This window comes from Parahaliea mediterranea (assembly GCF_017255185.1).
In the GTDB taxonomy this organism is placed as follows: Bacteria; Pseudomonadota; Gammaproteobacteria; order Pseudomonadales; family Halieaceae; genus JAFKCZ01.
In genome coordinates this window covers 1-114,706 of sequence record NZ_JAFKCZ010000003.1, presented here as the reverse complement: position 1 = coordinate 114,706, position 114,706 = coordinate 1, and the positions used below count along the sequence as shown (strand labels likewise).

Below are 114,706 nucleotides of genomic sequence, written 5' to 3'. Positions count from 1 at the left end.
TGATTGATGCCTGTTTATGACCGATTCCGTGGATACACCCGAGACTAGCGAAATCCCCCTGTTTCCCCTTTCCGGGGTGCTGCTGCCCTGGGGGCGCATGCCGCTGCGCATTTTCGAGCGCCGTTACCTCGACCTGGTGCGCGACTGCATGCGCCGGGACAGCGGCTTTGGGGTGGTGTGGATTCGCCGCGGGGAGGAGGTCGCCCAGCGGGGGCAGGCCAGCCCGGAGCTGGGTGACTGGGGCACCTACGCGCGCATCGTGGACTGGGATCAGCTCAAGGACGGCCTGCTGGGCATCACCATTGAAGGCCGCCAGCGATTTGGCCTGCACGCCACCCGGGTGGCCGACGGTGGCCTGGTAATGGGCGAGGTGAGCCTGGAGCCGCCGCCGGCGCCCGCCCCGGTGCAGGCGGACTGGGGAGCCCTGGTGGAGGTGCTGCAGAGCCTGGAAACCCATCCCCACGTGCAGCGCATGGGTCTGTCGATTGATTACGACAACGCCTGGCAGGTGTGCTATGCGCTGGCCCAGTTGTTACCCTTGGAAGAGTCCCTGAAATACAGCCTGCTAGGGCTGGATGAGCTGCCGCAGCTGGTGGCGGCGCTCAACGAAGTCCTCAACCGCATCAGCGGGGAGGATTAGGGCGGGGGGCGAATGCGGCCGGCCCGGCAGCGGGGTAGGGCGGCAATTTGGTCGAATGAATTCGACCCTACAGGTGTAGCGACCCCCCCTGTAGGTGCGAATTCATTCGCACAACGATTTCGAGGCCTTCCCCCCCTGTAGGTGCGAATTCATTCGCACAACGAGTTCGAGGCCTTCCCCCCCTGTAGGTGCGAATTCATTCGCACAACGAGTTCGAGGCCTTCCCCGCCCCCTGTAGGTGCGAATTCATTCGCACAACGCTGCCGCGAGGCGCACACTAAACGGTGCGGAACTCAGTCGAAACTGGGCATCCAGCCGCCGGATTCCCGCCAGCGATTGACGATCTCGCAGAACAGCTCCGCGGTGCGTTCGGCGTCGTAGGCCGCCGAGTGGGCCTCGCTGTTGTCGAAGGTGATGCCCGCCTCGGCGCAGGCCTTGGCCAGCACCGTCTGGCCGTAGGCCAGCCCGGCCAGGGTGGCGGTGTCGAAATGCGAGAAGGGGTGGAAGGGGTTGCGCTTGATGCCGCAGCGCGCCACTGCCGCGTTGACGAAGCCGGCGTCAAAGTGGGCGTTGTGGCCCACCAAAATGGCGCGGTTGCAGTCCTGGTCGCGGATCTCCTTGCGCACCACGCGGAACAGCTCGCCCAGTGCCTGGTCCTCCTCCACCGCTTCGCGGAAGGGGTGCCAGGGATCGATGCCGGTGAAGTCCAGCGCCGACTGCTCGATATTGGCGCCCTCGAAGGGTTTAACGAGGAAATTGTGGGTGCGGTGGACCGCCAACACGCCGTCCTCGTCCATGCGCACGATACTGGCGGCGATCTCCAGGATGGCGTCGGTGCCGGCGTTGAAGCCGCCGGTCTCCACGTCCACCACCACCGGCAGGAATCCCCGGAAACGGTCGCGGATGCGCTGTGCCCGATACTCCAGCAAACCTCAGGCGCCCGTCTCGCGCACCCGCCAGGCCACCGTGTCGGCGGCGCGCAGGGGGGTGAGGGGCTGTCCGCCCAGGGGCAGTTGCGCGGGGACGTCCCAGGGGGATTGTTCCAGGGTAATGCGCTCGCTGTTGCGCGGCAGGCCGTAGAAATCGGCGCCGAAATGGGCCGCGAAGCCCTCCAGCTTGTCCAGCGCCCCCGCGGCGGCAAAGGCCTCGGCATAGAACTCGATGGCGGCGTGGGCGGTGTATACACCGGCGCAGCCGCAGTCGGTCTCCTTGGCGGCGCGGGTGTGCGGGGCGGAGTCGGTGCCCAGGAAAAACTTGGGGCTGCCGGACGTGGCCGCCGCCAGCAGCGCCTGCTGGTGGGTATTGCGTTTGAGAATGGGCAGGCAGTAGTAGTGGGGCCGGATACCGCCCACCAGCATGTCGTTGCGGTTTAGCAGCAGGTGGTGGGCGGTGATGGTGGCGGCGACATTGGCCGGGGTCTCCCCGACGAAGGCCGCGGCATCGGCGGTGGTGATGTGCTCCAGCACCACCCGCAAGCCGGGAAAGCGCTGCACGATGGGTGCCAGGTGGCGCTCGATGAACACCTTCTCGCGGTCGAAAATGTCGATCGCGGGATCGGTGACCTCGCCGTGCACCAGCAGCGGCAGGTCGTGTTTCTCCATGGCCGCCAGAGTGGGGTAGAGGCTGTCCAGGTCCGCCACGCCGGCGGCGGAATTGGTGGTGGCACCGGCGGGGTAGAGCTTGATGGCGTGCACGAAGTCGCTGTCGGCGGCCCGCCGTACCTCCTCGGCGCTGGTCTGGTCGGTGAGGTAGAGCGTCATCAGCGGTTCGAATTGCCGCGGCAGGTCCGCCATGGACGCCAGGATGCGCTCGCGGTAGGCCGACGCCGCCTCCACCGTGGTCACCGGCGGGGTCAGGTTGGGCATCACGATGGCGCGGCCGAAGTAGCGGGCCATGTCGCGACAGGTGTCGGCCAATGCGGCGCCGTCGCGCAGGTGGACGTGCCAGTCGTCGGGGCGGGTGAGGGTCAGTTCAGTCACGGTGTTCCGAATGCAGTAGCTTGAGGGGCGAATGCTACCGTATGTGGGGCCGGGGCGACACCCTGGGACGGCGCCCCTGTGGCAAGCCACCGCCGCGGGGAGTAGAATGTGCGCCCTTTCTAGAGAGCGTGGGAACGAGCAATGTCTGATGTGAACAAGGTAGTGCTGGCCTATTCCGGGGGACTGGATACCTCGGTGATTGTGCGCTGGCTGCAGGAGACCTATGGCTGCGAGGTGGTGACCTTCACCGCCGATATCGGCCAGGGCGAGGAAGTGGAGCCGGCCCGGGCCAAGGCCGAGGCCCTGGGGGTCAAGGAAATCTACATCGACGACCTGCGCGAGGAGTTCGTGCGCGACTTCGTGTTCCCCATGTTCCGCGCCAACGCCCTGTACGAGGGCGAATACCGGCTGGGCACTTCCATCGCCCGCCCGCTGATCGCCAAGCGCCTGATCGAGATCGCCAACGAGACCGGTGCCGACGCCATTTCCCACGGCGCCACCGGCAAGGGCAACGACCAGGTGCGCTTCGAGCTGGGCGCCTACGCCCTCAAGCCGGGTATCCAGGTGATCGCCCCGTGGCGGGAGTGGGACCTGAATTCCCGCGAATCCCTCATGGCCTACTGCGAGAAGCACAACATCCCGGTGGATTTCTCCAGCAAGAAAAAGAAATCCCCCTACTCGATGGACGCCAACCTGCTGCACATCTCCTACGAGGGCGGCGTGCTGGAAGACCCCTGGGCCGGCGCCGAGGAGGACATGTGGCGCTGGAGCGTGAGCCCCGAGGCGGCCCCCGATGTGCCCACCGTGATCGAGCTGGACTACGAGCGCGGCGACATCGTGGCCATCGACGGCGAGCGGCTGAGCCCGGCCACCGTGCTGGAGCGCCTCAACAAGATCGGCGGCGCCAACGGTATCGGCCGCGACGACCTGGTGGAAAACCGCTACGTGGGCATGAAGTCCCGGGGCTGCTACGAGACCCCTGGCGGCACCATCATGCTCAAGGCCCACCGGGCCATCGAGTCGCTGACCCTGGACCGGGAGGTGGCCCACCTCAAGGACGAGCTGATGCCGCGCTACGCCGAGATCATCTACAACGGCTACTGGTGGTCCCCCGAGCGGCAGATGCTGCAAACGGCTATCGACCAGTCCCAGGCCCACGTGAACGGCAAGGTGCGGCTGAAGCTGTACAAGGGCAATGTGATCGTGGAGGGCCGGCAGTCCGCGGACAGCCTGTTCGACGAGAGCGTCGCCACCTTCGAGGAGGACGCCGGCGCCTACAACCAGGCCGACGCCGAGGGCTTCATCAAGCTCAATGCCCTGCGCATGCGCATCGCCGCCAACAAGGGGCGCAAGCTGCTGTAGCCGCCGGGCGGCGCGCCGCCTGGTACAACCCGGACGCCGCCCCGGCGCCCGGGCCCGCGTTCGCGCCCGGCTCTCCGATGGCGTAGATGGCGGGGTAGTGGATAAAAGGCGCGATAACAGGGTTAAATAGGCACAACCGGAGCGGTAACCCGGGCAGAGTGACAAGCGGATCGATCCGCGTAACCCTCGGGGGCGCCCATGTACAAACTGCTCTTCCTCCTGCTGGTTGTGGCCGGCGTGACGCTGTCCCCGGTGGCGGCCGTGGCCTCGACGCCCGTCGCGCCGGACGCGGTGGCGGACCTGCCGCTGAAGCACCTCACCGAGGTGCAGCGTGACGACGGTGTGCTTTCAGCTCCGGTACGTCTGGATGGCGTCGCGCTGTTTCGGGTGCGGGGCGTATCCGCCCTGCCGGCCAGGCAGCGCGCCGCGCGTATTCAGCAGGAAATTATCGCCCTCGCCGACAACCCCGCCATCGACCCCGCCGCCGGCGCGGTGGAGTCATTGCCCGACCGGGTACGCCTCTCCATAGACGGTGAGCACCTCACCCTGCTGTTTCCCGCCGACGCCGCCCTGGAACAGGTGCCGCTGGAGGTTCTCGCCGAGGTAACCCTGCAGCGGGTGGCGGCGGCCATCGTCAAATACCGCAAGTCGCGCAGTACCGGCAGCCTGCTGACCAGTACCGGAATCCTGGTTGCCATCACGCTGGTGGCTGGCTTGCTGCTGTACGCCGTCAACGCCCTGTTTGCCTGGCTCAACCGCCTGATCGAGCGCCTGGTGAAGCGGCGCATCGAGCGCATCGAGCGCGCCTCCCACCGGCTGATCGATGCCGCCCAGTTGTGGAGTTGGGTCGGCGGCCTGCTACGGGGCGTGCGCGCGCTGGCCCTGGTGGCAATAGTGCTCACCTGGCTCAACTCGGCCCTGGGGCTCTACCCCTGGACCCGGCCCTTCGCCACCAGCATCTTCCGGCTGATTCTCAATCCCCTGCAGAAAATGGGGGTGGGCATCGTGGAGTCGCTGCCCGACCTGGTCTTCCTGGTGGTGCTGGCCTTCGTGGTGCGCTTCCTGCTCAAGGCCACCAAGACCTTCTTCGTGCGCATCGACCGCGGCTGGATCCGGATGGAGAATTTCGACCGCGACTGGGCCATGCCCACCTACCGCATCGTGCGCATCCTGATCATCGCCTTCGCCCTGGTGGTGGCCTATCCCTATATTCCAGGCTCGGAATCCGAGGCCTTCAAGGGGGTCAGCATCTTCCTGGGGGTGGTGTTCTCCATCGGTTCATCGTCCTTCATCGCCAACATGATCGCCGGCTATAGCCTTACCTATCGCGGCGCTTTCCGCGAGGGCGACCGGGTAAGAATCGGCGAGCACGTCGGCGATGTCGTGGATGTCCGCGCGCTCTCCACTCGCCTGCGCTCGCTCAAGAACGAGGAGATCAACATCCCCAACTCGCAGGTGTTGTCCAGCGCGGTGGTCAACTACAGCACCTACCAGAGCGATCGCGGCATTATCCTGCACACGGAGGTCGGCATTGGCTACGACGTGCCCTGGCGGCAGGTGGAGGCCCTGCTGCTGATGGCCGCCGGGCGCACCGAGGGCCTGGCGCAAAGTCCCGAACCCTTCGTGTTGCAAACCGCGATGGGCGATTTTTCCGTGGTCTACCAGCTCAATGCCTACTGCCGCGAAGCGGAGCGCATGATGCCGCTCTACAGCGCGCTGCACGCCAATATCCAGGACGTGTTCAACGAGCATGGCGTACAGATCATGTCGCCGCACTACGAAGGGGACCCCGCCGAACCCAAGCTCGTGCCCCGCGAGCACTGGTACGCGGCGCCCGCCAATTCCGAGGGCGGATAGCCGATCCCGCCAGTGGCGGCGCGTCCCGGTCGAACCCCGTCATATTGCGTTCATCGAGCGTCACCCCGCCGTCACGCAATGGTCATACATTCCCTTTACCCTGCCGCCAGTCTCATCGAATGCAGCGGCTTGGCTGTTGCCCGCGGACGACAAAAGAAGGGGGAAACCTGCAATGGGATACACACCGAAAATCATTGCCGCCGCCATCCGTGCCGAACTCTGGCGCCCGGGGCAGGCCGCTGTCCTGCTGGGCGCGTTGTGCGCCGCCGCCCTGCCGGCCCAGGCCCAGGATGTGCCGCGTGCCGGGAACGGCCTGCCGATCGAGGAAATCGTGGTCACCGGCAACAACGTCTACCGCGACCGCACCGACGACATCAACCCGACCCTGGCCTACGGCCTGGATTTCTTCCAGCGCTTTGAACCGCAGACCGTGGGGGAAATGCTCAAGCGCACCCCGGGCGTGGTGTTCACCTCCGACGTGCTGGAGTACGACGCGGTGCAGTTGCGCGGCCTGGACGCCGCCTACACCGAGGTGCTGATCAACGGGCGGCCGATTCCCGGCCAGGGCGCGGACCGCACCTTCTTCGTCGACCGTATTCCCTCAGAACTGGTGGAGCGCATCGAGATTATTCGCTCGCCCTCCGCGGACATGAGCTCCCAGGGCGTGGCCGGTTCCCTCAATATCATCCTCAAGGACGGCGCCCAGCTGGAGGGCATCAGCACCCGCCTGGGCACCACCTACTACGCCGACGACGAGCGCTTCCGCGGCACCGGCTCGGTGGCCATCGCCGATGCCGGCGAGGGCTACGACTACTGGCTGGGCCTGAATGTCCAGGAGCGCCGCAACCCCAAGCAAAAGCTCGAGAAATACTTCGACGACGGCGTGCTGGAGGGCTTCGCCTTCGAGGACGACACCCGCGACGGCACCGATTCGTCCTTGAACGGCTCGGTGGGCTTTGACGTGCCCGGTGGCAACCTGCGCCTCAACGGCTACTACGTCTACACCGACCGCAGCGAAGAGGAGTTCGTGCGCGAGTACGAGGGCGAGGCGGTCGATGTGAACAACAGCGACCTGGTGGCCATCGCGCGCCAGAAAGAGGATATCGACCAGACCAGCTGGGGCCTGGACGGCCTCTACACCCTGGGTCTGGGCAGTGGAGAGCTGGCGCTGTCCGCGGCGATCTCCCACTTCGACGAGGACACGGTGAACGTGGAGTCCGAGGAGGCCTTCGAGGACGGCATCTCCCAGGGCGTGGAGGTCGATAACGAGAATCTCGATATCGAGGACGACAACTATGCCGCGGAGGTGAGTTATACCCTGCCGCTGGGGGCGACCGAGCTGAAAGCCGGCCTGGCCTACAGCCTGAACGAGCGCGAGGGCATGCAGGCGGGCTTTTTCGACGTCGAGGCGGACATCGAGGAAACCCGCTGGGCGCCCTACGCCAAGCTGACCGTGCCCGTGGGCAAGCTATCCATCGAGGGCGGGTTGCGCTACGACATCTACGAGCGCGATGTGAACAACGAAGATGGCGACGCCTCCCAGGATGGCGACGAGCTGCTGCCCTCCCTCAGCCTGCGCTGGGACCTCACCGAAGCCACCCGGCTCACCGCCTCCGTGGCCCGCACCTTGCGCCGTCCTGAGTTCGACCTGGTGGCGCCCTTCGAGGAGGACGAGACCCCGGACGACGAGGACCTGACCGTGGGCAACCCGGAGCTCGACTCCGAGACCGCCCTGGGCTATGACTTCGGCATCGAGCACCGCATCGGCCGCGCGGGCATTATTGGTGTCAATGTCTTCTACCGCGATATCGAGGACGTGATTGAGCTCACCGACACTGGCGTGCCCTTCCCGGACGGGGGCGGCAGTATCTTTACGCCGATGAATATCGGTGACGGTACGGCGCGGGGCATTGAGCTGGATATTTCCACCCCGCTGGACTTTATCGGCCTCGATAACACCGGACTCTACGCCAACTACGCCTATCTCGACTCCGAGATCGAGGACCCCTTCACCGGGGAGGAGCGTACTTTCCGCAACCAGCCGGACTACGTATACAACATCAGCCTGACCCAGGACCTCCCCGGATTCGGTGGCGCGGGCATTTCCTACCAGAAGCGCGACGACTCGCTGGAAACGGAGTTCCAGGAGTACGTGGTCACCGAATACGACGGCAACCTGGAGTTGTTCGTGGAGTGGAATGTCACCGAGAACTCGGTGCTGCGCCTGAGTGGTACCAACCTGCTGGACCAGGAAAAAGTCGAATACATCCGCGATTACGGCGAACCGGTGAACGAGATCCAGATCGAGGAATCCACGCCGACCTCCACCCTCACCTGGCGTTCGGCGTTCTAGCACGCGCGCCACTACCCGCTACCCCCTTGGCCCGGTACCGCTAGCGCGGTGCCGGGCCTTTTTTTGGGCGCCCCGGTGGCAGCGCCGGTGCCGCCCCCGCATAATGCATGTCAATAAGACAGGGGAGGGGACAGATGCGCAGCTTTTTGCCGTGGGCGGGTGGTATCGCCGCGCTGGTGATTCTGGGGGGAATGGCCGCCGGCTGGTGGTACCTGTCTTCCGATGTGTCCGAGCCCGAGGGGCTGCCCGGTGAACACGTGGCGGGCATGTTGCAACACGGCGGGCTCGACCGCCGCTGGCTGGCCTATGTGCCGGCGACCCTTAAATCGCGGGCACCATTGCTGCTCCTGTTGCACGGTTCTCGCGGGGACGGCAATGACATGCGCTTGGCGACCTTCTACGGCTTTGAGGTACTGGCCGAGCGGGAAGGGGCGCTGGTTGTGTACCCGGACGGTGTGGAGCGCCACTGGAACGACTGCCGGGCCAGCGCCAGCTATGCCGCCAATACCCGCAATATCGATGATGTTGGTTTCCTGCGGGCGCTTATCGCGCGGATGGGGGAGCACTACGGGATCGATCCCCGACGGGTGTATGTGGCGGGCATATCCAACGGCGGACACATGGCCTATCGCATGGGCCTGGAGGCGCCGGACGCGGTGGCCGGCATCGCCGCCTACGTGGCCAACCTGCCGGCGCGCGATAACCTGGGCTGCGAACCCCGGCACCAGGCCCTGCCGGTGCTCATCGTCAACGGCACCGAGGACCCGATCAACCCCTACGATGGCGGGGTGGTGGAGCTGTTTGGCGACACCAGCCGCGGCGCGGTGCGCTCGGCGCGGGAGACCGCCGCTTACTGGGCCGACCTCGCCCGCTACAGCAGCGAGGGCCAGCACAGTGACTGGGAAGATCGCGCGACCGACGACGGTACGCGGGTGAGTACCTTGCAGTGGGTTGGCCCCGACCGACCGCCGGTGGCGCTGGTGAGCGTGGTGGGCGGCGGTCACACTGTGCCCGACCCGGTGTTCCGCCTGCCCCGCCTGCTGGGCCGCACCAGTCACGAACTGGATATCGCGGCGCTCACCTGGGCGTTTTTCAGCGAGGGCGCAGTGCAGCAACCCCCGCTGTAAGGGTCACTGCTTGATGACTTCGCCGCCCTTCATCACGAAGTCCACGTCCAGCAGCTGCTCGATATCCTCCAGCGGCGAGCCGTCCAGGGCGATGAGGTCGGCGTGCTTGCCGGGCTCCAGGGTGCCCAGGCTGTCGCCCATGTCGATCAGGTCCGCGGCGCTGACCGTGGCGGCCACCAGGATGTCCATGTTGTTCATGCCCGCCTGTTTCATCAACACCGCCTCCTGCGCGTTGGTGCCGTGGGCGGACACGCCGCTGTCAGTGCCGTAGGCGATTTTGACTCCGGCCCGGTACGCGCGGCCGAAGTTGGCCTGCATGTCCTCGCCGACGCGGATGGCTTTTTCGGCCACGGCGGGGCTCATAAAGTCGCTGCTGGTCGCCATCTCCCTCACGGTGTGGCCCGCCAGCAGGGTGGGCACCAGGTAGGCGCCGGTGGACTTGAACAGTTTGATCGCCTTGGGGCCGGTGTAGGTGCCGTGCTCGATGCTGTCCACCCCGGCCTCCAGGGCGGCGACAATGCCGTCTTCCTGGTGGGCGTGGCTGGCGACCTTGCGGCCCATGCGCTGGGCTGCCAATACCACCTCCTTCAGTTCGTCCATCTCCATCTGTTGGCCGGTGCCGGTATCGCGGTCGGTCAGCACGCCGCCGGTGGAGGTGATCTTGATCAGGTCGGCGCCGTACTTGATGGCGTCCCGGGCGGCCCGGCGGCAGTCGTAGGGTCCGTCGCAAATAGTGCGGTCGGTGTAGAACTCCAGCAATTCGTGCTTCATGCCGGACACGTCCGCGTGGCCGCCGGTGATGCCGACGGAGCCGACGGCGATGATGCGCGGCCCGGTGATCCAGCCGCGATCAATGCTGTCGCGCAGGGCGTACATCGCCTGGGTATTGGAGCCCACGTCGCGCACCGTGGTAAAGCCCGCCTCCAGCGTGCGCATGGCGAACATCAGCGAGCGCATCTGCACCAGTTCGTCGGAGAACTTCAGGGTTTCACGGTCATCATCCGGCCCCAGCTCCCCCTGCAGGTGGACGTGCATGTCCATCAACCCGGGCATGACGAAGCGGTCCTTGAGGTCGATCAGGCGCGCCTGGTCGCCGAATTCACCGCTACCGCGGTAGCCGTCGAGCACCTGGCTCACCCGGCCGTCCTCGATCACCAGGGTTTGCTCGCGTTTGGGCTTGTCGCCAGGTACCGCCAGCAGGGTGCCGGCGTGGACCACCAACGTGTCGGCAAGCGCGCCGTGCGCGCTCAGGGTGCCCAGTACCAGTGCGGCGGCAGTATGGCGGGCAAACCGCAGCGCCCGGTGGAAGCTGAAAGAGTCTTGTTGCATGGCTGGTCTCCGGAAATAAACTTCCGCAGACTATAAAGTGCTGTGTGGCTTGTCAAAGGCGTGGTTAATCGCGCTGACGGGTCAGCGGCACAAAGGCCACCGGCAGGACCTCGCGTCGCTGCAGCGTGCCGTCGTCACGCTTTTCCACCAGTACCAACTGCTGGAAGCCGTGCACCGGCCCCAGGGGAATCACCAGCTTGCCGCCGGTCTTGAGTTGCTCCACTAGCGGCGGCGGGATTTCCTCCGGCGCGGCGGTCACGATGATACCGTCAAAGGGCGCGTGCTGCGGCCAGCCGGCGTAGCCGTCGCCAGTGCGCACGGTGATATTGTCGTAGCCCAGCGACGCAATGGCGGCACGGGCGCGCGCCGCCAGTTCGGGAATGATCTCCACCGTGTACACCTGTTTCACCAGCTGCGCCAATACCGCCGCCTGGTAACCGGAGCCGGTGCCAACCTCCAGCACCACATCTCCCGGCTGCGGGTCCAGCAGGTCGGTCATTAACGCCACGATCAGCGGCTGTGAAATGGTCTGCCCCTGGCCGATGGGCAGGGGACGGTTGAGGTTGGCCATCGGCTTTTGCCCGGCTGGCACAAAAGCTTCCCGGGGCACGGCCGCCATCGCGGCCATCGTCGTCTCGCGTAATTCCTCGCGCCCGGTATAGTCGGCGGACTCCCTCACCGACCGGCGGATTTCCTCAAGCATTTGCGTTCGCTCCCGCGCGGCGTCCGCGGCCCCGTCGGCGGAAACCGCGGTCAGGGCGGCTATCAGTACGGCGCCGCGCAATCGCCGCCAGTACAGGATACGGTACATAGATTGAGTGTAGTTGATTGGCAAGGGGCTGCATGTGAGGAGGGCGGGGCCGCGCCAAGACTGTCGGCCAGGTCTAAGTGGTACATTGCCGGTACCTTGGCGATCTGTGCCCGCGCGCGGCGCGCGATTGCCTACCTTCGGCCAGTACACGTATATTACCCGTAGATTGACGCGGCACTGTCCGGCGGATCAGAGGGCAGCCAACTCCCTGGCAGCCGGCATATGCGAGGTGGAATCGATCAATGAGCGTGGAACGGGCATTTAACTTTCGCCCTGTCAGCGAGAACGTCGCCACCTCGGGCCTGTTGAATGAGGAACAGCTGTCGGCGCTGGGCGCGAGCGGGTACGAGGCCGTCATCAACCTCCTGCCCCATGACAGCCAGTACGCCATCCCGGGAGAAGAGGCGATTGTCGCCGGCCAGGGAATCGACTATTTCTATATTCCCGTGGACTTTGCGCATCCGGTGGCGGAGGACTACGCGGCGTTTGTACGGGCCATGGGGGCTTGCCGGGGCAAAAGGTTGTTGATTCACTGCGCGGCAAACTACCGGGTGTCGGCATTCTATGCGATCTATGCCTGGGAGCACCTGGGGTGGTCCGCGACGCGGGCCCGGGAGCACATCGCTTCTATCTGGCAGCTGGAGGATAACCCGCCGTGGGAGTCGTTTATCGCGACGTACATTCCCGGTGGCGGTTAATCCCTGTATCGTGGGAATGTGTTGGCAAGGCCGAGAGTTGTCGCTGTGACCTACGAGCAGTTTAACGCCTATTGCGGCTCCCTGCCGGCGACCACCCACGTCGTTCAGTGGGGTAACTCCCATGTGTGGAAGGTCGGCGGCAAGGTCTTCGCGATCGGTGGTTGGAGCAAGCTGCAGAAGCCGGCCTTTACCTTCAAGGCCTCCGAGCTCAACTACGAGATACTGAAGGACGAACCGGGCTACCGCCCGGCGCCCTACCTGGCGGCTCGCGGCATGAAATGGATCCAGCAGTACGACACAACGGCCGGTGGCGACGAGCAACTCAATTACTACCTGCGGGAGTCCCACCGCATCGTCTCGCTGGGCCTGAGCAAGAAGCGGCAGCGCGAGCTCGGCCTCAATCGGGCCTAGCCCGCCCGCTACGGGCGGGGGGCGATGACAGGAGCAGGGCATTTTGAATATCGGTATTTACATCTATGAGAACGCGGAGGTGCTGGACTTTTCCGGGCCTTTCGAGGTTTTCGCCACCGCCAACCGGCTGCCCGGTGGGGAGGGGCGCTTCCGGGTCTTCCTGGTTGCCGAAACACCCGCGGCGGTCTGCGCGCGCGGTGGCTACAGCGTCAATCCGCACTTCGACCTTGCCGGCCATCCGCCGATCGATGTCCTGATCGTCGCCGGCGGCGTCCACACGGGGGAACTCGGCAAGGCCGCGGTTATCGACTGGATCTCGCGGGTGGCGGACAGCGCGTCGATTGTCGCCTCGGTGTGCACCGGCGCCTTCCTGCTTGCCGAGGCGGGACTCTTGCGCGGTCGCAAGGCGACCACCCACTGGGAGGATATCGCCGATTTGCGCGGGGCCTATCCCGAGGTGCGGGTGGTGGAGGGCCGGCGCTGGGTGGACGAGGGGGCTGTTGTCAGTTCGGGCGGTATCTCCGCGGGCATCGACATGAGCCTGCACCTGGTGGCGCGGTTGTCCACCCCGGATCTCGCCCGCGCAACCGCCAGACAGATGGAGTTCGACTGGCGCACCAACGCCACGGTGGATAGTGATTGATCGCCCATAGCGGGCCATACAGAACAAGGAGCACGGCATGGCGGGGCAATACCCCCAGAAAATCAGGCAATTACCCCTTTACGACGGGCGTTTCGACGCCTACAAACTGGAGGCGGACGGCGCCGATGTGTTGTTCGCCTCCTACCCGGCGGGCACCAAAATTCCTCCCCATTCCCACGACACCGACAACCACGGGGTCATCACCCGTGGCGAGCTGATCCTGACCATCGCCGGCAATACCGAACGCTACGGGCCCGGGCAGTGGTATCACGTGCCCGCCAATGTCGAGCACGCGGCCGAGTTCGAGGTGGCCACCGACGAGATCGAGTTCTGGTTCAAGGCCGGTTCGTAGGCGGTGTCGGATTGTTCGCGCCTGGCGTCTTGCTTTCACGCCTCGGCGCGATACCGGTATGATCCCGGTGGTTTTTTGCACTTGCGAGATCGACAAATGAAGAGCTGGTTGTTCCTGGGAATTGCTATCGTGGCCGAGGTGATCGCGACCTCGTCGCTGAAGGCAAGCGATGGTTTTACCCGTCTGGCGCCAAGCCTGGTGGTGCTGGTGGGCTATGCCGCGGCGTTCTACTTCCTCTCGCTGACCCTGAAGGAAATCCCGGTGGGTATTGCCTACGCGGTTTGGGCGGGGTTGGGCATCGTGCTGATTGCGGCGATTGGCTGGCTGGTGCTGGGACAGCGCCTGGACCTGCCCGCCGTGATCGGCATGGCACTGATCGTCGCCGGGGTGGGGGTGATCAACCTGTTTTCCCGGGCCGGCGCCCATTGAGGCTTCGCCGGTGGCCGGGCGGGGCGCAAGTCCCCGCGGCCGGGCTGGCGGTCTTTGGAAGGGGCCCATAAGATACTCGCTCCCAAATTCATGAACTCGCCCGATCCCGGGCGGACGGAGGTAGGCAGGTGGTTGATCGGCGCATTTCCAGTGGCTCCGAATTCGAGGCCCGGATCGGTTATTCGCGGGCCGTGGTGGACGGGGACTATGTGTTCGTCTCCGGCACCACGGGCTATAACTACGGTAATATGAGTATCAGCGAGAGCGTGGTGGAGCAGGCGGAGCAGTGCTTCGTGAATATCCGCCAGGCCCTGGAGGAGGCGGGCAGCGCCATCGAGCAGATTGTGCGCATTACCTACATTCTACCGGATCGCAATGACTTCGAGCCCTGTTGGCCGGTGCTGGCGCGGTGGCTGGGAGAGGTCCGGCCCGCGGCGACGATGTTCCAGGCCGGCTTGCTCGACGAGCAAATGAAAATCGAGATCCAGGTTACCGCCCGCCTCGGCCGCTAGCCGGAGGCGGGGTAAATGGACAGGGCTTCCAAGGCGGCGTTGCTATCGGCGCTGGTGTTTCCCGGCGCGGGCCAGTTTTACCTGCGGCGCTATGGGCGCGGGGTGCTGCTGGCGACTGGCGCGGCAATCGCGCTGGTTGTTGTGGTGATGCGTGCGCTGCGGGTGGTGCAAACACTGGTCGAGCGTCTGCAGGGCGGGCAACTGCCGCCGGACATGACTAGCTTGACCCTCCAGGTCATGGCCGAGATGCAGGCGGATGGCGGTGGCATGCGCCTGGCGTCGCTGGTCCTGCTCGTGCTGTGGGTAGCTGGCATCCTGGACGCCCATCGCGTCCAGGGCGATTGACCACTCCCCAGCTAGGGCCATACTGTATACCGCGTAGCCACAAGGAGGAGGAAGCATTGTGAAAGCCCATTGCCTGTGCGGCGCCGTCGAGATCGAGGCGCAACCCACATCCAGTCATGTCGATGCCTGCCACTGCCGCATGTGCCGTCGCTGGGGCGGCGGCCCCTACCTCGCGGTGCAGTGTGACACCGGCATCCAGATCCAGGGGGAGTCCCACGTGGCCCGCTACGCATCGTCCGATTGGGCCGAGCGCGCGTTTTGCCGCCAGTGTGGCACCCACCTGTTCTACCATCTCAAGGCGCCGAGTCAGTATGTATTGCCGGTAGGCCTGTTCGAGGACCAGGAGCGCTGGGAGATGACCGAGCAGATCTTCATCGATCGCAAGCCGGGCTACTACACCTTCGCCAACGAAACCGAGAATCTCACCGAGGCCGAGGTGTTCGCCAAGTTCTCCGGAGCTGGCTGACACGGCGCTGGCGGGCCGGGAGGGCGGTTTTTCCCGGCGCGACGCCGCCGGAGAGGCCTGGCCATGGATTCCCCGACGGGCTTTCGCCTGGCCGCCGACGCCCTGTTGCTGCTGCATGCACTGTTTGTCGCCTTCGTGGTGCTGACAGTGCCGCTGGTATTGGCCGGCCGCTGGCGGCGCTGGGCGTGGGTGCGCAACCCCTGGCTGCGCCTGGCCCATCTGCTGGCCATCGCCGTGGTGGTCGCCCAGGCCTGGTTCGGTGTGGTCTGTCCGCTCACCACCTGGGAGATGGCGCTGCGCGCACGGGCGGGGGAGGCAGTGTACGCCGGGGCTTTCATGGCCCACTGGCTGGGCGTGTTACTGTACTATCGCGCCCCGGCCTGGGTGTTCACCGCGGTGTATACCGTCTTCGCCCTGCTGGTGGCCGCCACCTGGCTGTGGGTGCCGCCGCGCCCCCTGCGGGGGCGGGCCATTGCCAATGAAAAGGAGAACGCCAATGGTCGCTGATACCGCCGCGAATGCGTTGATGGTGCGCGAGGCCAGCGAGGCCGATGCGGCCGCGGTGAGCGCGATCTACAACCACTATATCGAGCACACCGTGGTGACTTTCGAGGAGACCCCGTTGCCGGCGGCGGCGTTGGCTGCGCGCATCGCCGAAACGCGCGCCGCGGCCTTGCCGTGGCTGGTGGCAGTGCGGGGCGGGGAGGTGCTCGGCTATGCCTACGCCGGCAAGTGGAAAGGGCGCTGCGCCTTTCGCTACACGGTGGAGGTGACGGTGTACCTGGCGCCGGGGTGCACCGGGCGAGGGATCGGCAAGCGACTCTATGGCGTGCTATTCAGGGAGTTGGCCGTCCGCGGTTACCACTGCGCCATCGGCGGCATCGCCCTGCCCAATGCCGCCAGCGTGGCGCTGCACGAGCATTTCGGCATGGAGAAAGTGGCGCATTTTCGCGAGGTGGGCTACAAGTTCGAGCGTTGGATCGATGTGGGTTACTGGCAGGGCATGCTTGCGGCGCACGCCGTGTGACGCGCGGCCGGCCCTCGATGGGAGGAAGGCAATGCACAGGAGCAAACTGGCGGGCTTCATCATCGATTGCAAGGGCGATAGTCCCGACAGGGCGGCGGCGTTCTGGAGCGCGGCCCTGGGAATGCCGCGGCACGACCTTCCCGGCGAGGAGGGGGAGAAGTACGTGCAATTGCAGGATCCGAATACCGACCTGCACATCGAGGTGCAGGCGGTGGACCACGACAGCCGGGTTCACCTGGATATTGAAACCGACGATATCGACGCCGAAGTGGCCCGGTTGCGGGCACTGGGCGCCGAGGTGGTCGGCCGGGTTGCGTGATGCGCGCGCCCACCGGGCAGAAATTCTGCGTGGTGCGGGCGGCATCGCCGCGTTTCGCGCAGGAGGCCAGGGCATGGGAGTGAGCTTCGGCGAGGGTTGCCCGGGACTTCTGCCCGCGGTGCAGGGCCTCGTTGACCTACGCCCGGGATGATGAGCCGGGCAGTATCGACATCGCCCTGGTGGCCCTGGACGATGCCGGCGGCCTGGCACCGCAACGTCACATCTGGGTGAAGGGCAAGCCGGGTTGGGTTTCGCCGAGCGACGGCTTGTCACAATACTTGCGATCATCGACCGGGGAAGGCGCCGCATGAGTGAACACTGGCCGGTCGCCACCATCGCGCGTTCCCTGCGCCCGATGGCCCGGTAGGCCCGCTGTCGCGGGGGCTTTTCGCGGACCCGTGATGTATGGATAATGCGGCGCCTTCCGCCGCCGCGCCACTTTGCGTTCTGCGGTTGGCACCCCTATAGTCAGCATACGCGCGGCGGCCTTGTTCCGGCCGGCCGCGGGCACGGCGTATGGCCCACAGGATATTCAGGCAGGTTTATGAAAATTGGCATCCTTTCCAGGAACCGGAATCTCTACTCCACCCGCCGACTGGTCGAGGAGGCCGAGGCGAGGGAACATGATGTGCGCGTGGTCGACGTGCTCAAGTGCTACATGAACATCACCGCCAACGAGCCCACCGTGCACTACCAGCGCTCGGCCAAGGTGGTGGAGCCGCTGTATTTCGACGCGGTGATTCCCCGCATCGGCGCCAGTATCACGTTTTACGGCTGCGCTGTGCTGCGCCAGTTCGAGGTGGGTCAAACCTATTCCATCAATGAGTCTATCGCCATCACCCGCTCGCGGGACAAGTTGCGCGCCCACCAGCTGCTGGCGCGGCGCGGCATCGGTCAGCCGGTCACTGCCTATGCCCACTCGGCGAGGGCCACCGACCAGTTGATCGAGTCTGTGGGCGGCGCGCCGCTGATCCTCAAGCTGACCAGCAGCACCCACGGCAACGGGGTTCTGTTGGCGGAAACCAAAAAGGCCGCCGAGGCCCTGATCAACGCCTTCCGGGGAATCGGTTCCGACTTTTTGGTGCAGGAATTCATCAAGGAAGCCGGCGGTTCCGATATCCGCTGCTTCGTGGTGGGGGAGAGAGTGATCGCGGCCATGCAGCGCAAGGCGGTCAAGGGCGAATACCGCTCCAACCTGCACCGCGGCGGCACCGCCGAGGTGATCAAGCTGCACCCGGAAGAGCGCCGCCTGGCGGTGCGCGCCGCCAAGGTAATGGGCCTGGACCTGGCCGGGGTGGATATCCTGCGCTCCGCCCACGGCCCGCTGGTGATCGAGGTGAATTCCTCTCCTGGCCTGGAGGGCATCGAGAGTGCCACCGGCATCAATGTGGCGGGCAAGATCATCGAGTACATCGAGAAGGATTCCCAGGCGGGGCCCAATAAACCCAAGGGCCGGGGCTGAGGGCGCGGAACGCCGTCGCTCGTGGCCTACCTCCAGGATCCCCGGGTTTTCTACGCGATTGAGCGTACCTACCTGGCCTGGGTGCGCACCCAGCTCTCCATCCTGGCCCTGGCCTTCCTGATCAAGAAATTCGGTATCGAGGACGCCCTGTCCAGCGACTCCCGGCGGTTGGCGGAGTGGGCGCTGGTGGCAATGTGCGCGCTGGTGGTGCTGGTGTCGGTGGTGTCCTTTTGGCAGTGCCGGAAATCGGTGGCCCGCCTGGGAGAGGCGGAAATCCCGTCACCCTCGGCGGTGCGCGTGCTCTACAGTACCGGCCTGGTGGCCATCGGCCTCAATGTCTTGATCAGCGTGCTGGTTGCCCTTGTCTGAGGCGGCGCCTACCCAGGGCGCGGCGCGGGCCACCTGGGAGGTGTTCTGGCGCTTTCTACTGCTGGGCTGCGTGAGTTTTGGCGGTCCGGCGGCCCATATCGGTTACTTTCGCCGGGTCTTTGTCGAGCGTCTGGGGTGGCTCGAGGACGCCCATTTCGCCCGCCTGCTGGCCCTGTGCCAGTTCTTGCCGGGGCCGGGCTCCAGTCAGCTCGGCTTTGCCATCGGCCGCCACCGGGCGGGGCCGGCGGGGGCCGTGGCGGCGTTCCTGGGCTTCAGCCTGCCCTCCTTCGGGTTGATGTACGGCCTGGCGGTGGGTGGTTTCGCCGGCGCCGGGGGACGTGTGGACGGCGTGATCCACGGGCTCAAGTTGCTGGCGGTGGTGGTGGTCGCCGACGCCTGCTGGCAGATGTACCGCAGCTATTGCCGGCAGCGGTTCGCCGCCGGCATCGCCTTGATCGCCGCGGTCTTCCTGTTGGCGGTCCCTGGCGCCTGGAGTCAGTATGCGGTGTTGGTGCTGGCGGCCATCGCCGGCGCGCTGCTGTTGCGCTCGCTCGCGCCAGCCGCCGCCGGGGATGGCGGTCGGCCGGACTGGTGGCCCCTGGGCCTGTTTGCGCTGCTGTTCCTGCTGCTGCCACAGCTGGTGGCCCACTCGCCCTGGTTGGATCTGCTGAACGACTTTTACCAGGCGGGTAGCCTGGTGTTTGGCGGCGGCCACGTGGTACTGCCGCTATTGCAGGAATCCCTGGGCGCCAGCCTGCCCCGGGATACCTTCCTGCTCGGTTATGCCACGGCCCAGGCCGTGCCCGGTCCCATGTTTTCCCTGTCGGCCTTCCTGGGCGCGGAATTGGCGCCGCAGGCCCCGGCGGTCGGCGCCCTGCTGGCGGTGACGGGCATCTTCCTGCCGGGCTTCCTGTTGGTACTGTCGCTGCAGGGGCACTGGGAGTACCTGGCGGCGAAACCCCGGATCGCCGGCGCCGTCGGTGGTATCAACGCGGCGGTGGTGGGGCTGCTGCTCAGCGCTCTGTACCAGCCGGTGTTCGTGACCGCGGTGGCCGATGCCGCCGATATGGCACTGGTGGTGCTGGGCGTGTTTGCCCTGGCGGTTGCGCGCCTGCCGGTCGCCTGGCTGGTGCTGGCCTTTGCGCTGGCGGGGGCGGTATTGGGCTAGGAGCGCGCGCGTGAATGCGGTTAGACTGCGGTAGTCGGGGAGCTACCCCGCGCCATATCGCTACAAACACGAGGAGTCAGCATGGCCAACGAGGGATACCACGAACCCATTGCGGAACTGAGCGACGCCACCCGCGACATGCATCGCGCCATCGTATCGCTGATGGAGGAGCTGGAGGCGGTGGACTGGTATAACCAGCGCGTGGATGCCTGCAAGGACGAGGAACTCAAGCGAATCCTGGAACACAATCGCGACGAGGAAAAAGAACACGCCGCGATGGTACTGGAATGGATCCGTCGCAAGGACCCGACTTTTGACGGGGAGTTAAAGGACTACCTGTTCACCGACAAACCCATCGCCCACAAATAGGAATCGCGGCACGCGGCCGTCGGTGGTGGATACGGGCTTGCTTGAAGGGGGCCTCAAGGGGGGTATGAAGGGGGCCTTGAAGGGGGCTTGGGGGCCGGAAGGCCCCCAGCTGGCGAATCACCGTGGCGGTGTTACCACTTGGAGACGTCCAGCAGCTTCCACTGGCCCTTGTCGTTGTTTTCTTCGGTGTAGCGGTATTTGACGGTGGCGCCGTGTGGGGCGTCCTCGATACCGGAATCCTTGGACTGCTTGAATTCCACCCGGTTGCGGCGGCCGATATTGCAGTTGGCGTCGCGGCTGGCTTCCTTGGCGGAGTGGAATGCCACGTAGACATCCCGGCCCGTCTGTTCGGCTTTGCGTTTGTCGACGGTACCTTCCAGGATGCAATCCTGGGTGACGTCGGCCCAGGCGCCCGCGGTGAACAGGGGCAGTACTACCAGGGCGAGTGACTTGGCGATTATTTTCATGTTGCACCTCCTATGATCGTCTCACGACGACATTTGTTGGCGTCTCCCGACGCAATTTTCACTGGACTGTCACGATTCTGTAACACGTCTTTGTTAAGTCGTGGAGCTATAGTACCCCCGCGCTTCGCCCCGAATCCATCGCTGAAATATAACTGTCACAATAATTTCATATTTGCGCGGGGCTGTTTTAGCTTGAGGTTTGCCGTCTAAAAAATCCATAAGAAACATGGGGTTATGATTTTGGTGGTGGCTTGGGTGCAGCGTGTTTGCCGCGAGTGTCATTGCCATTGGCGAATGTCATGTGTTTCCCAAGTCCGGGCGCTGGGCGATGCGTGGTACTACCCCGGTGTTAGAGTCCCTGGGCCGTTGTTTCCGCGGCGGGTATAAAGTGAACCACCGGGATCTCGCGTCGGGTGCTTTGTTCGTAGTCCCGGTAAGCGGGAACCCGCTGCTTGATCGCTGTCCAGTATCGGTCGCGCTCCTCGCCCTGAAGAAAGCGCGCGAGAACCCGCCGTGGCTTTCTGTCGATGTAGACCGTGGCCTCGGGGGTCGCCCGGAGATTTTTGGCCCAGTAGGGGTCTTCGGCGGAACCGCCCTTGGATCCGACGACAAAATACATGCCGTCAATCTCGAAACGGGGCAGGACCACGCCGCGGCGCCTACCGGATCGTCGACCGCGGGTCTCCAGGTAGAGCGCCGGGTTGGCGACGCTGCCGGTGGCGCGGGCGAAGACCCCGATGGTCAGTGACGTCCCCAGGTATTTGACCAGCAGTCGATCCAGGGCCAGGCCATGGCGGGACAGGACGAAGCGTTCAAGCGCGGACTGGATCATGGTTGGGCTCCATTGCCGGGCAGGCTCGGGCTAGAGTGGGTGGTGAGCTTCAAGATCGTCAATTTGCGATCTCAGGGCTGCGATCGCCGCGGACCGGTTTACTTGCCCGGCGACCACCCGTGCCGCTTCGCGGTTGAGGGCCGCGAGACTTTCCTCCACCACGTCTTCCGCATTCATCCACAGATGGTCCGGCACAGCGGGGGTTTCGTAGTGCATGAAGGCTTCGCGATTGTGGAGCTCGGTGCGGGTGAACCCGGGGATCAGGGATTGCACCTTGATGTTGGTTTCGACCAATTCAAGGGCGAGGCCGCAGGTGAAGTTATCCACAAAGGATTTGGTGCCGCCATAAACGGCGACGTCCCGATAGGGCGTAAACGTGACCATTGACGAGACATTGATAATGGTGCCGGAATCGCGCTCCCGCATCGCCGGTAGGGCCGCATGGGTCAACGCGGTCGTGGCCTGTATATGCACCCGTACCATTTCCATCTGTTCCGCCAAGGGCAGCGATCCAAAGTCGCCGATGAGGGTAAAGCCGGCGTTGTTCACGAGGTAGCTCAGCGGGCCTTCCGATTGGATAGCATCCACGACGGCGGCTATCCCGGCGTCGCTGGCCAGATCCACGGCGAGGGACCCGCTCGTCACACCTGCCCGGTGGAGCTCCTCGCCAAGGGCTTGCAGGCGTTCCTTCCTCCGCCCCACCAGTATCACGTGGTCACATAATTGGGCGAGGCGGATGGCGAACTGGCGGCCGATGCCAGCCGATGCCCCGGTGACCAGGGCTGTTTTTCTGTTTGTCATAGCCTGTGCATCCCGTGTTAGTGGCTTGGGAACGGGGCGTGCCGTGATTCACCGCCGAGTCCTTGGAGCGCGCGAGCCGGAGCCAGGCCGAAGCAATCCGCTTCAAAGTCGCCGTCTTTGTTGCTGCCGGCATCGGGAAAGCCGGGCACGGGGAGGATGCCGTCGAGCTCGCGTTGGATGGCCAGGGCTTCTCCCCGGGGCATGTAGAACTGTTTTACCCACTTGCGCAGGGCCCTGAAGCGGCCGTCGTGAGGGGTTTGAATGACCTGTACCGCGGGTTCTTTGTGCTTCCATATCTCGAAATCCGCGGAGAAGGTTGCCAGCGCTCCGGCCTGCTCCTGCCTGGCCGTTTCTATTTCCGCCGCCGTGGGGGTGGCTGTCTGCGCCACGGTCAGTACGCCGTGCCAGGCCTTGGTTAGCCCATCCTGGACCGGCGTATTGGCAATAAACTCGTAGCGCGTATTCGCCAAATATTGTTGTTTTGATAACAGAATGCCAGGGCCCGTATACCAGGTCACCGTCTTCAGGTCGGCCTGGTAGAAATCGATGAATCCGCCCTGGCGCTGTATCACCTGGGTACCGCGAAACTCGTTCTCGAGGTATTCGCAGGGGGAGCCGTGGGTCGGGCCCAGATGGTGCACATCCGCCATGTTGTCGAGAATTTCGATCTGGTGAATGGCGATTTCACCCAGATGGTCCAGTTCCCAGGGAATGGCGCCGGGGGTCTCCCACGCGGGCAGGTAGGGCGGCTCGTAGTCCGGCTCGCCGCCTTCGGGGTCGTGCCACATCAGGATACAGCCCATTAGCTCGCGTACGGGATAGGCGCCAATGGACAGGCGTTCGGGGCAGAAGCCTTTTTCATAGGGTATTTCCTCCAGTTTGCCATCGGCGCCGTATTTCCAGCCGTGATAGGGGCAGCGAATGGAGTCGCCTTCGACATTCGCCCCGGTTTTGGTGATATGGGCCGAGGTGCTCTTTGCCAGGTGGGCGCGCATGTGGCGGCAATAGGCGTCGAGCATGACCACCTGGCCAGAGCTGCCCCGGTACAGCACAAAATCCCGGCCAAAGAATGTCACTGCCACGGGGCTCGATTGCAGCTCGCCGGCTTCCGCCACGACGAACCAGCCCCGGGGGAAGGTGTGCGGGCCCAGGCCGTAGTCCGATGCTCCCGCTTTTATGGTGTGATTCATGGTAAAGGACCTTCATTGATGGACGACTGAGCGCAATATTATTTGTATACTGCAATAATTGTCAAATGCAAATAAACAGGGATGGGGCTACGCTATAATGGCGACCTCATTCTGAAGAAGCGCCCCCATGGATATCTCGCAGTCGATCACGTACCACATCACCAGGACGGGTAATATCCTGCGCCGGCTCGCCGCGAAGAAAATTCGCGATGCCGGGCTTGACGTCACCCCGGAGGAGTCGGTGTTCCTCAACCAGCTGTGGGACCGCGACGAACAGAGCCTGTCCGAGCTGGGTCGGTGGTCGGTGAAGGAGCCCTCCACCCTCACCCGGCAAATCGACGGGCTGGTCAAAAAGGGCTATGTGGTACGCGAGGTCAATCCGGTTGATCGCAGGAGTGTCTTTGTCAGGCTCACGCCCGCGGGCAAGGCGCTTAAAAAGCGGTTTGAGCATACCGGTATTCGCCAGCTGGACCGGGACCTCGCTCACGCCCTCGGCGGCAATCCCGAGAAGCTGTTGCGGGAGTTGCTGGATATCTGCCAAACCGCTGAACGGGAGCTGCGCGGCGAGTAGAGCCAGCCCACCTGCGGCGGCGTCAAGGGAAGCCGTACCGGCTTCCGGGGCGTTTCTGTTTGGCTCGGCGTCTCTGGTACTATCGGTGCCACAGCGGATCTTTAACTCCGCCCCGGCGGGCGTGCGTCCCCCCCGGGATCAATACACATCCAGGGTAATTACCCGAGGCAACGAGGTACCGTTTTGAAGAAAATCGTACAGATGGCGGTTCTGGCGGGGGCGACCACCCTGCTGGCAAGCGCCTGTTCCAAACAGGAAGCCAGTCCACCCCCGGCGGAGGCCCCCGCGGCGTCAGCCGTCGCGGAGCCCACTGCGCAACCATCGGAGGTTACCGCGGCATTCCGCGCGTTTCTGCAGGAAAACTACGCGGTGGACATGGCCCGGACCCCCTATACCGCCAGCTATCGCGGTATCAAGACCAACAACGACCAGTGGGACTCGGATTCCGAGGCTCACCAACAGGAAACACGCACCATTCTCGAGGCGCGGCTGCAACAGATGAGCCAGTTCGACCGCGCGGCGCTGTCCGAGGCGGACCAGCTGTCCTATGACATCTACAAGCTGGATCTGGAGCGCCAGATCGCCAGCGATGAGTTCCGCCACCACAAGTTCGTGATCCACCAGTTTCGCGGCCCCCATACCCAGGTGGCCAGCAACCTGATCAATATTCACAGCGTAGCGAATGTAAAGGAAGCCGAGGACTACATCGGCCGCCTGAACAATGTCGCTACCTGGTTCGACGAGGTGATCGAGCAACTGCGCATTCGCGGGGACAAGAACCTGCTGCTGGCGGACTGGCAGTACCCGCAGATGGTGCAATCTTCCCGGAACATTATCAGCGGCGTACCCTTCGATGATTCCGGCGAGGACTCCTCCATCTGGGCCGACTTCCAGGCCAAGGTGGGGGCCCTGGAAATCAGCGAGGCCGAGCGCGAGCGCCTGCTGGGTGCGGCGCGCACCGCGCTGGTGGACGTGGTCGAGCCCGCCTACGAGGCGCTGATCGCGGCACTGCAAGAGCAGGGCGCGAAGGCTTCCGGTGACGATGGCGTGTGGAAGTTCGACGGTGGCGATGCCTTCTACGCCGAACGTTTGCGCTGGTTCACCACCACCGATCTCAGCGCCGACGAGGTGCACGATATCGGCCTGAGCGAGGTCGCCCGCATCCACAAGGCGATGGAAGCGATCATGGCGGAGGTGGAGTTCGACGGCACCCTGGTCGACTTCTTCGAGTTCATGCGCAATGATCCGCAGTTCTACTACCCCAATACCGATGAAGGGCGCGCCGCCTACCTGGAGGAAGCGCGACGCGTCATCGAGGTGATGCGCGGGCGCCTGCCGGAACAGTTCGGCATCCTGCCCAAGGCGGAGCTGGTGGTGAAGCGGGTGGAACGCTTCCGTGAGCAGTCCGCGGGCAAGGCTTTCTACAACGGTCCGCCGCCGGACGGTTCGCGCCCGGGTATTTACTACGCCAACCTCTACAACATGATGGACATGCCCAAGTACCAGATGGAGGCGCTGGCCTACCACGAGGGCGTGCCGGGCCACCACATGCAGCGCGCGATCGCCGCTGAGTTGGAGGGCATCCCGGCGTTCCAGAAGTACGCCAGTTTCACCGCCTACACCGAGGGCTGGGGGCTATACACCGAGGAGCTGGGCAAGGACATGGGTTTCTACCAGGATCCCTATTCCGACTTCGGCCGCCTGGCAATGGAGCTGTGGCGCGCCTGCCGCCTGGTGGTGGATACCGGTATCCACAGCAAGCGCTGGACCCGCGAGCAGGCCATCGACTACCTGCTGGAGAACACGCCCAATTCCAAGGGCGACTCCACCAAGGCCATCGAGCGCTACATCGCGATGCCGGGGCAGGCGACCGCTTATCTGATCGGCAAGCTGAAGATCATGGAACTGCGCGAGAAGGCCCGCGAGTCCCTGGGCGATGACTTCGATATCCGCGCCTTCCACGACGAGGTACTCAAGGACGGCCCCGTGCCCCTGTCGTTGCTGGAAGCCAAGATCGATGAACTGATCGCCGGGACCCGCCCGGCCTGAACCCGCCGGCCGGCGCTTCCGCGCCGGCCGCTACCTGGCTATCCACGTCATGGCCTGTGGCCCCGCGCCGTCACGCTAGAGCAGCTCTTCCAACACCGCATGCCAGATGCGGTGAATCTCGTCACCAAACAGGTAGAATTGAATGTCCAGGGCCGTGTAGGCCGGCTCGCGGCTGACTCCCAGCGCTATGCGCGCCGCCTCGTCCAGGGGATAGCCGTAGACGCCACAGGAAATGGCCGGTACCGCGAGGCTGCGGCACTGGTGCTCCAGCGCCAGTTGATAGGTGCTGTGGTAGGCCCGTGCCAGCAGTTTTTCCGGTTCGGGGTCGATGCCGTAGCGCGGCCCCACGGTGTGAATAACATGGCGGGCGGACAGCTTGCCGGCGGGGGTAATACGCGCCTGGCCGGTGGGGCAGCGCACGCCGTTTTCCGCCGGCACCGCGCGGCAGGCTTCCAGCAGCGCGGGCCCCGCGGCGCGGTGGATGGCGCCGTCCACGCCACCGCCGCCGAGCATCGCCTGGTTGGCGGCGTTGACGATGGCGTCCGCCCGGGCTTGGGTGATATCTCCCCGCGCCAATTTTACCTTCGACATGGGATTGTCTCCTCGCGGCATTTGATTTTACACCACCGCCGTCAATTCCTCGTCTATAGTGGAGGAGGCTTGTCATCCCGATGGCGGCCATAGTTTCCCGAACAGGAGTGTAGACAACAATGGGTTTATTCGATTTTGTGGCAGAAGCCGGTGAGAAACTCACCGAGAAAGTACTGGGCAGCACCAACGATGCGAACATCAATCGTCCGGTCGAGATTTCCCCCGAGCGGGTGAACCAATTGCGGCAGGAAAACATCGGCCGCATGCTCGCCCAGCTGGATATCGAGGGCGAACAGGTCACGGTGACCGTGAACGGCGCCCTGGCCACCTTGACCGGCACGGCTCCCAGCCAGGAGGCCCTGGAGAAAATGGTGTTGTGTGCAGGTAACCAACACGGTATCAGCCAGGTGGACTGCCAGCTGCAAGTGGATGCCCCCGAGGGCGGGAGTGGGGAGGCGGCGGAGGCCGGAGCCTCGACCTTCTATACCGTACAGCCCGGCGATACCCTGAGCGGGATTGCCCAGCAGCACTACGGTAGTGCCGGCAAGTACATGGCGATTTTCGAGGCCAACCAGCCCCTGTTGACCGACCCCAACAAGATTTACCCGGGCCAGAGCCTGCGTATCCCCCGTCTGCCGGCTTAACGACCGCGGGCCGGTCTCACACCCCGGCCCGCTCCAGCAGGTAGGTAATGATGACCTTGATCAAAAAGCCGAAAATACCCAGCGCCAGGCCGATGTAGAGAATGATCGTGCCGAAGCGGCCGGCGTTGCTGCTACGGGCCAGGTCCCACACGATAAAAATCATGAACAGGATCAGCGCCCCGACCCCCAGGGTGACCCCCCAATCGCTCAACCACTTGTCCATTCAACGCCCTCGCCCTGCTGTCGCCGCCGGGGCATTGTCGGTGCGCGCGCCGGCGCTGTCAAAAGCCGGCGAGCGTGCTCAGGCGGTGCCCGCCACCGGGCGGGTTCGCACCGCGCTGGCCTGGGGCGCGCCAGAGAGCCCAGCCTGTTCGTTGGTGGGCAGCTCCCACAATTGGGGATGTTGCGGGTTGTCCTCTGCCGGTGACAGATAGACATCCAGGCCCTGGCTGCCCTCGCGCTGTTGCAGGATGTGCAGGGTGCGGTACGCCCGCATTTTCAGCCGCAGATCGGAGGGCGTGATCGCCCCTGCCGCGGCATTGGCCCGGAACAGCACCGCCAGGCAATTGCCCTCGACGGCGGCCGCCTGTAGCCGGCGCAATTCGCGGTAGTGGTAGTTGCCCGCTCCCAGCCAGCTGAACACGATACTGCAGGTGCCCTTGCGCAGGGCCTGCTCGGTACTCCACAGCTGGGCTTCCCGGTTGCGGGGGTGCACCTGTAACACCCGGCCGGTGTCGATGCCCCGGGCTTCCAGCAGCGCGCGGTAGGGGGTGTGGGGGGGCGCGATAAAGGCCTGCCAGCGATCCCGGGCGCTGAGCGCTGCCATGGCTGGGAGGAACAGGCCCAGGGGGCCCAGGCCGCAGCTGTCACTCAGCACTTCGATACAGCCGCCGGGGGGCCAGCCGCCGTGGCCCAAGACCGTGTCGAGGGCCCGGAAGCCCGTGGCGAGGCCCGCCGGCAGGTAGTGGCGTTCGCGCTGGCGCCTGGCGCCGGGAACGGGGAAGGGGTTGGCGTGAAAGCTCCCCTGGCGGAGAGCGGCATGCCCAAAGGCGCTGTTGACCGGGTTCATGTAGGTATCTCCGTTTGCCTGTTTATGCCGCTGTTTGTTGGGTGGCGGCTGATTGCGCGGCTGCCGGTTGTGCGATGACCTGTCCGCGATACTGTATAAGCACACAGTAAATACTGTATGTATGAACAGTAGATGCTGGCGTGGAGGAATGCAAGCCCAAAATTCCCGGACCCGCGCAGAATCACGACAGGTTGACGGCGGTGGCGCCGGCAGGGGGCGGGGGTGGCGTGCCGGGGCGGCGTCCGGGGCTGGGTGCGTCGGGGTTTTGCGGAGGGGGCTGGCCGCGAAGGCGCTAAGCGGGGGCAACAGCGGGCGCGGGCAGGGCCGCGCCGCGGTTTATGCGCTCCCCGCCAGGGTGGTTAGCAGGCGGTCGAGATGGTCCCAGGGCTTGCCGCTGGCGTAGCCCTTGATGCTGCCGTCCACTTCCGCCGCCAGTTGCAGCAGTTCGCCCAGTGATGCCTGGGAGTGGCGCCGCAGGGCGGCCTGCACCAGCGGCACCCGGTTTTTCCACACCCGGTGCGCCTGCATGGCCTGCTGCGGTGCCTGGCCGCGGTCGCAGTCCACCTGTATCAGGTACAGGCCGCGGATTTCGCGCGCCAGGGCCCACAGCGCCACGCTGGGTTCGGTGCCCTCGCCGCGCAGTCCGTGGAGCATGCGCAAGCCGCCGGCGGCGTCGCCCTTGAGGGCGGCGTCGGCCATGGCAAACAGGTTGAAGCGCGCGTTGTCCAGCACCGCGCTGGTCACTGTTTCGGCGCTCACATGGTCCCCCGGAGCCAGGAGTTTGAGCTTTTCCACTTCCTGCACCGCGGCCAACAGGTTGCCCTCCACCCGTTCCGCCAGCAATTCCAGGGCGTCGTCATCGACCCTGAGTCCGGCGGCCGCCAGGCGTTGGTGCAGCCAGCGCGGCAGTTCCTCGGGTTTGATCTCCCACAGCTGGACGTAGGCGCCGGCCTTGTCCAGGGACTTGAACCACTTGCTGTTCTGGGACTGCCGGTCGATCTTGCCGCTGATCACCAGCAGCACATCGTCGCCACTGCTGCGCTGGAGGTATTCGGCAATGGCCTTGCCGCCCTCGGCGCCGGGCTTGCCGGAGGGAATGCGCAGCTCGATCAGCTTGCGGTCGCCGAACAGGGACATGTCGGCGGCGCTGTTGAGCAGCGCCTGCCAGTCGAAGGTTTTGGGGTTGTCGACCTCGAAGACCTCGCGGTCGCTGCAACCCGCGGCCCTGGCCGCGGCCCGCACCTGGTCGCAACACTCCTGTACCAGCAGGGTTTCGTCGCCGGTGACCAGGTAGACTGGCAGGCATTGTTGCTTGAGGTGGGCGGCGAGCTTTTCCGGATACAGCCGCATGCCTACAGGCCCTAGTTGGCGGAGGCCGAGGCGTTGGCGGCGAAGAAGCCGATACGGCGCAGTATCTGCTGCGCCAGTTCGACGCGCATCTCGCCCTTGATGATGCGGATTTCCTCGGCCTTGCCCACCACGTTGCGGGGGTCGTTTTCCATCTGTTTGATCACCGTGGCCTCGGCGGGCTTGATGACCGGGGCGCTGGTGCCGGGCTTGCGCACCGCAAAGCGCGAGGCCATGGTCAGCTCGAATTCGGCCGCCCGCGCCTCGCGGTTCAGGGACAGGTTGCGCTGGCTGAAGCGTTCCGGCCCCAGGTCCAGGATGAAAGCCGCGTCCGCGGGCTCCTCCGCCCAGGTGATGCCATTGGCGGAGAAGCGCGCTTTCAGCTCGCGGCTGAACTCGCTGTTGGGGTTGCCGGTGTCCAGGTACATGACCTTCCAGGCCTCCGGCAGGGCCGTGGCGCCACTGTTGCCGCGCAGTTGAAAGCCGCAGGCGGCCAGCAGGCAGGTCAGGCCCAGTAGCAGGGCGAGGCGAGTCAGGCGTTGTGGCATCGGATTCTCCGTCATTTAACCGGTGCTAGTTCGCGACAATGTTAACCAGTTTGCCGGGCACCACAATGACCTTGCGCACCGTAACGTCCTCGAGGAAGCGCTGCACGTTGTCCTGCTCCAGGGCGATGGCCTGCACCGCGTCCCGGTCGGCCTCCGCGGGTACCGACATCTTGGCCCGGACCTTGCCGTTCACCTGCACCACCATCTCGATGCTGTCGCGGGTGAGGGCGGCTTCGTCCACCGCCGGCCAGGGCGCGTCCAGCAGTTCGCCCTCGCCACCGAGCTGCGACCACAGGCTGTGACAGATGTGGGGCACGATGGGATTCAGCATCAGCACCACGGCACGCAGGCCTTCGTCCAGCACGGCGAGACTCTGGGGGGCGTCATCCAGCTTGGCCAGCTCGTTGCACAGCTCCATCACCGCGGCAATGGCGGTGTTGAAGGTCTGGCGGCGGCCGTAGTCGTCGTTGACCTTGGCGATGGTTTCGTGGGTTTTGCGCCGGGTGTCCTTCTGCTGGCCATTCAGGGTGGCGGTGTCCAGCGCCGGTGCCGGGCCGTTCTCCACCAGCCGCAGAGCCAGTTTCCACAGGCGCTTGAGGAAGCGGCTGGCGCCCTCCACGCCGGAATCCGACCACTCCAGGGTCTGTTCCGGCGGCGCGGCGAACATGGTGAACAGGCGCACGGTGTCGGCGCCGTACTGGTCGACGGCGGTCTGCGGGTCGATGCCGTTGTTCTTGGACTTGGACATCTTGGTCATACCGCCCATGGCCAGCTCCCCGGCCTGGGGGTGGGTGGCCTTGATCACCTTGCCCTTGTCGTCCTTTTCCAGCGCCACCTCGGCGGGGTTGAACCAGTTCTTGCTGCCGTCATCGTTCTGTATGTAGAAGGAGTCGGCCAGCACCATGCCCTGGCAGAGCAGGCGCTTGAAGGGTTCGTCGCTGTTGACCAGGCCCTCGTCCCGCATCAGCTTGTGGAAGAAGCGTGCGTAGAGCAGGTGGAGGATGGCGTGTTCGATGCCGCCCACGTATTGGTCCACCGGCAGCCAGTAGTTGGCGCGCTCGGAATCCAGCATACCCTCGGCGAAATCCGGGCAGGTGTAGCGGGCGTAGTACCAGCTCGATTCCATGAAGGTGTCGAAGGTGTCGGTTTCGTGCTCGGCGCCGGCCGCGTACCAGTCCGCCTTGCGCCACTGCGGATCCGCCTTGATCGGGCTGCTGGTGCCATCCATGACCACGTCTTCCGGCAGCAGGACGGGCAGCCTGTCCAGCGGCACGGGAATCTCGCCGCCATCGGGCAGATTGAGCATGGGAATCGGCGCGCCCCAGTAGCGCTGGCGGGAGACGCCCCAGTCGCGCAGGCGGAAGTTGGTCTTGACCGAGCCCTTGCCCTTGTCGGCCAGGGCCCTGGCGATGGCGTCGAAGGCCTTCTCGAAGTCGAGGCCATCGAACTGGCTGGAGTTGACGAGCTGGATGTCGGACTTGCGGGCGTACCATTCCTGCCAGTTGGTGGCATCAAAGGCCGGGTCTTGTTCATCCGTGCTCGCGATCACCTGCTGGATTGGCAGGCCGTAGGTATTGGCGAAGGCGAAGTCGCGTTCGTCGTGGCCCGGCACCGCCATCACCGCGCCGGAGCCGTAGTCCATCAGTACATAGTTGGCCACCCACACCGGCACTGTCTCGCCGGTCAGCGGGTGCAGTGCCATCAGGCCGGTGTCCATGCCCTTTTTCTCCATGGTGGCCATGTCGGCCTCGGCCACGGAGTTGGTTTTGCACTCGTCGATAAAGGCGGCGAGTTCGGCGTTGTCCGCCGCCAGCGCCAGGCTGATGGGGTGTTCCGCCGCCAGGCTGAGATAGGTCACACCCATCAGGGTGTCCGGCCGGGTGGTGTAGACGTCGAAGTCACGGTGACCGTTTACCGGGGTGGCGAGGTCGAAAGTCATCTCGACCCCGCGCGACTTGCCGATCCAGTTTTTCTGCATGGTGCGCACCTGCTCCGGCCAGTCGGGCAACTGGTCGAGGCTGGTGAGCAGTTCGTCGGCGTAGTCGGTGATCTTGATGAACCACTGGGGAATTTCCTTGCGTTCCACCAGCGCCCCGGAGCGCCAGCCGCGGCCGTCGATGACCTGCTCGTTGGCGAGCACGGTCTGGTCCACCGGGTCCCAGTTCACGGTGGCCATTTTCTTGTACACCAGCCCTTTCTCGAAGAGGCGGGTGAAAAACCACTGTTCCCACTTGTAGTAGTCGGGCTGGCAGGTGGCCAGCTCGCGGTTCCAGTCGAAGCCGAAGCCGAGGCTCTTGAGCTGGCTCTTCATGTGGTCGATGTTGCTGTAGGTCCACTTGGCCGGCGCGGTTTTGTTCTGGATGGCGGCGTTCTCCGCCGGCAGGCCGAAGGCGTCCCAGCCCATGGGGTGCAGCACGTTCTTGCCCAGCATGCGCTGGTAGCGGGCGATGACGTCGGTGATGGTGTAGTTGCGCACGTGGCCCATGTGCAGGGCGCCGCTGGGGTAGGGGAACATGGCCAGGCAGTAGAATTTCTCGCGGCTGTCGTCGTGCTGAACGGCGAAGCTGTTGTGCTCGAGCCAGTATTGCTGGGTGGCCTGTTCGATGGCCTGGGGGTCGTATTGCGGGTCCATGTAGCGGCTAATTCTCTGTGCGCAGTATGCGGTTACGGGTTCGACTGCTCCGTTCCAGGCCCCGGTGTCCAAGAGCGGTGCGGTCGGGGGGAGGGACGAAAACCAAGCGGGAAATTCTAACAGCTATTGCCGGTAGCTGCGACGCTGGCCGGCCGGTGCGTCCCCTCCCCCTCAATCCCGGTACAGGTTGCGCTCCGCCGGGCTGTCGCTGAGATACTCGACAAGCTCCACCTCAAAGCCGTCCGGGTCGACGAAATAGACGTTCCGGCGAAAGGGTTCGTCGTTCCCGGGTTTGGCGATGTCGAAGCCAGCCTCTGCCAGCCGCGCGACCGCGGCATCCAGGTTGCCGACCTCGAAGGCGAAGTGGGCCAGCCCCAGGGTATTGTCCCGCAGGTCGCGGTTCTCGCCGTGGCCGTTGTCGTTCAGGGTCAGGTAGCTGTAGTCGTCGCCGAAGTGCAGCCAGCGCCGGGGCGTGCCGTACCAGTTCTGTTCGCCCTCCCCGCGCACCCGCCAGTGGGGCAGGGCGGCGCGGTAGAAAGCCAGGCTGCGGGGGATGTCCCGCACGACCAGGTTCAGGTGCTCGATTCTCAACATGGGGCAATCTCCTATTTGAAGTACATGGTCTGGCTGAGCAAGCGACGGAACTGCCGTTGCCAGTGGCGTTTGTGGTCTCGGGTATGATCGGCCCGCTTGGGGGCGGGCATGCGGGGTGCTTGTTTCATGATGCGCTCCTTTAAGTGCTTCTTGTGACAACCGTGAAGCCATGCTAAAACCTAAAGTTATGTTTAGGTAAAGCGTTTTTTTGGAGGAGCAGTGGAAAAACAGGAGCTGAGCGTCGGGCAGGTGGCCAGGCGCTGTGGGGTCGCGGTGTCCGCGCTGCATTTCTACGAGCGCAAGGGGCTGATCTTCAGCAGCCGCAGTGCGGGCAACCAGCGGCGCTATGGCAAGGATGTGATCCGGCGCGTCTCGGTGATCAAGGCCGCGCAGCAACTGGGGGTCAGCCTGGCCGAGATCGAGAGCGCCTTTGCCTCACTGCCCCGCCACAAGGCGCCGAATCGGACACACTGGCAGGCGCTGTCGGAGAGCTGGCACCAGGCGCTCAGCGCGCGGATCCGCAAGCTGGAAAAGCTGCGGGACTCGCTGACGGGGTGTATTGGTTGCGGCTGCCTGTCCATGGACAACTGCCCGCTGTACAACCCGGATGACGTGCTGGGCGAGCAGCACACCGGGCCGGTGATGTTGGAGCGCGACGACTGAGTCGCCAATGCTGTGGCCTCAGTCCTCCCGCCACAGCGCCCGGTGCATCAAGCCCATCACCAGCAGGGCCAGGAAGCAACCCGCGATCATGGGCGTCACCCCGAAGCTGCCGAAAGGCGTGTGCCCGAGCATGACCTGGGCCTCGCCGTTGAGGGTGGTCTCGACGAATTGCTCACTGCGCGCGAGGATGCGGCCGCGCTGGTCGATGATGGCGGAGACGCCGTTGTTGGTGCCGCGCAGCATGTAGCGGCCGTTTTCCAGGGCCCGCATGCGGGCCATCTGCAGGTGCTGTAGCGGGCCGATGGAGTCGCCGAACCAGCTGTCGTTGCTGATGGTGACCAGCAGGTCGGCGTCGCGGGCGGCGCCGGCGACCAGGTTGGGGTAAACCACTTCGTAGCAGATGTAGGGGGCCACGCGGTAGGCGCCGGCGCGCAGCGGCCCCTGGTCGGCGGGGCCGGGGCTGAAATGCGACATGGGCAGATCGAAGAAGGCGATCAGGCCCCGCAGCCAGTCCTCCAGCGGCACGTATTCGCCAAAGGGTACCAGGCGCTGCTTGTGGTAGACCCCGCTGCCCTGGCCCAGGGCGGTGATGCTGTTGAAGTACTCGCCACCGCTGTCGCCGCGGTAGGGGATGCCGGTGATCAGGGTGGATTCCCGGTCGCTGGCGCGCTCCGCCAGGGGCGTGAACCAGCGCTGCATGTCCTGGAAGTAGCGCGGTACCGCGGACTCGGGCCACAGCACGATGTCGTACTGGTACAGCGCCTGGGAGGCGTCCTCGTACTGGGCGAGAATATGCGGTAGCCAGGCGCGGTCCCACTTCTTCTCCAGCGGGATATTGGGCTGGTAGAGCGATACCGTCAACGGCTCGCGGCTGGCCGGGGCCACCCACTCGATGGGGCGCAGCACGGCGCCGCCGGCCCACAGGGTGGCGAGGATCACCGTATAGGTCACCGCGGTGGCCGGCTGCCGGCTGCGCCAGGCCAGGAACAGGCAGCTGCCGGAGATGGCGCTGATAAAGGACAGGCCGTAGACGCCGAGGATCGGCGCCCAGCCGGCGATCCAGGTGTCGAGGTGGGCGTAGCCCAGGTAGAGCCAGGGGAAACCGGTGAGCAGCCAGCTGCGCAGCCACTCGAATAACACCCACAGCACCGGGAAGCCCAGCAGCATGCCGCCGGGCAGGGGCCGCACCCAGCGCACGTAGCTCCAGGCGAACAGGGCCTGCAACAGCGCGAGCCCGGCGCAGAACAGCACCGTGAGCAGCACCGCCAGCGGTATCGGGGCGTAGCCGTAAACGTGGATGCTGACATAGACCCAGGACACCCCGCTGCCGAACATCCCCAGGCCGTAGAGCCAGCCCCGCCACAGGGCCTGTTGCGGGGTGCAGGTACACAGCAGCGCGCAGTACAGGGCGCAGGACAGGATTCCCGCCGGCCACAGGTTGTAGGGCGCCAGGGACAGGGTGACCAGACCGCCGGCCACCGGGGCCAGCAGGGGCATCAGCCAGGTGAGGCGGGCAGTCCCGTCGCGAGGGGTGGCCGCTGGCGCCGCCACCGCCTCAGTCGTCCAGCGGCCGCATGCGCAAGCTGTGTATCTTGCGCTGGTCGGCGTTGATCACCTTGAACTCGAAGCGGTCGATGGTGGCCACTTCGTTGCGCGCGGGCATGTGGCCGAAGGCCTGGATGACCAGCCCGCCGATGGTGTCGAACTCTTCGTCGCTGAAGGCGGTGTTGAAGTGTTCGTTGAAATCCTCGATCGGGGTCAGCGCCTTGATGAAGTAGTCTTCGTCGGAGATCTTGCGGATGAACTGGTCTTCCTCGGCGTCGGTTTCATCCTCGATGTCGCCGACGATCTCCTCCAGCACGTCCTCGATGGTCACCAGTCCCGCCACGCCGCCGTACTCGTCGATGACGATGGCCATGTGGTTGCGGTTCTCGCGGAACTCCCGCAGCAGGACGTTGAGGCGCTTGCTCTCGGGCACCACCACGGTCGGGCGCAGCAGATCCTCGATGCGGAACTCGCTGTGGTCCTTGTTGAGGATCTGCGGCAGCAGGTCCTTGGCCAGCAGGATGCCCAGCACGTCGTCGGGGCTCTCGCCCACCACCGGGTAGCGGGAGTGGGCGGAGCGGGTGATCTGGGGCAGGATTTCCTCCAGTGAGGATTCGGCCTTGATCACCACCATCTGCGCCCGCGGGATCATGATGTCCCGGGCCTGCATGTCGCTGACCTTCATCGCCCCCTCCATGATGCTGCGGGCGTCCTCGTCGATCACCTCGTTCTCCGCGGCGATGGTCAGCACGTCTTCCAGGTCGGTGCGGCTGTGGGGGTCGGAGGAAAATAGCAGGGCGATTTTCTCGAGCCAGGACTTGTCCCCCGCCTCGTTGCCGTTGCGGTCTTCGCTCATCGGGCGTTGTGCTCCTTGACAGTGTCCCCGCCGTAGGGGCAGGGGAAATCCAGTGAGGCCAGGATGCGGGTCTCGAGCGCTTCCATGGCGGCGGCCTCGGCCGCCTCGATGTGGTCGTAGCCCAGCAGGTGCAGGGTGCCGTGCACGGTCATGTGGGCCCAGTGCGCGCGCGGGGGCTTGTGTTGCTCGGCCGCCTCGGCGGCGACCACCGGGGCGCAGATGACAATGTCCCCGAGCAGGGGCAGGCCCAGCTCCGGGGGCAGGTCCGAGGGAAAGGACAGGACATTGGTGGGGCCGGGCTTGCCGCGGTAGCGGCTGTTCAGTCCGGCCATTTCCTCCCGGTCAACCAGGCGCAGGGAGATTTCGGTTTCCTGGCCGTCGCGGTGCCCGGCCAGGGCGGCGTCGATCCAGCGCCGTATGTCGTCCTCGTCGGGTACGGGTTCCGCGCTGGCGCACTGGATGTCCACGGTGAGGCTCATCGGTGGCTCTGGTCGAGCGGGGTGGCGGTATCCTCGGCGGCGTCGTAGGCCTCGACGATGCGCTGCACCAGGGGGTGGCGCACCACGTCCTTGTTGCCGAACCAGGTAAAGCCGATGCCCTCCACGTCGCGCAGGATATTGCTGACGTGGGTCAGGCCCGACTGGGCGCCCCGCGGCAGGTCGATCTGGGTGGCGTCGCCGGTGATCACCGCGGTGGAGCCGAAACCGATCCGGGTCAGGAACATTTTCATCTGCTCCCGGGTGGTGTTCTGCGCCTCGTCGAGGATGATGAACGAGTTGTTGAGGGTGCGCCCGCGCATGAAGGCCAGCGGCGCCACTTCGATGATGTTGCGCTCGATGTACTTGTTCACGGTCTCGAAGCCCAGCATCTCGTACAGGGCGTCGTACAGCGGGCGCAGGTAGGGATCGATCTTCTGCGACAGGTCCCCGGGCAGGAAGCCCAGCTTCTCCCCGGCTTCCACCGCCGGCCGCACCAGCAGGATGCGCCGCACCTTTTCCTCCAGCAGGGCCTCCACCGCGCAGGCCACGGCGAGAAAGGTCTTGCCGGTGCCGGCGGGGCCGATGCCGAAGTTGATGTCGCTGTGCTTGATGGTGCGCACATAGCCCTGCTGGTTCTTGCCCCGGGGCTTGATCGAGGCGCGCTTGGTGCGGATCACCTGGATCGCCTCCACCTGCGCGTCGCCGGCCTCCTCGGCCAGGCGCTCCAGTCCCGCCTGCTGCAGTTGCAGGTGCAGGGACTCCGGGGTCAGGCCCACGCCCTGGCACACCTCGGCGTAGAGGTGGCGCAGCAGGTTGGCGCCGGCGGTTACCTGCTCGGCCGGCCCGGTGAGCAGGAACTGGTTGCCGCGGTTGTTGATGGTGACACCGAGGCGCTTCTCGATCTGGCGCAAATGGCCATCCAGCTGGCCGCAGAGCATGGCCAGATGGCGAGGGTCATTGGGTTCCAGGGAGAGGCTTTGTTGTGTCGACGGGGTCGGGGTTTCGCTGTTCAAATCGTCAGTTGGCCACGCGTGGCTAGGGGGTTTAGTTCAAGGATATACCGGATGGCGGCGCAGTCAACCACCGGCGAGCACGCCCCGCAGGGAGTTGGGCAGGGCCTCGTGGATGACAATGTCGGCGAAATCGCCGATCAGGCCATGGTCGGTGCTGGCGAAATTGACCACCCGGTTGTTCTCGGTGCGGCCCTGCAGCTGCCCCGGGTCCTTTTTCGATACGCCGGTAACCAGTACGCGCTGGGTGCTACCCACCATGCGCCGGCTGATGGCCTGGGCCTGCTGGTTGATGCGCCCCTGCAGGATCTGCAGGCGCTGTTTCTTGACGGCTTCCTCGGTGGTATCGGCCAGTTCCGCCGCCGGCGTGCCGGGGCGGGCGCTGTACACGAAGCTGAAGGAGGTGTCGAAGCCGATGTCCTCCACCAGCTTCATGGTGGCGGCGAAATCCGCCTCGGACTCGCCGGGGAAGCCGATAATGAAGTCGGAGGAAATGCTGATTTCCGGCCGGATTTTGCGCAAACGGCGGATCTTGGACTTGTACTCCAGCGCCGTGTGGCCGCGTTTCATGGCCATCAGAATGCGGTCGGAGCCGCTCTGCACCGGCAGGTGCAGGTGGTCCACCAGTTGCGGTATCTCGGCATAGGCGTCGATCAGGGCGTCGGAGAACTCCACCGGGTGGGAGGTCGTGTAGCGGATGCGCTCAATGCCGGGGATGCGGGCCACGAAGCCCAGCAGCTCGGCGAAATCCACGGTCTCGCCCAGGTGGTTGTCGCCGCGGTAGGCATTCACGTTCTGGCCCAGCAGGTTGACCTCGCGCACACCGCCGGCCGCCAGGTGGGCGATCTCGGCGATCACGTCGTCCAGCGGGCGGGAGACCTCTTCGCCGCGGGTGTAGGGCACCACGCAGAAAGTGCAGTACTTGCTGCAGCCCTCCATGATGGAGACAAAGGCGGAGGGGCCCTCGACCTTGGGCTCCGGCAGGCGGTCGAATTTCTCGATTTCGGGGAAGCTGACGTCCACCACGAGGGTGCCGCCGGCGCCGTTGCCTCGGTGCACGGCCCGCTGCTGCATCATGTCGGGCAGCCGGTGCAGGGTCTGGGGGCCGAATACCAGGTCCACGTAGGGCGCGCGCCGGCCGATTTCCTCGCCTTCCTGGCTGGCCACGCAGCCGCCGACGCCGATCACCAGGTCCGGGTTTTTCTGCTTCAGGTGCTTCCAGCGGCCCAGCTGGTGAAACACCTTTTCCTGGGCTTTTTCCCTTATGGAACAGGTGTTTAGCAGCAATACGTCGGCCTCCTCCGGGTTGTCGGTGGGGACCAGGCCATGGCTTTCGCCGAGCAGGTCGCGCATGCGCGCGGAATCGTACTCGTTCATCTGGCAGCCGTGGGTTTTGATGTACAGCTTCTTGCTCACGTCTCGCGGCGGTGTCCGGGCTGGGGGTGCAGGTTTGGGCCGATGTCGACAGGGCCCACCAAAGGGCTGCGGATTATACAGATTTGGCGGGTTAAAACCCAGTGTTTATGCGGGTTGCACACTGGAAATTCGGCGTGAGGGTGGTAACATTGCCCGCCCTCGATTTCCGGGGTCTATGGGCGGCCGGCTAGGTGCGGCCGGCCAGGTGCGGCCGGCCAGGTGCGGCCGGCCAGGTGCGGCCAGCTGCGATAGGCCAAATACAGCCGCCGCGGACCGAGCGCGGCCCGACCGAGCGCGGCCCGACCGAGCGTGGCCCGACCGATCGCGGCCCGACCAATCGCGGCCCCGCCCGCGGCACATTCCAGAGGATAAGCCCTCCAGAGGACAGCATGGCAAGTGAACCCGTGTACAAGGTGATTTTCCAGAACGGCAACCAGGTGTTCGAGGTGTTTGCGCGGCAAATCTACCAGAGCGACATGTGGGGCTTTATCGAGATCGAGGAGTTCGTTTTCGGGGAGCGCTCCCAGATCGTGGTCGATCCCAGCGAGGAGAAGCTCAAGAACGAGTTCGCCGGGGTCAAGCGCAGCTACATTCCCCTGCAGGCGGTGATCCGCATCGACGAGGTGGAAAAGGAAGGTGCCGCCAAGGTCTCCGAGAATACCGCCCGCGAGGGCAATGTCGCCAGCTTCCCCTTCCCCGGCGCCAATCTGCCGCAGCCGAGCGAGGATTGAGCGGGGGCGCGCCGCGCACGCGGCGTGGTCGAATGAATTCGACCCTACATGGGGCACATACCCTGTAGGGTCGAATTCATTCGACCGATACCTCCAGCTGTTATCCCGCCGCCAGGGCCTGCTTCACCGTCGCCAGCTTCACGCACACCACAAAGGCATCGATACTGGCCTGCACCTCCTCCGACGAGGGGAAGGTGGGGGCGAGGCGAATATTGGTGTCGGCCTCGTCCCGGCCGTAGGGGTGGGTGGCGCCGGCGGGAGTGAGCTTCACGCCGATATTCCCCGCCAGGTCCACCACTTCCCGGGCCAGGCCGGGGCGGGTGTCGAAGGAAATGAAATAGCCGCCGCGGGGCGCGGTCCAGTGACCCATGCCGGTACCGGCCAGCTCTCGCTCCAGCGTATCCAGCACCGCCTCGAAACGGGGGCGGATCAGCGCCGCGTGCCGGGCCATGTGCGCCTCGATGGCGGCGCGATCGGGCAGGAAGCGCACGTGGCGCAACTGGTTGACCTTGTCCGGGCCGATGGTCTGGAAGGCCAGGTGGGCCTTGAGGGTGGACAGGTTGCGCTCGCTGCTGCCGACAAAGGCCACGCCGCCGCCGGCGAAGGTCACCTTGGAAGTGGAGCCGAACTGGAACACGTGGTCCAGGGTGTCGTGGGCCCGGCAGTAGTCGGCGATGGAGGCCAGCGCGGGGGCATCGTCATACAGGCTGTGCACCGCGTAGGCGTTGTCCCACATGACAATGAAATGCTCGCCGGCGAGTTGCGGCAGTTTCGCCAGCCGCTCCACGGTGTCGTCGCTGTACACGCAGCCGGAGGGATTGCTGAAGCGCGGCACGCACCAGATGCCCTTGATGTCCGGATCGTTCCTGACCAGCTCTTCCACCCGGTCCATGTCCGGCCCGCTGTCCAGCATGGGCACGGGCAGCATCTCGATGTGCATGTACTCGCAGATGGAGAAGTGCCGGTCGTAGCCCGGTACCGGGCACAGGAACTTCACCTGGTCGTTCAGCGCCCAGGCGGTATCCTCGCCGCGCAGGCCCTCGTTCATGGCGAAGTCGATCACCTGGTACATCAGGGTGAGGCTGCTGTTGCCGCCCACCAGGGTTTCCTCGGGGGCTACGCCCAGCAGGGCGCCAAACAGCTCCCGCGCCTCGGCCAGTCCGTCCAGGCCGCCGTAGTTGCGCACGTCGGTGCCGTCGGCGGCGCGGTAGTCGCCGCCGAGGATGCCGTCGAGTGCGTTCGACAGCGCCACCTGCTCGGCGCCGGGTTTGCCGCGGGTGAGGTCCAGCCCCAGTTTACGCTCCGCCAGCTGCTCGTATTGCTCGTAAAGATCGTTCAGCTGCTCCTTGAGCTCGGCTTCCGAGGCTTGATCGATGTGCACCCTTTGCTCCTTTGTCGTGAGTTGTTGACCGGGCATGCAAACAGGAATCGTCTTCTGTTGACATGCGTGCCGGACGGTTCCGGCACCTGATTGGCTCGCCTTCCAGGCCGGGCATGCGTTCCATGCCGGGCTAATATACTGTTGTGCGGCGCGTCAGTATAACGCCTGCGCCGCCGCCAGAGAATGCGCGGCGCCGCGGCTTGCCGCGGGCCGGCTTGAATTCCATGGGCAGCGAGCCCATATAACCGTTCGTAGCTCTCTCGTCGTTACTGATAACAAGGTGGCCTAATGGATACATCCGAGCAGTCGGTCGAAGCCGGCACCCCCAGCCAGTCACAGGGCGAACACACCCCGGCGGTGGCGGACGACGTACTGCCTGAGACGCTGTACCTGATTCCCACGCCCAACCGGCCTTTCTTCCCGGGGCAGGTCCAGCCGGTGGCCATCAATCCCGGCGAGTGGGGTTCGACCCTGAAGGCGGTCGCCCGGGAGGGGGGCAATGTCGTCGGCCTCTCCTATGTACCCGGAACGGCGCCCGGAACGGTGCCCGGCAACGATCCGGGCAAGCTGAACGCCCGGCAGTTCCCCGATATTGGCTGCGTGGTGCGCCTCCACCAGCCGCCGGAGGGCGCCGGTGCCGGCCATTTCCTCGCCCAGGGCCTGAAGCGCTTCCGCATCGTGCGCTGGCTCAGCCACGAACCGCCCTACCTGGTGCAGGTGGAGTATCCCCGCAGCCAGGGGGATCGCCAGAGCGACGAGGTGAAGGCCTACGCCATGGCCCTGATCAAGCAGATCAAGGAGCTGTTGCCGCTGAACCCGCTGTACAGCGAGGAGCTCAAGCAGTACATGGCCAATTTCAATCCCAACCAGCCCAGCCTGCTGGCGGATTTCTCCGCCGCGCTGACCACGGCCTCGGGGGACGACCTGCAGGAGATTCTCGACACCCTGCCGCTGATCTCGCGCATGGACAAGGCCCTGACCCTGCTGCGCAAGGAGCGCGAGGTGGCGGAGCTGCAGGGCAGGATCACCAGCCAGGTCAACGAGAAGGTGTCCGAGCACCAGCGTGAATTTTTCCTGCGGGAGCAGCTCAAGGTGATCCAGAAGGAGCTGGGCATCTCCAAGGACGACCGCACCAACGACGTGGAGATGTTCCGCGAGCGCCTGGAGGGCAAGACCCTGCCGGAGGCCGCCGCCAGTCGCATCGAGGACGAGCTGCACAAGCTGTCGGTGCTGGAGACCGGTTCGCCGGAGTACGGCGTCACCCGCAATTATCTCGACTGGGCCACTCAGGTGCCCTGGGGCGTCACCTCGAAAGACAAGCTATCGCTGGACCACGCCCGCGCGGTGCTGGACGAGCAGCACGACAGCCTGGAGGACGTGAAGGACCGCATTCTGGAGTTCCTGGCGGTGGGCGCCTTCCGCGGCGAAATCGCCGGTTCCATCCTGCTGCTGGTGGGGCCGCCGGGGGTGGGCAAGACCAGTATCGGCCGTTCGGTGGCCGATGCCCTGGGCCGCAAGTTCTACCGCTTCAGCCTCGGCGGCATGCGCGACGAGGCGGAGATCAAGGGCCATCGCCGCACCTACATCGGTGCCATGCCCGGCAAGTTCGTGCAGGCGCTGAAAGAGGTGGAGGTGTCCAACCCGGTGATCATGCTGGACGAGATCGACAAGGTGGGGGCCTCCTACCAGGGCGACCCGGCCTCCGCCTTGCTGGAAGTCCTCGACCCGGAGCAGAACGGCGAATTCCTCGACCACTACCTGGACCTGCGCCTCGATTTGTCCAAGGTGCTGTTCGTCTGCACCGCCAACCAGCTCGACACCATTCCCGGGCCGCTGCTGGACCGCATGGAAATCATCCGCCTGGCCGGCTACGTGGCGGAGGAGAAGCTGGCCATCGCCCGCAATCACCTGTGGCCGAAGCAGCTGGAGCGGCACGGCCTGAAGAGCGAGCAGCTCGGCATCAACGACGCGGCGCTCAAGTACGTGATTGAGTCCTACTGCCGCGAGGCCGGGGTGCGCAACCTGGAGAAACAGCTGTCGCGCATCATGCGCAAATCCATTGTCAGCATGCTGGAGAGCGGTGACGACAAGCAGCGCATCGCGAAGAAGGACATCGAGGCGCTGCTGGGCAAGCCCCCCTTCCAGCAGGAGAAGCCCCTGCGCGGACTGGGGGTGGCCACTGGCCTGGCCTGGACCGCCATGGGCGGCGCCACCCTGGCCATCGAGTCGTCGCAGATTCACACCCTCAACCGCGGCTTCAAGATGACCGGCAAGCTGGGGGACGTGATGAAGGAGTCGGCGGAGATCGCCTACAGCTACGTCATCGCCCACTTGAAGGACTACGGCTGCGACCCGGACTTCTTCGACATGAGCATGGTGCACCTGCACGTGCCCGAGGGGGCCACGCCCAAGGACGGACCCAGCGCGGGCATCACCATGGCCACCTCGCTGGTGTCATTGGCGCGCAAGGAGCGCATCCGGCGCCCCCTGGCGATGACCGGCGAGCTGACCCTGACCGGGCAGGTGCTGCCGGTGGGCGGCATCCGTGAAAAGGTGATCGCCGCGCGGCGCAGCAAGATTATGGAGTTGATCCTGCCGCGCGCCAACAAGCGCGACTTCGAGGAACTGCCGGACTACCTGCGCGAGGGCATCCACGTGCATTTCGCGCGCAACTACCGCGAGGTCTTCGAGTACGTATTCCACGAGCACCGGCGGGAGACATCGCTGCACTAGCCGGGGGCCGGCGCCCGGCCGCACTGCCAGCACCAATCGAAGGTGGCGGGGGAGTGGGCGCCGCAGGCCGGACACTGCCAGTCGGCATCCATCACGGGTTGCTGCTGTTGCTCAATAAGGTCCAGCGCCCGCTCGCGATCTGCCTCCCGGCGCAGCCACAGTTCCGGCCAGGTATCGATCGGCGCCAGTTCGCCGCTGGCGCCGGCGGCGTACTGGTTGCGCAGTGCCGCGTCGATGCCGTGGTGCTCGAGCAGGCCGCGCATCTGTTCCACCACGACCAGCTGCGGGTGGGAAAACACCGGCTTCATGGGCCCAACCGGCCGGGCGGCAGCGGCGACATCAGCTGAAGGCCTGGCCGATCCACAGGCCGACAAAATGCGAGGCCAGGATGACCGCCGTGGCCACACTCAGGTGTTCGGTGATGACCGGCCAGGGCGGGGTCTGTTGCAGCCGGGCGATCTGCCAGCTCATCAGCGCCAGCAACAGGGCGCCCCAGATCAGCGCCGCGATGGTGGCGGCCGTCAGCGGCAGCAGCAAAAACGGCACGATGAAAGTCAGCGCGACCACCAGCTTGGTGAGGAAGGTCACCGCGGTGGCGGTCCACACGTGCCTGGAATTGTGATTGGCCCCGGATTCCTCGGACAGGTGGATGCCCAGGGCGTCGGACATCGAGTCGGCGATGGCCACGATAAGAATGCCGCTGACCACGGTGGACATCGAGCCGGTGCCCGCGGCGAGCCCGGTCAGCAGCCCGCAGGGAGTGATGACCCCGGAAGTCGCGCCGAAGAACACCCCGGTGCGGGCGCCGTCGTTGAGGGTCATTGCCCGGGTACCCGCGCGGTAACCACGGCGCGCCGTGGCGCCGGATGGCCCTCGATGGTGCGGCTGGCGTCATCCGGGTCGAGAAAGTTGGCCAGGGAGTGGAAGCGCATCCAGTCGGTGGCGCGCTGCTCGTCGCTGGTGGTGGGCGCCACGTCCGCGAGGCTGGCGTCGACGAAGCCCAGCTTGCGCAACCAGCCCAGCAGGGTGTCCACGCTGGGCAGGAACCACACATTGCCCATGCGCGCGTAGCGGCCCTCGGGGACCAGGGTGTCGCCGGGGCCGCCCTCGATGACCAGGGTTTCGAGTACCAGCTGGCCGCCGGGGCGCAGGCAGTCGCGCAGTTCGGCGAGATGGTCCATCGGCGAGCGCCGGTGGTAGAGCACGCCCATGGAGAACACGGTGTCGAAGGCCCTCAGTCCCGGCGGCACGTGTTGGATGCCCAGTGGCAACACCCAGGTGTGCGGCTGTTGCAGGTATTTTTGCAGGGCCCAGAACTGCACCACGAACAGCGGTGTCGGGTCGATGCCGATCACTTCCGCGGCGCCCGCGCCGGCCATGCGCCAGCAGTGGTAGCCGCTGCCACAGCCCACGTCCAGAACCCGGCGCCCGGCCAGGTTATCCAGGTGGGGGGCGATGCGCTCCCACTTCCAGTCCGAGCGCCACTCGGTGTCGATGTGCACGCCAAACAACTCAAAGGGGCCCTTGCGCCAGGGGCGCAGCCGCTGCAGGGTGTCGCGCAGCGCCGCCCGCTCCGGCTCGGGCAGCGGGGGCTCGCAGTCGGCGCCGACCCGGGCGGCGTCGAGCACCCGGTGGCTCACGGCAATGTCGGGCAGGGCCGCCAGCGCGTCCAGCCAGCGGGGCAGGTCGCCGTAGCGCTGCAATGACAGGCCGGCGGCGATCTGCTCTTGCAGCTGCGCGGCCCAGGGCTGCAACGGTGAGTCGCGCCAGCGCTCTATCAGGGGGCGGTAGTCGAGGGTGTCAGCGCGACTCACTTCAGGGCAATTCACTTCAAGGCCACGAGCGAGGCGAAATTGAAGCACTGGAACCACACGTCGCAGCTGCCGAAGCCGGCCGCGGCGATGCGCGCCTTGTGCTGCGCCAGGGTCTCCGGCAGCAGCACGTTTTCCAGGGCGCTGCGCTTCTGGGCGATCTCCAGGTCACTGTAGCCGTTGGCGCGCTTGAACTGGTGGTGCAGGTCGATATTGAGGGCGTCGAGGTGGGGGTCCTCGAAGGTGACCTTCTCCGACAGCACCATGATACCCCCCGGTTTAAGGCCGTTGTAGATGCGGTTGATGATCGCATCGCGCTGTTCCACGGGCACGAACTGCAGGGTGAAATTGAGCACCACGACGGAGGCGTTTTCGATGGCCACGTCCTGCAGGTCGGCGCAGACAAGCGACACCGGGGTGTCGTGGCTGTCGGTGTCGATCACCGAGCGGCAGCGGGACAGCATGGCCTCGGAGTTGTCCACGCCGACGATCAGGCAATCGTCGAAGTGCAGGTGCTGGCGCATGGCCAGGGTCGAGGCCCCGAGGGAGCAGCCCAGGTCGTAGAGCCTGCTGCCGGCGGTGGCGTAGCGCCCGGCGAGCAGTCCGGTCATCGCCACGATGGTGGTATAACCCGGCACCGAGCGCTTGATCATGTCGGGGAAGACCTGGGCCACCTTGTCGTCGAAGCGGAACAGGCCCGGCGAGCCCAGGGGTTCGGCGTAGATGTCGTCGCGGGAGTCGGACACGGTTTGATCACACTGCGTTACTGTGAGCGGCAAATTCTAGCACGGTTGCGGCCGGCGCAGGGGCGCTCGCCGGTCCCGCGGCGGACTCACCCGTTGGGGGTGGTGTACTTGCGGCGGGCGCTGGCGCACAATGTTTCGCCTTTGCCGAACACCCGGCGACGTCGCCGCGGGCATTCGCCGCGGGCATCCCCCGCGGTTTTCGCCGCAGACTTCGCCGTAGACAGGAGACGATATGAAAGGCACCCACGAATACGCGGGGGACCCCCGCAACGACAGCATCCTCATCGAGATCAACGGCGAGCACTTTCCCCGGCAGGAGGCGAAGATTTCGGTGTTCGACTCCGGCTTTATCCTCGGCGACGGGGTCTGGGAGGGCCTGCGGGTCGAGGGCGGCACCGTGCTGTTCCTGGAGCGCCATTTGGAACGCCTGTTCGAGGGCATGAAAACCCTGGATTTCCAGCCGGATTTCACCAAAGAGGAGCTCACCCGCCGCCTCTACCGCCTGCTGGCGGCCAACGGCATGGAGGAGGGCGTGCATATCCGCCTGATGGTGTCCCGGGGAGTGAAGGCCACGCCCTACCAGGACCCGCGCATGACCATTACCCCGCCCACGGTGGTGATCATCCCCGAGTACAAGGAGGCCCTGCCGGAGACGGTGGAGAAGGGCGTGCGCCTGTACACGGTATACGTGCGCCGGGGCTATTCCGACGTACAGGACCCCACCCTCAACACCCACTCCAAGCTGAACTGTATCGGCGCCTGCATCCAGGCCGCCAAGGCCAGCTACGACGAGGCGCTGATGCTGGACCCCCACGGTTTCGTGGCCACCTGCAACTCCACCCACTTTTTCATCGTGCGCCGCGGCGAGATCTGGACCTCCACCGGCGACTACTGCCTGGACGGCATCACCCGCGGCAAGGTGCTGGAGATGGGGCGCGAGCTGGGGCTGACGGTGCGCGAGACCAACTTCACCCTTACCGACGTTTACAACGCCGAGGAGGCCTTTGTCACCGGCACCTTTGCCGGTTTGGTGCCGGTCACCGAAGTGGACGGGCGCGTCATTGGCGAGGGCGGCGAGCGGCCGGTGATCAAGCGCCTGCAGGCCCAGTACCGGGAAGTGGTGCAGCGTTACATTACCGGGCCCGGCAAGGGCCACCCGAGGGCGTGACTATGGACGTGGTGCGTATCGCCATGTGGTCGGGGCCGCGCAATATCAGCACGGCTCTGATGCGGGCCTTTGAGAACCGCGACGATACCGCGGTGGTGGACGAGCCGCTTTACGGCCACTACCTGAAAGCCACCGGCCTGGAGCACCCGGCGGGGGAGGCCGTCATGGCGTCCCAGGATTGCGACTGGCGGGTGGTGGCGGAGCAGCTCTGCCGCGGTTTGCCCGCCGGGACCGACGCGGCGACCACGCGGGTGTTCTACCAGAAGCACATGACCCAGCACATGCTGCCGCAGATCGCCCTGGACTGGACCGACTCGCTAAGCAACTGCTTCCTGATCCGCGAACCCCGGCGCATTATCGCCTCCTACGCCAAGGTGCGGCCGGACTTCGCTCTCGAGGAAATCGGTTTCCCCCAGCAGTGGGCGCTGTTCCAGCGAGAGGCCGATCGCACCGGCGAGGCGCCGCCGGTGATCGATTCCCTGGAGACGCTGCGGGCCCCCGAAAAGAGCCTGCGCGCCCTCTGCGCGCGGGTGGGCATTCCTTTTAGCGAGGGGATGCTGGGCTGGCCGGCGGGGCCGCGGGACAGCGACGGGGTGTGGGCGCCGCACTGGTACGCCTCGGTGGAGCAGTCCACCGGATTCGAGGCCCCGGCGGAAACGCCCCTGTCGGAGGTGGCCATACCCGCCCGCTACGAGGCCCTGTGTGAGGAGGCGGAGCGGATTTATGCCGAGCTGTACCGGCACGCGCTGGTGAAAACCAGCGAGAAATGAGTGGCGTGCGGCGGCTGGCGCTCCCCGGGGGAGTGCTAGTTCGCGCTGCGAACCAGTTCGGCGTCCTCGTGACTGTACTGGCGGCGGGTGCGCGCGCGCTGTTCGAAATCGGCGAAGTGCGTGCTGCAGCGCTGCCCGCTGTGTGCAGTCGTTTCGTGGCTGAACTTGATGCTGCGGAGAAATTCCACCAGGCTAGCCTTGCCTCGGTCGCGTCGTTGCATCGTAACCCTCTACCTACTGCTTTTGCTTCCCATAACAATCCGTAGTGTAGCGGCGGGGAGTTGTCAAGTGGCGTAAAAAGTACCGATAGAAACTGTGAAATAGTGGCGTATGGGAGCGGGAACTCAGCGCGAGGGAATGGTCCCGGCGTAACGTTCCCAGTTGTTCACCAGTTCCTTCACCACCGCGCTGCCCACCAGGTAGGCGTTTTCCAGCGCCGCGTCCAGGCCGGCGTAGCTGTCGTGCTGCTCCTCCCGCAGGTATTCGGCGGCGGACTTGCCCTTGGGCGGCATGGTGAAGTTGGAGGCGGTGCGCAGCACCAGCACGCGATGCTTGTCGACCCGGCCAGCCTCGTGCAGGTAACTCAGGGACTGGAAGGTGCCGGTGTCCTCCATCGCCGAGCTCACGAATTCGCCCTGGCCGTCGGTCCAGTAGTCGGTCCACTCATTGGCCCAGTCGTTGAGCAGCTCGCCGTGCCAGAAGGTCATGGCCGCGAGCTGGTCGCCCTTGAGCACGAAGGGCTTGCGCTGGGCCACGGGGTATTCCGGGTACAGCTTGCGGGTGGCGGCGAGGGCGGGGTCGTCCGGCAATTGCATGTCGCGGGTGAGGCCGTAGGCCCAGTCCACCAGGGCGCCGTTGAGCTGGAAGACTTCCCCCAGGTTGTAGCTCTTGCGCGCGGGGTCGCCGGGGCCCTGGCTGAACAGGGGGAAGTAGCCGGTGTCCCAGTCCTCGGGAATTTCCCGGGCGTCGATCTCGTGGGCCAGGTCGCCATCCACCAGGTACTCCGCCCAGGCCACCGAGCCCAGGGAGGCGTCGTTGGGGTCGAAGCCGGAAATGCCGGCCACCAGCCAGTAGGCGCGGCTGAGGTCGAAGCGCGGGTCCAGCCCCAGGGCCATGACGTTGGCCGCGGCGTTGGCGGTGCCCATGCCGGTGACGATGCCGAGCACGCCCATGTCCTTGTTGTAGTGGATATCGTGGTGCATGTGCGGGGCGGGGAACACGGTATCCAGGGGCAGGCGCTCGTGCCAGCGCTGGAACTCGCCGGCGGCGTCGCCGCTGTCCTCGCCGGTTTCGAACATGGTAACCACTACCACCTTGACCGGTAGGGGGGGCTGGGCTTCGCGGGCGGTGGTGCTCGACAGCGGCAGTAGCAGGAGCGCGAACAGGGACAGCGTGGCAAATATTCGGGTCATGTTGGCATCCGGTCAGTGTGGGTCAAACGCGTGCTGTACAAAGGTTTCGATGGCGGTTCGTGTCGGCGCGCTGGTTTGCGCGCCCAGGGTTTGCACCGACAGCGCTGCGGCGCCCTGGGCGAAGCGGATCGCCGCTTCCAGGCCGCCGCCCCGGGTCAGGGCCGCGGCGAGGCAGCCGTTGAACACATCGCCGGCGGCGGTGGTGTCCACCGCGTCGACGGCGAAGGCGTCGAACAGCCGGCCCCGGGCGGCATTGTGCCCGTCGCGCTGCGACAAGTACACGCCGCGGGCGGCGCGGGTGACCAGCACGGTGTTTACCCCGCGATCGTGTAGCACGGCGGCGGCCGCGGCGGCGCTGGCGGCGTCGCGCACGGCGATGCCGGTCAGGGCCTCCACCTCGGATTCGTTGGGGGTGATCATATCCAGCAGGGGGTAGAGGTCGGCGGGCAGTTCACAGGCCGGCGCGGGGTTGAGGATGACCACGGTGTCCGCGGCGCGGCCCATTCTCGCCGCCTCGATCACCGTGTCCAGCGGGCTCTCCAGCTGCAGCAGGAGCACTGTCGCCTTGCGCAGCAGCGACCGGGCCGATTGCAGGTGGCGGATGCCGAGCCGGGCATTGGCGCCGGAGGCGACGCCGATGGCGTTTTCACCGTCGGCGGCGACAAAAATGTGGGCGACCCCCGACGGGGTATCATCATCCACCACGCAGTGGCGGGTATCGATGCCCTCGGCGGCGAAGCCCGCCAGCGCCTGTTCGCCGAAACTGTCCCGGCCCACGCAGGCCACCAGGCTGACATCGGCCCCGGCGCGGGCGGCGGCCACCGCCTGGTTGGCGCCCTTGCCGCCCGGGGCGGTGCTGAACGTGCCGCCGAGCACGGTTTCCCCGGGGCCGGGCAGGTGGGGGACCTGCAGGATCATGTCGGTATTGCTGGAGCCGATTACCACCAGTTGCGCCATGCCCGTTCTCTCCTACAGGTTGGAATAGATGATCATGCCCAGGCCCACGAGGAAGCAGGCGAACATGGCAGTGATCAAATGGCCGGTCCCGCGGGGTGTGTCCTTGAACTCCTTCCAGATGAATACGCCCCAGAAGGCCGCCACCATGGTCGCCCCCTGACCGAGGCCGTAGGACACGGCGTAACCGGCCTTGCCGGCGGCGATGATGTTAAAACAGAAACCGGTGGCCCAGATCGCGCCCCCGAGAATGCCCACCAGGTGCAGCCGTGGGGTGCCGCGGCTGAAGTACTCGCCGGGTTTGGCCGGCTCGCCGCTGATTGGCCGGTACATCAGCGGCACCAGGAACAGCAGGTTGGACAGCAGCAGGCCGATGGCGAAGATCACCCCGGCGGAGTAGGGCGTCATCAGTCCGGGTTCCGGGTCGGCGAAGTCGAAGGACATGGATTGGGCCACAAAGCGGTAAAAGAAACCCATGGTGATCCCGGCGATCACCGAGATGGTCAGGCCCTTGCCCACCCGGGTCGAGCTTTCCCCCGGCACCCGGCGGTAGATGATTGAGTCCAGCACAATGGCCACCACCACCAGGCCCACGCCGAGGAACAGCAGGGCGGGGCTGTTGACCTGGGCCGGGTCGTAGTTGGCCAGCACGCCGATCACCAGCGCCAGGCCGATGCCCACCGGGAAGGCCACCGCCATGCCGGCAATGTCGATGGCCACCACCAGCAGGATATTGGCCAGGTTGAACACCGCGCCCCCGAGCAGGGCCATGCGGATGGCGTCCCCGCTGGCCTGGGAAATATCCGCGGTGAAGGCCCGCCCGGCCTCGCCGTTGCTGCCCAGGGTAAATGCCAGCAACAGCGCCAGCAGCAGCACCCCGATGGAATAGTCCCAGTAGAACAGCTGGAAGCGCCACTCCTGGGTGGCGAACTTCTGGGTATTGGCCCAGGAGCCCCAGCACAGCATGGTGACGAAGCACAGCGCCACCGCGACGGCATAGCTCTCGACGATAAACATGGTCAGCCCTCTGTTGTTGTCTTTTTACGGGATACTGAACCTCCGTCATTCACACGATTCATGTTGGGGCCACGGGCAAACCCCGGGGTTTTGCCCGTGGCCCGCCACCAGTGTAGAAGAAGGTCCGGGGGCGCGCTATGCCGGCCACCGCCGGCAGCGGCTCAGAACTCGGTGGCCAGGGAGACGCCCCACACCCGCGGCTCGTTGGTGAAGCCGGTCAGGTTGTTGAAGTCGATGGCGCCCTGCACGTTTTCCTCGTCGGTGATGTTGCGGCCAAACAGCGCGATCTCATAGCTGTGGTCGCGCATGCGCCAGCCCAGGCGCACGCCGCCCTCGTACTGGCCGTCGGTGCGAAACTCCTTGGCGTCGTAGAGGAAAATCTGGGTGTCGCCCTGGTAGGACCAGTCGGTAAAGGCGAACAGCTCGCCCTCGCGTCCCACCGGCACGGTATAGGAGACGGTGAAGTTGAAGGTGGTCTCCGGCGCGTTGGGGAAGGGATTGCCGTCGACGAACACGAAGCCGCCGCCGGCGGAGGGGTCGGTCGGGGTGCAGGCGCGGCTGCCACAGGGGGCCACGCGCAGGCCGCTGTCCTCGATTTCGGTGTCGGCGTAGGCCGCGCCGAAGGTCAGCTGCAGGTTGTCGGTGACCATCCATTCCACATCGAGCTCGGCGCCCTGGCCGGTGCCCTGGTCGGCGTTGACCAGCTGGATCAGGTTGCCGGCGCCGCCCACCGCGGTGAACTGCATGTCCTCCACCTCGTAGTAGAACAGCGCGGTGTTGAGGCGCAGGCGGTTGTTGGCCAGCTCGGCCTTGTAGCCCACCTCGAAGGAGGTGATGGTCTCGGAATCCGCGACCGAGGGCGCCGCGCCGAAGGCCACGTCGCGGCCCTGGATGGTCGGCGCGCGGAAGCCGGTGCCCACCTTGGCCCAGAACGTGCTGTTGTCGCTGGCCGCGAAGGACAGGGCCAGGTCGCCGCTGACCTGGTCGTCACCCACGTCCACGGTGTAACCCGGGGCGGAGAAGTCTTTCTCGTCGTCGGTGTAGCGGATGCCGGCGGTCAGGGTCCAGGCCTCGCCCAGCGCCAGGTCGCCCTGGCCGAACACCGCCCAGGTGGTGTTTTCGTGAGTGACGGTGGTGGCGGCCATGAAAAACGGGTTTGTTTCCACGTCGAGCTCGGAGTCGAAGTAGAAAACCCCCACCTGCCAGTTGAAGCGCTCGCCGCCGGCGTTGGCCAGGCGGAATTCCTGGGACAGCTGGCTGGTGTCGGCGGCGTCCTGGGTCTGGGAGGGGAAGGGGATGAAGCCGGGGCCGGACTCCAGGTTGCCGCCGTCGATGTCACCCAGGCTGCGGCCCTCGGCGTCCTCCCAGGCGGTGATGGAGGTCAGGGTGAATGCGTCGAAGTCGTAGTCCAGTTTCAGGTTGAGCCCCGCGTTGTCGTACTCCTGGGGGTTGTTGTCGCCCTCGTCGAAAAATACCGTGTCGCGGTCGTAGTTATCGTTGAGGTCGTTGCTGCCCGGGCTGAAGATGTTGGCGCGGAACACCGCGGCGGTGCCGTCCAGGTCGCGGTAGTGGGCGCCCAGCAGGGCGCTGAAGCGCTCGTTCGGCTCCCACAGCAGGAAGCCCTTGGCCGCTTTTTCGCGGAAACCGCCGAGGGCGTCGTCCTCGCCGGTGTAGCCGTTGTCGATCCAGTCCTCGCGGCTCTGGTAGAGCACCGCCACGCGGCCGGCCAGGGTATCGGTGAGGCCGCCGCCCATGGCGCCCTCGAAATTCACCGTGCCCAGGGTGCCGATATCCACCTTGGCGCGCCCCTCGGGTTCATGGCCGGGCTTGCGGGAGTCGAACTTCACAATGCCGGCGGTGGTATTGCGGCCGAACAGCGAGCCCTGGGGGCCGCGCAGCACTTCCACGCGGTCGATATCGAACAGCGGGAAACTCTTGAGGACCACGTTCTCCTTGACCACCTCGTCCATGATCACTGAAACCGGTTGCGAGGCGGCCAGGTCGAAATCGATATTGCCCAGGCCGCGGATATAGAAGCGCGGCGCCACGCGGCCGTTGGAGGACTCCACGTACAGGCCCGGCACCCGGGCCGACAGGCCGCGGATATCGGCGCCGCCCTCGAAGATCGAGCTGAAGCGCTCGCCGGACAGGGTGGCCACCGACAGCGGCACGTCGAGCAGGCTCTGTTCGCGCTTCTGCGCGGTGACGATGATTTCCTCCAGCTGCGCCAGCGCGGGCGTGGCGAGGCTTGCGGCAACGGTCGCGGCAAGTGTCATCCGGGGGGCGTGCAACCTTTTCATGGGCATTCTCCTGCAGATTCTGGGCGTATTTGCCGGTGGGCTTGTCGCGGGCATGTGCAGGGCTCTAGTGGGCCCGGGTGGCGTTATGGTCACATTTGTGCAAAATTTACCCGCATTGCCGGGAACTCGCAGCCCGTTCCGGCAAAAGTACCAGAATTGACAGTGTTCACATTGCGGGCCGCGCCGCGGTGGCGCTGCATTGCATGACACAAGGAATACTTTCGTGAATCGAACCCCCTGGCGCCCGCTCGCGGCCATTGCCCTGGCGCTGACCCTGGCCTGGCCCGTCCTGTCCGCTCCGGCGCCCGACCTCGTGGTCTACGGCGATTATGTGTTGACCATGGACCCGGAGCAGCCGGAAATCCCCGATGGCGCGGTGGTGGTGGACAAGGGGGTGATCGTCGCGGTGGGGCCCCGGCCGGAGATCGACCGGCGCTATGTGGCCGCCCGCAGCATCGACGGCGCCGGCCGCGTGCTGATGCCGGGCCTGGTCAATGGCCACACCCACAGCGCCATGACCCTGTTCCGGGGCATGGTCGACGACCTCGATTTGATGACCTGGCTGAACGACTACGTGTTTCCGATGGAGGGGCGTTTTGTCGATCCCGCGTTCATCCGTGCGGGCAGCGAGCTGGCCTGCTGGGAGATGATTCGCGGCGGCACCACCACCTTTGTCGATATGTATTTCCATCCCGATGAAATCGCCGGTGTGGTGCAGCGCTGCGGACTGCGCGCGATCATCGCCGCGCCCCACATCGATTATCCCAGCCCCGGTTTCAGCGGCTGGGACGATTCCTTCGCCGCCGCCGAGGACTTCGTGCGCCGCTGGCAGGGGCGCGAGCCGCGCATTACCCCCGCCTTCGCGCCGCACGCCCCCTACACCGTATCGCCGCGGCACCTGCGGGCCACGGTGGAGAAAGCCCAGGCGCTGGGCGCGCCGATTTCCATGCACCTGGCGGAGGCGCCCGCGGAGAGCGCCTACATCGCCGAGCACTTCGACACCACGCCGGTGCAACACGTGGCCGGACTGGGCATGTACCGGCTGCCGCTGATCGCGGCGCATATGGTGCAGCTCGACGACAGGGACATCGCGCTGACCGCGGCGGCGGGGGTGGGGGCGGTGCACAACCCCACCTCGAACATGAAGCTGGGCGCCGGCATCTCACCGGTGCCGGCCATGCTGGCGGCTGGGGTGAAGGTGGGCCTGGGGACCGACGGCGCCGCCAGCAACAACGACCTCGACCTGTGGGAAGAGGTGCGCATGGCGGCGCTGCTGCACAAAGTCGATAGCGGGGACCCCACCGCGCTACCGGCGGGGCAGGCCCTGGCCATGGCGACCCGGCTGGGGGCGGCGGCGATCCACATGGAAGACAGCATCGGCCAGCTCAAGGTCGGCATGCAGGCGGACATGATCCAGCTGGCGGTGGACAAGACCCGCCACCAGCCGATCTACGATATCACCTCTCACCTGGTCTACGTGCTGGACAGCACGGACGTGGTGACCACCATCGTCGCCGGCGAGGTGCTGATGCGCGACGGGACGGTGCTCACCATCGACGAGGCGGCGCTGCGCAAGGCGGTGGACGGGCGGCGCGACGAAATCCGCGCCGTACTGGGAAAAAAGCCGGAGGGTGAATGAGGCCCGGGCGATGGTTGGCCAGCCTGTGCTGCCTGTGTGCGGTGGCAGGTGTGGCGCGGGAGGAGGGGGCGGTGATGCCTGATACAGCGACGCCAGGCGTGGATACCGTTATCCGCGAGCTGGGCCTGGAGCCCCATGTGGAGGGCGGTTACTTCAAACGCACCTTCCAGGCCGACCACCGGCCGGGGATCGACACTCCCGGCGGCGAGCGCTATACCCTGACCTCCATCCACTACCTGCTGACCCGGGACGCGCCCACCGGCCACTGGCACCTGAACCAGTCGGACATCATTCACTTCTGGCACCTCGGCGCCCCGGTCCACTATTACATGATCCATCCCGACGGCCGGCTGGAAACCGCCGTGCTGGGCCCCGACCTGGCCGCGGGCCATCGCCTGCAACTGGTGGTGCGCGGCGGTGTATGGAAGGCCTCCCACCTGGTCGCGGGGGACTATGGCCTGATTTCGGAAGCGGTGGCGCCGGGTTTCGACTACGCCGACATGACCCTGGGGGAGCGGGAGTTGTTGCTACAGCGCTTTCCACGGCACGGGGAGTTGATCAAGGCCTTCACCCGCGCCGCGCCAGTGCCGTAGCGCGTTCCCCCTGTAGGGTCGAATTCATTCGACTAAAAGCGGCGGAATGAATTCCGCCCTACACGGGCAGCGTATCGCAGACCCTGTAGGGTCGAATTCATTCGACCAAAAGCGGCGGAATGAATTCCGCCCTACATGGGCAGCGTATCGCAAACCCTGTAGGGCCGAATTCATTCGACCAAAAGCGGCGGAATGCATTCCGCCCTACACGTGCAGTGTGTCGCAGACCCTGTAGGGTCGAATTCATTCGACCAAAAGCGGCGGATTGAATTCCGCCCTACACGGGCAGTGTATCGCAGACCCTGTAGGGTCGAATTCATTCGACCAAAAGCGGCGGAATGAATTCCGCCCTACACGGGCAGTGTGTCGCAGACCCTGTAGGGTCGAATTCATTCGACCAAAAGCGGCGGAATGAATTCCGCCCTACATGGGCAGGGTTGTAGGGCCGAATTCATTCGGCCAACCTGGGTGGAACCCATCGCAATCAATCCCGCTCGAGTGCCGCTTCGATGCGATCCACCAGGCCCGCCAGCTCCGGCTTGTGTTCGCGGATTTCCTCCAGCTTCAGGCCGTCCAGCTCGTGGGGAAAGATCAGCCACTCGTCGGTCTCGTGGACATAGTAGTCGGGCACCCGGCCGGTCTTGTTCTTGCCCGGTTTGTAATAGGGCGTGGCGATACGGATATGCGGGGTATTCTTCTTGCAGGCCGCCTTGAGATCCCTGATGGTCTGGTCGATGGAGAAGCCGGAGTCGTGCACGTCGTCGACGATCAACAGGGAATCCTCTGACTCCAGGCGCTTGATCAGGTAGTTGAGCCCGTGTACCTGCACGTGGCGGCTGCGCTCGCCGATGCCGGTGTAGGAGGAGGTGCGGATGGCGATGTGGTCGGATTCCACCCCGAGCACGTCCAGCAATTCCTGTACCGCGATGCCCACCGGCGCGCCGCCACGCCACACGCCGACAATATAGTTGGGGCGGTAGCCGCTCTCGTAGATCTGCCAGGCCAGGGTGAAGGAATCCTCCAGGAGCTGCTGGGCGCTGATGTAGTGTTTGTGCATGGTGGGCGGGCTCCGCGGCGGGGAATGTCGGAGCGTTCAAGGTTAGCACAGCTCACGGGCATATCTCACCGGTTCGATGGTTGGGCCGCGCTGGCGCCGTCGGCGCCGGGTGGCCTTTGTCCTGGTGTATTGCCGGTTTCCCGGCCGAATGAATTCGGCCCTACAGGGGAGACATTGCCACCCCGTGTAGGGTCGAATTCATTCGACCACGACCACGACCACGACCACGACCACGACCACGACCACGACGCCGGGGGGAAGGGCCGCTGCCTGCCCTATGGTGCCCCGCGCGGCGATTGCGTACACTTTTGCGACACAGTCCCGGACGCGCCATTGCCGGGTCCCGCAATGCAGGGAAGAGCACATGGAGAAACAGGACCAGGGCCTGGTCGGGCGCTATTTCCAACTGGCCGAGCACGGTAGCGACGTGCGCACGGAGCTGGTGGCCGGCGCCACCACCTTCGTCACCATGGCCTACATCATCTTCGTCAACCCGCAGATGATGGCGTCCGCGGGCATGGACCCCCAGGCCAGTTTCGTGGCCACCTGCCTGGCATCGGCCCTGGCCTGCTACCTGATGGGCTTTTATGCCAACTGGCCGGTGGGCCTGGCGCCGGGCATGGGTCTCAACGCCTTTTTCACCTACACCGTGGTGGCCGACATGGGCTACACCTGGGAGGTGGCCCTGGGGGCGGTGTTCCTGGCCGGGGTGCTGTTCGTCATCATGAGTGTCACCCGTATCCGCCGCTGGATGCTCAACAGCATTCCCCTGGATTTGCGCGTTGCCATGGCCGCGGGGGTGGGTTTGTTCGTCGGTTTTATCGGCCTCAAGAGCGGCGGCATCATCGTCGCCAGCGAGGCGACCTTTCTCACCCTGGGGGACTTGACCCGGCCCGAGCCGGCCCTGGCCTGCCTGGGTTTCCTGCTGATCGCGGTGCTGTCCATTCGCCAGATGCACGGCGCCATCATCGTCGGCATCCTGACCATTACCGCCATCGGTTTGCTCGGTGGCCTGGTGGAGTACCAGGGGCTGGTGGCGGCGCCGCCGAGTATCGCCCCGACCCTGTTCAAGCTGGATATCGCCGGCGCCCTTGACGTGGCGATGACCAGCGTGATCATCGCCTTCCTGTTCGTGAACCTGTTCGATACCGCCGGCACCCTGCTGGGGGTGGCCAACCGCGCCGGTCTGGTCGACGAGCGCGGCCGGATCCACAACATGGACCGGGCCCTGAAAGCGGACAGTACCTCCAGCGTGTTCGGCGCCTTCCTGGGCTGCGCGCCGGTGACCAGTTACGTGGAAAGCGCCGCCGGTGTCGCCAGTGGCGGCCGCACCGGCCTCACCGCCGTGACGGTGGGCACCTTGTTCCTGCTGGCGATCTTCTTCGCCCCCCTGGCGGGCATGGTGCCGGCCTTCGCCACCGCGGGCGCGCTGATCTACGTGGCGATGTTGATGCTCACGGGGGTGCAGGGCCTGGAGTGGGAGGACGCTACCGAGGTGATCCCCGCCCTGATCACCATCGTGATGATTCCGCTATCCTTTTCCATCGCCAACGGCATCGCCGTGGGTTTTATCAGCTATGTGGTGATCAAGTTCTGCACCGGCCGCCACCGCGAAATCTCCCCCGGGGCCTGGTTCCTGGCCGCGATCTTCCTGGCTAAATTCGCCTTCATGTAAGGCCTCCGCGGTGCTCGCGCGCATTTCGTGGTGACCCCGGCTCCGGTATAATCGCGGCCCCTTTGACGGAGGCCGCGATGAAACCCGAGAACTACCCGCAAACCCCCAGCCACCTCTGGGAGCACTTCTATCAAATCACCCAGATTCCACGGCCCTCCAAGGCCGAGGCCGCCGTGCGCCAGTACGTGATCGATCGGGCCGAGGCCCGCGGTTGCCGCTGGCAGGCGGATGCGGTGGGTAACGTGGTGGTCTATGTGCCCGCCAGTCCGGGCATGGAGGCGAGCGGCACGGTGATCATCCAGAACCACCTGGACATGGTGACCGTGAAAACCGAGGACAAGGCGCACGACTTCGACCGCGACCCCCTGCAGTTGCGGGTCGAGGACGGCTGGCTCAAGGCCGATCGCACCACCCTGGGCGCGGACAATGGCATCGGCTGCGCCGCGGCGCTGGCGGTGATGACCGATGACAGCGTGCAACACCCGCCGCTGGAGCTGTTGTTCACCGTGGACGAGGAGACCGGACTGGGCGGCGCCCGGGAGCTGGACGCCGGCATGTTGAGCGGCGATCGCATGCTCAACCTCGACACCGAGGACTGGAACGAACTCTATATCGGCTGCGCCGGGGGTGGGGGCTGGACCTTTACCCGCGGCTTTGCCACGGAAGCGGCGGCGGACGGATTGGCCGGCTTTCACCTGAACCTGAAGGGCCTGGCCGGCGGTCACTCCGGTATCCAGATCCACGAGCAGCTCGGCAACGCCATCAAATTGCTGGTGGATGTGCTGCAGGGCGTGGAGGGGCTGCGCCTGGGGGGCATCGCCGCCGGTGTGGCGCACAATGTGATTCCCCGGGAAGGCGATGTGTATTTCGCCTGTCCGGCGGAAGCGGCGCCGGCGCTGGAGGCGCGCCTGGATACCCTGTCCGGCCACTGGCGCGGCTACCTGCCGGCGGCGGATCACGGCCTGGAAGCGGCGCTCGCCCCCTGGCGGGCGGAGTCCCTGCTCAGCGCGGCCGACAGCGCCGCGGTACTGGATCTGCTGGCGGTCTTCCCCCACGGCGCCCAGTCCTACAACCTGGCCCAGCCCGCGGATCTGGTGGACCTCAGCATCAACCTGGCGCGGGTGGAGCTGGCCGCTGGCGAGCTGTTTATCGAATCCAGTTTCCGCTTTTTCAATGCCGACCAGGCACAGCCCCTGCGGCGCGCGGTGGAATCCCTGGCGCGGCTGGCGGGGCTGGAGGTGCATCCGATGGCGGGCTATCCCGGCTGGCAGCCGGATTTCACCAGTGCGCTGCTGGCCCAGGGCAAGGCCCTGCACCGTCGACTGTTCGACGTCGAGCCCGCGGTCAAGGCGATTCACGCGGGGCTGGAATGCGGCCTGCTGAAAAGCAAGAAGCCCGACGTGGATATCCTCTCTTTCGGCCCCACGATCCGCGGCGCCCACTCCCCCAGCGAGCGTTTGCAGATCGACACGGTGCCGCCGTTCTGGCAGCTGCTCACCGCGCTGCTGGCCGAGATGTAAGCCCCGACACTGCCTATACTCCCTTTACCGATACTGGAGAAACCAACATGCTGGAGTCACTTCCCCGCCTGCCCGACGATCCCATCCTCGGCCTGGCCGCCGCCGCCCGCGCCGACGGCAACCCCGACAAGGTGGATCTCACCGTGGGGATCTACATGGACGAATCCGGCCTGTGCCCGGTGTTCGACGCGGTGCGCCAGGCCCAGCGCGCCCTGGTGGACGAGGAGGCGACCAAGGCCTACATGCCGCCGGTGGGCGATCCGGCCTTCAATACCGGCATGCGGCAACTGGTGTTCGGTACCGACAGCGCCGCCCTGGCGGCCGGGCGGGTGAGCAGCATCCAGACCCCCGGGGGCTGTGGCGCCCTGCGTATCGGCGCCGAGGTGATCAATGCCGCCGTGCCCGGCGCCCGGGTGTGGGTGTCCGACCCGACCTGGCCGGTGCATATCCCCCTGTTGGGCAGTGTCGGCCTGCAGTTCGAGAACTACCGCTACTACGAGGCCGCCGACCACAGCGTGGATTTCGACGCCATGGTCGACGACCTGAAACAGGCCCGGCGCGGCGACGTCGTGCTGCTGCACGGCTGCTGTCACAACCCCTGTGGCGCCGACCTCAGCCTCGAGCAGTGGGGCGTGATCGCCGACATGGCCGAGGAGCAGGGTTTCCTGCCCTTCATCGATATCGCCTACCAGGGCCTGGGTGACGGCCTCGAGCGCGACGCCGCCGGCCTGCGCCTGTTGGCGGCGCGCCTGCCGGAGATGATTGTGGCGGCGTCCTGTTCCAAGAACATGGGCTTGTACCGCGAGCGCACCGGTATCACCCTGTTCCTGTGTGCCGATGCGAACTCCGCCGACGCCCTGCAAAGCCAGGCGGCGGTGGCGGCGCGGCGGGTCTACTCCATGCCGCCGGCCCACGGCGCGCTGATCGCCGGCCGCATTCTGTCCGACGGCGGCCTGCGCGAGAACTGGGAGCGCGAGCTGGGCGGCATGTGCCAGCGCATCAACGGTTTGCGCGGCGAGTTGCGGCGCAAGCTGGAGGCCGAGGCCGGCCGCGACTTCGGCTTCATCGAGCGCGAGAAAGGCATGTTCTCCTTCCTCGGCCTCAGCGCCGGGCAGGCCCGGGCGCTGCGCAGCGAGCACAGCGTGTACATGCTGGATTCCTCGCGCATCAATGTGGCGGGGGTGAACGCCGGCAACATTGACTACCTGGCGCGGGCGGTCGGCGCGGTGCTTCGCGCCTGATGGGCGCAAGCGGCGCCAGCGCTGCGCCGCGGGCTCACCCCGGGGGAGCCCCGGGGTGAGCCTTACCGGCCGCTGGGACTGGGTGCTGCGACAGGCCGCCCGGAAGCTGTGGCTGACGGTGGTGTTTTATATCCTGGCGGGCTTGCTGTCGGTGCTGTTGGGGGCTCTCCTCGAGCCGCTGCTGCCCGCGCGATTCCTGGCCCTGGTCACGGCGGATTCCGCCGACCGTGTGTTGGGTATCCTGGCCTCCAGCATGCTGGCGGTGACCACGTTTTCCCTCGCCACCATGGTCACCGCCCAAGCGGCGGTGACCAGTAACACCTCGCCCCGCGCCACCACCCTGGTGTTGGACAACGAGGTGACGCGCCACGCCCTCGGCGTGTTTATCGGTTCCTTCCTGTTCAGCCTGGTGGGCATCGTGGCCCTGAAGACCCAGCTGCTGGGCAACGGCGGGCATGTCGTGCTGTTTATCATCACCCTGGCGGTGATTGCCTTGATTATCGTGGCCCTGCTGCGCTGGATAGAGCATCTCTCGCAATTGGTGCGGGTCAGTGAAACCACCGACCGGGTGGAAGCGGTCACGCGCGCCGCGCTCGAGGAATGGGCGCGGCACCCCGGCCTGGGGGCAATGGCCTGCTCCGACCTGCAGTCACGTATCCCCGATGGAAGTCGCGCCGTGCGGCCGCTGAAAACCGGCTACGTGCGACATATCGATATGCGGGGGCTGATCGCGCTGGCCGACAGCCTCGCCGTGGATGTGTATGTGCGGAGCCCGCCCGGGGCCTTTGTCGGCTTGAACACCTCGCTGGTGTGTCTTGCGGGGGAGGGGGCCGGGCCGGAGGCGGAGGCCGCGGTGCGCGAACTGTTTGTTATCGGCGCTACCCGCACCTTCGACTACGACCCGCGCTTTGGCCTGATCGTGCTCGGTGAAATCGCATCGCGCGCGCTGTCGCCGGGGATCAACGATCCCGGCACCGCCATCGATGTCATCGGCCGCGCGGTGCGGTTGTTTTCGCGCTGGGCCGGCACCCGGGCGGAATGTTCCAAGGCGTCCACGCAGCCAGCGGTGCGGGTGTGGATGCCCGAGCTGTCGCTGTCCGACATGCTGGATGACGTGTTCACGCCCATCGCCCGTGACGGCGCCGCCAGCCTCTCGGTGCAAATGCGCTTGCAAAAAGGCCTGGGGCTGCTCGCCGGTTTGGGGCACGCTCCCCTGAGCGCCGCCGCGGGGCATCAATCGCGGCGCGCCTGGGCGTATGCCGAACAGGCCCTGGCCATGGATTTCGAGCGCGAGGCCCTGCTTCCGCTGGTGCCGGGCCTGGCGGGGAGCGGGAAGGGCCGTTAGCAAGAGCTGCTAAGGGGCGTTAGAGCGCCCGCGGTCAGTCCTCGCCTTCCAGTTCCACCCAGCGATCGAGTGCCTGTTCCAGTTCCTGTTGCACCGCGGTCAGCTCCGCCAGCGTGCGCTCGATCTCGCCGTGATCGCCCTGGTAGAAACCCGGGTCGGCCATGGCGGCCTCCAGGCTCGCCTGCCGGGTCTCCAGCTCCTCGATTTTGCCCGGCAGCGCCTGCAGTTCACGCTGATCCTTGTAGGAGAGTTTTCGCGGGCGTGGCGCCGCGGATTTTGGGGCCGGTGTGGCCGCTGTGGATTTGGCGGAGGCCGGTGCGGCCTGTTTGGCACCGGGGTCGCGCAGGCGCCCGCCCCGGGCCTCCCAGTCGCTGTAGCCGCCGGCCTGTTCGCTGACCACGCCATCGCCCTCCAGTACCAGCAGGCTGGTGACCACGCTGTCCATGAAGTCCCGGTCGTGGCTGACCAGGATGACGGTGCCGTCGAAGTCCAGCAGGATTTCCTCCAGCAGCTCCAGGGTCTCGATGTCCAGGTCGTTGGTGGGCTCGTCCAGCACCAGCAGGTTGGCGGGTTTGCTGAACAGCCTGGCCAGCACCGCGCGGTTCTGTTCGCCGCCGGACAGGGCCTTGACCGGGGTGCGCACGCGGTCCGGGCTGAACAGGAAATCCCCGAGGTAGGAAATGGCGTGCTTGCGCTTGCCGCCGATGTCGATGAATTCCTGGCCGCCGCAGACGTTGTCGATCAGGTTCTGCTCCGGGTCCAGGTGGCCGCGCAACTGGTCCGAGTAGGCGATCTCCAGTTTGCTGCCCAGTTTCACCGTGCCGCTGTCCGGCGCCAGCTCGCCCAGCAGGAGTTTCACCAGTGTGGATTTGCCGGCGCCGTTGGCGCCGACAATACCGATGCGGTCGCCGCGCTGGATGATGGTGGAGAAGTGTTCCAGGATGACCTTGTCGCCGAAGCGTTTGCCAACGTCCTGCACCTCCGCCACCAGCTTGCCGGAGCGGCTGGCGTCTTCCACCGCGAAACTGGCCTGCCCCACGCGGGCGCGGCGGTTGCGGTGTTCCTCGCGCATCGCCTTGAGGGCGCGTACCCGGCCCTCGTTGCGGGTGCGCCGGGCCTTGATGCCCTGGCGAATCCACGCTTCCTCCTGGGCGAGCTTCTTGTCGAACAGCGCGTTGGCGCGCTCCTCCGCCGCCAGCTCCTGTTCGCGGTGCCCGAGGAAACCGCGGTAGTCGCCGCGCCACAGGGACAGGTGCCCGCGGTCGAGTTCGGCGATGCAATTGACCACGTTCTGCAGGAAGCGGCGGTCGTGGGTGATCAGGATGATGGCGCCGCGGAACTGCTGCAGTTGGCCCTCAAGCCATTCGATGGCGGGGATGTCCAGGTGGTTGGTGGGCTCGTCCAGCAGCAGGATGTCGGGCTCCGATACCAGCGCCCGGGCCAGGGCCACGCGGCGGCGCCAACCGCCGGACAGCTCGCCCATGCGGGCATCCGCGGGCAGCTGCAACTGGGTCAGGGTGGTGTCCACGCGCTGTTGCAGGGTCCAGCCATCGACCGCCTCCAGCGCGTGCTGCACCCGCGCCAGCTCGTCCATGTCCACGTCGCCGCCCTGCTGCGACAGGCGGTGATATTCGCGCAGCAGTTCGCCGGTCTCGGGCAGCCCGCCGGCGACCACGTCGTACACCGTGGCGCCGTCCGCCTCCGGCAGGGTCTGCTGCAGGCGCGCCAGCTTCACCCCGGGGCGCAGCCAGCGCTCGCCGGCGTCGGGGGTGATTTCCCCGGCGAGCAGTTTCAGCAGGGTGGTCTTGCCGGCGCCGTTGCGGCCGAGCAGGCCGAGCTTTTCGCCCCGGGTGATGGTGAAATCCACCCGGTCGAGAATGGTGTGGGTGCCGAACTGGAGTTGGACGGCGTCGAGTTTGAGCAGGGGCATGAAGGGGCCTGTAGAATGCGTGGGCAGGCATTCTACGCCAGGCCCCACCGCAGCCGCCAGCGGCCACTGCGTGTCCGCGGGGCCCATCGCCGGCCCACATCGGTTATCATGGCGCCCCCTGACCAACCGAGAGTGAACGGGTTTTCGCAATGCTCCTGTCCCATCGTAACCGGCAGCACGACCGGCAGGTGGCCGCGTGGCTGCTGCTGTGCGCCGCCGTGGTATTCGGCATGATCCTGCTGGGCGGCGTGACCCGCCTGACCAATTCGGGCCTGTCCATGGTGGAGTGGAAGCCGCTGATGGGGGTGGTTCCGCCCCTGTCCGAGCAGGCCTGGCAAGAGACCTTCGACAAGTACAAGGCCTATCCCGAATACCGGAAAATCAACCGCGGCATGGACCTCGACGGCTTCAAGTCGATCTTTATGTACGAGTACCTGCACCGCCTGTTGGGGCGGTTGATCGGGGTGCTGTTCTTTTTCCCCATGGTTTACTTCATGATGCGGCGGCGGGTGCCCGCGGGCCTGCAGCCCAAGTTGTGGCTGCTGTTCCTGCTGGGGGGTGGCCAGGGGCTGTTGGGTTGGTTCATGGTCAAGAGCGGCCTGGTGTCGGACCCGCACGTCAGCCAGTACCGCCTGGCGGCGCATATGGGGCTGGCGGTTATCATCTACGCCTACATGCTGTGGCTGGTGTTCGACCTGCGCCTGGGCAAGCCGCGCCGCGGGACCGGCGCGGGGCCGCTGGCGCGCACCTCGCTGGTGCTGGTGGGGCTGGTGTACCTGATGATCCTGTCGGGGGCGCTGGTGGCGGGGACCAAGGCCGGCTTCGCCTACAGCACCTGGCCGCTGATGGGCACGTCTTTCTTCCCGCCGGGCCTTTACGCCGGAGATCCCGCCTGGCTGGACGCCTTCGAGGACATCACCGCGATCCAGTTCAACCACCGGATGTTCGCCTATTTCCTCATTATTGTTGTCGCGGTGTTCGCCACCCTGGCCTGGCGGCGGGTGCCGACGCCGCGGGTGCGCCTGGGGGTGATACTGCTGGGGCTGGCGCTGGCCGCCCAGGTGCTGCTGGGTATCAGTACGCTGTTGCTGCACGTGCCGGTCTCGCTGGCGGCGGCGCACCAGGGCGGCGCGGTGCTGCTGCTGTCGGCGGCGCTGTTCGTGGCCCACGCCCTGCGGCGGCAGACAGCCGTCGCGCCAGCGCCCCAAGCCCCTTAGTTGTAGGTGACCACCAGGTAGCCGGTTAGGGGCGCGTCGCCGCGATTGGCGATGCGGTGTTCCACGTCCGCCCGGTAGTGGGCGGAGTCCCCGGCTTCCAGTTCGCAGTGGGTGGCCCCGGCGCTGATCGAGGCGCTGCCCCCGGCCACCGTGAACAACTCCCGGGTCCCCTCGAAATGGGCGGAGCTGTCCAGGCTGGCCCCGGGTTGCAGGACTATTTCGTAGAATTCCACGTCTTTTTCCATGTGCAGCGGCGACAGGGTGCGTATCTGGCACTCGCTGTCGGCGCGGAACAGGTTGGCCGGGTCGGAGCCGTGCACCAGCTCAATGGTGCCGCTGGCGGCGGGGTCGTCCACCAGTTCGCCTATACTCAGCCCGAAGGCCTGGGCGATGCGGTAGGTAACCGCCAGGGTCGGGTTGGCCTGGCCGCGCTCGATCTGGCTGAGCATGGAGCGGCTCACGCCGGAGGCGGCGGCGAGCTGTTCCAGGGTGAAATTGTTGCGCTGGCGCAGCGCGGTCACGCGTTCGCAGAGGACCTTGCTGGCGGGATCGATGGCGGGTCGGGTCATGGTGTAATCCGCTATACAGGAAAAAAATCTTGTATGTGAAACTGGTGGCGTCTACTATACCGGAAATTTTCCGAAATAGTGAACGGCCCGTCGTGGCCGGGGATGATCATGAAGGCATTGGTGAAAAAAGAAGCGGCCCCGGGGCTCTGGCTGGACGAGGTCCCGGAGCCCTCCATTGGCATTAACGATGTGCTGATCAAGGTCAAGCGCACCGCGATCTGCGGCACCGACATGCACATCTACAACTGGGACGCCTGGGCGCAGAAAACCATCCCGGTTCCCATGGTGGTGGGGCACGAGTTTGTGGGCGAGATCGTGCACGTGGGCTCCAATGTCAACGATTTCAAGCCGGGGCAGATTGTGTCCGGCGAGGGGCATGTCGTCTGTGGACGCTGCCGCAACTGCCTGGCGGGGCGGCGCCACCTGTGCGCGCACACCTCTGGCATCGGGGTCAATCGTCCCGGCGCCTTCGCCGAGTACGTGTCCTTGCCGATGTCGAACGTCTGGGAGCACAATCCCGGCATCGACCTCGATGTGGCGGCCCTGTTCGACCCCTTTGGCAATGCGGTGCACACCGCGCTGCAGTACGACCTGCTGGGCGAGGATGTGTTGATCACCGGCGCCGGGCCCATTGGCGCCATGGCGGCGGCGGTGTGCAAGCACGCCGGCGCGCGCCACATCGTGGTGACCGACCTGATCGACGCGCGCCTGGAGCGCGCGGCCGAGCTGGGCGCGACGCGCACCGTGAACGTGGGCCGGGAAACGCTGGCCGAGGTGCAGCGCGAGCTGGGCATGGAGGAGGGCTTCGATGTGGGCCTGGAGATGTCCGGCAACGGCCGGGCCTTCAATGACATGCTGGCCAACATGTGCCACGGTGGCAAGATCGCCATACTCGGCATTCCCGGTGAAAACACCGCGATCGACTGGAATACGGTGATTTTCAACATGTTGACGCTCAAGGGCATCTACGGCAGGGAGATGTACGAAACCTGGTACAAGATGTCGGTAATGATCGACTCCGGCCTGGATATTTCGCCGGTAATCACCCACCGCATGTCATACCGGGATTTCCAGAAGGGTTTCGACGTAATGAACGCGGGGGAGGCGAGCAAGGTTATCCTGGATTGGGAGAATTGAACGGGGGGAATGCCCGTTTCGCCGGCAATTCGGTCGAATGAATTCGACCCTACACGGGCTACGCTTCCCCCCTGTAGGGCCGAATCCATCCGGCCAAGCAATGGGCGATTCCCCCTGTAGGGCCGAATTCATTCGGCCAAACAGCGGGCGATTCCCCCCTGTAGGGCCGAATCCATTCGGCCAAGCAAAGGGCGATTCCCCCCTGTAGGGCCGAATTCATTCGGCCAAGCAGCGGGCGATCTCCCCTGTAGGGCCGAATTCATTCGGCCAAGCAACGAACGGTTCTCCCCCGTAGGGCCACAGATTCACTCGACCATTTTGCTGATTCGAATATACCGAGGACACCATGTACGGCAACTTCAAACAACACCTGGCCAGTGAACTGGCCGACATTCGCGACGCGGGCCTGTATAAGTCCGAGCGCGCCATTACCACGCCCCAGGGGGCCCATGTGGGGGTCAACGGCGATCGCGAGGTTCTCAACCTCTGCGCCAACAACTACCTGGGCCTGGCGCAGCACCCGGAGGTTAACGCCGCCGCCGCGAAAGGGCTGGAGGACTGGGGCTACGGCATGGCCTCGGTGCGTTTTATTTGCGGCACCCAGACCCTGCACAAGGAGCTGGAAGATAAAATCAGCGCCTTTCTGGGTACCGAGGACACCATACTCTACCCCTCCTGTTTCGACGCCAACGGTGGCCTGTTCGAAACCCTGTTGGGGGCCGAGGATGCGGTGATTTCCGACGAGCTGAACCACGCCAGCATCATCGACGGCGTGCGGCTGTGCAAGGCCCAGCGCTATCGCTACAAGAACAACGACATGGCCGATCTCGAGGCCCAGCTAAAGGCCGCCGACGCCGCCGGGGCCCGCTTCAAGCTGATCACCACCGACGGCGTGTTTTCCATGGACGGTTACATCGCCCGCCTGGACGAGATCTGCGACCTGGCGGAGCGCTACGGCGCGCTGGTGCATTTCGACGATTGCCACGCCACCGGCTTTGTCGGCGCCGGCGGGCGCGGCACCCACGAGCTGCGCGGTTGCATGGACCGTGTGGACATCATCACCGGCACCCTGGGCAAGGCCCTGGGCGGCGCCAGCGGTGGTTACACCGCGGCCCGCGGCGAGATCGTCGAACTGCTGCGCCAGCGTTCGCGCCCCTACCTGTTTTCCAATACCGTGGCGCCGCCGGTGGTGGCCGGCGCGATCCGCGCGATCGAGCTGGTTAGCGAGGGGCCGCAGCTGCGCGAGCAACTGGCGCGCAATACCGCTCAATTCCGCGAGGGTCTGGAAAGACTGGGCTTTGAACTGCTGCCGGGCGAGCATCCGATTGTGCCAGTGATGCTGCACGACGCCGCGCTGGCGGGGCGTTTCGCCGACGCGATGTTGCGGCAGGGCGTATATGTGATCGCCTTTTCCTATCCGGTGGTGCCGCGGGGCAAGGCGCGCATTCGCACGCAGATGTCGGCGGCGCTGGATGGGGGGGATATTGAATTCGCGCTGGAGGCCTTCGGCCGCGTGAAGGCGGAGCTCGGTTGCTGAGCCCCGCCGTCCGTCACCAGAATTTCGGCGACTTGTCGTCCTTGCGTCGCCCCGGGTTCCGGCGACGGTCCTGCTTGGTGGGGTCGAAACGGACTTCCGCCCGGCGGTCGTTGCCGGACCGGCGATTGGTCCTGCGCCGCTCCTGGCCGGCGTACTTGCGCTCGCCATCGCCGCTCAGGGTATAGCCGCCGGGCGATACGTCCCGTGCCTCGAAGCGCGATTTGGTGTCGGACATCCTCTATGCTCCCGCCTTGGTATCGGCCCTAGCCTATCTCCACTCGCGGCGCCGCTCAACCACCGGCGGTATCTAGGCGTGCGCTGGAATGGCGCGAATGTGCCAGAGTGCGACGCCGGTCACAGCTCGCCGGTCCCGGCGGTGGGGCAAGCGCCCGGTTCCGGCGGACGACGGCGGTAACAGCCGCAAACTGTGATCGGTGCCGCACTCTGCGCATAGTAATAACCTGCCATCTGGCTTATTCTCCCCAGCCGCATAAATCTTTTTTATTCAGCAGGTTAGCGTTTTTCGACCGACCGCGGTCGGAGCGCGTTCCGGGGAGCTGTAAGCGTTTGAACACTGCACTGAACCTCGCCGCCACCGAAGACACGCTGTTGCAGTGCCTGCTCGCGCTGTGTCGCTATCACGGCAAGGCCTCCACCGGGGAGGCCCTTGCCGGTGGACTGCCGCTGGAGCAGGGGCGGCTGACCCCGGCCCTGTTCGAGCGCGCCGCGAGTCGCGCCGACCTGGTGAGCCGTGTGGTGCAACGCCCCGCCAATGCGCTGCAGGCGGAGCTGCTGCCGGCGGTGGTGTTGCTGGAGGGTGACCGGGCCTGTCTGCTGCTCGGCTGGAGCGACGACGGGGCCACCGCGCGGGTCATCTACCCCGAGCTGAACGAGGCGGCGGTGGAGGTTCCCGCGGGCAAGTTGCTCGATGCCCAGCGCGGCGGCTTGATCGTGTGCCGGCCCCGCTTCCGCTTCGACCAGCGCACCCCGCGCACCGGAACGTCCGAGCGCGGGCACTGGTTCTGGGACGCGATCCGCGCCAACGCGCCGGTCTACCGCGACGTGCTGCTGGCGGCGTTCTTCATCAACGTATTCGCCCTGGCACTGCCCCTGTTCACCATGAATGTCTACGACCGGGTGGTGCCCAACTACGCGGTGGAAACGCTGTGGATGCTGGCCGCGGGGGTGATCCTCATCCTGCTCGCGGACGTCACCCTGCGCACCATGCGCGGCTACTTTCTCGACCTGGCGAGCCGGCGGGTGGACATGAAACTGTCGGCCCGCATCATGGAACAGGTACTGGGGGCCAGGCTGGAACACCGTCCCGCCTCGGTCGGCTCCTACGCGGTGAACCTGCGCTCCTTCGAGACCGTGCGGGATTTCATAACCTCCGCCTCGGTGACCACGCTCATCGACGTGCCTTTCGCGGTGATTTTCCTCGCGGTGATCGCCTGGATCGCACCGCTGGTGCTGATGCCGGTGGCCGTGGGCCTGCTGGTGGTGCTGGGCTATGCACTGGCCGCCCGGGGCAAGCTGAAGGAGCTCACCGAGACCACCTACCGCGCCGGCGCGCAGCGCAACGCCACCCTGATCGAAAGCCTGGTGGGCCTGGATACCATCAAGGCCCTGGGCGCCGAATCGCGCATGCAGCGCAAGTGGGAAGAGGCGACCTCCTTCCTGGCACACGTGGGGGTGCAGCTGCGGCTGGTCTCCAATTCCACCATCAACGTGACCCAGTGGGCGCAGCAGATGGTGACCATGTTCGTGATCATCGCCGGCGTGTACCAGATCACCGCGGGTGAGTTGAGCATGGGTGGCCTGATCGCCTGCACCATGCTGGCGGGGCGCGCGATGGCGCCCTTCGGCCAGGTGGCGGGCCTGATCACTGCCTACCACAACGCCGAGGTCGCCCTGAAATCCCTCGACGAGGTGATGGACAAGCCCCTGGAGCGACCGGCGGGCGCCCAGTTCCTGTCGCGGGATACCTTTCGCGGCGAGATCGAATTCCGCCATGTGTCCTTTGCCTATCCCGGCAGCGAGGTGGCTTCGGTCAGCGATATCTCCTTCAAGGTCAAGCCCGGCGAGCGGGTCGCCATCCTGGGGCGGGTGGGCTCTGGCAAATCCACCCTGCAGAAACTGGCGATGGGCCTGTACCAGCCCACGGCCGGGTCCATTCTGGTGGATGGGATCGACCTGCGGCAGCTCGATCCCAGCGAACTGCGCGCCCAGGTGGGCTATGTGCCCCAGGACGTGACCCTGTTCTACGGCAGTTTGCGCGACAACCTGACCCTGTCACACAGCAACGTTCCGGATGCCGCCCTGGTGCGGGCGGCGGAGATCGCCAATCTGTCGGACTATGTCAATCGTCACCCCCAGGGTTTCGACATGCTGGTGGGCGAGCGCGGTGAGTCGCTCTCCGGCGGCCAGCGCAAGTGCGTGGCGCTGGCGCGGGCCGTGATCCACAATCCGCCGATCCTGTTGATGGACGAGCCCACCGGTTCCATGGATCACTCCACCGAGGCGGCGGTGAAACAGCAGTTGCAAGGCTATGTGGAGGGGCGCACCTGGATGGTGGTCACCCACCGCAACTCGCTGCTGGAAATGGTCGACCGGATCCTGGTGGTCGACAACGGCAAGCTGGTGGCGGACGGGCCGCGTGACAGCGTGATCCAGGCGCTGCAGCAGGGCAAGATAGGCGCCGCCAAATGAACGACATGTCAGCCCCTCAAAACCCCGCGCCGCCCGGGCAAAAGCCCCGTCGCCTGGTGGACTGGTTGTTCGCGCCCTGGCTGCGGGACCCCGCCGACGCGCCGCGCAGCTGGCAGCACGACGCCCATCGGGCCTATCTGGAGCAGCAGCCGCTGCGGGCTCGCGGGCTGCTGTACTTCGTCGCCGTCACGGTGGTTGTGCTGGTGGCCTGGGCCGCGTTCGCCGAGATCGACGAGGTGACCCGGGGGCAGGGCAAGGTGATTCCCTCGCGCCAGGTGCAGGTTATGCAGTCCCAGGACGGTGGCGTGGTGACCGAAATCCTGGTGAAGGCGGGCGACGTGGTGGAGGCCGGCCAGTTGCTGGTGCGTCTCGACCAGACGCGCTCCGAGTCCGAGTTGAACGAGAACCGCGCCGAGCTGCGGGCGCTGTCGGTAAAGGCCGCGCGGCTGCGGGCGATGGTCAACGGCACGTCCTTCGAGCCGAGGGATGAGTGGCTGGGCTCGGTGCCGGAAATCGTGGATGAAGAGCTGGAGTTGTACAAGGCCGGCCAATCGCAGCTCGCCCTCGACCGTGATATCGCCGGCGAACAGTTGACCCAGCGCCAGCAGGAGCTGGCGGAAGTGACCGCCCGTTCGCGGCAGCTGGGACGCTCCCTTGAACTGGCGCGCAAGGAGATGAGCGTGACCCGGCCGATGGTGCGCTCGGGAGCGGTATCGCAGGTGGAAATCCTGCGCCTGGAGCGCGAGGTCAATCGCCTCAGTGGCGAGCACGAGCAATCCCTGGCCCAGGCCCGGCGCCTGGAATCCGCAATCGAGGAGGCCCGGCGCAAGGTCAGCGAGGTGGAGGTCGAGTTCAGCAACGAAGTGCGCGGCGAACTCACCGAGACCCTGGCGCGGCTGAACGGCCTGAAGGAAGCCGGTACCGGGCTGAGCGACCGGGTAAAGCAGACCGAGGTGCGCTCGCCAGTCAAGGGCACGGTGAAGCAGTTGTATACCAATACCATCGGCGGCGTGGTGCTGCCGGGTCGCGAGATCGTGGAAGTGGTGCCGCTGGACGATACCCTGCTGCTGGAGGTGCGCGTTCGGCCCAAGGATATCGCCTTCCTGGTGCCCGGCCAGGACGCGCTGGTGAAGTTCACCGCCTACGATTTCGTGGTCTACGGCGGCCTCGACGGTGTGGTGGAGCATATCAGCGCGGATACCATCATGGATGACGAGGGAAACCCCTTCTACGAGGTGTATGTGCGCACCCACGAATCCAGTCTGGGGCAGGACAAGCCGATCATTCCGGGGATGACCGTGGAAGCGGACATCCTCACGGGCAAGAAAACCGTACTGGCCTATCTGATGAAGCCGGTACTGCGGGCGAAGGAATACGCCCTCACGGAGCGCTGATGGAACAATTGTTTGTCTCTCGCGATGGTCGGGAGCGCCCGCGTTGGCGGGAAGCCTTCGATTGCTGTGTGGTGGCCGCCCAGGTGTCCGAGGCCCTGGCGCTGTCGCGTTCCGGGCGGCCGGTTTTATGGCTCGATACCGCCGGCCTCGATACCCGCGCGCGGGACGCCAGGCTGGCGGAGGCGGTCGCCAGCGGCAGCCCGGTGGTGGTGATGTCGCCCACGCCCGGCGAACGGGAAGCCCTGGACTGCCTCAACCGCGGGGCGGTGGGTTACTGCCACGTGGAGGCGGTGCCGGAACAGCTGCGCGAAATCAGCGTGGTGGTGCAGCACGGCGGCTTGTGGATGCTGCCCGAGCTGGTGCAGCGCTTCATGCGCCTGTCACAGCGCGTGGTGCCCACGCCCGCGCCAGAGCGGCCGGAGCTGAATGAACTGACCGCGCGCGAGCTGATGGTGGCCGAGCAGGTGGCGCGAGGCGCGAGCAACCAGGAAATTGCCGCGGCCCTGGCCATCAGCGAGCGCACCGTCAAGGCGCACCTCTCTTCCATATTCGACAAGCTGGACTTGCGCGATCGCGTGCAGCTGGCCCTGGCGATGAATAACATTCCAACCGTCACATCTGTGAACTGAATCACGCATTTTTTCGCCGGTACTGCCCAAAAGTACAATGCCCCTTGCCGCGGGGCGCCCTAGCATACAACCCTCGAAATCAGTATTCGGTCGCCCGGCGGCCGGATGGACACGCGCCGGTGGGCGCCGGCAGAGGAAAGGAAGCGCAACATGGCCAATGTAGCAATCGCAACGGTGGTGGCAGTCGAGGGCAAGGCCTTTGCCCGTAATGCCGAAGGTGAACTGCGGGAATTGTCCGCGGGTGATGTCCTGCTGGAAGGCGAAACCGTGGTAACCCCCGACGGCGCCCAGGTGGAGCTGTCGATGGCCGATGGCAATCCCTTCGCGGTTCGCGACGTCGACGAGCTGACCCTGAGCCGGGACCTGTTGGCGGATCGCGCCGCCGGTGCCGATGAGAGCGCGGTGGAGGATGCCTCGGTGGAGGCCGTGCTGGCGGCGCTGGAAGGCGACCAGGATATCGGCGATGTGCTGGAAGCCACTGCCGCCGGTGGTGCCAGTGGCTCCGGCGGTGCGGAGAATGGCGGCCACAGCTGGGTTCGCCTCGGTCGTGTGGTGGAGAATACCAGCGAATTCAGCGGCCTCGCGGCGCCGGCGGCCTTCGGTGATGAGGCACCGGTGGACCAGGCTGAGGCGATTATCCCCGTCGACGCCATCGACGACAGCGAGACCACCGAGGAAGGCGAGCCGGTGGTCATCGACGTGCAGCGCAACGATGACTTCATCGAAGGTTCGACCGTTACCGCCATTACCCAGCCGGCGAACGGTTCTGCGGTGATCAACCCCGACAATACCGTGACCTACACGCCCGACCCGGGATTCACCGGGGTGGATACCTTTACCTATACCGCGATCACGCCGGATGGCAACAATGGCGACACCGCGGTGGTGACCGTGACCGTCACCGGTGATCCGGCGCCGCCCCCACCGCCGCCGGAAGAGCCGCCGACCCTGAGCATCGACGATGTCACCGTGGTCGAGGGCGATGTGGCTACGCTGACCGTGACCCTGTCCGAGCCCAGTGACGAGGTGGTCACGGTGGTTTTTGCCAGCGCCGATGACAGCGCGACGGTGACCGGTGGCGACTACAACCCCGAAACCGGTGAAATTACCTTCGCCCCCGGGCAGACCACCGTGACGCTCCAGGTCCAGACCAATCCCGATAACCTCACCGAGGGTACCGAACACTTTTTCGTCAACCTGAGCGACCCCAGCGGCGCGGAGATCGCGGACGGCCAGGGGGTGGTGACGATCATCGAGCCGGACCCTGCGCCCCTGCCCAGTATCAGCATCAACGATGTCACCGTGGTTGAAGGCGCCACCGCCGCGGTGACCCTGTCGCTGTCCGCGGCCAGCGACCAGCCGGTTACCGTGCAGTTCGCGTCCGCCGACGGCAGCGCCACGGTCAGTGGCGGCGACTATGACCCCGACAGCGGTACGGTGACGTTTGCTCCCGGCCAGACCGAGGTCACCATCCTCTTTGGCACCAATACCGATACTTTCGAGGAGGGTGTCGAGCAGTTCCTGGTTAACCTCAGCAACGCCACCAACGCGACCATCGCCGACGACCAGGGCATTGTGACCATTGTTGACGGCACGGAACCGCCCCCGCCTCCGCCGCCCCCGCCGCCGCAGGACGACGAGCCAGCCCTGGCCGTCGACGGCGGCGCGGTGGACGAGGCGGCGCTGTCTTCCGGCAGCAATGCCCCGAGTACCGCCGAGACCACCTCGGGCGCCTTCAGTATTACCACCGGTGTCGACAGCCTCGCCAGCCTGGTGGTGGCGGGACAGGACGTCACTGGCGGTGGCGTGGTGCAGGGCCAGTACGGCACCTTGACTGTCACCGTGTCCGGCGGCGCCTACAGCTGGTCCTACACCCTGCAGGATGCCGCTTCCCACCCGAATGCGGGCAGCACCGGCACGGCGGAAGGCGTTGCCGAGAACTTCGCCGTGACCGTCACCGACGACGATGGCGACACCGCCTCGGCCAATCTGGTGGTCGATATCCTGGACGACGGCCCCAGCGCCGTTGAGGACAGCAATAGTGCCGCCGAGGGTGGCGAGGCGGTCACCGGCAATGTGCTGGCCAATGACAGCGCCGGCGCCGACGCCCCCGCAACCGTCACCGGGCTCGCCGGCGGCGACATCGGCAGCCCGCTGGCGGGCAGCCACGGCAGCCTGGTCCTGCAAGGCGATGGCAGCTACATCTACACCCCGAACGCCAGCGTACCCGAGGGCGCGCAGGATGTGTTCACCTACGAAATCACCGATGCCGACGGCGATACCGCCAGCACCACGCTGACCATTTCCTTCGAGGGCGACAACAGCGCGCCCAGCGCCCAGAATGGCGCCGCCGCCACCGGCGACGCGGGTCCGTCCAGCGACACCGGCTCCCTGGCCTTCGATTTCGGTAGCGATACCCCCGTGACTTTCGCGGCGAGCTACGATGGCGGGCTGGGCGGCGCCAGCCAGGCCAGCGCCGGAGGGCTGACGACGTTCTCCGCCGACGACGGCAGCTGGCAGCTGGTCATCAATGAGACCACCGGTGCCTACACCTTCACCCAGCTGGGGCCCTATGCCCACGCGGTGGGCGACGACAGCGACAGCGCCGTGGTGAGCGTGACCCTCACCGACAGCGACGGCAGCGTGGCCAACGCAAGCCTCAGCCTGAGCATCGCCGACGACGGCCCCACGGCCCTCGCCGATGGCGGCGCCGCCACCGAGGGTGGCCCCGGCGTCACCGGTAACGTCATGGATAACGACACTGCCGGCGCCGATGGCGGCGCGACGGTGACAGGTATTACCGGCGGCACCGTGGGCACGGCGCTCACCGGCAACTTCGGTACCCTGACCCTGGGGGCAAACGGCGACTACACCTACACGCCGAACGCTTCGGTTCCGGCCGGCTCCCAGGACGTGTTTACCTACGAAATCACCGACGCCGACGGCGATACCGCCAGCACCACGTTGACCATCACCTTCGCCGGCGACAACAGCGCGCCCAGTGCCCAGAACGGCATCGCCGCCACCGGCGATGCGGGCCCGTCCAGTGACACCGGCTCCCTGGCCTTCGATTTCGGCAGCGATACCCCGGTGAGTTTCGCCGCCAGCTACGACGGCGGGTTGGGCAGCGCCAGCCAGGCCAGCGCCGGGGGGCTGACGATCTTCTCCGCCGACGATGGCAGCTGGCAGTTGGTCATCAATGAGACCACTGGCGCCTACACCTTCACCCAGCTGGGGCCCTATGCCCACGCGGTGGGCGATGACAGCGATAGCGCCGTGGTGAGCGTGACCCTCACCGACAGCGACGGCAGCGTGGCCAACGCCACCCTGAGCCTGAGCATTGCCGACGACGGCCCGTTTGCGAATGACGACGGTCCGGTGTTGTTGGGAGAGAATCAGGTCTCCGTGCTCATAGACGTGTTTGACAACGATGCCGCGGGCGCCGATGGCGTGGACCTGGCAAGCGGCGTGAGCGTGACCACGGGCCCGACCAAGGGCAGCGTGCAATACAACAACGACGGTACGTTCACCTACACCCCGGATGCCGAGGCCGAGGGCGCGGACAGCTTTACCTACACCATCATCGACAGCGACGGTGACACCTCGACCGCCACGGTGAATCTCGACATCGAAAGTGATTCGGTGCCCACCGTATCGGTGGTCTACAGCGATGCCGGTGGCGTGGTGGACGAGGCGGCCCTGCCCACCGGCAGCGACGCGAATAGTGACGCCGAGAGCACCTCGGGCACTTTCAATATCACCCACAGCGGCAGCGACACCACGCAGTTGCTGGTCATCGACGGCGTGGACGTGACCAATGGTGGTACGGTCGGCGGTGACTACGGCACTCTGGAGGTGACCCTGGCCGGCGGCGTGTACAGCTGGCGCTATACCCTTGACGGCAGCACCCAGGAGCATCCGCTCAACCCGGGCTCGGGTTCGGCGGAAGGCATCCGCGACCAGTTCAACGTCGTGGTGACCGACAGCGACAACGACACCGACGATACCAATATGGTCATCGATATCCTCGATGACGGCCCGGTGGCGACCGATGACGGCAATCTGCTTGCGGTGGAAGAGAACGCCAGCGCGGTGAATGTCGGCGCGGTGGATACCCTGCTGGACAATGACCATTTTGGTGCCGATGGCGAGGGTGCGCCCAGCATCAGCATCGCCGTTGGTGACAAGGGTGGCAGCATCACCATCGATGGCAGCGGCAACCTGCTGTATACCAACACCACCCAGAGCGTCGCCAACGGCGAAACCGAGGTGGAGACCTTTGTCTACACCATCACCGACGGTGATGGCGACACCAGCACCGCGCAGTTCACCGTCACATTGACCGATGGCGGCGTGGGCGAGGTCCTGGCCGATACCAACCTGGTGGCGGACGATGATGACGCCCTTACGCCGGTGTCCGCGGGCAACCCCGGTGGACCGGAGGATGATACCTCCGCTCTCAGCGGGCAGATCACCTACAGCCTGGTGGCCGCGCCAGCCGCGATCACGTTGTCGACCGCCGGCGACGCGACGGGCTTGTACACCCTGGACGGCGCCGAGGTGGTTACCACTTTCGCCAACGGCGTGTTGACCGGTTACAAGGCGGGCGGTGATCCGACGCAGGCCGCGGACCAGGTGTTTACCATCACCCTGGACAACGTGGGCGCGACCTCCGCGGACTACACCATGCAGCTGAACCAGCCGGTCCGGCACAGTGTCGATGGCACCGAGGACAACTCGGCGCCGTTCACGGTGGATGTGTCCGTTATGGACCAGGGCGGTAGCACTGGCGGCACCAGTTTCACTGTATCGGTGGATGACGACACGCCGGTGGTCAATGATGTGTCCGGTGTCGCGGTGGCGGAGGACGGCCAGGTCGTTATCGATCTGGACGCCAGCTTTGGCGCCGACGGCGGCCAGGTGACGCATATCGAAGGTGTCGAGTTGGTATTCGGCAGCGGCGACGTCAGCCAGGTAGTGACCACCGAGCACGGCGAGGTCAGCTACGATCGCGCGACCCAGCAGTTCACCTACAGCCCGACGGCGGAGTTCCCTACGAGCACGGCGGACGAGGACGCCTTCACCTACCGGGTGGAGGACGGTGACGGCGATACGGACGAAGCCACTGTACAGGTCAATGTGGAGCATGTGGCCGACCAGCCAAGTGATGTGCTGGTGGAAGTGGTGGGCACTGTGGTCCAGAACAACGACCATAGCATCGTGCTGGGCGGCCAGATCGGCGATCAGGTCGGCGACGACAATATCGACGGCACTCCGGGGTTCAACTACGGGGACACCATCTCCTCGACCCTGGATTTTGGCAGCACCTTTGCCAACCAGACAGTGACAGTGACCCTGGATGCCTCCATCAGTGGTTCGTGGAACTACGACGGTAGCGGTTCCTATTTCGACGACAACTGGGGGGTGCTGGTTGACGGCAGTCCGGTGGCCATCTTCTTCTACAACGCCAGTGGTAGCAGTGCCGGGCCCACCTCGACAGAGACACTGCCCAATGGCGCGACCGCCTACTACTACGGTAGCCCCAGCTCAACCAACCGCGCGTTTAACCTCAATCACCAGCCGCAGATTCAGGTAACGCTGGATGACCAGGGCCGTGCGGAACTGACTTTCGGCGCCGAAACCACGCAGACCACCGAGAGTGTGGTGATCAACGGTGTCGCGGTGGCGGAGCTCCCGGATACCTATGTCTACACGCTGAACCTGCAGGCCGCCCTCGGGGATGACAATTTTGACGGGTCGGAATCCCTGTCGGTGGAAATCCTCAATGTGCCGGCCGGCGCGGTGCTGGCGCCCGCGGCTGGCAGCGGGCTCACCGTGACCAACGCCGGGGGCGGTACCTGGGTGGTGGAAGTCCCCGCGGGTGTCACCTCGATCAACGGCAATGTGGTCCTTAGCGTCAACGAAGGGCCAAACGGCGAGGCGCCGGATCTCAACCTCAGCCTGAGGACCGTGGCCACCGAAGTGGATGGCGATACCGCGATGTCGGGCACCACGCCCCTGGTGATCCAGAACGGCGCCGTGATCGACGGCGTCGTGGCGGGCATGCGCTACGAAACCACTTCCGGCCTGTCCGGTGTCACCGACCAGGACGGCCGCTTCAACTATGCCGCGGGCGACCTGATCACGCTGAGCGTGGGCAGTGTCGTGGTGGGTACCTTCAGTGCCGAAGCCCTGGCCGACGACGGCAAGGTCTTCCTGCAGGAGATCGCCGGCACCGGCCTGGAGGACCTCAACCACCACTATGTGGAAAACATGGCGGTGTTCCTCCAGTCCCTGGACAGTGACGCCGACCCCTACAACGGCATTACCGTGTCCGAACAGGCGCACCAGGCCCTGGCCGGGACCCGTATCGACCTGGCATCCGCATCCGGTACCGAACTGCAGCAGACCCTGGCCGAGGCCGGCTTCACGCCGGTGTCCGAGGCGGACGCGATGCAGCACGTGCGGGACATGCTCAGCGAGCACGCCGGTGTCACGCAGTTCGAGGAACACGTGCAGGACGGTCCCGAGCTACTCGCCACCAGCGGCGACGATATCTTCGCCTTCGCGCTCAACGAAGACGGGGAAGCCGGGGAGAGCGCCACCATCTTCGGCTTCGGCGACGCGGGCAGCGACGCCCTGGACCTGCGCGACCTGTTGCAGGGCGAGGAGGCCGAGGGCGCAGATCTCACCAGCTACCTCGATATCCAGAGCGATGGCACCGACACCGTGATCAAGGTCAGCGTCAATGGCGAATTCGACGGCAGCGTCGCCGACACTGGCCACGTCGACCAGACCATCACCCTGGCTGGCGTGGACCTGGTGTCCGGCCATGACGACCTGCAGTCGGTGATCCAGAGCATGCTGGACAGCGGGAAGTTGAACGTGGACCAGTAGCCTGAAGGGCGCTTCGATCAGCCCCGGTTGCCTGTTTGGCGCCGGGGCTTTTTTGTGCCGCTATTGCGTGAGCAAGTGTGACGCCGTTCACGTTTTTTTCCGGCCCAGTGCCGGTTATCGGCGCGATCAACCGTTTGTCGTGGCGGCGCTTGCTAGCACTACGCAAGCAAGTAGGCTAACCGGTGATTAGTCCATCGGATTCTTGGGAGATCGAATGGCCTTTAGGGGGCATATCAGTTCAAATGCGCGCCGTAGGCAGGGTTTTACGCTCATTGAGTTGATGATCGTGCTGGCTGTGTTGGCCGTTTTGTTGCTAGTGGCCGCTCCGGGTTTTCAGGAGTTGATTCGCAATAATCGCATGGTGTCCGAGGTCTACGCGCTGCGAGCGATTTTGAATAACGCCCGATCTGAAGCGCTGGCACGAAGGGCTCCAGTGGTGGTGTGTCCTACGGTAGATGGTACGGCCTGCAATAATACAGATGCGTGGAATCGAGGCTATATGACTTTTGTCGACACAAACGACGACAATGCTCCAGATCCGAATAATCCAGATGAAGAGCGTATTCAATGGGAGTCGCGGCAGAATACACATGTGGAAGCATCATTCGACAATGGTAACCGTCGGGTGAGATTTGACTCAAGGGGCAACGCCCTTGGTTTTGATGGCACCTTCACCTTTTGTGATGAACGTGGTGTCAATAGTGCCCGGGGGCTGATAGTCAATCCTGTAGGCTCAATCAGGGCTGCAGTAGATACCAGTACGCCACAGGATGGCATTGTCGAGGACGCAGGAGGCGGCAATGTCGGTTGCTAGAAGTTGCTCGATGCGTATTGTAAATCGCCAGAGCGGTATGACGTTGATCGAGGCGTTGGCAGCTTTCGTCATCCTTTCTATTGGTCTATTGGGTGTGGTCAGTTTACAGGCCCTTTCGAAGGCCTCCCAGCACCAGGCTATTCAACGTACTCAGGCTGTTGCACTGGCCAACGATTTGCTGGAGCGTATACGAATTAATCCTGCTGGGGTGGTTACCTATTTTTCGAACGGTAACGCCCTTGGTGATGGCACTATCGGAACCGAACCCTCGCCGAATTGTACGGCAGCTACCTGCCTGCCTCATGAAATGGCATTGCACGACCGTTGGGTATGGGAGCGGATGCTTGATGGCGCTTCAGTTACGGTCACGGAAGGTGGTGTGACCTCCAATGCGGCAGGCCTGATCAATCCGTTGGGTTGCGTGGATTTTGTGGCTGATTCTGGCGCTACCCGTTCGGGCATGGTTCGCGTGATCGTACAGTGGCGGGGGTTGGAGGAAACTTCGGATGCCACCCAGGCGGGGGATACCGTATGTGGTGGTGCGGCTGCGGGTGCTGACGCCTGGCGGCGCCAGGTGATCGTTAGTAGCTATGTTGTAGACGAGACTGAACTCTGATGACGGAATCGAATCATCAAGCGCATAGAATACCTGCCGGCTCTCGCGGCTTTTCTCTTATTGAGTTCATGGTGGCGATGGTGCTCGGTCTGATTATTATCGGTGGAGCGATATCGGTCTATTTGGCCAGCAAACGCTCCTACACCGAGGTAGAGCAGGTTGCTGAACTGTCTGAGAACGCACGTTTTGGATTGCAGGTTATAACTGATTCCTTGCGCCATGTCCGTTTTTTTGGAGGAGCCAATTCGGCGGATATCGTTGCAGCTTCCCTCGGTACTGTTTCCGGTGATTGTAGCGGACTGGCCGCAGCAAATAACACTGTTGACAGCCTGTTGGCTTCCAGAGCCGATGGGTCGGGTGCTGCATTTGGGTGTGTGACTGACGCGGAGCCGGGCACTGATGTTCTGTTGATTAAAAGTGTTCTGCCACAGCCTATGTATGACGCGGACCCTGATGACCCCAATGCGCCAAGGGATGGAACAATCTCCTTTCCACAGCCACTGAGTAATGAGGAAGTGTACGTCATCGCAAGTCCATTGAGTGGCAGAGGAGAGCTTTTCCAAGGCGTGAGTTCAGCTCCCAGTGTGGAAGAAGGTGGAAGTGTGCCCTTTGGGGTTGCTTGGCCCTATCGGTTGCAGGTGTACTACATACGTGCCCCCAATGCGGGTTCCGGTAATGTTCCTACCCTAAGTCGCAAGGTTCTGGGGTGGGATGCAGGTGCAGGTGCCGTAGAAATTCGAACGGAGGACTTGGTTTCGGGGGTTGAGGGTATGCGCCTACGTTTTGGATTTGACAGTGATGCAGATGGCGAAGCTGATAGCTACGATTATGCCGCGTCGGTACCGAATTGGGAGAGCGTGGTAGCGATAGAGCTTTTTCTGCTAGTGCGTAGCGTGGTTGGAGATGTCGATTACGTGGACAACAAAACCTATCAGTTGGGTGATACCGCGGTAACACCGGGGGACAATTTTCGCCGCCTGTTGGTGCGTAGTAATGTTTCACTACGTAATTCCAAGCTCGAAATCAGGAGGGGGGGATGAATATTGCTTGTAGTGGCTTGCCATTGCGATCCCAGAGCGGAGTGGCGTTGGTGGTTTCTCTGCTTTTTCTGTTGGTGGTGACCATCATCAGCATCACTGCTGCCAGCAACAGTTCTCTTAACTTGAAAATGTCTGCCAATATGCAGGATAGCTACCAATCGTTCCAGGCCGCTGAGGCAGGCATCTATGCCACGATGGCCCTGGGTCGGGACCGAGGTGGGCCGAATGATCCGTTCTATTCCAACTTAGGTGAGATCAATCCTTTTGAGGATATGGCGACACATCCCTTGACACATCTGTCAACCGTTGCAGGTGACCCCAATTCAATTCCTGTGGATGTCAGTGTTCTATTCGTTACTGAGGCGGCCTGCCCATACCCGCCAGAAGGTCGAGGAGGGAGCAGCAGTGATATGAGTTCACCACTCATATGCAATTATTATCGGGTTGTTTCGGGGCATGACATACCTGGAAGGGCGAGATCGCGTGTCGAACTCGGTGTCGCCAGTGAGCTTTTAAATCTAAATCAGTGAGCTTCTGAATAGGTATTGTCAGGTCAAAACGGATAATGGCAATGATAGCTGTTAGCGGATTCAGAGAACTGAAAATATTTTACGTAGCCCGGAGGACTAAGTTCTCTGGGAGAGGGGGGCTTATGTTTAGGCAGGTTTTTCGTAGTATCACGCTGAGTTGGACAGCTGCAATGGCTGTGAGTATCCTTGGGTCTGGCGCGCAAGCAGATGATACAGAGATCTACAAGGCGAGCTATGACGGCACAGGTGTGGGCGGGCGTCCGAAGGTACTGATCGTTTTCGACGATTCGGGTAGCATGTCTACTGAGGTGGATCAGCAGCGCCCTCCTTATGATCCGGATTCGGACTACGAGGTTAGCTTTCCCCCGGGAAGGTTATACTGGACGACCGGTAACAGCGTGCCAAGCCCTGACAGCAATAACTGGTTTTCAGCCTCCCAGAATCGCTGTGCTTCGTCCTATGAAAATTTAGATGTCAATGGCCAAGTGACGGTAACACGAGCCAGGCGCTGGGTGGATTCCACTACTCAGCAGGGGCAGTGTTCCTGGCAGTGCCCCGATGATTCGGTTTATCGTAGCCAAGCTAATCCCCGCGGTTGTTACACGCAAGAGACGACTCTAGAGCCCGCACCCAAGCTTGTGCGTCGTCAGGGCTACAGCTACCGGTTCAGCATTCCATCCTTGGGAATATATATCAACCCTTACTGTCCCAACAGCTGGCTGATGGTGGATGATTCCTCGTCACTGCAGGGCTGTTACGAGAGTGTTACTACCACTCAGCCTCTCGCTGGCTGGGTTCGTCGGGGAAGTCCATCCGGTAACAGCAACAACTGCCCTAACGGGACAACCCCGCTGACGGTCGAGGGGGGGCGAGGCTGTTATCAGAATCAAACCGCCCCTGAATACGAAGAGGTAACGAGCTGGCAGTACTACAGCAGCCGAGTTCGCGTTTGTGAGAACGAAACTGTCGTGCCCGGCAGCTGGGAAGCGCTTAGCGCGCAGGATCAGACACCTACGCATGCCGAATGTCGCGATGATGTGGATTCCGGTAATCCCGACAATGGACTTGGGCTTGCCAGTGGCTACCCTCAGGACAACGTGGCGAACGGGCAGGAGTACGGGCCGGCGCCGGATGCGTCGGTAGACTGGGGAAACCAAGCCTATACATTCTACACATCTCACTACCTTGACTGGTATCACGATGACTCGCTGGTGGAGCCGCGCAGTCGTCTTTCAATCGCCCAAGAGGTGGTGAGTACTTTGATCAGCACGAATAAAGGCGTCGACTTTGGCCTGATGGAGTTTAATTACAGCCAGGGGGGGCGAATTGTACAGCGTATTGTCGAGGATATGAGCGAAGCCGACCGAGACAACCTGGTGACTATGATCAACTTGATCGACCACGGGGGCAGTACGCCGCTATGCGAGTCTTTTTACGAGGCCTATCGTTACATGTCGGGCAGTTCGGTGGTCTATGGAAGCCAGGCCCGTGCTGGTAGCGATAGCAGGGGCGTTTGGGATGTGTTGCCGCGCGATCAGCTGGCCCAGAGCGGAAGCAACTATATTTCCCCAGTCACAGACTGCGCCAATACCTATGTCATTGTGATGACTGATGGTTTTCCGCAGAACGATACGGACGCCAACTCTAGTATCGAAACATTAACGGGTAAAACCTGCAATCGTTACCGGGATGCAAATGGTAACAATACCAAGAGCTGCATGCCGGAGCTGGCGGAGTACATGGCCAACACGGATTTGGATGATGATCCGAGCAATGGCAGCCAGTATGGTATTACCTATACCATCGGCTTTGCGACGGACCAGGAGCTGCTGCGGGATACCGCCGAGAAAGGCAAGGGCGAGTACTACACCGCCAGTAATGCCCAGGAGCTTGCCAGCGCCTTTCAGGGGGCGATTACAAGCATCCTTTCGACGGCGACCACGTTCACTGCCCCCGCGGTTGCGGTGAATACCTTTAACCGCACCCAGAGTCGGGAGGAGGTGTTCTACGCCATGTTCAAACCTGGCGAGAGCGTGGACTGGATCGGTAATATCAAGAAACTAAGAGTCACGTTGGATGAGAGCGGGGAGGCTGTATTGGTGGATGCCAACGGGGATACTGCTATAGATCCGGAAACCGGATACATCAAGGACAGTGCTGTGACCTATTGGGGTAGCAGCTCTCCGGATGGTGGTTCGGTGGATAAAGGTGGTGTTGGGGCCCTACTGGCAGCAAGAGATCCAGCAACCCGCAATATTTATATCAACACTGGTACTGGTGGTGCGCTTCAGCCCTTCAATACTACCAATGTCACAGCCGAGGCGCTGGGTGTTGCAGATGATCAGGCTGTGTACGAGTTGTTCGGCGCCTCGACTTACGCGGCGTTTTCACGCCAGATCGCATGGGCACGAGGCTTTGATGCCTTCAGTTCCGATAGCGGCAATAGGGATCAGCCCCGGTCGTGGGTACTGGGGGATATCCTGCACAGTCAACCCTTGATACTCAACTATGGCGCAAGGGGCGGTTATTCCGAAGAGAACCCCGATTTGCGTTTGGTGGTGGGTACCAATCATGGCTTTGTTCATATGTTTAGCGCGGACGATGGTGTCGAGGACTGGGCCTTCTTTCCGAAGGAGTTGGCGCCGATCTTGCCGGACCGCCGTCGCAATGCGATATCGAACGCAAACATTTACGGCATGGATTTAACGCCGGTGGCCTATACTTATGATGCCAATGGCGATGGAACCATAGATGTGGGCGGTGGGGACAAGGTCTGGGTCTTTTTGGGTATGCGTCGCGGGGGCAAGTCCTATTATGCCCTCGATCTTTCGAACCCGGATACCCCTGCCTTTATGTGGCGAATCGGCCCGGATGTTAGTGGTTTCGAGCTGATGGGGCAGACCTGGTCCGAGCCCGTGGTCACTCGCATTCCCGGTTATCGAGACGCCTCGGGGGAACCCAGGCCGGTGCTGGTATTCGGCGGTGGCTACGATACCAATAAGGATGGCTATGGTCTCGCTACACAGGACAGTGTTGGGCGGGGTGTTTATATTGTCGACGCGCAAACCGGTGCGCTGGTGTGGAGCGTAACGCCGGCAGTGAATAGCGCCACGAACCTGTCAGCATCCAATCTTCACCATTCGGTGGCGGCAGGGGTGACCCTGGTGGACAGTAATGCAGACCGGTTGGCTGATCGCATCTATTTTGCAGACACTGGCGGTAACCTCTGGCGGGTGGATATGCCTGGCAATACCTTGCCTGGGGCCAGTCAGGAGGTTTGGCAAGTTAATCGACTGGCCAGTCTCAATCGTGGTACTGCGGTTACCGATAGGCGTTTCTTCAACGCCCCGGATATGGTTAGAATTCGTTTCAACGGCCAGGCGATGAACGCGTTGATCATTGGGTCCGGCGATCGGACTAATCCCAATGGCACAGATGTTGTCAATCGTGTTTACATGATTCGCGATCCGGCCGTCACTCCCTACATCACACCGCGCCCGAGTGCTGCCGATTGTGCCGACCCGGGGACAGCGGATTTCCGATGTTCAATGCCCCTTGTTGACAATGACTTGCTCGATGTCACAAACAATCTGATTACAACAGGGACGGAGGAAGAGCAGGCCGCGGCCCTGGAGGCATTGCGTGCTGCTAATGGTTGGCGATTCGATCTGCAGGGGCTCGGCGAGAAAAGCCTTTCCAAGACGTTGACGATTGATGGCACGGTATATGTTTCCACCTTTACGCCGGCCAACCTGGTAGATGCGATCAATGTCTGTGAGCCCCAGGCCGGAAGTGGCCGTATGTACATTGTGGATCTGTACAATGGCGATTGGGATTATATCCCTCTGGGACCGACTATACCCGATATCCCGCCCCCTATCGTTCCACCTCGTCCTCCTTGCGAGGAGGGAGAGGATTGTATTGATCCTCCGCCCGGACTATACATCCCTTTGGCGCCTGGTAGTGGTGAAGACGGAATGTATAACACAGGAAAAACCGTGCCCCGTCCCTATGGCACTCACTGGTTCCAGGAGCAATTCTAGTGAGGATTCGGCAAGTTCACCGCAATGGTAATCCTGCACAGTATGGCGAATCGGGTTTTACGTTGATTGAGGTGATCATTGTGGTGGTTATCGTCGGCCTGTTGATGGCCGTGGCTTTGCCGTCCTACCAGGGTAGTTTGCAGAAGGGGCGGCGTAGTGAGGCCAAGTCGGCGCTGATGGATGTGGCCAACCGTCAGGAGCAATTCATGCTCGACCGCAATAGATATACCGAGGACTTGACGGATCTCGGCTTGCCCGATCCGTATATCACCGAAGAAGGGCATTACGCCGTACAAGCGGTTGGCTGTGGAGCGGGTATTGCCACCTGTTATCGGCTCACGGCGACCCCGAGGGTGTCGTCGCCTCAGGTCAAAGACGCGCGCTGCACTTCCTTTAGTCTTGATTCCTCCGGAACAAAAAGTGCTACGGGTACGACGCAGAATGAGTGTTGGTAACTGATAATTTTAGGGTGAGAGCTATGTTTAGATGGACACGATTTGCAGTGCTAGTGGTGTTATTAGCTGGTAGTTTCACCGCAGGTGCTGTGCCGCGAATGCCAGTCAAGAACTTTGACTGCCAGGTGTTGGCGAAAACCGGTATTCATGCTCTGGTGATGGTGCAGGCGGATACGGCTGAAGAGGCCATGGTTGTTGCCCAGGGAACGATGTCATTTGATATGCAGGACCGTCGCTCACCGACTCTCTCAGTGATAGAATGCGTGGAGTTTCCTGGAGAGACGTTCAAGGACACGAATTTTCAGGCCTATGTCGAGCTACTAGCTCGTTGAAGATTGGGTCTACGAATCGTATAAAGTAAGTGGTGAAACTGTGCCCTACGTGATACGCAATGAAAGCGGTCATATTCTGTCAGTGAGTCATACTCCACTGGAGGGCTATCATACTATCGCAGCAAACGATCCTGAGCTGTTGGAGTATGTCTCCGGGTTCGGTGACAGTGTAGGTCAGCATCTCAGTGCCTCCGACCTCGACTTCGTCCGCGTCCTCGAGGATCTTGTCGAGCTGTTAGTCAGCAAGGGCGTCATCCTATTCACCGAACTCCCCGAATCCGCCCGCGAGAAAATGCTCGCCCGCCAACGCCTGCGCAGTGAAATAAGCGGCAGGCTGGACCTGATCGGGGACGACTGACCTTCTATCGACCGTTGCCGCGAGCCGTGACGATGGGGCCCGTGGCGCCGTCGATGCCCAGCTCCTCCAGGGCCCGCCATTCGGCGTCGGTTTGCACGCCCTCGGCGATAACCTGGACGCCGATCGAATGGCCCACGGTGCACAAGGTGCGCAGCAGGGTCTGGTTGCCGCCGTTGCTGTCGATATCGCGGACGAAAGCCACGTCCACCTTGAGGTAATCCAGGCCCACATCGTGCAGTTGCCCGAGTTCGGCGAGTTGGTGTCCCACGTGCTCGATGCCGAGCTTGCAATTGTAGGCCTTGGCGCGCTCGCACAGTTTCTTGAAGTTGCCCAGGTGGCGGAAGGCCATGGCCTCGGGCACTTCCAGCCACAGCCTGGCGGCGGCCTCGGGACGGCTGGCCAGGCGGCGCGCGAGCCAGGTCGGGAAGTCCAGCTCCACCACGGACGCCACCGACAGGTTGATGCAGATGGGTTCCTGGCGGCGCTCGATCATTTCCAGGGCCAGTTCGATGATGGCGCGGTCCAGGTCGCTGGACATTTCCAGCCGGTTGATCCAGGGCAGAAAAGCGCCGGCGGACAGCACCTCGCCTTGCCACGGCAGGCGCGCGGGGGATTCGTAGTGAATCGGGCGGCCGTCGAGACCGACGACGGGGTAGGGCTCCAGGGTGAACAGTTTTTCGGTCAGTGCCTTGTCGAAGATCTCGCGCCAACGATCCATCTGCTCGCGCATCGGCAGCATCTGCACGTCGCCCTTGAAGGCGATGTTCACGCTCGACTCGCCCTCCCGATCGGTGGCCAGCAGGGCGGCGTCCAGGCGGGTCAGTACCTCGCTAACGCTTTCGCCGTGCACATAGACGGTGGCCGCCACCGGCAGGGTGACATCGTCCAGCATGGAACGGCGTTCCAGTACGTGCCGCATGGCGTCCTGCACCTCGGTGGCGACTTTCTTGGGTTCGACCGCCCTAGGCGACAATACCGCAAAGTCGGAGCCATTGAGCCGGGAGGCGCCCCAGCGGCTGTGGGCGGAGACAATGGCATTGAGGGCGTCGCCGAGATCCTCCAGCAGGCCGTCAATGACCTTGCGGCCGTAGACCTGGTTGAGCTGGGCGAGCCCGCCGAGACGGATGAGGGTCAGCGTGCCGGTGGCGTTTACGTCGTCGCTCTGCATCGCGGCGTCGAGTGACTGCATAAAGGGCTCGCGATTCAGCAGCCCGGTAACCTTGTCGATATGCGAGTCGCGCTGCCATTTTTCCAGGCGCCTGGCCTCCTGCCGCAGCATGTCGCGAATGCGCGCCGAGAGGGTGTTCATGGCGCTCACTAGCCGCTTGAACTCGAGTGTGTAGGGTTCGTCCGTGGTCACGAAGCGACGGTCGCCGATGGCCACGGCCTGGTCGACCACGTCGTCCAGCGGGCGCAGAATACGGCGCAGCATCACATTGCCCACCAGGCCGGCGAGCAGCATCGCTCCGAGGAATACCAGCGCCAGTTGCTGCGTGCTCTCCCAGAGTTCTTGGTAGGCAAATCGTGAATGGCTCCGCAGGCTGAGAGTGCCCACCTGCTGCCAGCCTTTTTGCACCTGTGCGTAGCCGGGCTCCACTTCAATGGGCAGCATCCTGGTGAACCACGCGGGTGCCCCGCTCATGTGCTGGTTGTCGGTGCGGCGCACCACCACCTGGCCCTCCGGGTCCACCAGTTCGATCATTTCATAGTGACCAGTGTCGAACTGGGCCGCGAGCGTCAACTCGAGTAGCACCGGGTCTGCGTCCTGCTGGGTGAGGGACAGTGCCAGGGCGGCCGCGTTGTCGCTGTTCTTCATATACAGCTGTTGTTCGAGATAGCGCTTGGCGGACAGGCTGCTCACAATGAAGCTGCCGCCAAAAACCAGCACGAGTAGTACGCAGATTGCGAGCCAGAGTTGTTTAAATAGAGACATCGATTTTTTGCTCCTATCCTCGGGGCCCTATCCCAGGCCATCCGCGGCCATGCGTTGCAGGAGATCGCGCCAGCGCGACAGTTTGGCGCCGGGATTGCGAGTGGCTGGGGCCACCGCTCCGCGCACCCACAGGCCCTGGCTATTGAAGCCGAATACCGGCTTGAGGTCGGGGCGTCGGGATGCGGGGCGGATCTCGTCGATCATATTGTCCAGGACATCCGGGTCCGCGGCGGGAGAAGCGTAGTAAGCCAATACCATGTGCGCCTCGAAGACCTTGCTGTATGCGCCACCCATCTGCGCCTTGACATAGGTAATGCGCAGTTTTTCGATTTCAACGCCTGCCAATAGCAAGGTCATGTACTTGGCGACGCTGAAATCCTCGCAATCGCCCAGTCCCCGGCCCAGCGTTTCCAGCGGAGTGGCCCAGTAATCATTCTGTCGCCAGATTTCGGCGTCCTGTTTCCAGACAACACGCTCATTGAAGAAGCGGTTTACCCGCGAAAGCTTCTCCGCATCGGGCAGCGGTGTAATGTCGTCGATCAGCTTGCGCCATTCGGCCACGGTGGCGGCGGTTTGTTGCCCGTAGCGCTCCGCGGCCAGGCGTTGCATACGGTCCAGGTCCACCGTGGCAAGCGCCAGGGTGCCCGCCATCAAGACGCCTAGGAGCAGCGCCATTCCCAATGTCAAAGCTGACAAGGCACGCTGTGACATGTTAGATTCCCAATGGCATGTTATCCGGCCCTCTGCCGGAAGCGGCCCCGGCTGCTCCCCAAGCCGGGGAGTAATCCAGGGCGTCAGTTTAGAGCACAATTCCCGTTCGCCGTGAGTGATTGCCGATTGCTCCGCGATTCCGGCATGGTATTTGTGAAGCAGTTCATATAATGCGCTGTTTTACGTTACTTTTTCCGTGTAATCCATATACTCGTGCCGGGGTTTTTCCAAGGTGCAGCAATCCTGCTGCCGCAGCCGAAAAAACAGGAATGAGTTCATGATAAGGAAGCATCAGATCGCAGGGACGCTACTGGCGGTGCTCGGTACAACACACTTGTTTGCCCAGGCGCAGCCCGTTACCGACTTTGAACAGGCGCTGACCCAGGCCGTTATGACCAACCCTCGGGTGCAGGCGAGCTGGTACAACTTCGAAGCCAGTCGTGAAGCCCAGCGTGCAGCCCAGGGCGGCTACTACCCCAGCGTTGATGTTACCGCGGATATTGGCCGGGAGGAACGAGAAACCCCCCTGGTGGACTTCGACGATTATTCCCCAGACGCCACGCGCTTCAGTATTACCCAGATGCTGTTTGACGGTTTCCAAACCCGAGAGGAAGTGCGCCGCCTGGGCTTTAGCAAGCTCAGCCAGTACTACGAATTGCAAAGTGCGTCTCAGGATATCGCGCTGGAAGCCGCCCAGGCCTATCTCGATGTTGTGCGGTACCAGAACCTGGTGCAATTTGCCGAGAACAACTACATCGTCCACCGTGAAGTCTACGACAAAATCGCCGAGCGCACCGGCGGCGGGGTGAGTCAGGGCGTGGACCTGGAGCAGGCCGCGGCCCGGGTTGCGTTGGCCGAGTCCAATTTGCTCACTGAGATGAGCAATCTGCACGACGTGACGACCCGCTTCCAGCGCGTGGTGGGGAACCTGCCGGCGGACGGTCTGGAGATGCCCGAGGTGCCGGCCGGCCGGATTCCCGAGATGCGCGACGCGGCCCTCAGCCTGGCCTACGAGCAGAGCCCGGAGATCGACGCGGCGATCGAAAACCTGCGCGCCGCGCAGGCGGCATTGAACGCCACCAATGCCCCGATGATGCCGCGCCTGGACCTGCGTTACCGCAACGAGATCGAGCACGATACCGACGGAGCTGAGGGCCGCTACGACCTGGAAGCGGTGGAGCTGGTCGCCAGTTACAACCTGTTCCGCGGCGGTGCCGACAGCGCGCGCAAGCGCGAGTTCTACAACCGCTACAATGCCGCCATCGAAGAGCGCAAGCAGGCCTGTATCAATGTCCGTCAGGAAACCATGATCGCCTTCAACGATATCCGGGCCCTGCAACAGCAGGTGGTCTACCTGGAGCGCAATCTGCTGGCCCAGGACAAAACCCGCAGGGCCTACCGCGACCAGTTCGACCTCGGCCAGCGCACCCTGCTCGACCTGCTGGACTCCCAGAACGAATACTTCGATACCCAGCGCGCCTACACCAGCGCCCAGGCCGATCTCGTGGGCTCACAGGCCCGCACCCTGGCCAATATGGGGCTGCTGCTGGCGGCGATGGACATGGAGGGGCTCAACGCCGACAAGTTGGCTGAATTGAACCTCGACCTGGCCCGTGGCGACGACCCCAACGGCAAGGCCCTGTGCCCGCCGGAGCCGCCGCCGGCTGTCACTGTCGACAAGGAAGCCCTGTTCGCCAGCCTGGTGTCCGGCAGCAATCGCTACCGGGACGCGGGCGAGAACCGGGTGGCGGTGGAGCTGGATGTGCGCTTTGCCCACAATTCATCGCTCATCACCCATGACTTCGACACCGAAATCGCCAACGCCGCGGCGTTTTTGCAGAGTAACCCGGGTGTCACCGCCGTGGTGGAGGGCTACACCGATGACACCGGCCCCGACGATTACAACCAGTGGCTGTCGGAGCGCAGGGCGAGTGCGGTAAGAGCTCTGCTGATCGACAAGCACGGCATCAGCGCGCAGCAGGTTCGCGCGGTGGGCTACGGTGAAGCCAGACCGGTGGCGGATAACGCCACGGCAGAGGGGCGCGCCCGCAATCGCCGCGTGGATCTGGTGCTGGATGGCAGCGCCGCGGGCTGAGCGGAATCCGCCCGGCCAGAACGCAAAAGCCCGGCATTTGCCGGGCTTTTTTGGTCGAATGAATTCGACCCTACATCCACACCTGCGCCCGCACCTGCACCGGGCTTGGGTTGCCTCCCTGTAGGGCGCAATTCATTGCGCCGCTTGTTGGGTGTGGGAATCCTCAGAACATGAATTTCAGTCGCACCCCGTAGATCCTGCCCTCCTCGATGAACTTGGTGTGCGAGCCCGCCAGCACCGGGGTATCGAAGCTCTGGGCGAAGGCCTCCTCGTCGAAGATGTTGCGGCCATAGGCCATGATCTCCCACTGCTCGCTGCGCAGGCCGCCGCGCAGGTTGACCTTGGTGTAGCCGTCGATCATGTCGAGGGGGTCGTTGTCCCCCGCGGAGTTGAAGTCGTCCCGGTAGTTGGCCTCGCCGCCCAGGAAGAATTCCAGGCCATCGCCCACGGGCTGGTTGTAGTCGAAGAACGCGGTCGCGCTCCAGTCAGAGGCATACAGGGTTTTCTCGCCGGACAGGTCGTTGTCGGTGAACCCCTCCGGGGTGCCGCAGAGCGGGTCGACGTCCAGCTGGATGGCAGTGCAGGGGCCGTTCTCGAACTCGTCGTAGGTGGCGTCCAGCCAGGCGCCGTTGAGGCCCAGCCTCAGGTTGTTGGTGGCCTGCCACAGCATGTCCACCTCCACGCCCTGGACTTCCGACTTACCGGCGTTGGTCACCCCGAAGCCGACGCCCTTGAAAATGGAGGTCTGCAGGTTGTCGTACAGGGTGTAGAAGGCGGCCCAGTTCAGGGTCATGCTGCCGCCCAGCAAGGTGTGTTTGCCGCCGACCTCGAAGGCGTCCACTTCCTCGTCCTCGAACTCGAAGTCGTCGTTGGGCACGGTGGGATCGTAGCAGGCCTCGATCGGCTGCCCCGGTACGCAGGGGAAGGCGGCGATATCCAGCTGTCCCGGTTCCTGGTCGTCCGCGGCGGTAAAGCCGCCGCTCTTGAAGCCCTGGGAGAAGGTGGCGTAGAGCATGCTGTCGTTGGTCACGTCCCACTGCAGGTTCATCGAGGGAATCCACTTGTCGGTGCTGCGGTCCTCGGCGAAGTTATAGCGGTAGGTGTTGAAGCTGGTGGCCTCGATAAAACCGAGGAAGTAGTTGTCCGAAGGGGTGTCGATGCCGGTCAGGTCGTCGCTGAGGAATTGCCGGCTGATCACGTCCTTGTCCTCCTCGGTGTAGCGCAGCCCCAGGGTGAGGCGGAAACGGTCGCTGAGGTTGAAGGTGCCCTGGCCAAACACCGCGAAGGAGTCGGAATCCAGTTCGTAGTAGTGATTGCGCGCGATCTGGTTGGCGGTGTAGGCGCCGCCGGTGAGTAGTGTGAACAGGCTGTTGAGTCCGCCCAGTGCGGCGGGCACCAACCCGTCCACATTGGTGTCGACGGTCACGCGCCGGTCGAAGTCCAGGGTGCTGGACTCGTAGTAGACCCCGGCCACGTAGTCGAAGAACTCACCGCCGGGGGAGGCGAAGCGCAATTCCTGGCTGAACTGCTCGAAGCGCTGGTCGTCGTCCCGGTGGATGAACTGCAGGGGCAGCCAGTCCACGTCCACGCCGTCGATATACTGGTACTCCGACCACCCGGTCACCGAGGTCAGCGTGCCGCCGCCCACGTCCCAATCGACGTTGAGCACATAGTTGTCGTAGTCCTCGTCGTTGGAGTCGGGGTTGATGCCGATGCCAATACCGTCGGCCAGGCTCTGGCCGTAGCCGTTGTCCTTGTAGGTGGTGAATTCCCGGCCCCCCTCGTCGTCGATCTCGGGATAGAAGGTATCGGTCAGCAGGTAGCCGATACTGGCGAAGGCCGAGCGGTTGGGAAACAGCGTGTCGCGGCTGGCGGGGTCGAGGTAGAGCTCCGTGGAGGAGGGCGCGCCAATGCGCTCGAAGTCGGTGTTGCTGTATTTGAAGTTGATATCAATGTTGTCGGTGGGCTGCCACACCAGGGTGATGCGGTAGGAGGTCTCGTCGATCTGGCCCTCGGGTTTGTCGAGCAGGGTGTTGTCGACATAGCCATCCGTTTTGCGGTGCTTGAAAGCCACGCGGGCGGCAAAGCTGTCGCTCAGGGAGCCCTCCACGCCACCTTCGTAAACTTGTCCGTCATGGGATTCCAGCGCCGCGGATATCTCGCCGCTGAAGGGGTCGCTGGGGTCCGGCGACCGGCTGATGATGTTCACCGCCCCGGCGACGGTGTTCTTGCCAAACAGGGTGCCCTGGGGGCCGCGCAGGACCTCCACCCGCTCCACGTCAAGGAAGCCCGCCCGGTACTGGCGCCCGCGGCCCATGTAGATGCCGTCCACGTACATGCCCACGGATTGCTCGAAGCCCTGGTTGTTGCCGGAGCCGACGCCGCGCATGTAGATGTTGGTATTCACCGAGGCGGAGGCGATATGCAGGTTGGGTACATAGTCCGCCAGCGCGGCCATGTTGGGAATGCCCGCCTCCTGGAGTTTGCTGCCCTGTACCGCGGATACCGAGATCGGCACGTCCTGCAAGCTCTCCGCGCGCTTTTGCGCGGTAACGATGACTTCCTCGAGAAGCTGGGCGTGGGACAGGGAGGTTGCGCCGGCAAGCGCGATGGCGGCGGCCAGGGGGCCGCGTGCGAATGTCGCTGACATGGTCGTTCCTCTTGTGACGTTGTTATAGGTATCGCATCGCACGGCTGAGGACGCCGCACGGCATGAGTCGATAGTAGTGGATGTTGACAGTGGTATACAACGCCCCCGAAATGGCACTATTGCCTATTTTGGGGCGCCCGGCTCAGGGGCACCCGGCATAGGGGCGCCCGGCACAGGGGCGCCCGGCACAGGGGCGCCCGGCACAGGGGCGCCCGGCACAGGGGCGCTCCACCCCGGCGCGGGGAAGTCCGGTGTTGACCGCGGGCTCCCGGGCGGGACGGCCGGTATTGGCCTCAGGCTGCGTGCGAGTCCGCCAGCTGGAGGATGTGCCTCCACTCGGCGGGGTCGACGGGTTGCACCGACAGCCGGCCCTGTTTCAGGAGCACCATGTCTTCCAGGGCCGGTTCGCGCTTGATCGCCGCCAGTGACAGCGGTCGTGGAAAGGTTTCGTTGAAAGCCACGTCGATACAGTACCAGCGCGGATTGTCGGCGCTGGCTTTGGGGTCGTAATACTTACTGTCGGGATCGAATTGCGCCGGGTCCGGGTAGCCCGCCCGGACCACCACCGCGCGCCCCACCACGCCCACAATCTTGCACTGGCTGTGGTAGATCAGCACCTCGTCGTCGATGGCGACCTGGTCCCGGAGCAGGTTGCGTGCCTGGTAGTTGCGAATGCCGTCCCACACCGCGAAGCCACGATTCTCGCGGCGCAGGTCGTCGATGCTGTATTCGTCGGGTTCGGTTTTCAACAGCCAGTAGGCCATGGCGCTCTTCTCCGTTGGCGGTTGGTGCGGGGCGTACGCGGTGCAGGGCGCCGCGGTCAGGGATTATCGCGCGGGTGCGGTCCGGCTCGCCAGCGCAAAAACGGGCAGTGTGCGGTCAATGGATGGCTGTCGTCGCGCGGGGGGAGAAAAGGTGTACGAGCTGAGTGAAGGGGGTGGGGCCACAGACCGCATGCTTATGCTTATCGCGGTCCTGCGACGCAGGTCGTGCTCAGTTGGTGGCGAGCATGTTCTCCCGTGCGCGAAACTTGGCCAGTTCGGCGTTGTAGGAATCCGCCATGGTCTCGGCCAGGTACACGCTGCGGCTGTGCTGCAGGGGGTGCAGCTCGCTGCGGCAGTCCAGGTAGGTTTCAATGGCATCAACGTAGTCTTTCACAGCGACCTGGGCGTGGTACATCTCCTCGTGGGAGGCCTCCTGGCCATTGGGGACGACGGGGGTGCTTTCGGGCATGGACGCCGGACATTGCGCCATGGCATTGGCGGCGAAAACCAGCGCGGGAACGGCTAGCAGGTGCTTCATGGTTCTTTACCTCGGTAGACAGTGAATGACGTGTGCGATCGCGTTACCGCGATGTGTTACAAATATCTACAAAAAAGGGGCGCATTGCAAGTCGGGGAATGTGAAATATTTGTTATCTATCTACATGATCTATAAGAAAAATATACATCAAGGCACGGCTTGCACCATGGTGTTACACGGGGTAACAGGGTGTGCTTTCGCCTGGTGCTGGTTTTGGCTAGGTTTTGTTCGCTGGAGGGGCTGGTTGCACCAGTTTGGTGCATTGTCGCGTGGTGGCCGCCACGGGCAGTGATTTTGTGTTTCGCCGCGGGACAGGCCCGGGCCGGTGGGTCTTTGCCGTGGTTTCGCCGCGCTGGCCGCATTGCCCGGTGCGGCCCGCTCCCTTAGCATGGGGCGCTCGTGACCCCGCGCACGTCGCGCGAGGCGCTTGCCCAAGGAGTGTTGCCCAATGATGCCCGACTACCGGAGTGTACTGCTCGCGCTCATGGTCGCGTTGTGCCCGGCCCTGCCAGCTGTCGCCGAGGAGCGCGACGCCGACGCCCGTTTGCGGGCCCTTTACGAGGAGGAATATGCCTGGCGGCAACAGATACTCGGCAAGGTGAGGGATGACGAGGGCGAGTGGCGGGACGGCGATCGTCTGCCAGCGGTGGACGCCCGCTCCCAGGCCGGGCACCTCGCCTATTGGCGCGAAGCGCTCGCGAAGCTGGATGCGATCGCGGTGGACGAACTCAGCCATCAGGAGCGGATCAATGCCGCGGTCTTTCGCCAGATTGTCACCACGCTCGCCGACGAGGTCGGGTACCGGGCCTACGAGGCGCCGCTGAACTCCGACAGTTTTTTCTGGACCGGCCTGTATCCGCGGCTCGGGGGCTTCGAGGATGCCGAGGCCTACCGGCGCTATGTCCGGCGCCTGCGGGACCTGCCGCGTTTTTTTGACGACAACATGGCCAACATGCGCGCGGGCCTCGAGCGGGGCTACAGCGTGCCGCGGGTCACCCTCGCCGGCCGCGACCAGTCGATAGAGGCCTACCTGGTCGCGGGGGAGGGCAACCCCTTCTGGACCCCGATGAAGGCCCTGCCGGCAACGATTCCCGCGGCGCAGCGCGCCCAGCTGGAGGCCGAGGTCCGCGAGGCGATCGACGAGGCGGTGGTGCCGGCCTACCGCAAGCTGCTGACCTTCATGCGCGAGGAGTATATCCCCAACGCGCGCTCGACCCTCGCCGCGCGGGATTTGCCCGATGGGGAGGACTTTTACCGTGCGCAGATTCGCGCGTTTACTACCCTGGACTTGAGCCCGGAGACAATCCACCAGATGGGGCTGGCGGAGGTCGAGCGAATCCTCGCGGAAATGCGGACGGTGATCGACGCCACCGGTTTCGACGGTGACATGGAAGCCTTCCTGGAATTCCTGCGCACCGATCCGCAGTTCTACGCCAAGACTCCGCGGGAATTGCTGTCCTACTCCGCCTATGTCGCCAAGCAGGTAGATGGCAAGTTGGGCGAGACGATTGGCTTCCTGCCGCGACGCCGCTTCACGATTTTGCCGGTGCCGGATGCTATCGCGCCGTTCTATACCAGTGGGCGGGGCGGCCTGGACAGCTGCCTGATGAACACCTACGACCTGCCCTCGCGACCGCTGTTCAACCTGACTGCGCTGACCCTGCACGAGTGCGGTCCCGGCCACGCCCTGCAGGCCGCCATCGCCAAGGAGGCCCCCGGGGAGATTCCCCGCTTCCGCCGCGACAACTACTTTTCCGGTTACGGCGAAGGCTGGGGTCTGTACACCGAATGGCTGGGCACGGTAATGGGCGTGTATGAAACGCCCTATGAGGACTTCGGCCGGCTCTCCTATGAAATGTGGCGAGCCTGCCGGTTGGTGATCGATACCGGCGTGCACTATTTCGGCTGGAGTCGCGAGCGCGCCCTGGCCTACCTGCGCGACCACACGGCGCTGTCCGAACACGAGGTCACCACCGAGGTGGATCGCTATATCTCCTGGCCCGGCCAGGCCCTGGCCTATAAGCTGGGGGAAATGTTGATCCGCCGCAAGCGGGCCGAGGCCGAGGAAGCGCTGGGGAGCGGTTTCGACCAGCGCTATTTCCACGATGTGATCCTGGGCCTGCGCTCGGTGCCGCTGCCGGTGCTTGAGCGGGAGCTGGACGCGTGGATCGCGGGCGGTGGCGAGAATCCCTACCAGGGCCTGGCCCCCTAAGGATAGCGAGGGGCAATTCAGCCTGTCGGCGGCGGCTGTTCCCGGTGCTGCCGGAGGAAGTCGACCAGCTCCGCGATGGGCAGGGGGCGGGCGAACAGCCAGCCCTGCCCCTCGGCACAGTGGCTCTGGCGCAATTGCTCGAGCTGGCTGGCGGTTTCCACCCCCTCCGCGACGACCGTGAGGTCGAAGTTGTCGGCGAGACGGGTAATGGCGCGGACGATGGCCGCGCTGCGTTCCTGCGATTCCATGTCGGCGACGAAGGTGCGATCTATTTTCAGCTCGTCCACTGGCAGGTCTCGCAGCATGGCGAGCCCCGAGTAACCGGTACCGAAATCATCGATGGAAAAGCGAACGCCGCTGTGGCGCAGCTCCGAGATATGGGCGATGGTGGTCGCCACGTCCTCGAGTGCGGCGCTTTCGGTGATCTCCAGCTGGAGATAGGGGCGCAGTGCGTCGTGCCGCTTCAGGAGCTCTTCCATCCGGTGTCGGAAGTTCCTCGCGGTAAATTCCAGCGCGGAGATGTTCATCGACACGCGGGGCAGTTGCGAGCCCAGGAGGTTGGCGGTTTGCAGCTCCTTCAGAGCCGTGGACATCACCAGCTCGGTTATCGGGGCGATCAGCAGGTGCTGCTCCGCCAGGGCGATAAAGCGGCTGGGTGAAACGGTGCCACGAATTGGGCAGTGCCAGCGCACGAGCACCTCGCAGCCTGTGATTGCCAGGTCGGACAGGCGCACCTGCGGCTGGTATACCAGGCTGAGGCCGCCGTGCGCTATGGCCTGTTTCAGCCCTGAAAGCAGCGCTTGCTTGTCCCGCTCGCGTTTTGCCAGGGCCTTGTTGAAATAACTGATGCGGGCCGGCCCGTTGAGGCGCGCCGCTCGCAGGGCCTGCCCGGCGGCGGACACCAGCTGGTTCGCGCGGGTGCCGTCGTCGGGGGATAGCGCGGCGCCTATGGAGCAGGTGAGTTCCAGCTCGGCCTTGCGAGTGGCTTCATTGAATACTCGCTGCAGTCGCGCCGCCTGTTGCTGGGAGTCGCCGGCGGCCGCCTCCCGCAGGGGGATGGCAAGGCCGAATTCGTCGAAGCCGAGGCGGGATAGCAGCGTGTCGGCACTGTGTTCGTTGCGCAAATGGTCGCCGAGCAAGCTGAGGAAGGCATCGGCCGCCGGCTGCCCGATCTCAATCGCCAGGTCGTTGAAGCGATCGATGTCCATGTATAGCACCAGCACGGGGAATTGTTCCCGGGACGAGCGCTGCAGGGTCTTGTCCAGGTGGCTGCTGAACAGGGAGTGCCGCAGCAGGTTGGTTTGCGGGTCCAGCTCCTGCAGGCGGGTGATGCGGCGAAAACCGCGGTAGGCCAGGGCGAAAAGCAGGATCGAGGTGACGGCGATAAACCCCCAGCCCTTGTAGCTCTGCAGTCGCGACAGCCGTTCGGGATCGCCGCCCACGAACGTTTCCAGTGCGAGGTCGGACAGGGCGATCCACGCCGCCCCCAGTACTCCGTAGGCGAGTACGATAGGCAGGGTCGATGCCAGGGCCTTGTCGCCAATGCCCTGGCGTTTCGAATCGTTGCGGCCACCGGGGGGGTTGCGCCTCCAAATCATGTTTCGGTCTTCGTGCTTGTCTGGCGTGTAAGTGTATACGCTGCGGTGCGAGAATGAAGTGTCGCGATGCACTGCGGGGCGCGCGGTGAAGGTGCCGGGGCTCTGGGTCGGTCAATTTTTGATCGACGCCGGACAATGTGGTGGATTGGGACCAATTGGGGTATTGCGCCGCTTGACTCCCTTTGGCCGCCCTCCATAATGGGGCGCTTGTTGGTTCCGAGCACTAGATGTCCCCGCTGTATGAGCACACCTGACTTTCAGTTGAAAGGCAGCACGGTCACCGTTGTTGTACTTGAACTTCACCGCTATACCCCAGAATTGTTTCCCGCCCAGCTGGAAGAGCGCATACAGCAGGCGCCGGCCCTGTTTCAGGGCTCGCCGGTGGTGGTCGACGTGGAGCAGTTGCTCATCCCGGAGGGGCAGTTGGATGTGCCCGGGCTGCTGGACCAGTGCCGCGGGGCGGGTCTGCGTCCCATTGCCCTGAGGGGTGTCGGCGAGAGCCTGGCCGAGGCGGCCGCCGACAGCGGCCTGGCGATTTTGCCGGCGGCGGCGTCCCGGCAGCGCCGCAACATTCGGGAGGAAGCGGAGCCGGCCCGGGACGTTGAAATTCGTACCGAACAGCGGGCGGCGCCGGCGGCGCGCCCCACCCGCACCATCACTCGCCCGGTGCGCTCCGGGCAGCAGGTCTATGCCGAGGGGGGCGACCTGATCGTGCTGGCCCAGGTCAGCGAGGGCGCGGAAGTCCTGGCGGACGGCAATATCCATATCTATGGCGCCCTGCGCGGGCGTGCCCTGGCGGGGGTTCACGGCGATGCCGCCGCGAGAATTTTCTGCCAGCACATGGATGCCGAGTTGATCTCGGTGGCTGGTCATTTTTTGCTCAGCGATGGCATTGCCGACACCCTGCACCGCAAGCCGGCGCAGGTCGCCCTGGAGGGGGACGCGCTCAGCGTCGAACCCCTGTAACCCGGGCATTGCCAAAACCATCTCACAATACTTAACAGGAGCCCCCAAGTGGCAAAAATCATCGTAGTAACCTCGGGCAAGGGCGGTGTTGGCAAAACCACCAGCAGCGCCGCGATCGGTACCGGCCTGGCGCAGCGCGGCCACGCCACGGTCATCGTCGATTTCGATGTGGGTTTGCGCAACCTGGATTTGATCATGGGTTGCGAGCGCCGCGTGGTCTATGACTTTGTGAATGTGATCAACGGCGAGGCCACCCTGAACCAGGCCCTGATCAAGGACAAGCGCACCGAGCAGCTGTACATCCTGCCGGCCTCCCAGACCCGCGACAAGGACGCCCTCACCGAGGAGGGCGTGGCCGCGGTGCTGGAGGAACTCAAGGGGCGCTTCGACTACATCGTTTGCGACTCACCCGCCGGCATCGAAAAGGGGGCCCAGATGGCCCTGTATTTCGCCGACGAGGCCATCGTCGTGACCAACCCCGAGGTGTCGTCGGTGCGCGATTCGGATCGCATCCTCGGCATTCTCCAGAGCAAGTCCCTGCGGGCGAAGGAGGGCGAGGAGCCGGTGCGGGAGCACCTGCTGCTGACCCGCTACAGCCCGGCCAGGGTCGCCGCCGGTGAAATGCTGAGCGTGGCCGATGTGGAAGATATCCTCGCCATTCCGCTGCTGGGGGTGATTCCCGAGTCCCAGGATGTGCTCAAGGCCTCCAACCAGGGCGAGCCGGTGATTCTCAACGACGAGGCCCAGGCCGGACAGGCCTACAGCGACGCGGTGGACCGCTTGCTGGGCGAGAACCGGCCCCACCGCTTCCTCGAGGAGCAGCGTCAGGGCTTCTTCCAGCGCCTGCTGGGGGGAGGCCGGGGATGAGTTTCTTCGATTATTTCCGCAATAAACGCGGCGCCAACTCCGCCGCCACGGCCAGGGAGCGATTGCAGGTCATTGTCGCCCACGAGCGCGGGCAGCGTAACCAGCCGGACTACCTGCCGCGCATGCAGCAGGAGATCCTCGAGGTGATACGCAAGTACATACCGGTTGAGCAGGACGACGTGCAGGTGCAGGTGGACGAGAGCAACAGCTGCTCGGTGCTGGAACTCAACGTCACCCTGCCTGGTTGATTGACGCCGGCGGTGCCGTGGCACCGCCGGCGAGAACTCATTCGGCCCGGGCCGCCACCGCGCGCCAGACGCGCATCAGGTTGGCTCCGAGCAGTTTCTCGATGTCGCCCTCGCTGTAGTCACGGCGCAGCAACTCGGCCACCAGGTTGGGGTAGGTGGAGACATCCTTGAGGCCGATGGGCAGCGAGTCTCCCACCCCGTCATAATCCGAACCGATACCCACGTGGTCGATGCCGGCAGTGTTCACCACGTGGTCGATGTGATCGGCGACCTCGCTCACCGTGGCGAAGGGCAGTGGCTGCTTGTCGCGGTAGCGCTGTTCAAAGGCCTGCATTTCCTCCGAACCCCATGCCAGGGCGTGACGCTTGGCATAGGTCTCGCGCGCCGTCGAATAATTCTCGAAATACTGGTTGGCCTTGGCGGTCACGAAGCTTGAACCGAAATTGATCATCACCACGCCGCCCTTGTTCGCCAGGGCGCGGAGCAGCTTGTCATCCATATTGCGCTCGAATCCCGGGGTGAATTTGCGCATGGAGGAGTGGGAGGCGATGACCGGGGCGCTGCTGCGCTCCAGGACTTCGAATGCCGCGGCGTCGGACAGGTGGGAGATGTCCACCATGATGCCCAGTTCGTTCATCTCCGAGACGACTTCCGCCCCGAAGGGGCTCAGGCCCCGCCACAGGCGGACGTCGTCGTAGGAGGAATCGCTGATGTGGTTGGATTCGCCGTGGGCCAGGGTGACATAGCGGACACCCCGGCGGTGAAAATGGCGCAGTTTGTCCAGGTCGCCGGCGATCGGGGCGCCGTTCTCCATGCCCAGGGCCAGTGAGATCTTGCCGGCTTTGAACTGCTTTTCGACCTCGACGGGACTGGTGGCGATCGCGAACTTGTCGGGCGCCCGGGCCACCATCGCCTCTACGTGGTCGATCAGGGTGTTGGCCAGGGCGTAGGCGCTGCCGTCGGATTCGCTGGATGCCGGGGTGTAGATCGACATGAAGGGCACATTGAGCCCGCCGGCAACGGCCCGCGGGTAGTCAAATTCACCCTTCTCCGTCGCCCGGGTGACATCCTCCCAGTGTTTGTGGATGCGGTAGGGCACGTCGATGTGGGTGTCCACCAGCAAGTACTTCCGGGCCAGTTCCCCGGCTCGCTCCTGCACTCGATCCGCGTGACCGTGGGGGCTTGCCAGTAGCGACAGTGCGAGCGCGCCGGCGAGGGCGCGGGGGCGAATGGGCATGGGAGCGTCTCCTGTTGCAATCGAAATCGGGCAGGATAAGCCATGGCGGCGCAAAACCCCAGTGCCGCCGTCGTGCGATGTCGTGCAACGAAACATTCATAAATATCCAACATTCAGGGCCTAGGATCGAAGGCTCGATCCGCAGGCAACTGACTGAGGCAAAGAAGATGTTTAAGAAACTCGCTTTGGCGGCCGCGCTCTCCGCGACCACGCTGCACACCCATGCTTTTTTCAACGACGCCGGAATTACCCTGGAGCAGTTGGGGACCTACGACGCCACCATCGGTGGCGGATTCGATGAGGGGGCGGCCGAGATCGTGGCCCATGACCCGGCGACGCAACGGCTGTTCGTGATCAACGCCAACGATAGCACGGTCGATGTGCTGGATATGTCCGACCCGGCGAAGCTGGCCCTGCTGTTCAAGATCGACGTCGCCGATAGCCTGCCGGATGCCGGCGGCGTCAACAGCGTCGCGGTCAGCAACGGGCTGGTGGCGGTGGCCGTGGAGCACGACGACAAACAGACCGATGGCTGGGTGGCCTTTTTTGAGGGCAGTGACGGCCAGTTTATCAACGCCGTTCAGGCCGGGGCCTTGCCCGACGCCGTCACTTTCACCGCCGACGGGAACTACGCCCTGGTGGCCAACGAAGGCGAGCCCAGCGACGACTACTCCGTAGACCCGGAGGGCTCGGTGAGCATCGTCTGGGTCGGGGACGGCGCGGCGAGCGCCACGGTCAGGCACGCCACCTTCGAGCGTTTCAACAACAAGCCGCACTGGTTGCGCGGCGTGCGCATTTCGGGGCCGGGCGCATCCGTGGCGCAGGACCTGGAGCCCGAGTTCATCGCCACCTCCGCCGATTCGGCCACCGCCTGGGTGACCCTGCAGGAGAACAACGCGTTGGCCAGGATCGATATCGCCAGGGCCGAGGTCGAGGCCCTGCTTCCCCTGGGCACCAAAAAACACCGTCGCCGGGGCAATGGCCTGGACGCCAGCAACCGGGATGGCGGTATCAATATCGCCAACTGGCCGGTGGAGGGGCTGTACATGCCCGACGGGCTCGCCTCGTACAGCGTCTGGGGGCGCACCTTTCTGGTGAGCGCCAATGAGGGGGATGCCCGGGAGTACGCTTTCGAAACCGAAGAGGAAAACTGCCCAAGCGGGCCCCAGTATGAGTACGACGACGGCGAGTGCATTTATATCGACGAGGCGCGCGTGGAAGATCTCGAGCTCCATCCCTGGTTGGCGCGCTATCGCGGCATGAATGATCTCCAGGCCGGGGAAAACATCGGGCGCCTGAAGGTCGTGACCACCGACGGTGTCGACCGCAAAGGGCGCCATCGCACCCTGTATTCCTACGGCGCGCGGTCAATTTCGATCTGGGATAGCCGCGGCCGCCGGGTCTATGACTCCGGGGATACCATGGAACGCAAGACCGCCGGGTTGCTGCCCGAATTCTTCAACAGCACCAATGACGAGAACGGCAGCTTCGACAGCCGCAGCGACGACAAGGGGCCTGAGCCCGAGGGCGTGGTGGTCGGGGAGGTCTCCGGCGCGCAGTATGCCTTTGTCGGCCTGGAGCGCATTGGGGGCATCATGATTTTCAATGTGAGCAACCCCTATAACGCCTACTATGTCGACTACGTCAACAACCGCGATTTCAGCATTGAGGATGTTGAGGGGGATATCGAAAGCGACAGCCCCTCCACCGTGGGTGATCTCGGTCCGGAGGGCCTGGTGTTCATTCCCGGTGATCAGTCGCCGACGGGGGAACCATTACTGGTGGTTGGCAATGAGATCAGCGGCACGACCACCGTTTACGCAATCGTACCCACCGACAGCAATTAAACAAATGGGGGACGGATACCTATTTCCAGTAACAAATAGGATAAATAGGGGACGGATACTAATGGCACCTACTTAACCCTTGTAGGGCCGAATTTATTCGGCCATTGATGCCTTGAGCACCGTTTTTGGTCGAATAAATTCGACCCTACAGAGGGCAACATACCCTGTTTTTGGCTTAAGTAAGTACCATTCGGGACGGATACCTATTTCCATGAGGAAAAATAGGTATCCGTCCTCGCTATTTAGACGATGCGCTTCATGGCGGTCATGTAGCCGCGCAGGGTCTTGCCCACGATTTCCACCGGGTGGCTGCGGATTGCCTCGTTGACCGCGATCAGCTCCTGGTTGTCCACGCCGTTGTCGCCGTCGATGCCCTTGCCGATCACGTCGGTGTCGATGCCGGCCATGAAGTCCTTGAGCAGCGGGCGGCAGGCCTGGTCGAACAGGTAGCAACCGTACTCGGCGGTATCGGAGATCACCACGTTCATCTCGTACAGTTTCTTGCGCGCGATGGTGTTGGCGATCAGCGGGGTTTCGTGGAGCGACTCGTAATAGGCCGACTCGGCAATGATGCCGGCGGACACCATGGTTTCGAAGGCCAGTTCGACACCCGCCTTGATCATGGCGACCAGCAGGATGCCGTGGTCGTAGAATTCCTGCTCGCTGATGTCGGCATCGGTGTTGGGCGTCTGCTCGAAGGGCGTGTCCGCGGTGGCGGCGCGCCACTTCAGCAGGTTGGCGTCGTCGTTGGCCCAGTCGGCCATCATGGTGCGGGAGAACTCACCGGTGATGATGTCGTCCTGGTGCTTCTCGTACAGCGACCGCATCAGGTTCTTGAGTTCTTCGGCAAGGTGGAAGGCGCGGATCTTGGCCGGATTGGACAGGCGATCCATCATGTTGGTGATGCCGCCGTGCTTGAGGCCCTCGGTCACAGTCTCCCAGCCGTACTGGATCAGCTTGGAAGCGTAGCCCGGGTCAATGCCCTTCTCGACCATCTTGTCGAAGCACAGCAGGGAGCCGGTTTGCAGCATGCCGCAGAGGATGGTCTGCTCGCCCATCAGGTCCGATTTCACCTCGGCGATGAAAGAGGATTCGAGTACGCCGGCGCGGTGACCACCGGTGCCGGCGGCGTAGGCCTTGGCCAGTTCCAGGCCCTCGCCGCGGGGGTCGTTTTCCCGGTGCACGGCGATCAGCGTGGGCACGCCAAAGCCGCGCTTGTACTCCTCGCGCACCTCGGTGCCGGGGCACTTGGGGGCTACCATGATCACGGTGATGTCCTCGCGGATCTGCATGCCCTCTTCCACGATGTTGAAGCCGTGGGAGTAGGCGAGGCAGGAGTCCTTCTTCATCAGCGGCATGACCTGCTCGACCACCGAGGTGTGCTGCTTGTCGGGGGTGAGATTGAGCACCAGGTCCGCCTGGGGGATCAGGTCCTCGTAGGTGCCCACGTTAAAGCCGTTCTCGGTGGCGTTTTTCCAGGACTGGCGCTGTTCGGCGATGGCCGACTCGCGCAGCGCGTAGGCGACGTCCAGGCCGCTGTCGCGCAGGTTGAGGCCCTGGTTGAGGCCCTGGGCGCCGCAGCCCACGATCACCAGTTTCTTGCCGCGCAGCGCCTCGACGCCGTCGGCGAACTCGCCGCGCGCCATGAAGCGGCATTTACCCAGCTGTTGCAGCTGCAGGCGCAGCGGCAGGGTGTTGAAGTAGTTTTGTCCCATGATCGGGGCCTCCCTTGTTAAGCGAAAGAGCGAATAGAGGGGGGCACGATACGCCATCTTTATATTTGCGTAAAACGCTATATTGAGAAAAGAGTATTGCGTATAGTGCAAAGCATGTTTTGCGCCATGGAGCGCCGATGGATATTCGCAGCCTGCAGGTCTTCCTGTCAGTGGCCGATACACTTAACTTTAGTCGCAGCAGCGAACAGCTGCACCTCAGCGTGAGCGCGGTCAGCCGGTCGGTCCAGCGGCTGGAGGAGGCGGTGGGGCGGACGTTGCTCGAGCGGGACAAGCGCAGCGTGCGCCTGACTCCGGCGGGGCGCGATTTCCGCAATTACGCCAGGCGCGCGGTGGACGACTGGCTGCAGATCCGGCGCCAGCTGGCGGGCGGCGCGCAACTGGCGGGGGAGGTCAGCCTGTATTGTTCGGTAACCGCCACCTACAGCATCCTGGCGCCTGTCCTCGAGGCTTTCCGGGCGAGCCAGCCGGGAGTGGAAATCCAGCTGCATACCGGCGATCCGGCGGATGGCATCGATAAACTGCTGTCCGGGCAGCACGACGTGGCGGTGACCGGTCGGCCGCCCACCCTGAACCCGCGTTTGAGTTACCTGCAATTGCAGGAGAGTCCGATGCTGTTCTGCATGCCGGCGGCGGATTGCGCGGTGCGCAGGCTGGTGCTGGAGGGGGACAGCAGCTCGCCGGATTTCGATTGGGAGCGCCTGCCGTTTATCGTGCCGGAGCGGGGGGCGACCCGGGACATGCTCGACGACTGGTTCGCGGCGACGGGCCTGCATCCGCGCATTTACGCCCAGGTGGCCGGGCACGAGGCGATCGTGGCCATGGTGGGTCTGGGACTCGGCATCGGTATCGCGCCGGAGTTGGTGGTGCGGGCCAGCGGTTTGGGGGAGCGGGTCAGCCCGGTGCCCGTCTGGCAGCCGCTGCCCGCACTGGGTATCGGCCTGTGCGCGCCGCGCAAGACCCTGGCCGACCCCCTGGTGCGCGCGTTCTGGGACGTGGCGGCCAACACCTTGCCCCGGGCAGTTTGATACAATGGGCGTTGGTTTTGCGGCAGAGCGATTATGACTAAACACGAATCACCGGAATCCCCGGAAACCCAACCCGATGCCGCGGCGCAACCCGGTGTCTCGCCGTCGCTGGATATGCTGGTCGACGAGCACGAGGAGGAAGTTTCCGAGAACGGGCGCACGGTGCGCAGGCAGGGGGTGTACCTGCTGCCGAACCTGTTCACCACCGGGGCGCTGTTTGCCGGTTTTTACGCGGTGATCGCCGCCATGCGCGGCGAGTTCGAGGCGGCCGCCATCGCCATCTTCTTCGCCGCCGTGTTTGACGGCCTGGACGGGCGTATCGCCCGGCTGACCAATACCTCCAGCAAGTTTGGTGCGGAGTACGACAGCCTGGCGGACATGGTGTCCTTCGGGGTGGCGCCCGCATTGGTGATGTTCAGTTGGGCCCTGGGTGACCTCGGCAAATTCGGCTGGAGCGCGGCCTTTATCTACGTGGCCTGCGCGGCCCTGCGCCTGGCGCGCTTCAATACCCGGATTGACACCGCGGACAAGAATTACTTCACCGGCCTGGCCAGCCCGGCGGCCGCGGCGATCATCGCCAGTACGGTTTGGGTCTGTCACGATCTCGGCTGGGTCGGGGGCGGCTTGCCATTGGAAATTTCCGTCCTGGTGGCCCTGTTGACCTCGGCGGTGGGCATTTTGATGATCGCCAACTTCCCCTACTACAGTTTCAAGGGGGTGGACTTCCGTGGCCGGGTGCCCTTCGTGGTGATTATTCTGGTGGTGCTCACCTTTGGGTTGGTCACGCTTGACCCGCCCCTGATTCTGCTGCTGGCCTTTCTCGCCTACGCGGTCTCCGGCCCGGTACTGCAACTGCGGCGCTGGCGGCAGCGGCGCCGCGGTACGGACTAATCCCCACCGCGGCTCGCAATCCGGTGGAACCATCCGCACGGAGGGTGCTCTGATAACATAACAGGGCAAAGCAGGAGGTCGCCCATGGTCGGCCGGTTCACCGTTCCCAGGATTTCTCCCAGCGAAATCACGCCGGAGAGTGTCTATCTCAACCGCAGGCAACTGATGCGCTCCGCCGGAGCCGTCTTGTCCGCGACCGCTCTGGGCGCGGCCTCCAGCAGTGCGGCGGCGGTCACTGGCGGCGAGGCGCTGGACTACGCTTCCGCCCGGTCCGGGCAGGGCTTCTCCACGGACGAGGACAAGACGCCACTCGGCGATGTCACGTCCTACAACAATTTCTACGAGTTCGGCACCGACAAGGGCGACCCCGTCGACCATGCCCACGAGATGACCACCGACCCGTGGACTGTGGAAGTGTCGGGCCTGGTCAACAAGCCGGGCAAGCTTCACCTCGAGGATATCCTGGGAGGCTTTGATCTCCAGGAGCGCATCTACCGGCTGCGCTGCGTGGAGGCCTGGTCGATGGTGATTCCCTGGGTCGGATTTCCCCTGGCGGAACTCCTGAAGCGCTTCGAGCCGACCGGCGACGCCCGATTCGTCGAGTTCCGCACCCTTTACCGGCGCGCTGAGATGCGCGGCACCCGCTCATTCACCAGTATCATCGACTGGCCCTACCGCGAAGGCTTGCGCTTGGACGAGGCCATGCACCCCCTGACCCTGATGGCCGTGGGGTTGTACGGCAAGACGCTCCCCAACCAGAACGGCGCGCCACTGCGCCTGGTCGTACCCTGGAAGTATGGCTTCAAGAGCATCAAGTCGATTGTGGGTATCCGGCTGCTGGACAGTCAGCCCGCCACATCGTGGCAAACCCTGGCGCCGAGTGAATACGGTTTTTACGCCAATGTGAATCCCAGGGTGGATCACCCGCGCTGGAGCCAGAAATACGAGCGACGCCTGCCCAACAGCCTGTTCGACCCGAACCGTATTCCGACGCGGATGTTCAATGGTTACGCGGAACAGGTGGCGCATCTCTACAAGGGCATGGACCTGAGCAGATTTTACTGATGCGCGGGCGAGCGATTCGATGGGGGGTATTTATTCTATGCCTGACCCCCTTTCTCATGTTGGCATGGCGGGCGGCAACGGGCGCCCTGGGGGCTGACCCGGCCAAGACGCTGATGCTGCAAACAGGTGAGTGGTCGCTTCGCTTCCTGGTCCTGACCTTGCTTGTATCGCCGTTGCGGCAGTGGACCGGGTGGGCGCTGGTGATGCGCATGCGCCGCATGATCGGGCTCTATGCCTTCTTCTACGCCTGCATTCACCTGGCGAGCTTTGGTCATTTCTACATTGGCTGGAGCGCGACGATTCTCGCCGAGGAACTGGTCGAAAGGCCCTATGTCACCGTGGGCTTTGTGGCCTGGTTGTTGTTGCTGCCGCTGGCAGTGACCTCGACCCGCGGCTGGCAGCGGCGCTTGCGCCGTCACTGGCAGCGCCTGCACCGTCTGATCTACCCCGCCGCGGTGCTCGCCTGCCTGCATCTGTTGTGGCAGGCCCGCTCTGACATCGGCGAAGCCCTGGTCTATATTGTGATGGTGGGCGCGCTCCTGGCTTGGCGGTGGCGACGCAGTCGCTTGTGGCACGCGCGATCGCGGGTCGCTGCAACCCGGGCGGCACACACCTGAAAAAAAAATCGCTAAAGGGGATTGCGCTACAGTCGGTTTTGCGTAGAATGCGCACCTCGCGTTGAGGCGCTCCCGGAAGCCGGTTTACAAGGACTCAGGGAGTTGTAAAGAATCTGAAAATTTTTTACAAAAAGCGCTTGCGGCATCCGAAACGATCCGTATAATGCGCAGCCTCAGTCAGGGGCAGCCACCCAGCCAAGCGCTAGCGGCGGCCTGATTGACCACCCGGAACCCGAGCGGTACGGGGTTGTTTAACAAGAAGACGAAGACAGATGTGTGGGCACTTGTTGAGGTAGTAGCTACAACTATTATCAGACACAAGTGACTCATTGATTCATTACGAATTCTTGATTTTCGAGTGTCTGAGCCGAGATTTGGCTGTAATCGTGGGGTAACCACGCAAACAGCTCCTCTTGCTGATTTCCTCTTTTTAAGGGGTGCAGAGGTAAAAGATTAAACTGAAGAGTTTGATCATGGCTCAGATTGAACGCTGGCGGCAGGCCTAACACATGCAAGTCGAGCGCGAAAGCCCTTCGGGGTGAGTAGAGCGGCGGACGGGTGAGTAACGCGTAGGAATCTACCTGGTAGTGGGGGACAACATGGGGAAACTCATGCTAATACCGCATACGCCCTACGGGGGAAAGCGGGGGACCTTCGGGCCTCGCGCTATCAGATGAGCCTGCGTTGGATTAGCTTGTTGGTGAGGTAAAGGCTCACCAAGGCGACGATCCATAGCTGGTCTGAGAGGATGATCAGCCACACCGGGACTGAGACACGGCCCGGACTCCTACGGGAGGCAGCAGTGGGGAATATTGCGCAATGGGCGAAAGCCTGACGCAGCCATGCCGCGTGTGTGAAGAAGGCCTTCGGGTTGTAAAGCACTTTCACTTGGGAAGAAAGGTTGCAGGTTAATAGCCTGTAGCTGTGACATTACCTTGAGAAGAAGCACCGGCTAACTCCGTGCCAGCAGCCGCGGTAATACGGAGGGTGCGAGCGTTAATCGGAATTACTGGGCGTAAAGCGCGCGTAGGCGGTTTGTTAAGTCGGATGTGAAAGCCCCGGGCTCAACCTGGGAATTGCACCCGATACTGGCCGACTAGAGTACGAGAGAGGGAGGTAGAATTCCACGTGTAGCGGTGAAATGCGTAGATATGTGGAGGAATACCGGTGGCGAAGGCGGCCTCCTGGCTCGATACTGACGCTGAGGTGCGAAAGCGTGGGGAGCAAACAGGATTAGATACCCTGGTAGTCCACGCCGTAAACGATGTCTACTAGCCGTTGGGGAACTTGAGTCCTTGGTGGCGCAGCTAACGCACTAAGTAGACCGCCTGGGGAGTACGGCCGCAAGGTTAAAACTCAAATGAATTGACGGGGGCCCGCACAAGCGGTGGAGCATGTGGTTTAATTCGATGCAACGCGAAGAACCTTACCAGGCCTTGACATCCTTGGAAGTTGGCAGAGATGCCTTCGTGCCTTCGGGAGCCAAGTGACAGGTGCTGCATGGCTGTCGTCAGCTCGTGTCGTGAGATGTTGGGTTAAGTCCCGTAACGAGCGCAACCCCTGTCCCTAGTTGCCAGCACGTCATGGTGGGAACTCTAGGGAGACTGACGGTGACAAACCGTAGGAAGGTGGGGACGACGTCAAGTCATCATGGCCCTTACGGCCTGGGCTACACACGTGCTACAATGGAACGCACAGAGGGCAGCTAACCCGCGAGGGGGCGCGAATCCCACAAAACGTTTCGTAGTCCGGATTGGAGTCTGCAACTCGACTCCATGAAGTCGGAATCGCTAGTAATCGTGAATCAGAATGTCACGGTGAATACGTTCCCGGGCCTTGTACACACCGCCCGTCACACCATGGGAGTGGGTTGCTCCAGAAGTGGTTAGCCTAACCTTCGGGAGGGCGATCACCACGGAGTGATTCATGACTGGGGTGAAGTCGTAACAAGGTAGCCCTAGGGGAACCTGGGGCTGGATCACCTCCTTAAACGACGTGGCACGCTTCTTCAAGTGTCCACACATTTGTCTTCGTCTAATTCGGTTGATGCGAAAGTAATCATGAGCTGCTGCAT

Annotated in this window: 101 protein-coding genes, 1 rRNA gene and 1 pseudogene; 61 read left to right on the top strand and 42 right to left on the bottom strand. The window is 64.2% G+C overall.

Translation table 11 applies throughout. The features are described from left to right. Positions 1-16 precede the first annotated feature (16 nt). Positions 17-640 carry an LON peptidase substrate-binding domain-containing protein gene (locus JYP50_RS04130; protein WP_206559211.1) on the top strand — a complete coding sequence of 208 codons (624 nt, stop codon included), beginning with the start codon at positions 17-19 and terminating at the stop codon, positions 638-640. Between the two features lie 293 nt (positions 641-933). On the opposite strand, the gene rnt is transcribed toward JYP50_RS04130, so the two are convergent. Further along, positions 934-1,569 (bottom strand): ribonuclease T, encoded by a 636-nt coding sequence (gene rnt / locus JYP50_RS04125; protein ID WP_206559210.1) that lies wholly within the window; start codon positions 1,567-1,569, stop codon positions 934-936. Positions 1,570-1,572: 3 nt separating this feature from the next. Continuing rightward, a complete protein-coding gene (pyrC, locus tag JYP50_RS04120; protein WP_206559209.1) occupies positions 1,573-2,619 on the bottom strand; it encodes a dihydroorotase in 1,047 nt (348 codons plus the stop codon). A gap of 141 nt (positions 2,620-2,760) precedes the next feature. Here pyrC and JYP50_RS04115 point away from each other — a divergent pair, with 141 nt between their 5' ends. The 4 genes from JYP50_RS04115 to JYP50_RS04100 all read left to right on the top strand — a co-directional run bounded on the left by JYP50_RS04115 (position 2,761) and on the right by JYP50_RS04100 (position 9,318). Continuing rightward, the gene (locus JYP50_RS04115; RefSeq protein ID WP_206559208.1) at positions 2,761-3,981 is read left to right on the top strand and encodes an argininosuccinate synthase; all 1,221 of its coding nucleotides are present in this window, start codon (positions 2,761-2,763) and stop codon (positions 3,979-3,981) included. Between the two features lie 198 nt (positions 3,982-4,179). Beyond that, positions 4,180-5,838 carry a mechanosensitive ion channel family protein gene (locus tag JYP50_RS04110; protein WP_206559207.1) on the top strand — a complete coding sequence of 553 codons (1,659 nt, stop codon included), beginning with the start codon at positions 4,180-4,182 and terminating at the stop codon, positions 5,836-5,838. 172 nt (positions 5,839-6,010) lie between these two features. Then, the gene (locus JYP50_RS04105; RefSeq protein WP_206559206.1) at positions 6,011-8,191 is read left to right on the top strand and encodes a TonB-dependent receptor plug domain-containing protein; all 2,181 of its coding nucleotides are present in this window, start codon (positions 6,011-6,013) and stop codon (positions 8,189-8,191) included. A 134-nt stretch (positions 8,192-8,325) separates the two neighbouring features. Next, positions 8,326-9,318 (top strand): alpha/beta hydrolase family esterase, encoded by a 993-nt coding sequence (locus JYP50_RS04100; RefSeq protein WP_206559205.1) that lies wholly within the window; start codon positions 8,326-8,328, stop codon positions 9,316-9,318. A 3-nt stretch (positions 9,319-9,321) separates the two neighbouring features. On the opposite strand, the gene JYP50_RS04095 is transcribed toward JYP50_RS04100, so the two are convergent. Next, a complete protein-coding gene (locus JYP50_RS04095; protein ID WP_206559204.1) occupies positions 9,322-10,647 on the bottom strand; it encodes a metal-dependent hydrolase family protein in 1,326 nt (441 codons plus the stop codon). Positions 10,648-10,711: 64 nt separating this feature from the next. Beyond that, positions 10,712-11,458, bottom strand: a complete 747-nt coding sequence (locus JYP50_RS04090; protein WP_206559203.1) for a protein-L-isoaspartate(D-aspartate) O-methyltransferase — start codon at positions 11,456-11,458, stop codon at positions 10,712-10,714. Positions 11,459-11,700: 242 nt separating this feature from the next. Between JYP50_RS04090 and JYP50_RS04085 the strand changes: the two genes are divergently transcribed. From JYP50_RS04085 to JYP50_RS04010, 16 genes and pseudogenes are all read left to right on the top strand, one after another. Beyond that, entirely contained in the window at positions 11,701-12,156 is a 456-nt protein-coding gene (locus JYP50_RS04085; protein WP_206559202.1) for a protein tyrosine phosphatase family protein, read from the top strand. A gap of 45 nt (positions 12,157-12,201) precedes the next feature. After that, positions 12,202-12,567 (top strand): MmcQ/YjbR family DNA-binding protein, encoded by a 366-nt coding sequence (locus JYP50_RS04080; protein WP_206559201.1) that lies wholly within the window; start codon positions 12,202-12,204, stop codon positions 12,565-12,567. 43 nt (positions 12,568-12,610) lie between these two features. Beyond that, entirely contained in the window at positions 12,611-13,210 is a 600-nt protein-coding gene (locus JYP50_RS04075; RefSeq protein WP_206559200.1) for a DJ-1/PfpI family protein, read from the top strand. Between the two features lie 37 nt (positions 13,211-13,247). After that, a complete protein-coding gene (locus tag JYP50_RS04070) occupies positions 13,248-13,562 on the top strand; it encodes a cupin domain-containing protein (protein ID WP_206559199.1) in 315 nt (104 codons plus the stop codon). A 96-nt stretch (positions 13,563-13,658) separates the two neighbouring features. Then, on the top strand, positions 13,659-13,991 hold the full coding sequence (locus JYP50_RS04065; RefSeq protein ID WP_206559198.1) for an SMR family transporter: 333 nt from the start codon (positions 13,659-13,661) through the stop codon (positions 13,989-13,991). 128 nt (positions 13,992-14,119) lie between these two features. Further along, positions 14,120-14,503, top strand: a complete 384-nt coding sequence (locus JYP50_RS04060; RefSeq protein ID WP_206559197.1) for a Rid family hydrolase — start codon at positions 14,120-14,122, stop codon at positions 14,501-14,503. 15 nt (positions 14,504-14,518) lie between these two features. Further along, on the top strand, positions 14,519-14,848 hold the full coding sequence (locus JYP50_RS04055) for a hypothetical protein (protein WP_206559196.1): 330 nt from the start codon (positions 14,519-14,521) through the stop codon (positions 14,846-14,848). A gap of 58 nt (positions 14,849-14,906) precedes the next feature. Further along, complete coding sequence (locus JYP50_RS04050; protein WP_347136718.1) at positions 14,907-15,314, top strand: GFA family protein; 408 nt, start codon at positions 14,907-14,909, stop codon at positions 15,312-15,314. A 63-nt stretch (positions 15,315-15,377) separates the two neighbouring features. After that, entirely contained in the window at positions 15,378-15,821 is a 444-nt protein-coding gene (locus tag JYP50_RS04045) for a DUF2784 domain-containing protein (protein ID WP_206559195.1), read from the top strand. Further along, positions 15,811-16,341 carry an arsinothricin resistance N-acetyltransferase ArsN1 family B gene (locus tag JYP50_RS04040; RefSeq protein ID WP_241262816.1) on the top strand — a complete coding sequence of 177 codons (531 nt, stop codon included), beginning with the start codon at positions 15,811-15,813 and terminating at the stop codon, positions 16,339-16,341. The genes JYP50_RS04045 and JYP50_RS04040 overlap by 11 nt, the downstream gene beginning before the upstream one ends. A 31-nt stretch (positions 16,342-16,372) precedes the next feature. After that, positions 16,373-16,660, top strand: a complete 288-nt coding sequence (locus tag JYP50_RS04035; protein ID WP_206559194.1) for a VOC family protein — start codon at positions 16,373-16,375, stop codon at positions 16,658-16,660. Positions 16,661-16,761: 101 nt separating this feature from the next. Then, a pseudogene (locus JYP50_RS04030) lies at positions 16,762-16,971 on the top strand (GFA family protein); the annotation flags it as partial. A gap of 233 nt (positions 16,972-17,204) precedes the next feature. Continuing rightward, the gene (gene rimK, locus JYP50_RS04025) at positions 17,205-18,122 is read left to right on the top strand and encodes a 30S ribosomal protein S6--L-glutamate ligase (RefSeq protein WP_206559192.1); all 918 of its coding nucleotides are present in this window, start codon (positions 17,205-17,207) and stop codon (positions 18,120-18,122) included. 21 nt (positions 18,123-18,143) lie between these two features. Continuing rightward, positions 18,144-18,491, top strand: coding sequence for a DUF202 domain-containing protein (locus tag JYP50_RS04020; protein ID WP_206559191.1), 348 nt, complete (start codon positions 18,144-18,146; stop codon positions 18,489-18,491). Next, the gene (gene chrA, locus JYP50_RS04015) at positions 18,484-19,659 is read left to right on the top strand and encodes a chromate efflux transporter (RefSeq protein ID WP_241262815.1); all 1,176 of its coding nucleotides are present in this window, start codon (positions 18,484-18,486) and stop codon (positions 19,657-19,659) included. The genes JYP50_RS04020 and chrA overlap by 8 nt, the downstream gene beginning before the upstream one ends. A gap of 81 nt (positions 19,660-19,740) precedes the next feature. Beyond that, positions 19,741-20,028: an encapsulin-associated ferritin-like protein gene (locus tag JYP50_RS04010; RefSeq protein ID WP_206559190.1), complete on the top strand. Its 288-nt coding sequence runs from the start codon at positions 19,741-19,743 to the stop codon at positions 20,026-20,028. Between the two features lie 131 nt (positions 20,029-20,159). On the opposite strand, the gene JYP50_RS04005 is transcribed toward JYP50_RS04010, so the two are convergent. The 4 genes from JYP50_RS04005 to JYP50_RS03990 form a co-directional block, all read right to left on the bottom strand. Beyond that, positions 20,160-20,495: a hypothetical protein gene (locus JYP50_RS04005; RefSeq protein WP_206559189.1), complete on the bottom strand. Its 336-nt coding sequence runs from the start codon at positions 20,493-20,495 to the stop codon at positions 20,160-20,162. A gap of 349 nt (positions 20,496-20,844) precedes the next feature. Then, positions 20,845-21,327: a nitroreductase/quinone reductase family protein gene (locus tag JYP50_RS04000; RefSeq protein WP_206559188.1), complete on the bottom strand. Its 483-nt coding sequence runs from the start codon at positions 21,325-21,327 to the stop codon at positions 20,845-20,847. Between the two features lie 30 nt (positions 21,328-21,357). After that, positions 21,358-22,128 carry an SDR family NAD(P)-dependent oxidoreductase gene (locus tag JYP50_RS03995; RefSeq protein WP_206559187.1) on the bottom strand — a complete coding sequence of 257 codons (771 nt, stop codon included), beginning with the start codon at positions 22,126-22,128 and terminating at the stop codon, positions 21,358-21,360. 17 nt (positions 22,129-22,145) lie between these two features. Further along, on the bottom strand, positions 22,146-23,318 hold the full coding sequence (locus JYP50_RS03990) for a Rieske 2Fe-2S domain-containing protein (RefSeq protein ID WP_206559186.1): 1,173 nt from the start codon (positions 23,316-23,318) through the stop codon (positions 22,146-22,148). 127 nt (positions 23,319-23,445) lie between these two features. On the opposite strand from JYP50_RS03990, the gene JYP50_RS03985 reads away from it, so the two are divergent. Continuing rightward, positions 23,446-23,889, top strand: coding sequence for a MarR family winged helix-turn-helix transcriptional regulator (locus tag JYP50_RS03985; RefSeq protein WP_206559185.1), 444 nt, complete (start codon positions 23,446-23,448; stop codon positions 23,887-23,889). A gap of 183 nt (positions 23,890-24,072) precedes the next feature. After that, positions 24,073-25,938 carry a DUF885 domain-containing protein gene (locus JYP50_RS03980; protein WP_241262814.1) on the top strand — a complete coding sequence of 622 codons (1,866 nt, stop codon included), beginning with the start codon at positions 24,073-24,075 and terminating at the stop codon, positions 25,936-25,938. Positions 25,939-26,013: 75 nt separating this feature from the next. Here the strand turns inward: JYP50_RS03980 and JYP50_RS03975 are convergent, their stop codons facing one another. Continuing rightward, positions 26,014-26,529 (bottom strand): O-acetyl-ADP-ribose deacetylase, encoded by a 516-nt coding sequence (locus JYP50_RS03975; RefSeq protein ID WP_206559184.1) that lies wholly within the window; start codon positions 26,527-26,529, stop codon positions 26,014-26,016. 119 nt (positions 26,530-26,648) lie between these two features. Here JYP50_RS03975 and lysM point away from each other — a divergent pair, with 119 nt between their 5' ends. Continuing rightward, positions 26,649-27,173: a peptidoglycan-binding protein LysM gene (gene lysM, locus JYP50_RS03970; RefSeq protein WP_206559183.1), complete on the top strand. Its 525-nt coding sequence runs from the start codon at positions 26,649-26,651 to the stop codon at positions 27,171-27,173. Between the two features lie 16 nt (positions 27,174-27,189). Here the strand turns inward: lysM and JYP50_RS03965 are convergent, their stop codons facing one another. The 6 genes from JYP50_RS03965 to JYP50_RS03940 all read right to left on the bottom strand — a co-directional run bounded on the left by JYP50_RS03965 (position 27,190) and on the right by JYP50_RS03940 (position 33,363). Beyond that, positions 27,190-27,396, bottom strand: coding sequence for a DUF2788 domain-containing protein (locus tag JYP50_RS03965; RefSeq protein WP_206559182.1), 207 nt, complete (start codon positions 27,394-27,396; stop codon positions 27,190-27,192). A gap of 78 nt (positions 27,397-27,474) precedes the next feature. Beyond that, positions 27,475-28,242, bottom strand: a complete 768-nt coding sequence (imuA, locus tag JYP50_RS03960; protein ID WP_206559181.1) for a translesion DNA synthesis-associated protein ImuA — start codon at positions 28,240-28,242, stop codon at positions 27,475-27,477. A gap of 336 nt (positions 28,243-28,578) precedes the next feature. After that, entirely contained in the window at positions 28,579-29,592 is a 1,014-nt protein-coding gene (gene holA / locus JYP50_RS03955; protein ID WP_206559180.1) for a DNA polymerase III subunit delta, read from the bottom strand. A gap of 11 nt (positions 29,593-29,603) precedes the next feature. Beyond that, positions 29,604-30,137 carry an LPS assembly lipoprotein LptE gene (gene lptE / locus JYP50_RS03950; RefSeq protein WP_206559179.1) on the bottom strand — a complete coding sequence of 178 codons (534 nt, stop codon included), beginning with the start codon at positions 30,135-30,137 and terminating at the stop codon, positions 29,604-29,606. Between the two features lie 25 nt (positions 30,138-30,162). Then, positions 30,163-32,769, bottom strand: coding sequence for a leucine--tRNA ligase (gene leuS, locus JYP50_RS03945; protein ID WP_206559178.1), 2,607 nt, complete (start codon positions 32,767-32,769; stop codon positions 30,163-30,165). A gap of 171 nt (positions 32,770-32,940) precedes the next feature. After that, complete coding sequence (locus JYP50_RS03940) at positions 32,941-33,363, bottom strand: VOC family protein (RefSeq protein ID WP_206559177.1); 423 nt, start codon at positions 33,361-33,363, stop codon at positions 32,941-32,943. A 219-nt stretch (positions 33,364-33,582) separates the two neighbouring features. On the opposite strand from JYP50_RS03940, the gene soxR reads away from it, so the two are divergent. Then, complete coding sequence (gene soxR, locus JYP50_RS03935) at positions 33,583-34,026, top strand: redox-sensitive transcriptional activator SoxR (RefSeq protein WP_206559176.1); 444 nt, start codon at positions 33,583-33,585, stop codon at positions 34,024-34,026. An 18-nt stretch (positions 34,027-34,044) separates the two neighbouring features. Here the strand turns inward: soxR and lnt are convergent, their stop codons facing one another. From lnt to miaB, 5 genes are all read right to left on the bottom strand, one after another. Further along, the gene (gene lnt / locus JYP50_RS03930) at positions 34,045-35,577 is read right to left on the bottom strand and encodes an apolipoprotein N-acyltransferase (RefSeq protein WP_347136717.1); all 1,533 of its coding nucleotides are present in this window, start codon (positions 35,575-35,577) and stop codon (positions 34,045-34,047) included. Positions 35,578-35,581: 4 nt separating this feature from the next. Further along, a complete protein-coding gene (locus JYP50_RS03925) occupies positions 35,582-36,427 on the bottom strand; it encodes an HlyC/CorC family transporter (RefSeq protein ID WP_206559175.1) in 846 nt (281 codons plus the stop codon). After that, entirely contained in the window at positions 36,424-36,906 is a 483-nt protein-coding gene (gene ybeY / locus JYP50_RS03920; protein ID WP_206559174.1) for an rRNA maturation RNase YbeY, read from the bottom strand. The genes JYP50_RS03925 and ybeY overlap by 4 nt, the downstream gene beginning before the upstream one ends. Continuing rightward, positions 36,903-37,919: a PhoH family protein gene (locus tag JYP50_RS03915; RefSeq protein ID WP_241262813.1), complete on the bottom strand. Its 1,017-nt coding sequence runs from the start codon at positions 37,917-37,919 to the stop codon at positions 36,903-36,905. Before JYP50_RS03915 ends, ybeY begins: the two co-directional genes overlap by 4 nt. Before the next feature lie 63 nt (positions 37,920-37,982). After that, positions 37,983-39,332, bottom strand: coding sequence for a tRNA (N6-isopentenyl adenosine(37)-C2)-methylthiotransferase MiaB (gene miaB, locus JYP50_RS03910; RefSeq protein WP_206559173.1), 1,350 nt, complete (start codon positions 39,330-39,332; stop codon positions 37,983-37,985). A gap of 389 nt (positions 39,333-39,721) precedes the next feature. On the opposite strand from miaB, the gene JYP50_RS03905 reads away from it, so the two are divergent. Next, positions 39,722-40,063 (top strand): DUF1820 family protein, encoded by a 342-nt coding sequence (locus JYP50_RS03905; protein WP_206559172.1) that lies wholly within the window; start codon positions 39,722-39,724, stop codon positions 40,061-40,063. A 100-nt stretch (positions 40,064-40,163) separates the two neighbouring features. On the opposite strand, the gene JYP50_RS03900 is transcribed toward JYP50_RS03905, so the two are convergent. Next, complete coding sequence (locus tag JYP50_RS03900; RefSeq protein ID WP_206559171.1) at positions 40,164-41,444, bottom strand: aminotransferase class I/II-fold pyridoxal phosphate-dependent enzyme; 1,281 nt, start codon at positions 41,442-41,444, stop codon at positions 40,164-40,166. A gap of 288 nt (positions 41,445-41,732) precedes the next feature. Here JYP50_RS03900 and lon point away from each other — a divergent pair, with 288 nt between their 5' ends. Beyond that, on the top strand, positions 41,733-44,177 hold the full coding sequence (gene lon / locus JYP50_RS03895) for an endopeptidase La (RefSeq protein WP_206559170.1): 2,445 nt from the start codon (positions 41,733-41,735) through the stop codon (positions 44,175-44,177). On the opposite strand, the gene JYP50_RS03890 is transcribed toward lon, so the two are convergent. The 4 genes from JYP50_RS03890 to cmoA are packed head-to-tail and all read right to left on the bottom strand — an operon-like array spanning position 44,174 to position 46,734. Beyond that, complete coding sequence (locus JYP50_RS03890; RefSeq protein WP_206559169.1) at positions 44,174-44,485, bottom strand: DUF2007 domain-containing protein; 312 nt, start codon at positions 44,483-44,485, stop codon at positions 44,174-44,176. The genes lon and JYP50_RS03890 overlap by 4 nt on opposite strands. Before the next feature lie 31 nt (positions 44,486-44,516). Further along, on the bottom strand, positions 44,517-44,999 hold the full coding sequence (locus JYP50_RS03885) for a hypothetical protein (protein WP_206559168.1): 483 nt from the start codon (positions 44,997-44,999) through the stop codon (positions 44,517-44,519). Beyond that, positions 44,996-45,991, bottom strand: a complete 996-nt coding sequence (gene cmoB / locus JYP50_RS03880; protein WP_206559167.1) for a tRNA 5-methoxyuridine(34)/uridine 5-oxyacetic acid(34) synthase CmoB — start codon at positions 45,989-45,991, stop codon at positions 44,996-44,998. The genes JYP50_RS03885 and cmoB overlap by 4 nt, the downstream gene beginning before the upstream one ends. A gap of 11 nt (positions 45,992-46,002) precedes the next feature. Beyond that, positions 46,003-46,734: a carboxy-S-adenosyl-L-methionine synthase CmoA gene (gene cmoA, locus JYP50_RS03875; RefSeq protein WP_206559166.1), complete on the bottom strand. Its 732-nt coding sequence runs from the start codon at positions 46,732-46,734 to the stop codon at positions 46,003-46,005. Positions 46,735-46,966: 232 nt separating this feature from the next. Between cmoA and JYP50_RS03870 the strand changes: the two genes are divergently transcribed. Both JYP50_RS03870 and JYP50_RS03865 read left to right on the top strand, forming a co-directional pair. Continuing rightward, positions 46,967-47,902: an aminotransferase class IV gene (locus JYP50_RS03870; RefSeq protein WP_206559165.1), complete on the top strand. Its 936-nt coding sequence runs from the start codon at positions 46,967-46,969 to the stop codon at positions 47,900-47,902. A 2-nt stretch (positions 47,903-47,904) separates the two neighbouring features. Next, positions 47,905-48,672, top strand: coding sequence for an HAD family hydrolase (locus JYP50_RS03865; protein WP_206559164.1), 768 nt, complete (start codon positions 47,905-47,907; stop codon positions 48,670-48,672). Between the two features lie 35 nt (positions 48,673-48,707). On the opposite strand, the gene JYP50_RS03860 is transcribed toward JYP50_RS03865, so the two are convergent. The 5 genes from JYP50_RS03860 to JYP50_RS03840 form a co-directional block, all read right to left on the bottom strand. After that, positions 48,708-48,893, bottom strand: coding sequence for a hypothetical protein (locus tag JYP50_RS03860; protein ID WP_206559163.1), 186 nt, complete (start codon positions 48,891-48,893; stop codon positions 48,708-48,710). Between the two features lie 123 nt (positions 48,894-49,016). Then, positions 49,017-50,084 carry a purine nucleoside permease gene (locus JYP50_RS03855; RefSeq protein ID WP_206559162.1) on the bottom strand — a complete coding sequence of 356 codons (1,068 nt, stop codon included), beginning with the start codon at positions 50,082-50,084 and terminating at the stop codon, positions 49,017-49,019. Between the two features lie 12 nt (positions 50,085-50,096). Continuing rightward, positions 50,097-51,041, bottom strand: coding sequence for a ribokinase (rbsK, locus tag JYP50_RS03850; protein WP_206559161.1), 945 nt, complete (start codon positions 51,039-51,041; stop codon positions 50,097-50,099). 12 nt (positions 51,042-51,053) lie between these two features. Beyond that, positions 51,054-52,055, bottom strand: a complete 1,002-nt coding sequence (locus JYP50_RS03845; protein WP_206559160.1) for a GRP family sugar transporter — start codon at positions 52,053-52,055, stop codon at positions 51,054-51,056. A 161-nt stretch (positions 52,056-52,216) separates the two neighbouring features. Continuing rightward, on the bottom strand, positions 52,217-54,355 hold the full coding sequence (locus JYP50_RS03840) for a TonB-dependent receptor (protein WP_206559159.1): 2,139 nt from the start codon (positions 54,353-54,355) through the stop codon (positions 52,217-52,219). Between the two features lie 223 nt (positions 54,356-54,578). Between JYP50_RS03840 and JYP50_RS03835 the strand changes: the two genes are divergently transcribed. After that, positions 54,579-55,994 (top strand): amidohydrolase family protein, encoded by a 1,416-nt coding sequence (locus JYP50_RS03835; protein WP_206559158.1) that lies wholly within the window; start codon positions 54,579-54,581, stop codon positions 55,992-55,994. 74 nt (positions 55,995-56,068) lie between these two features. Continuing rightward, entirely contained in the window at positions 56,069-56,587 is a 519-nt protein-coding gene (locus tag JYP50_RS03830; RefSeq protein WP_206559157.1) for a cupin domain-containing protein, read from the top strand. Between the two features lie 484 nt (positions 56,588-57,071). Here JYP50_RS03830 and JYP50_RS03825 read toward each other — a convergent pair whose 3' ends face one another. Beyond that, complete coding sequence (locus JYP50_RS03825) at positions 57,072-57,644, bottom strand: phosphoribosyltransferase (RefSeq protein ID WP_206559156.1); 573 nt, start codon at positions 57,642-57,644, stop codon at positions 57,072-57,074. Positions 57,645-58,008: 364 nt separating this feature from the next. On the opposite strand from JYP50_RS03825, the gene JYP50_RS03820 reads away from it, so the two are divergent. From JYP50_RS03820 to JYP50_RS03805, 4 genes are all read left to right on the top strand, one after another. Continuing rightward, positions 58,009-59,319, top strand: coding sequence for an NCS2 family permease (locus tag JYP50_RS03820; protein WP_206559155.1), 1,311 nt, complete (start codon positions 58,009-58,011; stop codon positions 59,317-59,319). 77 nt (positions 59,320-59,396) lie between these two features. Next, positions 59,397-60,839, top strand: a complete 1,443-nt coding sequence (gene pepD / locus JYP50_RS03815; protein WP_206559154.1) for a beta-Ala-His dipeptidase — start codon at positions 59,397-59,399, stop codon at positions 60,837-60,839. 47 nt (positions 60,840-60,886) lie between these two features. Next, a complete protein-coding gene (locus JYP50_RS03810) occupies positions 60,887-62,080 on the top strand; it encodes an aromatic amino acid transaminase (protein ID WP_206559153.1) in 1,194 nt (397 codons plus the stop codon). Positions 62,081-62,135: 55 nt separating this feature from the next. Next, the gene (locus JYP50_RS03805) at positions 62,136-63,425 is read left to right on the top strand and encodes a DUF2254 family protein (protein WP_206559152.1); all 1,290 of its coding nucleotides are present in this window, start codon (positions 62,136-62,138) and stop codon (positions 63,423-63,425) included. 34 nt (positions 63,426-63,459) lie between these two features. Here JYP50_RS03805 and JYP50_RS03800 read toward each other — a convergent pair whose 3' ends face one another. Beyond that, the gene (locus JYP50_RS03800; RefSeq protein ID WP_206559151.1) at positions 63,460-65,355 is read right to left on the bottom strand and encodes an ATP-binding cassette domain-containing protein; all 1,896 of its coding nucleotides are present in this window, start codon (positions 65,353-65,355) and stop codon (positions 63,460-63,462) included. 149 nt (positions 65,356-65,504) lie between these two features. Between JYP50_RS03800 and JYP50_RS03795 the strand changes: the two genes are divergently transcribed. Beyond that, positions 65,505-66,572: a COX15/CtaA family protein gene (locus JYP50_RS03795; protein ID WP_206559150.1), complete on the top strand. Its 1,068-nt coding sequence runs from the start codon at positions 65,505-65,507 to the stop codon at positions 66,570-66,572. Here JYP50_RS03795 and JYP50_RS03790 read toward each other — a convergent pair. Continuing rightward, positions 66,569-67,141, bottom strand: a complete 573-nt coding sequence (locus JYP50_RS03790; protein ID WP_206559149.1) for a helix-turn-helix domain-containing protein — start codon at positions 67,139-67,141, stop codon at positions 66,569-66,571. The genes JYP50_RS03795 and JYP50_RS03790 overlap by 4 nt on opposite strands. A 108-nt stretch (positions 67,142-67,249) precedes the next feature. On the opposite strand from JYP50_RS03790, the gene tdh reads away from it, so the two are divergent. Together tdh and kbl are read left to right on the top strand one after the other, a co-directional pair. Next, on the top strand, positions 67,250-68,278 hold the full coding sequence (gene tdh, locus JYP50_RS03785; protein WP_206559148.1) for an L-threonine 3-dehydrogenase: 1,029 nt from the start codon (positions 67,250-67,252) through the stop codon (positions 68,276-68,278). A 346-nt stretch (positions 68,279-68,624) separates the two neighbouring features. Then, positions 68,625-69,815 carry a glycine C-acetyltransferase gene (gene kbl, locus JYP50_RS03780; protein WP_206559147.1) on the top strand — a complete coding sequence of 397 codons (1,191 nt, stop codon included), beginning with the start codon at positions 68,625-68,627 and terminating at the stop codon, positions 69,813-69,815. A 13-nt stretch (positions 69,816-69,828) separates the two neighbouring features. Here the strand turns inward: kbl and JYP50_RS03775 are convergent, their stop codons facing one another. Then, on the bottom strand, positions 69,829-70,050 hold the full coding sequence (locus JYP50_RS03775) for a hypothetical protein (RefSeq protein ID WP_206559146.1): 222 nt from the start codon (positions 70,048-70,050) through the stop codon (positions 69,829-69,831). A gap of 332 nt (positions 70,051-70,382) precedes the next feature. Here JYP50_RS03775 and JYP50_RS03770 point away from each other — a divergent pair, with 332 nt between their 5' ends. The 12 genes from JYP50_RS03770 (at position 70,383) to JYP50_RS03715 (ending at position 89,632) form a co-directional block, all read left to right on the top strand. Then, a complete protein-coding gene (locus JYP50_RS03770) occupies positions 70,383-72,524 on the top strand; it encodes a type I secretion system permease/ATPase (protein ID WP_241262811.1) in 2,142 nt (713 codons plus the stop codon). Beyond that, a complete protein-coding gene (locus JYP50_RS03765; RefSeq protein WP_206559145.1) occupies positions 72,521-73,918 on the top strand; it encodes an HlyD family type I secretion periplasmic adaptor subunit in 1,398 nt (465 codons plus the stop codon). Before JYP50_RS03770 ends, JYP50_RS03765 begins: the two co-directional genes overlap by 4 nt. Then, positions 73,918-74,547, top strand: a complete 630-nt coding sequence (locus JYP50_RS03760; protein WP_206559144.1) for a response regulator transcription factor — start codon at positions 73,918-73,920, stop codon at positions 74,545-74,547. Before JYP50_RS03765 ends, JYP50_RS03760 begins: the two co-directional genes overlap by 1 nt. Positions 74,548-74,697: 150 nt before the next feature. Beyond that, on the top strand, positions 74,698-81,444 hold the full coding sequence (locus tag JYP50_RS03755) for a retention module-containing protein (protein ID WP_206559143.1): 6,747 nt from the start codon (positions 74,698-74,700) through the stop codon (positions 81,442-81,444). Between the two features lie 214 nt (positions 81,445-81,658). Then, positions 81,659-82,258, top strand: a complete 600-nt coding sequence (locus tag JYP50_RS03750; protein ID WP_206559353.1) for a GspH/FimT family pseudopilin — start codon at positions 81,659-81,661, stop codon at positions 82,256-82,258. Next, entirely contained in the window at positions 82,245-82,874 is a 630-nt protein-coding gene (gene pilV, locus JYP50_RS03745; RefSeq protein WP_206559142.1) for a type IV pilus modification protein PilV, read from the top strand. The genes JYP50_RS03750 and pilV overlap by 14 nt, the downstream gene beginning before the upstream one ends. Further along, the gene (locus JYP50_RS03740) at positions 82,874-83,914 is read left to right on the top strand and encodes a PilW family protein (protein WP_206559352.1); all 1,041 of its coding nucleotides are present in this window, start codon (positions 82,874-82,876) and stop codon (positions 83,912-83,914) included. Before pilV ends, JYP50_RS03740 begins: the two co-directional genes overlap by 1 nt. Further along, positions 83,911-84,444 carry a pilus assembly PilX family protein gene (locus JYP50_RS03735; protein ID WP_206559141.1) on the top strand — a complete coding sequence of 178 codons (534 nt, stop codon included), beginning with the start codon at positions 83,911-83,913 and terminating at the stop codon, positions 84,442-84,444. The genes JYP50_RS03740 and JYP50_RS03735 overlap by 4 nt, the downstream gene beginning before the upstream one ends. 170 nt (positions 84,445-84,614) lie before the next feature. Then, positions 84,615-88,487 carry a pilus assembly protein gene (locus JYP50_RS03730; protein ID WP_206559140.1) on the top strand — a complete coding sequence of 1,291 codons (3,873 nt, stop codon included), beginning with the start codon at positions 84,615-84,617 and terminating at the stop codon, positions 88,485-88,487. Continuing rightward, a complete protein-coding gene (locus JYP50_RS03725) occupies positions 88,487-88,942 on the top strand; it encodes a type IV pilin protein (RefSeq protein WP_206559139.1) in 456 nt (151 codons plus the stop codon). The genes JYP50_RS03730 and JYP50_RS03725 overlap by 1 nt, the downstream gene beginning before the upstream one ends. Positions 88,943-88,989: 47 nt before the next feature. Further along, positions 88,990-89,274, top strand: coding sequence for a hypothetical protein (locus JYP50_RS03720; protein ID WP_206559138.1), 285 nt, complete (start codon positions 88,990-88,992; stop codon positions 89,272-89,274). 40 nt (positions 89,275-89,314) lie between these two features. Next, on the top strand, positions 89,315-89,632 hold the full coding sequence (locus tag JYP50_RS03715) for a hypothetical protein (protein ID WP_206559137.1): 318 nt from the start codon (positions 89,315-89,317) through the stop codon (positions 89,630-89,632). A gap of 4 nt (positions 89,633-89,636) precedes the next feature. On the opposite strand, the gene JYP50_RS03710 is transcribed toward JYP50_RS03715, so the two are convergent. Together JYP50_RS03710 and JYP50_RS03705 are read right to left on the bottom strand one after the other, a co-directional pair. Continuing rightward, a complete protein-coding gene (locus JYP50_RS03710) occupies positions 89,637-91,565 on the bottom strand; it encodes a bifunctional diguanylate cyclase/phosphodiesterase (protein ID WP_206559136.1) in 1,929 nt (642 codons plus the stop codon). Positions 91,566-91,592: 27 nt separating this feature from the next. Further along, on the bottom strand, positions 91,593-92,240 hold the full coding sequence (locus JYP50_RS03705; RefSeq protein ID WP_241262810.1) for a transglutaminase-like cysteine peptidase: 648 nt from the start codon (positions 92,238-92,240) through the stop codon (positions 91,593-91,595). 313 nt (positions 92,241-92,553) lie between these two features. Here JYP50_RS03705 and JYP50_RS03700 point away from each other — a divergent pair, with 313 nt between their 5' ends. Continuing rightward, complete coding sequence (locus tag JYP50_RS03700; RefSeq protein ID WP_206559134.1) at positions 92,554-94,371, top strand: TolC family outer membrane protein; 1,818 nt, start codon at positions 92,554-92,556, stop codon at positions 94,369-94,371. A 163-nt stretch (positions 94,372-94,534) separates the two neighbouring features. Here JYP50_RS03700 and JYP50_RS03695 read toward each other — a convergent pair whose 3' ends face one another. From JYP50_RS03695 to JYP50_RS03685, 3 genes are all read right to left on the bottom strand, one after another. Beyond that, entirely contained in the window at positions 94,535-97,021 is a 2,487-nt protein-coding gene (locus JYP50_RS03695; RefSeq protein ID WP_206559133.1) for a TonB-dependent receptor, read from the bottom strand. Positions 97,022-97,314: 293 nt separating this feature from the next. Continuing rightward, the gene (locus tag JYP50_RS03690) at positions 97,315-97,785 is read right to left on the bottom strand and encodes an EVE domain-containing protein (RefSeq protein WP_206559132.1); all 471 of its coding nucleotides are present in this window, start codon (positions 97,783-97,785) and stop codon (positions 97,315-97,317) included. Between the two features lie 229 nt (positions 97,786-98,014). Then, complete coding sequence (locus tag JYP50_RS03685) at positions 98,015-98,323, bottom strand: hypothetical protein (protein WP_206559131.1); 309 nt, start codon at positions 98,321-98,323, stop codon at positions 98,015-98,017. 448 nt (positions 98,324-98,771) lie between these two features. Here JYP50_RS03685 and JYP50_RS03680 point away from each other — a divergent pair, with 448 nt between their 5' ends. Beyond that, positions 98,772-100,535: a DUF885 domain-containing protein gene (locus JYP50_RS03680; RefSeq protein ID WP_241262809.1), complete on the top strand. Its 1,764-nt coding sequence runs from the start codon at positions 98,772-98,774 to the stop codon at positions 100,533-100,535. A gap of 17 nt (positions 100,536-100,552) precedes the next feature. Here the strand turns inward: JYP50_RS03680 and JYP50_RS03675 are convergent, their stop codons facing one another. Further along, positions 100,553-102,133 (bottom strand): putative bifunctional diguanylate cyclase/phosphodiesterase, encoded by a 1,581-nt coding sequence (locus JYP50_RS03675; protein WP_206559130.1) that lies wholly within the window; start codon positions 102,131-102,133, stop codon positions 100,553-100,555. 240 nt (positions 102,134-102,373) lie between these two features. Between JYP50_RS03675 and minC the strand changes: the two genes are divergently transcribed. From minC to minE, 3 genes are read left to right on the top strand one after another with little or no spacing between them, the layout of a single operon-like run. Beyond that, positions 102,374-103,099, top strand: coding sequence for a septum site-determining protein MinC (gene minC / locus JYP50_RS03670; protein WP_206559129.1), 726 nt, complete (start codon positions 102,374-102,376; stop codon positions 103,097-103,099). Between the two features lie 48 nt (positions 103,100-103,147). Next, the gene (gene minD / locus JYP50_RS03665; protein ID WP_206559128.1) at positions 103,148-103,966 is read left to right on the top strand and encodes a septum site-determining protein MinD; all 819 of its coding nucleotides are present in this window, start codon (positions 103,148-103,150) and stop codon (positions 103,964-103,966) included. Beyond that, the gene (minE, locus tag JYP50_RS03660; RefSeq protein WP_206559127.1) at positions 103,963-104,214 is read left to right on the top strand and encodes a cell division topological specificity factor MinE; all 252 of its coding nucleotides are present in this window, start codon (positions 103,963-103,965) and stop codon (positions 104,212-104,214) included. The genes minD and minE overlap by 4 nt, the downstream gene beginning before the upstream one ends. A 37-nt stretch (positions 104,215-104,251) precedes the next feature. Here the strand turns inward: minE and JYP50_RS03655 are convergent, their stop codons facing one another. Further along, on the bottom strand, positions 104,252-105,451 hold the full coding sequence (locus tag JYP50_RS03655) for a dipeptidase (RefSeq protein WP_206559126.1): 1,200 nt from the start codon (positions 105,449-105,451) through the stop codon (positions 104,252-104,254). Between the two features lie 167 nt (positions 105,452-105,618). Between JYP50_RS03655 and JYP50_RS03650 the strand changes: the two genes are divergently transcribed. Continuing rightward, positions 105,619-107,298 (top strand): choice-of-anchor I family protein, encoded by a 1,680-nt coding sequence (locus tag JYP50_RS03650; protein ID WP_206559125.1) that lies wholly within the window; start codon positions 105,619-105,621, stop codon positions 107,296-107,298. A 242-nt stretch (positions 107,299-107,540) separates the two neighbouring features. Here JYP50_RS03650 and ilvC read toward each other — a convergent pair whose 3' ends face one another. Then, complete coding sequence (gene ilvC, locus JYP50_RS03645; protein WP_206559124.1) at positions 107,541-109,013, bottom strand: ketol-acid reductoisomerase; 1,473 nt, start codon at positions 109,011-109,013, stop codon at positions 107,541-107,543. A gap of 137 nt (positions 109,014-109,150) precedes the next feature. Between ilvC and ilvY the strand changes: the two genes are divergently transcribed. The 5 genes from ilvY to JYP50_RS03620 all read left to right on the top strand — a co-directional run bounded on the left by ilvY (position 109,151) and on the right by JYP50_RS03620 (position 114,621). After that, complete coding sequence (gene ilvY, locus JYP50_RS03640; RefSeq protein ID WP_206559123.1) at positions 109,151-110,059, top strand: HTH-type transcriptional activator IlvY; 909 nt, start codon at positions 109,151-109,153, stop codon at positions 110,057-110,059. A 33-nt stretch (positions 110,060-110,092) separates the two neighbouring features. Further along, positions 110,093-110,950: a CDP-diacylglycerol--serine O-phosphatidyltransferase gene (pssA, locus tag JYP50_RS03635; RefSeq protein ID WP_206559122.1), complete on the top strand. Its 858-nt coding sequence runs from the start codon at positions 110,093-110,095 to the stop codon at positions 110,948-110,950. 84 nt (positions 110,951-111,034) lie between these two features. Beyond that, entirely contained in the window at positions 111,035-112,015 is a 981-nt protein-coding gene (msrP, locus tag JYP50_RS03630) for a protein-methionine-sulfoxide reductase catalytic subunit MsrP (protein WP_206559121.1), read from the top strand. A 113-nt stretch (positions 112,016-112,128) separates the two neighbouring features. Beyond that, a complete protein-coding gene (locus JYP50_RS03625) occupies positions 112,129-112,632 on the top strand; it encodes a sulfite oxidase heme-binding subunit YedZ (RefSeq protein ID WP_241262808.1) in 504 nt (167 codons plus the stop codon). 455 nt (positions 112,633-113,087) lie between these two features. Further along, positions 113,088-114,621: ribosomal RNA gene (locus JYP50_RS03620) — 16S ribosomal RNA — on the top strand. Positions 114,622-114,706 lie beyond the last annotated feature (85 nt).

Coding starts and splice junctions, on each gene's coding strand:
- JYP50_RS04130 (WP_206559211.1), top strand. CDS start 17: ATGACCGATTCCGTGGATACACCCGAGACTAGCGAAATCCCCCTGTTT.
- JYP50_RS04115 (WP_206559208.1), top strand. CDS start 2,761: ATGTCTGATGTGAACAAGGTAGTGCTGGCCTATTCCGGGGGACTGGAT.
- JYP50_RS04110 (WP_206559207.1), top strand. CDS start 4,180: ATGTACAAACTGCTCTTCCTCCTGCTGGTTGTGGCCGGCGTGACGCTG.
- JYP50_RS04105 (WP_206559206.1), top strand. CDS start 6,011: ATGGGATACACACCGAAAATCATTGCCGCCGCCATCCGTGCCGAACTC.
- JYP50_RS04100 (WP_206559205.1), top strand. CDS start 8,326: ATGCGCAGCTTTTTGCCGTGGGCGGGTGGTATCGCCGCGCTGGTGATT.
- JYP50_RS04095 (WP_206559204.1), bottom strand. CDS start 10,647: ATGCAACAAGACTCTTTCAGCTTCCACCGGGCGCTGCGGTTTGCCCGC.
- JYP50_RS04090 (WP_206559203.1), bottom strand. CDS start 11,458: ATGTACCGTATCCTGTACTGGCGGCGATTGCGCGGCGCCGTACTGATA.
- JYP50_RS04085 (WP_206559202.1), top strand. CDS start 11,701: ATGAGCGTGGAACGGGCATTTAACTTTCGCCCTGTCAGCGAGAACGTC.
- JYP50_RS04070 (WP_206559199.1), top strand. CDS start 13,248: ATGGCGGGGCAATACCCCCAGAAAATCAGGCAATTACCCCTTTACGAC.
- JYP50_RS04065 (WP_206559198.1), top strand. CDS start 13,659: ATGAAGAGCTGGTTGTTCCTGGGAATTGCTATCGTGGCCGAGGTGATC.
- JYP50_RS04055 (WP_206559196.1), top strand. CDS start 14,519: ATGGACAGGGCTTCCAAGGCGGCGTTGCTATCGGCGCTGGTGTTTCCC.
- JYP50_RS04045 (WP_206559195.1), top strand. CDS start 15,378: ATGGATTCCCCGACGGGCTTTCGCCTGGCCGCCGACGCCCTGTTGCTG.
- JYP50_RS04040 (WP_241262816.1), top strand. CDS start 15,811: ATGGTCGCTGATACCGCCGCGAATGCGTTGATGGTGCGCGAGGCCAGC.
- JYP50_RS04035 (WP_206559194.1), top strand. CDS start 16,373: ATGCACAGGAGCAAACTGGCGGGCTTCATCATCGATTGCAAGGGCGAT.
- rimK (WP_206559192.1), top strand. CDS start 17,205: ATGAAAATTGGCATCCTTTCCAGGAACCGGAATCTCTACTCCACCCGC.
- JYP50_RS04010 (WP_206559190.1), top strand. CDS start 19,741: ATGGCCAACGAGGGATACCACGAACCCATTGCGGAACTGAGCGACGCC.
- JYP50_RS04005 (WP_206559189.1), bottom strand. CDS start 20,495: ATGAAAATAATCGCCAAGTCACTCGCCCTGGTAGTACTGCCCCTGTTC.
- JYP50_RS04000 (WP_206559188.1), bottom strand. CDS start 21,327: ATGATCCAGTCCGCGCTTGAACGCTTCGTCCTGTCCCGCCATGGCCTG.
- JYP50_RS03995 (WP_206559187.1), bottom strand. CDS start 22,128: ATGACAAACAGAAAAACAGCCCTGGTCACCGGGGCATCGGCTGGCATC.
- JYP50_RS03990 (WP_206559186.1), bottom strand. CDS start 23,318: ATGAATCACACCATAAAAGCGGGAGCATCGGACTACGGCCTGGGCCCG.
- JYP50_RS03985 (WP_206559185.1), top strand. CDS start 23,446: ATGGATATCTCGCAGTCGATCACGTACCACATCACCAGGACGGGTAAT.
- JYP50_RS03975 (WP_206559184.1), bottom strand. CDS start 26,529: ATGTCGAAGGTAAAATTGGCGCGGGGAGATATCACCCAAGCCCGGGCG.
- lysM (WP_206559183.1), top strand. CDS start 26,649: ATGGGTTTATTCGATTTTGTGGCAGAAGCCGGTGAGAAACTCACCGAG.
- JYP50_RS03965 (WP_206559182.1), bottom strand. CDS start 27,396: ATGGACAAGTGGTTGAGCGATTGGGGGGTCACCCTGGGGGTCGGGGCG.
- imuA (WP_206559181.1), bottom strand. CDS start 28,242: ATGAACCCGGTCAACAGCGCCTTTGGGCATGCCGCTCTCCGCCAGGGG.
- holA (WP_206559180.1), bottom strand. CDS start 29,592: ATGCGGCTGTATCCGGAAAAGCTCGCCGCCCACCTCAAGCAACAATGC.
- lptE (WP_206559179.1), bottom strand. CDS start 30,137: ATGCCACAACGCCTGACTCGCCTCGCCCTGCTACTGGGCCTGACCTGC.
- leuS (WP_206559178.1), bottom strand. CDS start 32,769: ATGGACCCGCAATACGACCCCCAGGCCATCGAACAGGCCACCCAGCAA.
- JYP50_RS03940 (WP_206559177.1), bottom strand. CDS start 33,363: ATGTTGAGAATCGAGCACCTGAACCTGGTCGTGCGGGACATCCCCCGC.
- JYP50_RS03925 (WP_206559175.1), bottom strand. CDS start 36,427: ATGAGCGAAGACCGCAACGGCAACGAGGCGGGGGACAAGTCCTGGCTC.
- ybeY (WP_206559174.1), bottom strand. CDS start 36,906: ATGAGCCTCACCGTGGACATCCAGTGCGCCAGCGCGGAACCCGTACCC.
- JYP50_RS03905 (WP_206559172.1), top strand. CDS start 39,722: ATGGCAAGTGAACCCGTGTACAAGGTGATTTTCCAGAACGGCAACCAG.
- lon (WP_206559170.1), top strand. CDS start 41,733: ATGGATACATCCGAGCAGTCGGTCGAAGCCGGCACCCCCAGCCAGTCA.
- JYP50_RS03890 (WP_206559169.1), bottom strand. CDS start 44,485: ATGAAGCCGGTGTTTTCCCACCCGCAGCTGGTCGTGGTGGAACAGATG.
- JYP50_RS03885 (WP_206559168.1), bottom strand. CDS start 44,999: ATGACCCTCAACGACGGCGCCCGCACCGGGGTGTTCTTCGGCGCGACT.
- JYP50_RS03870 (WP_206559165.1), top strand. CDS start 46,967: ATGAAAGGCACCCACGAATACGCGGGGGACCCCCGCAACGACAGCATC.
- JYP50_RS03865 (WP_206559164.1), top strand. CDS start 47,905: ATGGACGTGGTGCGTATCGCCATGTGGTCGGGGCCGCGCAATATCAGC.
- JYP50_RS03860 (WP_206559163.1), bottom strand. CDS start 48,893: ATGCAACGACGCGACCGAGGCAAGGCTAGCCTGGTGGAATTTCTCCGC.
- JYP50_RS03855 (WP_206559162.1), bottom strand. CDS start 50,084: ATGACCCGAATATTTGCCACGCTGTCCCTGTTCGCGCTCCTGCTACTG.
- rbsK (WP_206559161.1), bottom strand. CDS start 51,041: ATGGCGCAACTGGTGGTAATCGGCTCCAGCAATACCGACATGATCCTG.
- JYP50_RS03845 (WP_206559160.1), bottom strand. CDS start 52,055: ATGTTTATCGTCGAGAGCTATGCCGTCGCGGTGGCGCTGTGCTTCGTC.
- JYP50_RS03840 (WP_206559159.1), bottom strand. CDS start 54,355: ATGAAAAGGTTGCACGCCCCCCGGATGACACTTGCCGCGACCGTTGCC.
- JYP50_RS03830 (WP_206559157.1), top strand. CDS start 56,069: ATGCCTGATACAGCGACGCCAGGCGTGGATACCGTTATCCGCGAGCTG.
- JYP50_RS03825 (WP_206559156.1), bottom strand. CDS start 57,644: ATGCACAAACACTACATCAGCGCCCAGCAGCTCCTGGAGGATTCCTTC.
- JYP50_RS03820 (WP_206559155.1), top strand. CDS start 58,009: ATGGAGAAACAGGACCAGGGCCTGGTCGGGCGCTATTTCCAACTGGCC.
- pepD (WP_206559154.1), top strand. CDS start 59,397: ATGAAACCCGAGAACTACCCGCAAACCCCCAGCCACCTCTGGGAGCAC.
- JYP50_RS03810 (WP_206559153.1), top strand. CDS start 60,887: ATGCTGGAGTCACTTCCCCGCCTGCCCGACGATCCCATCCTCGGCCTG.
- JYP50_RS03800 (WP_206559151.1), bottom strand. CDS start 65,355: ATGCCCCTGCTCAAACTCGACGCCGTCCAACTCCAGTTCGGCACCCAC.
- JYP50_RS03795 (WP_206559150.1), top strand. CDS start 65,505: ATGCTCCTGTCCCATCGTAACCGGCAGCACGACCGGCAGGTGGCCGCG.
- JYP50_RS03790 (WP_206559149.1), bottom strand. CDS start 67,141: ATGACCCGACCCGCCATCGATCCCGCCAGCAAGGTCCTCTGCGAACGC.
- tdh (WP_206559148.1), top strand. CDS start 67,250: ATGAAGGCATTGGTGAAAAAAGAAGCGGCCCCGGGGCTCTGGCTGGAC.
- kbl (WP_206559147.1), top strand. CDS start 68,625: ATGTACGGCAACTTCAAACAACACCTGGCCAGTGAACTGGCCGACATT.
- JYP50_RS03775 (WP_206559146.1), bottom strand. CDS start 70,050: ATGTCCGACACCAAATCGCGCTTCGAGGCACGGGACGTATCGCCCGGC.
- JYP50_RS03765 (WP_206559145.1), top strand. CDS start 72,521: ATGAACGACATGTCAGCCCCTCAAAACCCCGCGCCGCCCGGGCAAAAG.
- JYP50_RS03760 (WP_206559144.1), top strand. CDS start 73,918: ATGGAACAATTGTTTGTCTCTCGCGATGGTCGGGAGCGCCCGCGTTGG.
- JYP50_RS03755 (WP_206559143.1), top strand. CDS start 74,698: ATGGCCAATGTAGCAATCGCAACGGTGGTGGCAGTCGAGGGCAAGGCC.
- JYP50_RS03750 (WP_206559353.1), top strand. CDS start 81,659: ATGGCCTTTAGGGGGCATATCAGTTCAAATGCGCGCCGTAGGCAGGGT.
- pilV (WP_206559142.1), top strand. CDS start 82,245: ATGTCGGTTGCTAGAAGTTGCTCGATGCGTATTGTAAATCGCCAGAGC.
- JYP50_RS03740 (WP_206559352.1), top strand. CDS start 82,874: ATGACGGAATCGAATCATCAAGCGCATAGAATACCTGCCGGCTCTCGC.
- JYP50_RS03735 (WP_206559141.1), top strand. CDS start 83,911: ATGAATATTGCTTGTAGTGGCTTGCCATTGCGATCCCAGAGCGGAGTG.
- JYP50_RS03730 (WP_206559140.1), top strand. CDS start 84,615: ATGGCTGTGAGTATCCTTGGGTCTGGCGCGCAAGCAGATGATACAGAG.
- JYP50_RS03710 (WP_206559136.1), bottom strand. CDS start 91,565: ATGTCTCTATTTAAACAACTCTGGCTCGCAATCTGCGTACTACTCGTG.
- JYP50_RS03705 (WP_241262810.1), bottom strand. CDS start 92,240: ATGGCGCTGCTCCTAGGCGTCTTGATGGCGGGCACCCTGGCGCTTGCC.
- JYP50_RS03700 (WP_206559134.1), top strand. CDS start 92,554: ATGATAAGGAAGCATCAGATCGCAGGGACGCTACTGGCGGTGCTCGGT.
- JYP50_RS03695 (WP_206559133.1), bottom strand. CDS start 97,021: ATGTCAGCGACATTCGCACGCGGCCCCCTGGCCGCCGCCATCGCGCTT.
- JYP50_RS03690 (WP_206559132.1), bottom strand. CDS start 97,785: ATGGCCTACTGGCTGTTGAAAACCGAACCCGACGAATACAGCATCGAC.
- JYP50_RS03685 (WP_206559131.1), bottom strand. CDS start 98,323: ATGAAGCACCTGCTAGCCGTTCCCGCGCTGGTTTTCGCCGCCAATGCC.
- JYP50_RS03680 (WP_241262809.1), top strand. CDS start 98,772: ATGATGCCCGACTACCGGAGTGTACTGCTCGCGCTCATGGTCGCGTTG.
- JYP50_RS03675 (WP_206559130.1), bottom strand. CDS start 102,133: ATGATTTGGAGGCGCAACCCCCCCGGTGGCCGCAACGATTCGAAACGC.
- minC (WP_206559129.1), top strand. CDS start 102,374: ATGAGCACACCTGACTTTCAGTTGAAAGGCAGCACGGTCACCGTTGTT.
- minE (WP_206559127.1), top strand. CDS start 103,963: ATGAGTTTCTTCGATTATTTCCGCAATAAACGCGGCGCCAACTCCGCC.
- JYP50_RS03655 (WP_206559126.1), bottom strand. CDS start 105,451: ATGCCCATTCGCCCCCGCGCCCTCGCCGGCGCGCTCGCACTGTCGCTA.
- JYP50_RS03650 (WP_206559125.1), top strand. CDS start 105,619: ATGTTTAAGAAACTCGCTTTGGCGGCCGCGCTCTCCGCGACCACGCTG.
- ilvC (WP_206559124.1), bottom strand. CDS start 109,013: ATGGGACAAAACTACTTCAACACCCTGCCGCTGCGCCTGCAGCTGCAA.
- ilvY (WP_206559123.1), top strand. CDS start 109,151: ATGGATATTCGCAGCCTGCAGGTCTTCCTGTCAGTGGCCGATACACTT.
- pssA (WP_206559122.1), top strand. CDS start 110,093: ATGACTAAACACGAATCACCGGAATCCCCGGAAACCCAACCCGATGCC.
- msrP (WP_206559121.1), top strand. CDS start 111,035: ATGGTCGGCCGGTTCACCGTTCCCAGGATTTCTCCCAGCGAAATCACG.
- JYP50_RS03625 (WP_241262808.1), top strand. CDS start 112,129: ATGCTGCAAACAGGTGAGTGGTCGCTTCGCTTCCTGGTCCTGACCTTG.